A 110,305-nucleotide genomic window follows, 5' to 3' on the forward strand; every position below is an offset into this window, starting at 1 on the left:
GCTTCTCTTTATTTCGCTCGACCCATGCTCGAAGCTCATCTTGCCTCATCCACTCGTCATTAGTCTCGCTCGAATAGACAAAATCGGCGTCCACCTTCCGCCCATCTTTGATCCGTTCCTGAGAAGTCGCCCAATCGTTGATTGACGGAAGGATCTTAAAATGCTCGTCGTACTCGAAGGTAAAAGGCGCATCTTCGATACCAATCATCTGCTCGTGCAACTTCTCACCAGGCCTCACCCCAATTATTTCTTGACGAGCACTGGGCGCCACTACCTGAGCAACATCAGTTACTTTCATCGAGGGTATCTTTTTCACATATATTTCGCCTCCGATCATGTCTTCGAAGGCATGCCAGACCAGTTCGACGCCCTGCTCCAGAGAAATCATAAACCTAGTCATCCGCGCATCGGTGATTGGCAAAACGCCAGTATCTCGGATCGACATAAAGAAGGGAATGACGGACCCACGCGAACCCATAACATTGCCATAGCGAACGACACTGAAAGCCGTGTCATGCCCCCCCGAATACGCATTACCTGCCACAAACAATTTGTCGGATGCGAGCTTGGATGCCCCATAGAGATTAATAGGCGACGAGGCCTTGTCCGTGGATAGGGCCACAACTTTCTTGATTCGCTTGTCGATACACGCATCGATCAAATTCATCGCGCCGATGACGTTGGTCTTGATGCACTCAAACGGGTTATACTCAGCTGTTGGAACAATCTTGGTCGCAGCCGCATGAACTACATAATCGACCCCATCTAATGCACGATAGAGTCGCTCTCGATCACGAATATCACCAAGGAAAAAACGAATTCGAGGATCGTCCTTGAAAAGTTTCGCCATCTCCCACTGCTTCATCTCGTCTCGCGAAAGGATAATGATCTTTTTGGGATTATGACGCGCTAAAGTCATTGGCACGAATGCGTGCCCGAAAGACCCCGTGCCACCTGTTACAAGTATCGTCGAATCCGACAGCATTTCTTGTCCTTTGCCGAAAGTGCAACTTACGTCCTCGACGACCTGGCCGAGAACCGAGAATCCAGTCCTCGAAGCCCTTAAAGCGCGCCTCATAAGAAGGCAAACCTGAACCCATCCGGAGCTCGGTGGGCTACCTCAATGATGACTGGCCGCCCGGCAACCCGCTAGCTGATGAGGCGGAGATGCGCTTACCAAGGGACGGCCATACCTTAAGCCCCCCATCCTCAAGCGCTCCTGCTCGTCAGGATAAGCAATTCATGAGATGTGGCGCTCCGGCTGCTCCAGTCGTGACCTCTTCAACAAAAGGCACTGTGGCGCAATAGCATCGAAGGAGCAGCATTCACTCATCTGAGTAGCAACCAGCCTAAAAGGGGGTTGCGGCCAGCAATCTCATCATTTAGGTGGGGGAACGAATACGGGCGCGGCCGGCGCGTCAAATGTGCGTGTCGGTTAAGAAACTGAATTCACAATGGAGAACAAGATGATTGCGAAGAAGATTCTCATTTCGGCTTCGGCCGCTGCTATGGCGTTCGCGCCGGTTGCTGCTTCGGCTGCTCCGGTTGCCGTCGAGCGTTCGTCGGCTTCGGCTAAGGACACCTCGGAACTGGGCGGCGCTGGCCTGATCATCGCCATTCTGGCGGGCATCGCTGTGGTTGCCGGCGTCATCATCGCTGCCGATGACGACGACGACACCCCCGTAAGCGTCTAAGTTAGTCTTAGAACTTAAAGAGCCGGTCGCGGAGGTTTGCTTCGCGGCCGGTTTTTTCGTGCGCGCTCCGAAAGCGTTTCTCGAGTCGCACGCTTCGGGATGGCCGCTAGAGTAGAATGAGCGGCCACGAACCGCCAACGCGATTCGCCGGCAATCCTATTCACGCAGCCACTGCGGTCGAAGCCGGCCCGGGTCCCTTGCCCTCGGCCATCGCTCTGCTATGGCGCGCGCAACACTTTATCGAACGAACAGGATACCCATGGCGAAGATCAAGGTTGCGAACCCGATCGTCGAACTCGACGGCGACGAAATGACGAAAATCATCTGGCAGTGGATTCGCGAGCGGCTGATCCTGCCTTATCTCGACGTCGACCTTAAGTATTACGACCTTTCGATCGAGAAGCGCGACGAAACCGATGACCAGATCACGATCGACGCGGCCAATGCGATCAAGCAATATGGCGTGGGCGTAAAATGCGCCACGATTACCCCCGACGAAGCCCGCGTCGAGGAATTCGACCTCAAGAAAATGTGGGTCAGCCCCAACGGCACGATTCGCAACATCCTCGGCGGCGTGGTCTTCCGAGAGCCGATCGTGATCGACAACGTTCCGCGCCTCGTCCCCGGCTGGACCGATCCCATCGTCGTCGGCCGTCACGCTTTCGGTGACCAGTACCGCGCGAAGGACACGCTAATCCCCGGCCCCGGCAAGCTGCGCCTTGTCTTCGAAGGCGAGAATGGCGAGAACATCGATCTCGACGTTTACGAGTTCCAGAGCTCGGGCGTCGCCATGGCGATGTACAATCTCGACGACAGCATCCGCGACTTCGCGCGTGCCTGCATGAACTACGGCCTCGACCGCGGCTGGCCGGTGTATCTGTCGACCAAGAACACCATTCTCAAGAAGTACGATGGCCGCTTCAAGGATCTGTTCGAGGAAGTGTTCGAAAGCGAATTCAAGGACAAGTTCGCCGAAGCGAACATCACCTACGAACACCGCCTGATCGACGACATGGTCGCCGCCGCGCTCAAGTGGAGCGGCAAGTTCGTGTGGGCCTGCAAGAACTACGACGGCAACGTCCAGTCTGACGTGGTGGCGCAGGGCTTCGGCTCGCTTGGCCTGATGACCAGCGTGCTGATGACGCCCGATGGCAAGACCGTGGAAGCCGAAGCCGCGCACGGCACGGTTACCCGCCACTATCGCCAGCACCAGGAAGGCAAGGCAACCAGCACCAACCCGATCGCCAGCATCTTCGCCTGGACTCGGGGCCTGATCTATCGTGGGCGCTTCGATAACACGCCTGAAGTCGTGAAGTTCGGCGAGACGCTGGAAAAGGTCTGCATCAAGACCGTCGAGAGCGGCAAGATGACCAAGGATCTCGCGCTGCTGATCGGTCCGGACCAGAGCTGGATGACCACCGAGCAGTTCTTCGAAGCGATCGTCGAGAACCTCGAGAAGGAAATGGCCAAGCAGGCCTGAAGCCTTCGACCCATTTCGTCATTGCCCAGCGATTGACGTAAGAGACCGGGATCGGCGTGACGCCGGCCCCGGTCTTGTCGTATGGGCCGCTCAAACAGACAGGAATCACCATGGCCAGACCGCCACAGAAAAAGCGCATCTCGCGGCGCAAGGGCACCGAGAAGTTCGGCCAGCGCCGGCTCGAAGTGCGCAATGCGATGATCAAGGACATTCCCGGCATCGCGCATCTCGTGCGCCGGGTGTACGAGGACATGCCTGCCTATACGCACGGCGAGATCCGCGGCCAGATCAACAATTTCCGCGAAGGCTGCTTCGTCGCGCTGCTCGACGACGAGATCGTTGGCTATTGCGCGACCATGCAGCTGGCCGAAGCGCTCGCCTTCCAGCCGCACGACTGGGACGAGATCACCGGCAATGGTTACGGCAGCCGCCACGATCCGACCGGCGACTGGCTTTACGGCTACGAAATGTGCGTCGATCCCAAGGTGCGCGGCGTGCGCATCGGGCGCCGGCTTTACGAAGAACGGCGTGCGCTGGCGGAAGAAAAGGACCTGACCGGGATCGTATTTGCCGGCCGTATGCCCAATTACCGCCGGTTCCGCCGACGGGTCGAGGGCCCGCAGGAGTACCTCGACAAGATCGTCGAGGGCAAGCTGCACGACCCCGTGCTGCGCTTCCAGCTGGCTAACGGGTTCGAACCCGAGCGGATCATGCAAGGCTACCTGCCCGAGGATAAGGCCTCGATGGCGAATGCGGTGCTGATGGTCTGGCGCAACCCCTATGTCGAGCGCGACCAACCGGTGAAGCAGCGGCTGCCCCGCGGGGTCGAAGCGGTGCGTGTCGCGACCTGCCAGCTGCAGGCGCGCCAGGTGGCCGACTACGACGAGTTCATGCGTGCAGTGCAATATTTCGTCGATGTCGCAAGCGATTACGAGGCGGACTTCATCGTCTTTCCCGAGCTCTTCACGCTTATGCTGTTGAGCTTCGAGGAGAAGGAACTCTCGCCCGTCGAGGCAATCGAGCGCTTGTCCGAGTATACCCCGCGGCTGCGTAACGACATCTCCGAGATGGCGATGCGGTTCAACATCAACATCATTGCCGGTTCGCATCCGACGCGGATGGAGGATGGCGACATCCACAATGTCGCTTACGTCTGCCTGCGCGATGGTGCGGTGCATGCGCAGGAGAAGATCCACCCCACCCCCAACGAGCGCTATTGGTGGAACATCAAGGGCGGCGACAAGGTCGAAGTGATCCAGACCGACTGCGGCCCGATCGGGGTGCAGATCTGCTACGACAGCGAGTTCCCCGAGCTGTCGCGGCGCCTGGCGGACGAAGGCGCGCGAATCATCTTCGTGCCCTTCTGCACCGACAGCCGCCAGGGCTACCTGCGCGTGCGCTATTGCGGACAGGCCCGCGCGATCGAGAACCAGTGCTTCGTCGTGCTCAGCGGCAATGTCGGTAACCTGCCCAATGTCGCGAACATGGATATCCAATATGCGCAGAGCTGTATCCTGACGCCCTGCGATTTCCCCTTCGCCCGCGACGGAATCGCCGCCGAGGCGAGCGAGAATGTCGAGACGCTGACGATCAGCGACATCAATCTCGCCGATCTCAGCTGGGCGCGCGCCGAAGGGACGGTGCGCAATCTCGCCGATCGTCGTTTCGACCTCTACCGGATTGAATGGGACGAGGACGGCAAGCACCCGGGCAAGCCCCGCCCGCGCCGTGAACCGCTCGGCCCCGCTCATCCGGGTGGGGGTTAGCGCGGATCGCTTCGTGACAGCCTGACACGGCGCGGTTACGGAAGGTCCCATGGCATCGGCTGAATTCGCAAGTCCGGCAGTATCCGACGCGCTGGTCATCCTCGGCGCGGCCGGCCTGGTGATCCCGGTGTTCACGCGCTTCCGCGTGACGCCGATCATCGGTTTCATCCTGATCGGCATCCTCGTGGGGCCCTATGGCCTCGGGCGGCTGGTGTTCGAGCACCCCTGGCTCAATCACATAACGATATCCGATCCGGAGGCGCTGGAACCCTTTGCCGAATTCGGCATCATCCTGCTGCTGTTCACGATCGGGCTCGAGCTGAGTTTCAACCGGCTGTGGCAGATGCGCAAGCTGGTCTTCGGACTCGGCGCGATGGAGCTGCTGGTGATCGGCAGCTCGCTGGCGATCGCCCTGTCGATGATGGGGCAGTTCTGGACCGGTGCGCTGGCGCTGGGCTTCGCGCTGGCGTTCTCGTCCACCGCCATCGTGCTGCCGATTGCCGGCACGCATTCACCGGTCGGCCGGGCAGCGCTGTCGATGCTGCTGTTCGAGGACATCATGATCGTGCCGATCATCTTCCTCCTCGGCGCCATGGCCCCCAATGCCGCGGGCGAAGGCTGGGAAGGCATGCTCACCACGCTGTGGCAGGGCGGGCTGGTCATCGCCGCGATGATGATCCTCGGCCGCTTCGCCCTGCCCCGGCTGTTCGGGCAGGCTGCGCGCACCAAGAGCCCCGAACTGTTCCTTGCCGCGTCGCTGCTGGTGGTGATCGGCGCGAGCCTGGCCACCGCGGCGGTCGGACTGTCGCCGATCGTCGGCGCGTTGATCGCGGGCCTGCTGATTGCCGAGACCGAATACCACGCCGAAGTCGAAACGATCATGGAGCCGTTCAAGGGCCTCGCGCTCGGAATCTTTCTGATCACCGTGGGCATGAGCATCGACCTCCAGACGATCTGGGAGAATTTTGGCCTGATCGCGACCGCGGTGCTGCTGATCCTGCCTTTCAAGGCTCTGGTGACCGGCATGTTGCTGCGCATGATGGGTGCGCGGCGCAGCACGGCGGCGGAAACCGGCATTCTCATGGCCAGCCCGTCCGAAACGACGCTGATCATTCTGGCAGCGGCCAGCTCGGCGTTGCTGATCCAGCCCGGTACCGCGCAGTTCTGGCAGATCGTCACCGCGATCGGCCTGACCGTCACCCCGCTGCTTGCGCGTCTCGGCCGGGTCATCGCCCGACGGGTCGAACCCGTCCCCGAACTGCCCGAGGATACGGCCGACGAACCCCGCGTGATCATCGTCGGCGCGGGCCGTGTCGGCCTGCTCGTCGCGCAGATGCTCACCGCGCATGACAAGCCCTATATCGCGCTCGATGCCGACCCGGACCTGATCGAAAGCGCCAAGCGCGGCGGTTTCCGTGCGACTTTCGGCGATGCCGCGCGCGGCGATTCGATGGACCGGCTGGGTATCGAGAACGCGCTGGCGGTGGTGCTGACGATGGACGAACCCGTTCTCGTGCAGCGCCTTGTCGCCAAGCTGCGCCGCGAACATCCCGACCTGCTGATCGTGTGCCGTGCGCGCGACGTCCAGCATGCGGCCCAGCTCTACCGCGCAGGCGCGAGCCACGCGGTACCCGAAACGCTCGAAAGCTCGCTGCAGCTGTCCGAGGCCGTGCTGGTCGATATCGGCGTCGCAATGGGCCCGGTGATCGCCTCGATCCACGAGAAGCGCGACGAGTTCCGCGGACAGATCGAGCAGGAAGGCGCGCTGGCCTACAAGCCAAAGCTGCGGACCAGTACGACCGAGGCTTAGCCGATGGCCACAAGGCTGGAATCCAGTTCGGATTGCACACGCTGCGCAGCGCTGTGCTGTATCGCCTACCCTTCCGAGAACATGCCGGGTTTTGCCGCCGCCAAGGAAGCGGGCCAGCCCTGCCCCAAGCTTGGTCATGACGGTCTCTGTACGATCTATGCGGACCGCGCGGAACAGGGCTTTGCCGGCTGCCTCCGTTTCGAATGCTTCGGCGCGGGGCAGCATGTCGTCCAGACCCTGTTCGAAGGGCGCGACTGGCGCGACGACCGGGAATTGCTGGGGCCGATGATCGAGACATTCCTCGCCATGCGCCCGGTGAGCGATCTGGCCTTCCTGGTAAGTCGCGCGCTCGCCAGCGGGCCCGACCCGGACACGACCGTCCGGCTCGAAGCGCTCCAGGCTGAACTGGCGGAAATAGCCGCGTCGCGCGAGACGCTGCGCAAATCGGCCCGCATTGCGAAGGCCCAATCCGACGTCAGGCAGGTATTTGCCGCGCTCGATCCGGACGCCTTGCGGAATTCATGAACTTCCGGCTGGCCCATGCGTTGGTGGGGCAAAGGAGAAAGACATGAGCAACCCCGACCCCACCAAGCCGACGCCGAACAGCGAGAAGTTCAAACCGCAGAACGTGCAGGATCCGGTAAGCACGGTCGAACCGCCGACTGCCAATGCCGACAAGCCCGCCGACACGGGCGGTCAGGACCTCCCGCGCGGCAGCCAGTCCGAAGTCGGCCGCAAATCGCGCAACCGTAGCTAAGCAACCTATCCGGCGGAGAGTTTGCCGCGCACCGCGGCGATAGCTTCGTCGGCCTTGGCACCGTCCGGACCGCCCCCCTGGGCCATGTCCGGGCGGCCGCCGCCACCCTTCCCGCCCAGCGCCTCGACTCCGGCACGCACCAGATCGACCGCGCTGAAGCGTTCGGTCAGATCGTCGGTAACGGCCACCGCAAAGGCGCCCTTGCCATCATTGACCGCACAGATAGCGGCGATGCCCGAGCCGATCCGGCCCTTGGCCTCATCGAGCAGCGGGCGCAGGTCCTTGGGATTAAGCCCTTCAACCACCTGACCTGAGAATGTGACGCCCCCGACTTCTTCGTCGGCGGGGCCGGATTCGCTCGCGCCGCCGCCACCGAGCGCAAGCGCGCGCTTGGCTTCGGCAAGTTCCTTCTCGAGCCGTTTGCGTTCCTCGACCAGTGCGGTGACGCGCGCCGGCGCCTCGTCGGGCGAAGTCTTGAGCGCGCCCGCGATGACCCGCACCGCTTCGTCGCGCGCGACAAGCCATTTGCGCGCTGCTTCGCCGGTCAGCGCCTCGATCCGCCGGACACCCGAACTGACCGCGCTTTCGGAAACGATCTTGAACAGGCCGATATCGCCGGTCGCCTTCACATGCGTACCGCCGCATAGCTCGACCGAATAATTGCGCCCTTCGCCGACCGTGCGGCCCATCGAGAGGACACGCACTTCGTCGCCATACTTCTCGCCGAACAGCGCCAGCGCGCCCGCAGCCACCGCATCGTCGGGTGTCATAAGCCGTGTGCCAACCTGTTCGTTGGCACGGATTTCCTCGTTCACCTCGACCTCGATCGCCGCGATATCGTCATCGCCGAGCGGCTTGGGATGCGAGAAGTCGAAGCGGAAGCGGTCTTCGGAAACCAGCGAACCCTTCTGCGTGACATGATCGCCGAGGCGATTGCGCAGCGCTGCATGGACAAGGTGCGTCGCGGAATGGTTCGCCCGGATCCGGTCGCGCCGTTCGGCATCGACTTCCAGGTGGACCGCGTCGCCGACCTTGACGGAACCGCCGGCAATCCTGCCGACATGCGTGTGCAGCCGGCCCAGCGGCTTGTTGGTGGTCTCGACTGCGAATTCGAAGCCTTCGGGCGTCCATATCCGCCCGGCATCCCCGGTCTGGCCGCCGCTTTCGCCATAGAACGGCGTCTGGTTGGTCAGAACGACCACCTCGTCACCGGTCCCGGCCGAATCGACCTGCGCGCCGTCCTTGACGATCGCAACGACCTCGGCTTCGCCGGTGGTCGAATTGTAGCCCGTGAACTCGGTCGATCCCTGCGCATCGGCGATATCGAACCAGACCTCTTCGCTGGCCGACTGGCCCGAACCCTTCCACGCCGCCCGGGCAGCCGCCTTCTGCTGCTCCATCGCCGCATCGAAGCCGTCCTTGTCGACGGTGATGCCGCGGCTGCGCAGCGCATCTTCCGTCAGATCATAGGGGAAGCCATAGGTGTCGTAGAGCTTGAACGCGGTCTGCCCGTCCAGCGTCCCGCCCTCGCCCATCGTGCCGGTCGCCTCGTCGAGCAGCTTGAGGCCCTTGTCGAGCGTGCGGCGGAACTGCGTTTCCTCGCGTTCGAGCACCTCTTCGATCAGCGCCTGCCCGCGTTGCAGTTCGGGATAGGCCTGGCCCATCTCGGTGACGAGAGCGGGCACGAGACGGTGCATCAGCGGTTCGCTCGCGCCGAGCAGGTGTGCATGGCGCATGGCACGGCGCATGATCCGCCGCAGGACATAGCCGCGGCCTTCGTTCGAAGGCAGGACGCCATCGGCCATCAGGAAGCTGGTCGAGCGCAAGTGATCGGCGATGACCCTGTGGCTGGCGGTGCTCTCGCCTTCGGCCTTCACTCCGGTCAGCCCCTCGCTCGCCGCGATCAGGTTCCTGAAGGTGTCGGTGTCGTAATTGTCGTGCACCCCCTGCATCACTGCGGCGATGCGTTCGATCCCCATGCCCGTGTCGATGCTCGGCTTGGGCAGGTCGCCGACGATCTGGTCGTTTTCCTGCGTGAACTGCATGAACACGAGATTCCAGATCTCGACAAAGCGGTCGCCGTCCTCCTCGGGTGATCCCGGAGGGCCGCCCCAGATATGGTCGCCGTGATCGTAGAAGATCTCCGAACACGGCCCGCAGGGGCCGTCCGAGCCCATCGCCCAGAAATTGTCCTTCGTCGGGATGCGGATGATGCGATCGTCGGCGAAGCCGGTCAGCTTCTTCCACAGGTCGAAGGCCTCGTCATCGGTATGGTAGACGGTGACCAGCAGCCGGTCCTTGTCGAGGCCCCATTCCTCGGTCAGCAGCGTCCAGGCATGCAGGATCGCCTGCTCCTTGAAATAGTCGCCGAAGCTGAAATTGCCGAGCATCTCGAAGAAAGTGTGGTGCCGCGCGGTGTAGCCGACATTGTCGAGATCGTTATGCTTGCCCCCGGCGCGGACGCATTTCTGCGCGCTGGTGGCGCGCGGCGCGGGCGGGGTTTCGAGCCCGGTGAACGAGTTCTTGAACGGCACCATGCCGGCGTTGACGAACATCAGCGTGGGATCGCTGAAGGGGACGAGCGGCGCACTGGCGACTTCGGCATGCTCGTGGCGTGCGAAATAGTCGAGGAAACTGCGGCGGATGTCGTTGGTCGAAGTCATGACCGGGCAGTTAGGCAATCGGCGCGCGGGCGACAAGCGCGAATGCCCGGCCAGACTGTGCATGAGAGACGATCAACCGGGTGCGCGGGCAGTCACGATCCAGCAGGCCGCGGGCAAGGACACCTGTTCATCGCGGTGATGGGCTTCGAGCAGTGCTTCCAGCTTCGCCAGCATTGTCGCGCGCGGAGCAGCCTCCAGCGTCGCTGCCGCGCGGGCGACCGGCCCGATGCGCTGGAAATAGGACAGCGCATCGGCGACCGCCTCTGCGCCCTCGCCGGCGACCATGCCGTAATCCACCGCTTCGAACGCGATATCGGTCCACCCGGCCTGCGCGAGCAGGGTCTCGGTCCGTTCACGCCGCCCGAATGCGAACGGCCCGGGGGCTTCGGGGTCGGGCGCCGGTTCTTCGCCCGACGGCGCGATCGATGCCAGTTCGCGCGCCCAGATATTGTCGGCGCGTTCGCGGAAGCAGGAAAAGGCGAGCCGCGCCCCGGGGGCCGCCTGGCCGGCAATGTGCGTGAAGGCCGCGGTGGGATCGGCAAAGAACATCACCCCGTGGCGCGAGACGACCAGGTCAGGCCTTTCCGCCGCGCCCGCATGCCAGTTTGCGGCATTGGCCAATTCGAAGCGAAGATTGGGCCGATCCTGGCCCCGCACCCGTGCGACCTGCAGCAGATCGTCGCTGATATCGACGCCGAGTACATGCGAGGATGGCGCGCCAGCAGCGAGTGTCAGGCTGATCTCGCCTGCGCCGCAGCCGATATCGAGTGCCTGTGCGAAAGGTCCGCTGCGCGCGGCCGCGAGCAGCTTTTGGGTCAGCGGTCCGAAACTGCGATCGGTGCGCTGCCATTCCTCGGCCCAGACATTGCCGACCTTGCCGGTCCATTCGGATTGATCGGTCATTGCATCTCAGATCTGGTAGTAATCGCGATACCACGCGACGAAGCGCCTCACGCCCTCGCGGATATCGGTGCCGGGAACGTAGCCGGTGAGCGATCGCAGCAGCTCGGCATCGGCCCAGGTCGCGGGGACGTCGCCCGGTTGCATGGGCATGAAGTTGCGCTTGGCCTTGATACCCAGCGCGTCTTCTATCGCGGCGATCATGTCGACGAGCTGGACCGGCTGCGAATTGCCGATGTTGACCACCCGCCACGGCGCGACCGGCGACAGGCTGTCGCCTTCGGCGATGTCCTCGGCCGCAGTGGGCCGTACGGGCGGAGTGTCGATCAGCCGCCGGACCGCTTCGACGAGATCCTCCACATAGGTGAAGTCGCGCATCATTTCGCCGTGGTTGTACACGTCGATCTTCTCGCCCGCGAGCATCGCGCGGGTGAACTTGAACAGCGCCATGTCGGGCCGGCCCCACGGCCCGTAGACAGTGAAAAAGCGGAACATGGTCACCGGCAGGCCGAAGAGATGCGCGTAGGAATGCGCCATGGCCTCACTCGCCTTCTTTGTCGCGGCATAGAAGGACATCTGGTGATCGGCCTTCATCGTCTCGCGATAGGGCATCTCGGTATTGGCGCCATAGGCCGATGAGGTCGAGGCGAGCAGCATGTGCTGCGGCGGATGCGCGCGGGCCGCCTCGAGCAGTTCGAAGGTACCGACCAGATTGCTTTCGAGATAGCTGCGCGGATTGTCGATCGAATAGCGCACCCCGGCCTGCGCTGCGAGATGGACGACCACGTCGGGCCGATGTTCGGCAAAGAGATCGGCCAGGAGGCCTGGCGTTTCGATCGGCTCGTTCGTCGCAGAAAAGCCGGCGTTCTGAAGCAGTTCCGCCTGGCGTCGCCGTTTCAGGTTCGGATCGTAGTAGTCGGACAGTGAGTCGATGCCGACAACGCGGAAACCGTCGGCGAGCAGTCGCTTGCCGATGAAATAACCGATGAAACCCGCCGAGCCGCTAATCAGAGCTGTACGTTGTTCGGCCATCAGTCGGCACCAAACAGGTCGCGCGTGAAAACCTTGTCGCGGACATCTTCGAGCGCATCATCGATCCGGTTGGCTACGATCACATCCGCCTCTGCCTTGAAAGTGCCAAGATCGCGCTCGACGCGGCTGCCGAAGAAGCTGTCCTCGTCCATCACCGGTTCGTAGACGATCACCTCGATACCCTTGGCTTTAACTCGTTTCATGATGCCTTGGATCGAGGATTGACGGAAATTATCTGACCCGGCTTTCATGACGAGACGGTAGATGCCGACCGTCTTGGGTTTCTCGGCTACAATGCGATCGGCGAGGAAATCCTTGCGGGTACGGTTGGCATCGACGATCGCGCGGATCAGGTTCTGCGGGACTTCCGAATAATTTGCCAGCAGCTGCTTGGTATCCTTGGGCAGACAATAGCCGCCATAGCCGAAGGACGGGTTGTTGTAGTGTCCGCCAATGCGCGGATCGAGACCGACGCCCTCGATGATTTGCCGGGTATCGAGCCCGCGCGACAGCGCATAGCTGTCGAGTTCGTTGAAGAAGGCGACGCGCATGGCGAGATAGGTGTTGGCGAACAGCTTGATCGCCTCGGCTTCCTCGGCATTGGTGAGCAGAACCGGAACATCATCTTCCAGCGCGGGCTGCAGCAGCAGATCGGCGAACTGCTGCGCGCGTTCGGATCGTTCGCCGACGATAATCCGCGAAGGATGGAGATTGTCGTACAGCGCCTTGCCTTCACGCAGGAACTCGGGACTGAAGACGATCCGGTCGCTGGCGAAGCGCGCTCGTGCCTCGGTGACATAACCCACCGGAACGGTCGACTTGATGACGATCACTGTCCGCTCAGTGGCGGCAAGCACTTGCTCAATCACCGCATCGACCGCTGACGTATCGAAAAAGTTGGTCTCGACATCGTAATTGGTCGGCACTGCAGCAATCGCAAAGTCCGCTCCAGCGATAGCCTTCTCGAAGTTGGTGGTGAAGGAAAGATCGAGATCATCGTGCAGCAGATACTGCTCGACCAGTGCATCTTCGATGGGCGATCGCCTTTGTGAAAGCATGGCAACGCGATCGGCCGAAATATCGCAGCCGACTACCGTGTTGTGCTGCGCGAGCATGATCGCATTGGAGAGGCCCACATAGCCAAGCCCAAAAACGGCAATTCTCATAGACTGTCCCGTCACGAAATTTCCATAGCACTGACCAGCAGCGCGCCGCCTTCTGTGGTGATGCCCACGCGATTGCAACCCTTGGTGGATTGGCGCGTCACCAGATGAAATAGGGCCCGCCGCGTTCGCGCGCGCGTTGCCATGCGGGCCGCGCATGAACCGCCTCGACGAAGCGTGCCAGCTTGGGCGCCTTCTCCGCATAGCCCTGCATCACCGCTATTTCTGCAGGAAAGCTCATCATCACATCCGATGCCGACCAGCCCTCGCCGCAGAAATGCAGATCATCCGAAATGTGCTCTTCGACATAAGCGACATGCGCGGCGAGTTGTTCTTCCACGCGCGGCATCAGCGGGGCAGCGGCATCACCGAGGCGTCCCGCGTAGATCTTCAGCATCACGGGCACGAAGAAACTGCTTTCGCCGAACTGCATCCATTCGAGATGCCGGACGTGCGCCTCGCTATCATGTGCGGGAAGCCAGTCCGCGCCGCCATGGCGTTCGCACAGATACTGGATGATCGCGCCGCTTTCGGCGACGCAGGTGTCGCCATCCTCGATGAGCGGCGATTTGCCGAGCGGATGCGCCTGCTTGAGTTCGGGGGGCGCGAGATTGGTTTCGGAATCGCGCTGGTAGGACACGATGTCGTAATCCGCGCCCAGCTCTTCCAGCAGCCAGAGTATCCGCTGCGAGCGGCTGTTGTTGAGGTGATGGACGGTAATCGACATGGCAGCTCCCCTATTCGGCGATTCGCGCGCACCCTAGGGCGCTGCCGCGCACCTGTCGCCAGCCGAAAAGCGGAAAAGCCGGTGCGGCCATCGAGCGGCGCGCACCGGCTTTCCGTTCTGTCGGGAGCGCCGGGGGACAGTCCGGCTGGGACGCCGGCCAGGGGATGAAGGCCGACGCGCTCCCGCTTGAAGAGACTTCAGTCCTCGTCCGCGTCCGGACCGGTCATCATCTCTTCGGCGACCTCGTCGGTGCGGCCGCGAATTGCGGCTTCCAACTTGGCACACATTTCGGTGTTTTCGGTAAGGAACTTCTTGGCGTTCTCGCGCCCCTGGCCGATGCGGACGCTGTCGTAGCTGAACCAGCTGCCCGATTTCTCGACCACGCCCGCCTTGACGCCGAGGTCGAGAATCTCACCGATCTTCGAGATCCCCTCGCCATACATGATGTCGAATTCGACCTGCTTGAACGGCGGAGCGACCTTGTTCTTGACCACTTTCACACGAGTGGCGTTGCCGATCACTTCGTCGCGGTCCTTGATCTGGCCGGTGCGCCGGATGTCGAGGCGGACCGAGGCGTAGAACTTGAGCGCGTTGCCGCCGGTGGTGGTTTCGGGGTTACCGTACATCACGCCGATCTTCATGCGCAGCTGGTTGATAAAGATCACCATGCATTTGGAGCGGTTGATCGAACCGGTCAGCTTGCGCAGCGACTGGCTCATCAGGCGGGCCTGCAGCCCCACATGGCTGTCACCCATCTCGCCTTCGATCTCGGCGCGGGGGACCAGCGCAGCGACCGAGTCCACCACCAGCACGTCGATCGCGTTGGAGCGGACCAGCGTATCGGTAATCTCGAGCGCCTGTTCGCCCGTGTCGGGCTGCGAAACGATCAGCTCTTCGATGTCGACGCCCAGCTTCTTGGCATAGACCGGGTCGAGCGCGTGTTCGGCGTCGACGAAAGCGGCCGTGCCGCCCGCCTTCTGGGCTTCGGCGATGACATGCAGCGCCAGCGTGGTCTTGCCCGAGCTTTCCGGACCATAGACCTCGACTACCCGGCCCTTGGGCAGACCGCCCACGCCCAGCGCGATATCGAGCCCGAGCGAGCCGGTGGAAATCGATTCCACCTGCATGGCTTCCTTCTGGCCCAGCTTCATCGCCGAACCCTTGCCGAATGCGCGGTCGATCTGTGCGAGCGCGGCGTCCAATGCCTTCTGGCGGTCTGCGTTCACTTTCTTGTCCTCTACGAGCTTCAGACTTGCCGCCATGACACTACCTCCTGCACTTGGCCAGAGCCGGCTACCGACTCTTCAACTGGCGCAGTATGTATCGGCTTTGTTCTCAAAGAACAAGTAGGGAACGAAATTAATTCCGGGGATTATCCCTTTCCGACAAGTATCACTCAACTCGTCGGGGGTGCGTGATATGAGGTGCGGATGGGGAGATTTCGACAATCAGCAAGTTTCGCATGGTCGAAGGCCATGACGGACACTTTCGGCACTTGGACAAACCGTATAATCACCCTTGCCGCTGCGGGAATAGTAGCGGTTTTATCCTATTACAGGCTTACGCTTGATCCCGAAGCAACACCGAACGAGGTCCTTTGGGCCTTGCTCATTGGGGTGGTGTCTTGGGGGACCATCGCCATTGTCGGCTTTCTTGTTAACTGGATTTGGCGTGTCCCATACGAGCAATGGTCCGAGACTGAGGTCAGTCTCGCCGATGCCCGTCAAAAAATTGCAGATTTGACGCGTCCGCCGCCTGCTCCACCTCCCGAGCCCGCTGATATAATCAGCGCAAAGCAGGCGCTTGCCAATTTCGTCGCCACGCCTTTGGCGCAAGCTGACAATGCTGTGCGAGAAGCGGTGCGGCTATCAGCCTACAACTTTAAAGCCGCATGGAGCGATCACCCCGCGGGCAAATTGGGCTGGGCCGGAATTCTTAACTCTCACCGCCCCCCGGAGTTAATTCCGATGTTGTCCGACCCCTCTAGATTGAGAGGGGTGCCGCTGGACACAGCGCAAGAAGCCCTGCTGAAAGCGCTGGTGGAATATCGCGTGCGGGTGCACAAGCTCCATGAGGTGGTGAGCGGCTTGATAGAGCACGACCGGTTGCGGGACAGTTCCGGCTTCTTCAAAGCTGTCCAGGCTTGGAGACCACTTCACGACACCGTGATTTCAAAATTTAAAGAGCTAAGGCAAGCCGCACAGTTCAACAGACTTAGGGAAGCTAAGATTGAAACCTATCTCGCAGACCCCAAGTTTGACGTAGCGGTGTTTGACCCAATTATGAGTGGATAGGCCAATGGAGAACGAACAGGCTCGCTTCGATCGCCTCCTAGAGGCGATGACCGGCCCTAACGCTGAAAAGCCGTCATCAACTCCGAAAGCATCATCTCCGGACGGTTCCGGCGATTGTGACGAAACTCGAACTCACCAAGATACTTCGGAAGATGCTTCTGACTGACGTGAATATGCGTCCCGTTGATCGAGCGCTTTAGCTGCGCCCAGAATCCCTCGATACCGTTCACCGTCGCACCGCTGTTACGGCAGACATACTCGCCTTTCGAATGGTTCACCGTCTTGTGCCAGTAGCCGTTGAGGGCGCGCAGACCGCCGTAAGCGATTAGTTCGTCCGTATACACTTCGCTGTGCGGCTTCACGAAGGCGTGAATATGAGGGAGCAGTGTTCCGCTGCGGCGGTTGGCCACAACGCGCGTTACAATGTCACCGTCTCGCTGGCGCATCCCCAACACTACCGACTTGCCTTTGCCGCCTTGCCCACCGCGCTTGAAGCCGCCGATAAACGTCTCGTCGATCTCCACGGTCTTGAACGGGCCGCCAAGCGGTTCGTCACCGTCCACGATAGCCATATACTTCCGAACTTCATGGCACATGCGCCACGCGGTCTTGTAGGTGACGCCGATCTGGCGCTCGACTTCCTTGGCAGCGACACCGTTCCGCGTCGTGCAGAACAAAAACATTACATAGAACCAATCGCGCAGGCTCGTGCGGGTGCGATGGAAAGGTGTTCCAGCGGTTGGATAGATCTGGTGGCCACAGTGCTCGCAAGCATAGCTGCGGCGCTTTTGGACGCGGTAGAACTGCGCATCTTTGTCGCACTTCTCACACTCGTGGCGCTCACCGAAGCGAGTCAGCTTGAGGTGCTCTAGGCAGCTTTCCTCGGTGGGGAAGCGGTCCTGAAATTTGCGGAGCGTGAGAGTGTTTTTGGCCATGCCATTATGTAGCACGAAACCCTACTTGTCGCAAGGGGATAATCGCCTTAATTCCGCCAGCTCTATCCGCGCTGTTCGCTGAGCACTTCGGAAACCTTCGCATTGATCTGCTGCACGCTGAACGGCTTCGGGATGAAATGCATGTTCGCGATATCGATGTCATTGCGCAGCTGTTCTTCGGCATAGCCCGACATGAACAGGATCGGGATGTCGGGCTTAACCTTGCGGATTGCGCGCGCCATGGCCGGCCCGTCCATCGTCGGCATCACCACGTCGGACACGATCATATCGAACTCGGTATCGCCATTGGCCACCGCCGCCAGCCCCTCCTCGCCGTCGGCCGCGGTCGTCACGGTATAGCCCGCGCGCACCAGCGCGCGTTCGGCCACCGCGCGGACCATGTCCTCGTCCTCGACCAGCAGCAGCTTGCCCCCGGCGGACCATTCGGTCGCCTTGGGTTCCTCGATTTCCTCGCTGCGCATGTTCGCGGGCAGCTCGCCCTTGTGCACCGGGAGGTACATGGTGAAACGCGCGCCGATCGGGGTGCCGTCGGGACCCTGTACATTGTCGGCGAAGATGAACCCGTTCGACTGCTTGACGATCCCGTAGACCGTCGAGAGGCCCAGCCCGGTGCCCTTGCCCTGCTCCTTGGTGGTGAAGAAGGGTTCGAAGATCTTGTTGAGATGGCTTTCGGGTATGCCGCCGCCGGTATCCTGGACGATCAGCACGGTGTAATCGTCGGCGGGCATGATATCGATGCCCATCTTGCGCACGTCGCGCGCGGACACGCGCCGCGTTGCGAGAGTGAGCCGCCCCTTCCAGTCCTGCTTGCCCCGCTTGAGCGCATTGGCCTGCATCGCATCGCGCGCGTTCACCGCCAGGTTGATGATGACCTGTTCGAGCTGCTGCGGGTCGGCCCGGACCGAACCCAGTTCGCGGTCGTGGCGGACCGAGAACTCGATCTTCTCGCCCATCAGCCGCTTGAGCAGCTGGCTGACCTCGCTCACCACGTCGGGCAGCTGCAACACCACCGGGCGCAGGGTCTGCTGGCGGCTGAAGGCGAGCAATTGCCGCGTCAGGCTGGCGGCGCGGTTTGAATTGGCCTTGATCTGCTGGATGTCGTCGTAATCGCTGTCGCCCGGCGTATGGCGCAGCAGCATCAGGTCGCAATAGCCGATGATCGCGGTCAGCACATTGTTGAAATCGTGCGCGACCCCGCCGGCCAGCTGGCCCACCGCCTGCATCTTGGTGGCCTGAGCCACCTGCCGGCGCAGGCGCTTTTCCTCCGAGGAATTGGAGATCGACAGCAGCACTGCCGCATCGCCGAGACCGCGCACCCCGGCGAGGCCCATCGACACCGGTTCTTCCTTGTCGTTGGCCAGCCGCACCGCCATGTCGCCACTGGCGGTCGCGCCCTTGGCGAAGCGGCGCACCGTATCGGCCATCGCCGCCTTGTCCTCGCCCACCACGAGATCGGAGGGGAATTGCGGCAGCCCCCGATCGACGCGTTCGACCGCACGCAGGAAGGCCTTGTTGGCGAACAGGAACCGCCCGTCGCGATCGGTCAGCGCGAGACCCAGCGACAGCGCCGAAAGCAGGGCTTCGAGCTGCGGGATCGCGGCCTTGCCATTGCTGTCCGTTCCCCCGCCGATACCCACCGAACTGTCGATCAGGAGCATCAACGAGGGCGCTTCGTCGGCATCGCTCAATCGCGGACTGGTAGGCGTATCGAGCGGGATATGGATCAGCGTCTGCGGCGAGCCCTGCTGTCCTTCGCGCGCGAAGAAGATGCGGTCGCGATCGTCCGAGCGCAGCAATTGCACGAATTCGAGCCCCGCGAGCGAATTGTCGCGGCTGCCGGTCGCGCGTTCGGCCAGTCCGGGGGTCGTTGTCAGGACGATACCATTCGGCGCGACCAGCGCGGATTCGATCCCCGCACGCGACATCAATTCACCGAACGCACCCGACAATTGTTCGGAAAGGCCATCGTAAGTGCGTTCCTGGTGCATTTCGGAGAAACGCCACAGCAGATAGGCCTCGCCGCGGCCGATGCGCTCGAGCTGGAGCTCGTAGCTGGCGTCCGACCCAGTCAGGCGAATATCCTCGACCCGGGCCGATCCGTCGCGCCAGGCATTGCGCGTTCCCGCGATTACTGCCTCCTGCGTGTCCGGTTCGAACGCCAGATCGTATGGCGCCGCGGTGCTCTCGAACCACGCCTCATATGACGAATTGGCGCAGACCAACCGGTTGGCGCGGTCGATGATTGCAATGGCGCGGCGGCGGTTTTCCATTGCCGCGCTGGTGATCGACCAATCGGTCTGCGCAATCTGCGCTTCGGCCGGCGGGCTCTTGAGCCGGGCGATGACCAGCAGCATCAGCAGCACCGTGACCAGCGCCCCGCCATAGGCGAGCGCGACGGCCGATTCCGGCGTGCTCAGCCACACCAGGGCCACCGATACGGCCGCGGCCGCCACCACGCCGAGCATGAGCGGCACGGGCGGCAGGGTCGATACCGGATGCTCGTCCTTGGCGATCATTCGCGCAGCTTCCCCGCCGTGGACCGTGCCGCCGGCCGCGCCATCGCGCGCAGCTTGCGCTTGCGCCGGTGCGCGACGACGAAGCGCCATACCACGCTGCTGACCAGGTAGCCGAGCGCCGCCCCGACCAGTGCCAGGACGATGAAGCCGAAGATCGTCACGAGCACGGTAACCCCGACATCGGCGAACAGTTCGATGAACCAGGCCCAGCGCCCGCTGGTGATTTCTTCCTGCGCCGCGCCGCCGGTGGCTGCCAGATCGACCTTGAGCAGGAACGCGCCCAGCTTGTTTGCAACCACTGCCCAGAACGGGAAGGTGAAGGGATTGGTGATGAAGGTCACCAGCGTGGACAGCGGTACGTTGGCACGCGCAGGCAGCGCCATGAACGCGGCCAGGAAGATCTGTCCGACCGGAATGATGAAACTGGCGAACACGCCCAGCGCAACGCCGCGCGGCACGCTGCGGCGGGTAAAGCGCCACAGTTCGGGCGTCAGGAACCGGTGCGCGATCGGCTGGAGGTACTTGTTGCGCGCCATTTGCTCGCGCGTCGGCATGCGCAGGCGGAGCCAGTCCGCGAGTGCCGTTTTCGATCTACGCTTGCTCATTGCCACGCCCTTGCCATGCGCCGCCTCATTGGCGGTTGCAAGGGCGCGGCGGAAGGGGCTTGCGACGAATGCGGCATCACTGTCGATGTGGTTAACGCAAGTGCGCAATAAAAGGGCCCGCCGGCCCGCTCATCCACGATCGCGCATCAACCGTGCCTTGTCGCGCTTCCAGTCGCGATCCTTTATCGTCTGGCGCTTGTCGTGCGCCTGCTTGCCCTTGGCCAGGGCCAGTTCGACCTTGGCCCGGCCCGTCGAGTTGAAATAGACCGACAGCGGGACCAGCGTCATGCCCTTGCGCTCGACCGCGCCGAACAGCTTCTCGATCTCGCGCGCATTGAGCAGCAGCTTGCGCGGCCGGCGCGGTTCGTGGTTCAGTCGGTTGCCGTGCGAATATTCGGGGATATTGGCATTCACCAGCCACACCTGCCCGTCGCGGACCTCGGCGTAGCTTTCCTTGATGCTCGCCTCGCCCGCCCGCAGCGCCTTGACCTCGGTCCCCTGCAGCGCGAGGCCGGCCTCGAAGGTTTCCTCGACGAAATAGTCGAACCGCACGCGCCGGTTGTCGGCGACGGTCTTCTGCTTGTCGAAAGTGGCGGGTTTGGGGCGTGCCATAGGGTGGGCGCATGTAGGTGCTGGCGGGAGAAACGCCAAGCCCTTGAAGGTTGCCCCTTGAAACGCGCTGAGCACTTCGGCAGGATTATCGAACGTTTTCAGGGGGTCGTATGAAAGTATTTCCGCATTTCGCGGCGGCATTCGCCGCGTTTTCTCTCGCATTTTCCGCACCGAGTGTAGCCGCGCAGGAACAGGTCCCGCTGGCGGCTTTCGGCGCGCTTCCGGACGTCGAAGATGCCTCGATCTCGCCCAGCGGAGCGAATATCGCAATTCTGCTGACGCATGAGGGAACCCGGCAACTGTTCTTCCTCGATTCGAACATGAAACTGATCAGCCGCCTCGCGGTCGGCGACGCCAAGGTGCGGTATTTCGATTGGGTCGGCGACGACCAGATCCTGCTCGTCACCGGCCAGACCGAAGATCTCCGGGGCTTCACTACCAACATGGCTGAATTCAACGTCGCCCGCCTGATCCCGGTGACATATAAGGGCGAGATCGAAACCGTCTTCGGCAGCTCGCGCGATTTGGTGGATGCGATTTGGGGTAGCTATGGCACACGCTTCATCGACAATCGGTGGATGGCCTATTTCGGCGCGATCGAGTTGGAGAAGGCAGGCGGTGTTGCCAGCACCAACATGATCTGGAAGCACGGCCGCCGTTACCTCTATGGCGTCGACACCAGGGAGAACCAACCCACACGCGTTGCCACTGCCGCGCGCGAGGGCATCTCGCGCGACTGGTTGCTGGACGCGCGCGGCGAAGTCGCTGCGATGATGGATGTCAGTGCCGATGACGGCGACTGGAGACTTGCTGGTCCGCAAGGTGATGCGATTGCCAGCGGCAATGAGCGAAATGGCCGCGTCGGCCTCGTCGGCCTCGGATATGACGGCACCACGGTCATCTATTCGGAGCGTGACGAAGACAACATCACCCAGTGGTACGAAGTCCCACTGGCAGGCGGTGTGGCCACGCCGTTCTTGCCGGATGAACACGTCGACCGCCTGTATTGGGACGAGCGCACGGGCAATCTGATCGGCTATCTCGACCAGAAGAAGGGGCCCGTCTTCCGCGATCCCGCATTCCAGTCTGCGGCGACTGGCATTCGCAGCGCCTTTGCCGATTTCGACATGCGGATGGTCGACTGGTCGCCGGACTTCAAGAAGGTCCTCGTCAGGACCAGTGGCAACAAGGACAGTGGCACCTGGTTCGTGGTGGACCTGACATCCGGCAAAGCCGACGCCATCGCCTACGAACGCAAGGAGCTCGGCCCCAATGAAGTCGGTGCGGTATCGACCGTCGAATATACGGCTTCGGACGGGCTTGAAATGGACGGTATCCTCACGCTCCCGCCGGGCCGTGAGGCAACGAACCTCCCGGTGGTAGTGCTCCCGCATGGTGGCCCGCATAGCTCCGATTCCGAAGCTTTCGATTGGTGGGCGCAGGCGTTTGCGTCGCGGGGTTACGCCGTGTTCCAACCCAACTTTCGCGGATCGACCAACCGCGACGACGCTTTCAAACTGGCCGGCTACGGCGAATGGGGCAGGAAAATGCAGACCGACATATCGGATGGCCTCGCCATGCTGGCGGACAAAGGCATTGTCGATCGTGATCGCGCTTGCATCGTCGGGGCAAGCTATGGCGGCTATGCCGCGCTTGCAGGTGTCACGCTTCAGCAGGGCCTGTATGAATGCGCTGTTGCCGTCGCCCCGGTCAGCGATATTGCCGCGATGTACAATGAAGACACGCGCACAGCACAGAACCGGATCACGAAGAAACGGCTGCTCGACCAGCTCGGCCCGCGCGATCGCTGGGACGAAGTATCCCCGCGCCGGTTTGCCGACCGTGCCGATGCTCCGATCATGCTGATCCACGGCGAAGACGATACGGTCGTACCCTTCAGCCACTCGGACAAAATGGCGGATGCGCTGAAGGACGCAGGCAAGTCTTACGAGCTCGTCCGGCTGGAAGGCGAAGATCACTGGCTGTCGCTGTCGAGCACCCGGCTGCAGATGCTCGAAGCGGCCGTGGGCTTCGTCGAACGGCACAACCCGGCCGACTGACGGGTCCAGCGCAGCTGGCAAAAGCAATATGCGTCGGCAGGCGGGGCGCCATCTCGCTCTGCCGACGCATTGCTCGCTGATCTCGGTACTTTCCGGCGCGATCTTTGCTTGCAACGGTGCCCAAATCCAAACCGCCGCACGCGGAATTCTCTTGCCTTGCGCCGGTTTTGCATGGCGGGGGGCGCGCATGAGCAGCGACGATACCGGCGAAGCCTTCCGCCTTCACGACCAGACGATCATGCCGGGCACCTGCGCGACGGTCGCCATTCCCGTAAGCCAGCAGGTCACCGGGCTGGATGCGGCGCTGGCGCTGCGCGTCATGCATGGTTCGCGGCCCGGCCCCTGCGTCTTCGTCAGCGGGGCGGTGCATGGCGACGAGATCGTCGGCACGGCGATCATCCAGCGCCTGCTTACGCGGCTTGCCCCCGACATGCTTGCGGGGACAATCATCTTCGCCCCTGCGGTCAATATCTACGGCTTCGTCGCGCACAGCCGGTACCTGCCCGATCGCCGCGATCTCAACCGCAGCTTCCCGGGGGCAGAGCGCGGTAGCCTCGCCTCGCAGCTGGCGCATAGCTTCCTTACCCATGTGATCGACCGCTGCGCGCTGGGGATCGATATCCATTCGGCTGCAGTCCACCGTTACAACCTGCCCCAGATCCGCATCGCATCGGGCAGCCCCTACCTGTCCGAGCTGGCGATGGCCTTCGGCGCGCCGATCATCATCGAGAGCCCGCTACGGCCCGGTTCGATGCGCGCGCTCGCTGGAGACCGCGAGGTGCCGATGCTGCTGCTCGAAGCGGGCGAGGCGCTGCGCTTCGACCGCTTCTCGATCGAGACCGGCGTCGCGGGCGTGGTGCGCGTATTGGCGCATATCGGGATGATCGATGCCGACGACGGGCTGGCCGAAGTGCACGTGCCCGTACGATCCAGCCGGTCGAGCTGGGTACGCGCGCCGCGCGGCGGGGTTTCGCACCGCGTCCGCAAATCGGGAGACATCGTCCGCACGGGCGACCTGCTGGCGCGCGTCGGCGGGCTGTTCGGCGAGGATCAGGAAGACCTCGTGAGCCCCAGCGACGGGGTCATCATCGGCCATGCGACGCTGCCGATCGTCAACCAGGGCGATGCGCTGTTTCACGTCGCCGCGGTCGACGCGCTCGACCATGCAGGCGACCATGCCGACAGCATCGTCGAGGCGCTCGCCGTCAGCGATCCGCCCTTCCCCGCCGCACCCATGCTCGACGAGGACGAAGTCTTCTAGACCAGCCCGGCGATTTCCAGCGCCTCGTCCACCGCCTTGCGGCTCGCCTCGCTCGCATTGCACAGCGGCAGGCGGACATCGGGCGAAAACCAGTCGTGCACGCGGCTGAGCGCATATTTGACCGGCGCCGGGCTGGCGTCGGAAAACATTGCGTAATGCAGCGGGAACAGGCGGTCGTTGAGCTCGCGCGCTCTCGCCAGTTCATTGGCGGCGATGGCCTCGTGAAACTCGGCGCACAGCGCGGGGGCGACATTCGCGGTCACCGAAATGCATCCCGCGCCGCCCGCGGCCGAATGCGGCAGCCACAGTTCGTCATTGCCCGACAATTGGCAGAACTCGCTGTCCAGCCCCATGCGGTGGTCGGCCACCCGCGAAAGGTTGCCGCTGGCGTCCTTGATCGCCACGATCCGGTCGGGGTGCATGCGGACGAGTTCGACCACGGTCTCATCCTCGATGTCGGTCACCGTGCGGCTGGGAACATTGTAGAGCACGATCGGCAGATCGCTGTTTTCCGCCAGATAGCTGAAATGGGCAATCAGGCCGGCCTGGCTGGGCCGGTTGTAATAGGGAGCTACGCACAGGCCCGCGGCAGCCCCGGCCTTCTTGGAAAACTGCATGTGCATCAACGCGTTGCGCGTGTCGTTCGATCCGCAACCGGCGATGACCGGCACGCGCCCGGCGGCCTGTTCGATGCATACTTCGACCACGCGGTGATGTTCCGCATTCGACAGCGTCGAGGTCTCGCCAGTGGTGCCGCAGGGAACCAGCGCCTTGCTGCCGTTGTCGATCTGCCAGTCGACCAGCTTGCGAAAAGCGGCTTCATCGAACGATCCGTCGCGAAAAGGAGTTGCCAGAGCCGGAATCGAGCCTGAGAACATTTACGGTGGTCCTGCGTTAGGGGTATGAAACAAGGCGATTTTCGGCGCATGTGCGCCACAATTCATTCAGCGCCTGATAAGGAGGGGCCGGGCACTATGTCCAGCATGGGACGAAAAACTATTTACTCGATCGCACTGATGGCCGGTACCGCACTGGCCTTCCCCGCCACCGCGCAGGCGCAGGAGGCCGGTCGCAGCAGCCTCGTGGCGCAGCAGCCGGGTCAGATGGACCAGGCGGTTGGCCAGTGGGAATATCTCACCGCGCGCGACGACCTGCCCTTTGCCTCCTATGCCGGGTTCATCACCTCCTACCCCGATTTCCCCAAGCAGGAACTGCTTCAGCGCCGCGCCGAGGCAGCACTCGACGAGGAAGCGCCCTCCCCGCAGGACCTCGTCGGTTTCTTCGACCGTCATTCGCCGCTTACCAACAGCGGCCGCGCGCGCTACGCGCTCGCGCTGGCCTCGCTCGATCGGCCCGAAGCGCTCGAAGTGGCACGCGAAGCCTGGCGCAGCGGCACCATGAGCGGCCCTGCGGAGCTTTACATGCAGGGCCTGTTCGGCAGCCGTTTCGCGCCGGAAGATCACGACGCCCGGATGGATGCGCTGCTGTGGCAGGGCAATTACGAGGCTGCCTCGCGCCATGTCATGCGGGTATCCCCCGCCTATCGTGACACGGCGCAGGCGCGGCTGGCGCTGCTGCAGGGCAGCACGCCGCAGCAGGCAGGTTTGCGCCTTCCCGCCGATGCGATGCGCGAGGCCGGCTATGTCTACAATCTGACGCGCTACTACCGCAATTCCGGCCAGCCCTATGAAGCGGTCAACCTGCTTGCCAGCCGCGCCGCCTTCACCACGCCCGCTTTCGACGGGACGCAGTTCATCAGCGAAGCGCTCGCGGTCGCCAAGAGCGCAGGTGCGACGCAGGCGGTCAGCATTGCATCGAAGGTCGACGATGTGTTTGCGCCGGGCACCGATATTTCGGACGGCTCCTTCACGCTGCGCGACAAATATACCGACCTGATGTGGCTGGGCGGCACCAAGGCGCTCTGGTCGCTGGGTGACGGCGCGCAGGCCGCGCCGCTGTTCTATCGCTATGGCACCGCCGCGAAGACTCCGCTGACCCGCTCGAAGGGTTTCTACTGGGCGGGCCGCGCCGCAGCGCGCGCGGGCGATACCGAAGGCGCGCAGCGATACTGGGCCATCGCTGCCGACTATCCCGATTGGTATTACGGCCAGCTGGCGCTGAGCGAGCTCGGGCAGCCCATGCCCGGCTTTGCTACGGTTCCGGCAGCCGACAGCGCCCAGCGCGCCGCTTTCGAAGCCGATCCGCTTACCGGTGCGCTACGGGCGATCGCGCGCAATCGCCGCGACTGGCGGACCGAACGTGCTTTCTTCGAGGCGATCGCGGACAAGGCCGACACGCCTGAGCAGATGGCGCTGGTCGGGCAACTCGCTCGCGATACCGGACTGAACGAAATGGCGGTCGTCGCGGGTCTGGTTGCCGGCGAACACGGTCTCGAAGGGTTCGAACGCATCGGTTATCCGACGGTCGAAACGCATGCAGGCGCCAATTGGACAATGGTCCACGCGATCGCGCGCCAGGAAAGCGAGTTCGACCGCAACCGCGTAAGCCATGCCGGTGCGCGCGGCATGATGCAGCTGATGCCCGGCACGGCCCGCGAAGAAGCCGGGAAAATCGGCGTGCGCTACATGTCGGCCAATCTGACCGAGAGCCCCAGCTACAATATCCGGCTGGGCGATGCCCATTTCGCCCGGTTGATGGACCGCTATGGCGGGGCCTATCCGCTGGCCATTGCCGCCTACAACGCCGGCCCCGGACGGGTGAACGAATGGCTTCGGCTCAACGGCGATCCGCGCACGGGCGCAGTCGACTGGGTGACCTGGATCGAACAGATCCCGTCCAATTTCGAAACGCGCTATTACGTCATGCGCGTGATCGGGAACGCAATCAGCTATGCTAATATGCATCCTGACAAGTCGGCGGGTTACGAACGTGATATTCGCAATTACCTGCCAGGCTGATTTGCGCTAGGGGCGCATGCTCCATGACGCCCAAATCCAATCCCGTCACGCCCGCCGGCTATGCCGCGATGAAGGCGCGCTACGACCATTTGCTTGGCACCGAGCGACCCGAAATCGTGGAGATCGTTAGCTGGGCGGCGGGCAATGGCGATCGCAGCGAAAACGGCGATTACCTTTATGGCCGCAAGCGCATGCGCGAAATCGATCGCGAACTGGCGCATCTCGCGCGGCGGCTCAAGGCCGCCCGCGTCATCGACCCCGCCGACCAGCCGGACACCTCGCGCGCCTTTTTCGGCGCTACAATTACGCTGGCCGACGAAGATGACGTGGAACGCGTCGTGACGCTGGTGGGCGACGACGAACAGGATGCCGGCGCGGGCCGGATCGGCTGGTCTTCCCCGCTCGCGCGCGCGCTCAAGGGTGCAGCGATCGGCGATCTGCGCAGTGTCCGGCTGCCCGGCGGGGTAAAGGAATGGGAGATCGTGGCGATTTCCTATCCGCTAGCCCGCGAACATGCCGGGGCCTAGCTTGATCACGCGCAGCGCCATAAGGCTGGCGCTGACCATGCGCCGAATGCTGTTCCAGACCCGCCCTTCTTCGAAGCCGTTGCGGCTTTGCGCCGTCCTGTTCGCCATGATCGCGGGGCTGGCGCTGACGACGCCCCTGTCCGCGAAGGACAGCCTGGGCGTATTTTCCGACTGGGGCGCGTTCCGCGATGCCGCCGTGCCGCGCTGCTATGCGATCGCCATGCCCGCGGCCAGCAGGCTGCAACGCGATTTCGAACCCTTCGCCACCATCGGCACCTGGCCGCGGCGCGGCCTTCGCGGGCAGGTCCATTTCCGGCTATCACGCAAACTGCGACGCGATTCCTCGATCACCGTGTCGATCGGCGACAAGCGTTTCGAACTGACCGGCGGCGGCGGCGATGCCTGGGCGAGGGACCGCACGATGGATGCGGCGATCGTCGCGGCCATGCGTTCGGCAGACCGGATGGTAATCCGCGCCACCGACACGCGCGGACGGCGATTCTCGAACACCTACTCGTTGGCCGGGGCGGCCACTGCGATGGATGCCGCCACGCTCGCCTGCGCGCGCCGCTGATACGGAAAGGCCGGGAAGCGCATGACGCGCTCCCCGGCCCTCGATCAGACTCGGTCGGGCGCGCTTAGAAGCGAACGCCGAGACCGGCCATGATCTGGTGACGGTCGAGATCGACGTCGAAACGGTCGCTGTCGGCCAGGTCGCCGTCAAAATCGACTTCGCCTTCGCTGTAGTTCGAATAGCGATATTCGACATTCATGAAGGTGCGCGGGTTGATCGCATATTCGAGCCCCGCACCGGCACGCCAGCCGTCGAGATCGAAGTCCTCGTTATATTCGGTCGTGCCGTCATTCGCGAGGATGTTGAGCTTGGCGTTGGTGTAACCGCCCTTGGCGTAGAGCAGCAGGTCCGGTCCGACCTTTGCACCGGCGCGCGCGCCGAGGAACAGGTCACGGCCCGCTTCGACCTGGCCGAAGCCGAAGCCTTCGAAATCGCCGTTCACGAATTCGGTCTTGGCGGTGGAATCGGTCAGTTCGGCCTCGAGGCCGATGACCGCATTGCCGAGATCGTAATCGTAACCGACCTGGACGCCGTATACGAGGCCGTCGATCGACTGATCGTTGTCCGCATTGGCGTCGTCATCGACGCTGCTGCCTGCCTTCAGTGCGTCATAACCGGCGACGCCCTGGATACGGAAGCCATCGAAGCTGCCGGTGTCCTGAGCCATTGCAGGTGCCGAGAAGGCGACCAGCGAACCGGCAACGAGCAGAGTGGAAATCTTGTTCATGTGCGAACTCCGTTTGATTGACCCGCAGCTTTTGCGCTGCGTGGACCGGGAAAACGGTGCGGAACCCGAAAGAGTTTCATTAACCTCACACAACATGAAGTTGTGGCATTTTGAACACATGTTGCGCGATCAGTTGTGATTGATGCGCGATGAACGGAATGAGCCGCTCGCTGCGCGCGCTCTCCCCTCGCATAGGTGATCGCCGTTAGCGAAAGCGCAGTGTATCGCGCCGTGCTTTGCTTTCGCGCCGATTGCCCCTATATGCGCCGCTCCCATGGCCGATACGACACTCATGAGCATCCCCGGGCAGGTTGACCCGGTTCCCGTGGCGCGTGAAATCACGCCCCGCCCCGACGGCCGCGTCGATCTGATCGGCTTGCCGAAGGACCAGATCACCGCACTGTTTGCCGAGGCCGGGCTCGATGCCAAGCAGGCCAAGCTGCGCGCCAAGCAGGTGTTCCACTGGCTCTATCATCGCGGCGTGACCGACTTCGAGGCGATGACCGATATCGCCAAGACGATGCGCCCGTGGCTTGCCGAGCGCTTCTACATCGGCCGCCCCGAGGTGGTCGAAGCGCAGCATTCGTCCGACGGCACACGCAAATGGCTGCTCAAGACCCCCGATGGTCATGAATTCGAGATGGTCTTCATTCCCGATGCGGACCGCGGTACGCTGTGCGTGTCCAGCCAGGTGGGCTGCACGCTCAACTGCACCTTCTGCCATACCGGTACGATGAAGCTGGTGCGCAACCTGACGCCGGGCGAAATCGTCGGTCAGGTGCTGCTTGCCCGCGACGCTCTGGGCGAATGGCCCAAGGGGTCGATGGCGGGTCTCGATACCGAGGAGGACAGCAGCGAATACCGGTCGGATGGCCGCCTGCTGACCAACATCGTGATGATGGGAATGGGCGAGCCCCTCTACAATTTCGACAATGTGAAAGGCGCGCTCAAGCTGGTGATGGACGGCGCCGGGCTGGCGCTGTCGAAGCGCCGGATCACGCTGTCGACCAGCGGGGTCGTCCCCGCAATGCAGCGCTGCGGCGAAGAGATCGGCGTGAACCTCGCGGTCTCGCTCCATGCGGTGACCAAGGAAGTGCGCGACGAGATCGTGCCGATCAACCGCAAATACGGTATCGAGGAACTGCTCGAGGCCTGCGCCGCCTATCCCGGCGCAAGCAACGCCCGGCGGATCACCTTCGAATACGTCATGCTGCGCGACAAGAACGATTCCGACGAGGATGCGCATGAGCTTGTCCGGCTGATCAAGCATTACAAGCTGCCCGCGAAGGTCAATCTGATCCCGTTCAATCCGTGGCCCGGCGCGCCCTATGAATGCTCGACGCCCGAGCGGGTGAAGCGCTTCTCCGAAATCGTCTTCGACCACGGCATCAGCGCACCGGTGCGAACCCCGCGCGGGCGCGACATCGATGCCGCCTGCGGCCAGCTCAAGACCGCGGCGGAAAAGAAAAGCCGCGCCCAGCGCGATCGCGAAGCCGCTGCGGCAGAGGTCGCCGCGGGATGAGCGCCGACGCCGCGACGATCGCCTATTACCAGGCGAACGCGGCGTATTACACTTTCAGCTTCGGCCAGGCGCCCAGCCGCCATCTTGATTGCTTTCTCGACCGGCTCGAACCCGGAGCGCGCGTGCTCGAACTGGGTTGTGGCGCAGGACGGGATTCCGCCCGGATCGCCGAGCGCGGCTTCGATCTCGATGCGACCGATGGCACGCCCGCAATGGTGCGCAAGGCCAATGAACGCTTCGCCGTGGGTGCGCGGGTGATGCGCTTCGACGAGCTCGATGCGGTGGATGCCTATGACGCGGTCTGGGCGCATGCCTGCCTGTTGCATGTCGCGCGCACGGACCTGCCCGCGGTGCTGGCCGCCATCCATGATGCGCTTCGTCCCGGTGGCTGGCATTTTGCCAATTACAAGCTCGGAACGGGCGAAGACCGCGATCCGCTGGGGCGGCTGACCAATTTGCCCGGCGAGCCATGGCTCGAGAGCGCCTATCGCATGGCGGGGTTCGCGATCGTCGACACGGTTTGCTATCGCGGCAAGGGTGCCGACGGCGTCCAGCGCGACTGGGCGGCCTTCACCCTGCGCAAGGAGCCTGCATGAAAATCGATGTCACCGCGCTGTGTGCTGGACAGCCCCAGCCCTTCAACGGCGCCGAGATGAGCGCGATCGACAAGCGTCCACTGGCAGGAACCGTCGCGATCCGCAGTTTCGGCCTCGCAGGCGACATGGTGGCCGATACCGAACATCATGGCGGGCCGGACATGGCGGTGCACCATTACCCGCGCGATCACTATGCCGAATGGGATGCGTGGCTGGGCGGGCACGACCTGCTTTCGCGCCCCGCGGCATTTGGCGAGAACATCGTTGCGGAGGGTCTGACCGAGGACGCGGTCCATATCGGCGACCGTTTCCGGCTGGGCAGCGCACTGCTGGAAGTGAGCCAGCCGCGCAAACCGTGCTGGAAAATCGAACATCATTTCGGCCGCAAGGGCATGGTCGCGCGCATCGTCAAGCAGCACAATTGCGGCTGGTATTACCGGGTGATCGAAGAAGGCACGGCGCAGGCCGGCGATACGCTCGAACGCGTCGAAATCGGACATGCGGTGTGGAGCGTCGCGCATGTGTTCGCCAAGTTCTACGATCCGGCGCACAAGCCCACGCGCGAGGAATGCGAACAGCTGGCTGCGCTCCCCCGGTTGAGCGATGAGCTGCGCGGCGAGGCGCGCGCACGGCTCCAGGCCTAACGCTTTATCGCGAGATATTGCACGGTCTGTCGCGTTATTCCCAGTTCGGCGTTCCGTTCATCACAGGTTGTGGACCCGGCGCCATGTCTCGCCGTTCCCGAACCGACACAATCGCCGAACGGATACGACAATGAAGAAACTCACCCTCACTCTCGCCGCCGGAGCGCTTGCCTTTACGGGTGCCGGCCTTTCCGCCCCGGCCGCTGCGGACCCGCCCTCCTGGGCCCCCGCCCACGGCAAGCGCGCCAAGGACCGCGTCTACGACGACCGCGGACGCTATTACGAACCGCGCCGGATCAGCCGCAGCGACCGCATGTGGCGCGGCGGTGACGGCCGGTATTATTGCAAGCGCGACAACGGCACGACCGGGCTGGTGATCGGCGCCGGGGTCGGCGCGCTCGCCGGACACGAGCTTGCCGGCAACGGCGATCGCACGCTCGGCGCAATACTCGGCGGCGCGGTCGGCGGGCTCGTCGGTCGCGAGATCGACCGCGGCAGCCTGCAGTGCCGGTAACCGCCTGATCCACCCCTGACCCAGCCCCCTTCCGATCCCTCGGGGGCTGTGCACGAGGCGCGTCGTCACCCTCCCCTCAGGTGGCGGCGCGCCTTTTCTTTGGTGCGCGCGGCGCTATGGTCGTAGGCGATGACTGATCCCAGGCCAGCAGTGCTCGTAACCGGTGGAGCAAGACGGATCGGTGCCGCCATCGCGCGCCGCTTTGGTGCGGCGGGCTGGCATGTCGTGATCCAGTACGGCTCCTCGCGCAGCGAAGCCGAACGCCTTGCCGAAACGTTGCCATCCGCGGAATGCCTCCAGTGCGACCTTGCCGATGGTGATGCGGCGGTGGCGATGGTCGAAACGCTGGCGCAGCGGCTGGGTGACTGGCGCGCACTGGTCAATTGCGCGGCGATATTCGACCCGGACCGGGTGACTGCGCTCGATCCGGAAACCAATGCGCGCACGATGCAGATCAACGCGCGCACCCCGACACGCATGGCTCAGGCCTATCTTGCCGGGGCGCAGGCCCCGGGCGGGCGGCGGGTGATCCAACTGACCGACCAGAAGCTGGCCAATCCCAATCCCGACTTCTTCAGCTACACCATGAGCAAACATGCGGTCGCAGCGACCGTGCCGATGCTCGCGATGGGTGCGGCGGGCGCGCGCGACCGGGTCTATGCATTGGCGCCAGGCGCCATCCTTGCCAGCCACGACCAGAGCGAGGAGGAAACCGAGATTTCGCACCGGATGAACCTGCTGGGCCGCAAGACCGGCGCCGACGAAGTGGCCGATGCCGCGCTGTTCCTTGCCGCTGGCCACCTCGCCAGCGGGCAGACGCTGTATATCGACAGCGGCCAGCACCTGCTGTCGCAGCCGCGCGACGTGATCTACCTCGCGCGCGCGGGGCAGGCAGCGTGAAGCGCCACGCGCTCAGCACTCGCCTGTGGCACTGGCTCAACCTGCTGTGTGTGGTCGTGCTGTTCATGTCCGGGCTGACGATCTCCAATGCGCATCGCCGGCTGTACTGGGGCGACTGGGGCTTTGCTCCCGAACAGGCGTGGCTGGCAGTGCCGCGCTTTCCCGACTGGATGACCATTCCGGGCTATTACAGCCTCGCAGTCGCGCGCGACTGGCACATATTGATGGCGTGGCCCTATGCGCTGGGCTTGTTGTTCATGTGGGTCGCCATGCTTGCCAATCGGCACTTCGTTCGCGACATCGCCACTCGCCGCAGCGAATGGCGTCCCGCTGCGATATGGCGCGATGTCCGCGCGCACCTGCGGCTCGAGTTCGATCACGGCGCGGGAAAATACAATTTCCTCCAGAAGCTCGCTTACGGCCTTGTACTGGGGGTGTTCCTGCCGATGATGGTCCTGACCGGCATCGCGATCAGCCCGGGGATGGAACCCACCTTCGGCTGGCTGGTCGAAGCGATGGGCGGCCGGCAATCCGCGCGTTCGCTGCACTTTATCTTCGCTTTCGCACTGGCGGGATTTTTCGTCGTCCATGTCCTGCTGGTCCTGCTGTCCGGCCCCATCGGACAGATGCGCGCGATGATCTCCGGGGGCAGCCAGGCATGAAGCGGCGCAATTTCCTCGTCACCCTGGGTGCGGCTTTCGTCGCCGGATGCAACCGGGTGGCCGATAGCCAGCCGGGCCAGGCGTTGCTGGGCGCAGCGGAGAAATGGCACGAGAGCGCCCATCGGCTGCTGACCGACCGCACCGCCCTGGCGCCCGAATACCCGCGCAGCGCCATTTCGCCCTATTTCCGCGGCAATGGATCGACCGATCCGCAAACGGGCGGCTATCCGGCGCATGCGGAGGAAGGCTTTGCCAATTGGCGACTGACCGTCGGCGGGCTGGTCGAAACACCGCTCAGCCTAAGCATGGAGAATATCCGGCGGCTGCCGCAGCGCACGCAGATCACGCGGCACGACTGTGTCGAGGGGTGGAGCGCGATCGGCGAATGGACCGGACCGCAATTGTCGCTGCTGCTCGACGCTGCCGGTCTGCGCGAGGAAGCACGCTTCATCGTCTTCCGCTGCGCCGACAATCTCAACGGCCAGGACTATTACGAAAGCGTCGACCTGATCGATGCCTACCACCCGCAAACCATCGTGGCGCACCGGCTAAACGGGGAACCGCTTCCCATCCGCAATGGGGCGCCGCTGCGCATGCGGATCGAGCGCCAACTGGGTTACAAACACGCCAAGTATCTGACCGGGATCGAAGCCGTCGCCAGCCTCGACGATATCGGGCTCGGCAAGGGCGGCTACTGGGAAGATCGCGCCGGCTACCAGTGGTATGCGGGGATCTGATCAATCGGGATAGCGGCGCTTCATCGCTTCCCAATCCGTCCGGATCATCTCTTCGAGCACTGCGAGGTCGATATCGGCCAGCTTGTTCACATAGAGGCAGCTCTTGCCGCGCGCATGCTTGCCCAGTCGCTCGAGCGAAGCGGCGTGGCGACCGCCCGTTTCCTCGTCGCAATAGCCGCCCATCAGATACAGCGAGTGCCGTGCCTTGCGCGGGCTGAAACCGGTCCGCATCCAGTGCACTGCGCGCCCGCTCGCGTAGGTCGTGCGATAGGCGCCATATCCGATGATGCTCGGTCCCCACATGCACGGCTCTTCCCCGGTGACGCGGCGAAACAGCTCGTCGAGCTGGCGCGCTTCCTCTCGCTTGCGCGCGGGTTCGACCGTGGCGAGAAAATCGGCCGGGTCCGTTTCGCGGGGCTGCGTCTTTGGCTCGGCCATCCAAGTTCTCCCTGTCTGCCTGCAGGCGTAGTCTGGCACTTTGGCGGCATGCTGGAAAGCCGCTGACGCTACGCATCCGGTTGATTCCAGCTGGTTGGACACCCACATTCGCCCGGAAAGGAAAAAGTCATGGCAGGTGGTTGGGCGCGCGACGGCGCGGTACAGGACCAGATCGACGACACTATTTCCGACGCGGTCAGCGCCGCACGGTCGCGCATGCCCGTGGGCGAAAGCGAACAGTGGTGCATCGAATGCGGCGAGGAAATCCCCGAGCGGCGGCGTCAGGCGCTGCCGGGCGTGAAGCGCTGCGTCGAATGCCAGTCGGGTCTCGATGCCAGCGCGCGCAGCACGGGGATCAACCGCCGCGGCAGCAAGGACAGCCAGCTTCGCTGAACGCTTTTCCACGTGATACTCGGTGTGGCCCCGCGCTCGCTGCCGGGTCAGGCGCCCCCTATCCGCCCTCCTCGGCCTCAGGACGCGGCCAAGACATCGGCGCATGTCCGCTTGTTGCCGCCAAAGCGTGAATTGATTGCCTAGAGCCCCCTCGCCCTGCTAGCGGCGCGCCTCGAACAATGAAGGTGCCCCAATGTCCGATATCAAACGCGTCGTCCTCGCCTATTCCGGTGGTCTCGATACCTCGGTCATCGCCAAGTGGCTCGAGGTCGAGCGCGGGCTCGAAGTGGTGACCTTCACCGCCGATCTGGGACAGGGCGAGGAAATCGAACCCGCGCGCGAGAAAGCCCGTGCAATGGGCATTCCCGACAAGCACATCTACATCGAGGACCTGCGCGAGGAGTTCGTGCGCGACTTCGTCTTCCCGATGATGCGTGCCAATGCTCGGTATGAAGGCGACTACCTGCTCGGCACCAGCATCGCGCGGCCGCTGATTTCCAAACGCCTGGTCGAAATCGCGCGGGAAACCGATGCCGATGCGATCGCGCATGGTGCCACGGGCAAGGGCAATGACCAGGTCCGCTTCGAACTCTCGGCCTATGCACTCGACCCGGACATCACGGTCATTGCCCCGTGGCGCGAATGGGACCTGACCAGCCGCACCGCGCTGATCGCATGGGCGGAAAAGCACCAGATCGCTGTGCCCAAGGACAAGCGCGGCGAAAGCCCGTTCTCGACCGATGCGAACCTGCTGCACACCTCGTCCGAAGGCAAGGTACTCGAGGATCCGTGGGAAGAGACCCCAGATTACGTCTATTCGCGCACCGACCATCCGGAAAACGCGCCCGACACCCCCGAATATATCGAGATCGGTTTCGAGAAGGGCGACGGCGTCTCGCTCGACGGCAAGACCATGAGCCCCGCCACGCTGCTCGCCGCGCTCAACGACCTTGGCCGCAAGCATGGCATCGGCCGGCTAGATCTTGTCGAAAACCGCTTCGTCGGGATGAAAAGCCGCGGCATGTACGAGACGCCGGGCGGCGAGATCTACGCCCGCGCACATCGCGGGATCGAACAGATCACGCTCGACCGCGGCGCCGCGCACCTCAAGGACGAACTGATGCCGCGCTATGCCGAGCTGGTCTACAATGGCCTGTGGTTCAGCCCCGAGCGCGAAATGCTGCAGGCGGCGATCGACCTCAGCCAGGAGAAGGTTTCGGGCACCGTGCGGCTCAAGCTGTACAAGGGCAATGCCATGGTGGTCGGCCGCAAGTCGGACGACACGCTCTATTCCGAAGCGCATGTGACGTTCGAGGACGATGCCGGCGCCTACGACCAGCAAGATGCGGAAGGCTTCATCAAGCTCAACGCGCTGCGCCTCAGGCTGCTTGCCAAGCGCGATCGCTGACTGCGGACCTGCCTCGGAGCAGGTTTGCGGCAGCCGGTTGAGTTGTCCACTCTCCTCCACAGCGAAAAGCTGGAAAAGTGGAAAACTTGCCCGTCCGGCGCTGGACGAATCGTTCGACCGGGCGCAGCTTTCATCTATCGGAACGGCTTGGAAAGCCAACGCGATCGGGGCTTAACGGCTTGAAATCGCTTTGGAATTCCACACCGGAAAGACATGGGGAATGCTGTCCATGTGTTTCCAGAGGCCGTATTGCGGATGGTGCAAGCCCGAAGCAAGACGGTCGATGACGGAAGCGCAAAGTTCATTGTCCATGGATCGGGCTGACCCGGTCGAATGCCGAGGAGGCGGCGCAGCTGACGGTTTCATACCCGATCCGCGCCCCTCTGCTCGAGGCTTCGGCCAGTAACGGAAAGCCGGATCGCGGCACCGCCCGGCGAAGGCCGGCTCGGCAAGGGAAGCGAGGGCTTCGGCCTGACGCACCCCGATGGGCCTGCTGGAGGGCGAGGTCGGATGCCGGTGCGAGCGCCGGTGACGGATCCTTCCGCCCCTGTCTCAGGACAGGATGGAAGGACAGGCACTGGATGCCAAGTGCTTGTCGCAAGGCAAGTCCACGCATCGGTGAGAGTGGGGTCGGCAGCGATGCCGGCCCCATTTGCATTTGCGGGGCACCGCCGATGGGCGAACCCCGAAGTTTCCGCCCGGCATCGCGAGACACGACGAACTGTGGCGCCAATGGGGCAACCGGCCCCCGCCGGTGGGACTCGCCCGTTTCTATCGCCTATATCCCCGTGAACCGAACGGGAGGTCCGATCATGGTCAATCGCGCGCTACGCAGCATGGTGATACTTGCCGCACTTGCCATGCCGGCCACTGCCGCGCAGCCGCAGGAACGCACACATGCGGCTGGCGGGCAGCCGGCCTTCGAGACCAGCTTTGCACGTTTCGAGGCGCTACCGCCCCCGCCCGAACCGGCAGGCCGGGTCGTCGATCTTTCGACGATCGAACCACCGGTCGAGGTCGCGCCCGCTGCGCGCCCGCTGGGTGTGGGTGTGGCATCCTACTACGGCCGCCGTTTCCATGGCCGCCGCACGGCCAGCGGCGAGCGCTTCGACATGCATGCGCTGACCGCGGCGCATCGCACGCTGCCATTCGGCACGCTGGTCGAGGTGACCAATCCCAGCAGCGGGAAAAGCGTTACGGTGCGGATCAACGACCGCGGGCCGTTTCATGGCAACCGCGTGATCGACGTCAGCCGGGCCGCGGCATCGCAGCTGGGCCTGATCCGCCGCGGGCATGGCACCGTCCACCTCGCCATACTCGAACCATAGGACGGCCCGCGGGCCGCAGGTGCCCCGTCGTCAGGCAGCCATCTCGGATGGCTCGGACTGTGCCATCTCGGCGGCGGCGCTCTCGAACCGCGCCTCGACCGACAGCTTCACCGCAGCCGCGACATTGCGCACGCCCAGCTTGGTCAGCACATTCGCGCGGTGCAGCTCCACCGTGCGCGGGCTGATCCCGAGCGTCCGCGCGACTTCCTTGCTCGAATAGCCTTCGCACACGCTGGTCAGCACTTCCTTCTCGCGCGGCGAAAGCAGGTCGATGCGCTGCTTGGCGCGGGCCTGTGCCAGCGATGTCGCCGAGCCCTGCCACTTGCGCGCTATGATTGTTTCCAGGCTGCGCTGCAGCGCGTCATGCGCCAAGGGCCATTCGAGATAGCCTGCCGCACCGGCGGAGAGCGCGTCCATCACATGCGCGATGCTGGCGCCTTGCGAATAGGGAACCACCGGCAGGTACTGCCCCGCCTCGCGCAGCGCGCGCTGGGTGTCGGCCACCTGCGTGCCGGTGTCGTGGACGAGCAGCCAGCCCTGTTCGGGCCAGCGCCCGCCGAGTTCCTCGAGCGAATCCGCAGGCACCACATAGGCCATCGTGCCGAGTGCCCGCACCAGCTCGTGACGTGTCCGATAGTTGCTGTCGATGACAACAAAGGTAGAGTTTTGCATCGCGTGACGATCCCATTCCGTCAATTCCCCCCGGGTCGGTCAAGCGATGGTCCCCCCGGCCCTGCCCTTTGACTATGATTAACGCGGTATTTTCCCTAGTCGTCTGAATGCATGTCACCCATGTGCACTACATCCATAAACACTACGTATAGATACGTGCTTCGCAGCGCCAACGGGCCCGATGCGGTATTCATGTACGGCCCTTTGCCCGCCAACATGCCGACACGCTTGCATGTCATGCGAGTGGATGACATCCAGTGAAGGCATGCCGCAGCCCGCATGCCTTCGGGGGAGGTTCGACGCACGCCATGGACGACAGCCAGGCCATCCGCCAGATCGCCGCGGCCGAGGACGAGGGCGCGGTCTTCGCGGTCGCGCGCGCCTTCTTCCGCACGCAGGGCTTCGCCGCGCTGAGCTACGCGCGCCCCTCGCGCACCGATCCCGGGCGCAGCGAGGTGACCTCCTTCGGCTTCCCCGAGGGCTTCGTCGCCAGCTACCGCGAGCGCCTCGCCGAATACGACCCGCTGCCCGGCCTTGCCGCGCGCGCGGGCCGGCCGCTGCGGCTGGTCGACGTCGCCGAAGGCCGACTGACCGGCAACCAGCAGCTGTTCATCGACGCGGCGCGCGAGCACGGGCTGACCGACGGCTTCCTGCTGCCGACCTTCGGCCCGCGCCAGCACATCGCGGTGTTCTCCATCACCATGATCGACCACGAGGACCGCATCGCGCATGCCGATGTGCCGATCCTCCACAGCGTCGCGCAGGCGACCCATTTGCGGATCGACCAGCTGGCGTCCGAAGAGGTCGAGCGCCCGCACCTCGCCCCGCGCGAGATCACCATCCTGCACTGGATCGCGCGCGGCAAGAGCAATGAGGAGATCGCGATGATCCTCGGCAACAAGCGCCCCACCATCGCCACGCACATCAAGCGCATCTTCGCCAAGCTCGACGTGACCGACCGCGCCTCGGCCGCGGTCAAGGGGCTCAAGTTCGGGCTGATCAACGTGTAGGGTTGCGGACCGACGTCTGCGGGATTGAGGGGAGTCTTTGTGTTTCGAAGCCGCATCCGCGGCTTCGTCCTCGGGGCTGTTCCTTCGTCGCTGCGCTCCTTCGGGCCCCTGCGGGCGCGCGGTCGCGCTTGCCGGGCCTCCGCCGGCCCGGATCCGGCGCAACTCGGCGAGGGTGCGCTGGTCCCGAGCCGCAGGCGAGGCAAGGCCGACCGGCCGCCCGCAGCGGGCGCAGCTTGCTGCACGTCTAGCGAGGACGAACCGACGGATGTCGGTTCGAAACACAAAGACTCCCTCTCACCCATCTCTCACCCTCTCTCCCCACACTCACCCCCTACCCCTCACCCCTCCCCCATCCCCTCAGCCAGCGCGCGCTCCAGTTCTTCCTCACTGGTCAGCAGCCACCACTGTGCGAGCCCCGCGCAGAAGGCCTCGATCTGCACGCCCTCGACCGCGGCGCCGTTGCCCTGTTCGTGCGGAGCGGGGGCGCCGGCGGGGCGGTCTTCCTCCATTTCGCGCAGGATCCGGCCGACCGGGGGATAGTGCGGGCAGTCGCGGCACTGCGGCCAGTCGGGCGCGTCGCAGCACGGCCCCTCGCCCGCGACGTTGATCACCGGTTCGGGCCCCTGCGCCCCGCGCCGGTAATGCTGCTGCCCGCGATCGGTCCCGTGGCGCGCGCCGACGCAGTCGCAAGGCGGCTCGCCCGGGTCGGAGGCTGCCCCCGCCCCCTCATCGTCCTGCGGGTAGGCCGGAGAATTTACCCGAGACTTGGACCGCCTGTTACACGGTCCAGGCGAAGAAGTGCCGCGCCCCTCCTGCGCAGGTTCGGCGGGGCCGGGATCGGCCACTTCGGGCTCGATCGGCTCACCGCGGCGCAGCCGCAGGATCATGCCGTCGAAATCCTCCGCAAGTGCCTCGATCCGTTCATCGCCGCGCATCCGGTCGAGCCGCCCGAGATGCGCGAGCAGCAGCCGGTCGGAGACGCGCTTGCGCGAACCGACGAGGTCGCCGTGATACCACACCTCCTCCTCGATCCCGTTCATGGCGTAGTCCGCGAGCTTCGCCTCGGCCGCGCCGCGCGCGACCACCAGCGCCGCATCCCAGGCGCGCCCGAAGCCCGCGCTGGCGCGGCGCGCGCGGTAGCAGGTCTGGTGCGACACCCGCGCCCGCCGCGCCGCCGCGCGCACGCTGCCGGTGGTCGCCAGCGCCTCGAGAAACGCCACCTGCCGCTCGACCACGAACTGCGTCTGCGGCGCGCGCGTGTCGTCGGTGTCGAGGTCGGGGTGAAGGATGATGGGGTGCGAAGACATATCGCTCATGCCGCGCCTCCGAACTGTAAGGCTGGCACAACCATCCAAGGCGCAGCCGAGGCAAGGCCGGAAGCATAGCCGAAGGCGCAGCTGGCCGATGGCCACCTGCACGGCCGCCCGAGCTTATGCGAGGACGCCAAGCGAGCCGGATGGCTCGGGCCCGGCGTTTGAGGGTCGAGACAAGAAATGTGCATTGGTTCGCCTTGCTTGGGGGGGAAGGGAACCGGGTTAGTAATACACCGGGCGCGGTGTAGGACAGTGTAGCCAGAAAGTTACGGTCAATTCAGCCATCTCCATCGAATGGGAGCATAGGAATCTTTAGGTCCGGATAATGCAAGTTAGCATCTGGAGATATGTCATGATTTGAAAAACCTATCTCGCGGTAAAATTGCAGAAACGGCAGTAGATTTTTTGGCTTTATAGACCAATTGAAGTATCCGCTTTTGTCTCTGTAACGCGTCCTAACGACCTCATTAATTTTATCGACGATCTCAAAGCTGCTCAAAATATCCGATCGATTGATAGGCATAAATCTTTCAGACAGATATTGACCGAAAGAAATAGAGGGTTGAAGTAGTCGCTCAAATACCTCCCTTTGATCACTCGACCCTAGTGAAGAAGAAAGAAAATCATCAAGACTATCTTTAACAATTTCGAGTGTTTCGGTAGATACTGGCTCCCCAAGCCGCATACGCCGTAGCGTCGAAGTGCCAACTCCTAATACTTTCGATGTTTCCTTGTAGGTCGAACCAATAGCCTTCGATAAATCTTCAAAAAGTCCCGGTCGAAACCGGCCAAAAACAGCCAGTTTATGCAACTGCGGGAAATCTATATCGGAGAGATAACTATCGAACTCGTCTTGGAAAAAATCAAATTCTTGATCGACGATCGCATTGTTGAGTGCGCCCTCACTTATCTCGCTCTCTCGGAGCGAAGTCCCTCGTAAATCAGCCCAATCGAAATTTAATCCCACCAACGACTGACCACTTAGATCGCAGCCTCTCAGATCAGCCGAGTTGAAAAACGAACGAATTTCACGTCCAGATAGGCGTGCCAGCTCTACAAGGTCATGCGTATCCGACTTTGCAATCTCCAAGACTTTATCAAATTCGTCTGCCATTAGTCTTCGATCGCCGTTACGCTAGCAATGACCACTTCTCGAAACCGATTATCCAATCGACTAGGCATAAGATGAGCTTCGATCAGAAGCATCTTCAAAAAGTGTTCGGCAGCTTTTTTATTGACTTCATGTAGGACTAAATTCTCTCGTTCATCTTCCGAAAGACCGTCTTTCTCAACGATATCGCTGATATGAATATCTTCGAATGCGCACTTTAGCTCGACTAATATGTGCGGGTCAGCAAGCTGGTCGGCAAGAGATTCCACAAAGAGCCTCGGATCAGCGATCGGATCCCATGGTTGACCGCGAAGATGCTCACGAAATGTCGGTTCCAATATCCATGAATATCCGGAAGCCCCTTCGCTGCGAGGGGTGACAAGGGTTTCTGGAAGACTTTGCACCAGCTTCAACTCGTCCTCACGACTAATCTCACTCCGTTTCCGGAATTTCCCCGAAATAGCGGAGGCCAGCGAAGCCAGATCGACCCGCCCTTCTGCAGCAATCTCTCGCTCCGCGACGTCGCGTGCACCGCGAAGTCTCGTATGCTCTACCGAACTGTTAGGAATGGTGCGTGCTACATGGCGTCGATCATATTTCAGGTCTCTGCCGACGGAAACGGTCAAAAGGGCCCGCTTCAAATTCAACTTAAATGTAAAGGGTATCTCGGGGCGATCACCTCCGACGCGCCCTTCCTGAAACGTTAAGTCGACGTATACCCCTGCCGACTTATCATCAAATTTTATCGGGTCATGGTGAGCGTCGATAGACACGACTTCAGAGAGAAATAGCTGACAATTCGAGCTCAAAAGTTTTCTCCGGTTATACAGTCGCGAATATCGAACACTCAAATTTCTACCATATGTTGAAGAGAATACGAGCGCGAAAGACTGGATAATTTGCCGTCCCATGGCTCGCGCAAAATTTCAGATCTCATGAGATGGTCACGACCACAAATTGGCTATGATCCAAAATCAATCTGCAACAACCATTTCAGTCCAGTAGTGCGAAAAGCACCGCTACTCCGCCGCCCCGGCTGCGTCCCAGCATCGCCTTAAGTTATTGCCCGTATAGCTCTCCGAGTTTTGGTGGTCCGCAGCACATTCGTGCTGCGAAATCCTCGCTCGTGCGAACTGAAGGTCGCGTCGCCGCTGGCGGCCGGTCGGCCTTGCCCGCTCTCCCCCTCGGACCTCGCCTTAATCTGCTGCCTCCTCTTGTCGCTCGAGTTTAGGCGTGAGCTATTGCCCAGTAACCGAACGCGATTCAGCAGCAACCTCCTCCGGCGCCCCCTGCGCCACAACCCTCCCGACCATGCACACCGCCGCCGGGGCCAAGGTCGAGGACGTGGTCGGCGGATCCTTCGACAAGCTTAGGACAGGCTTGACGAAGGACGATAACACTCACTCGGCTGCTTCCACGCGGCGGTTCAGGAGCGGCGCAAGGTACTGGCCGGTGAAGCTCTCCGGCACCTTGATCACCTGTTCGGGCGTCCCGCTCGCGACGATTTCGCCGCCCCTGACCCCGCCTCCTGGGCCAAGGTCCAGCACATGGTCCGCCGTCTTGATCACATCGAGATTGTGCTCAATCACCACCACCGAGTTCCCCTGCTCGACCAGCCGGTGGAGCACTTCGAGCAGCTTGCGCACGTCCTCGAAATGCAGGCCCGTGGTGGGCTCGTCGAGGATGTAGAGCGTCTGCCCGGTGCTGCGCTTGGCGAGTTCCTTGGCGAGCTTGACGCGCTGCGCCTCGCCGCCCGACAGCGTGGTCGCCTGCTGGCCGACCTTGACATAGCCTAGGCCGACCTCGTTGAGCATGTGCATCTTGTCGCGGATCGGCGGGACCGCCTTGAAGAATTCCTCCGCATCTTCGATCGTCATGTCGAGCACGTCGGCGATCGAGTGGCCCTTGAACTTCACCTCGAGCGTTTCGCGGTTGTAGCGCTTGCCGCCGCATTGTTCGCAGGTGACGTAGACGTCGGGCAGGAAGTGCATCTCGATCTTGATGAGGCCGTCGCCCTGGCACGCCTCGCAGCGGCCGCCCTTGACGTTGAAGCTGAAGCGCCCGGGCTTGTAGCCGCGCGCCTGGCTTTCGGGGAGGCCCGCGAACCAATCGCGGATCTGGGTGAATGCGCCGGTGTAGGTGGCGGGGTTGGAGCGCGGGGTGCGGCCGATGGGCGACTGGTCGATCTCGATCACCTTGTCGCAATATTCGAGCCCGGTGACCTTGTCGTGCGCGCCCGCGACGATGCGCGCGCCGTTGAGTTCGCGCGCGGCGGAGGCGTAGAGCGTGTCGATGGTGAAGCTGGACTTGCCCGAGCCCGAGACGCCGGTGACGCAGGTGAAGGTGCCCAGCGGCAGGCTGGCGGTGACGTTGGCGAGGTTGTTCGCGCGCGCGCCGTGGACGGTGAGCTTGTGCCCGTTGCCCTTGCGCCGCTTGGGCGGAACCGCGATTTCGCGGCGCCCGGTGAGATAGGCGGCGGTGAGCGATTTCTTGTTCCTGAGCACCTGCTTGAGCGTGCCTTCGGCGACCACCTCGCCGCCGTGGACGCCCGCGCCGGGGCCGAGATCGACCACGTAATCGGCGGCGCGGATCGCGTCCTCGTCATGCTCGACCACGATCACCGTATTGCCGAGGTCGCGCAGGCGCTTGAGCGTTTCGAGCAGCCGGTCATTGTCGCGCTGGTGGAGGCCGATGCTGGGTTCGTCGAGAACGTAGAGCACGCCCGACAGCCCGCTGCCGATCTGGCTGGCGAGGCGGATGCGCTGGCTCTCGCCGCCGCTCAGCGTACCTGAAGTACGGTCGAGGTTGAGATAGTCGAGCCCGACATTGTCGAGGAAGCCCAGCCGCTCGTTGATTTCCTTGAGGATGGCCTTGGCGATCTGCGCCTGCTGGTCGGTCAGATGTCCGTCGAGCCCGAGGAACCACGCCTTGGCATCCGCGACGCTCATCTGCGTGGGGGTGGCGATGTCGGTCGGGCCCGCGGGGCCGGGGATCTTGACGCTGAGCGCCTTGGGATTGAGCCGCTTGCCATTGCAGGTCTCGCAAGGCTGCGCGGTCTGGAACTTGGCCAGCTCCTCGCGCATCCACGCGCTCTCGGTCTGGAGCATGCGGCGGTTGAGATTGCCGATCACGCCCTCGAACGGCTTCTTGACGGTGTAGCTCTTGCGCCCGTCCTTGAAGGTAAGCGGGATCGCGCGGCCCTTGGTGCCGTGGAGGATGATGTCGCGGATTTCCTTGTCGAACTCCTGCCACGGGGTGGTCAGGTCGAACTCGTATTCCTTCGCGAGGGAGGCGAGCACCTGCATGTAATAGGGCGACGGCGGGTTGCTCTTCGCCCAGGGCACCACCGCGCCCTTCTTGAGGCTGAGCGCCTCGTTGGGGACGACCAGCTGCGGGTCGAACAGCTGCTTCTCGCCGATGCCGTCGCAGGTCGGGCAGGCGCCCTGCGGCGCGTTGAAGGAAAACAGGCGCGGTTCGACTTCCTCGATCGTGAAGCCGCTGACCGGGCAGGAGAATTTCTCGGAGAAGACGATGCGGTTGGCGGGCAGTCCCGCGCCCTTCATCGCGCCGCCGGCCGCGGCTTCCTCGTCCTCGCGCCCCGGCACTGCGCCATCGGCGAGATCGACATAGGCGAGCCCCTCGGCCAGCTTGAGCGCGGTTTCGAAACTGTCGGCGAGACGGGTCTCGATGCCCTCCTTCACCGCGAGCCGGTCGACCACCACCTCGATGTCGTGCTTGAACTTCTTGTCGAGCGCGGGCGCGTCCTCGATCGCATGAAGCTCGCCGTCGATGCGGACGCGGGTGAAGCCCGCCTTCTGCCATTCGGCCAGTTCCTTGCGGTATTCGCCCTTGCGCCCGCGCACCACGGGGGCGAGCAGGTAGATGCGCGTGCCCTCGGGCAGTTCCATTACCCGGTCGACCATGTTGGAGACGGTCTGCGCCTCGATCGGCAGTCCCGTGGCGGGCGAATAGGGTACGCCCACGCGCGCCCACAGCAGGCGCATGTAGTCGTAGATCTCGGTCACTGTCGCGACGGTCGAGCGCGGGTTGCGGCTGGTGGTCTTCTGCTCGATCGAGATCGCGGGTGAGAGGCCGTCGATATGCTCGACATCGGGCTTCTGCATCATCTCGAGGAACTGGCGCGCATAGGCGGAGAGGCTCTCGACATAGCGCCGCTGCCCTTCGGCATAGATCGTGTCGAAGGCGAGGCTCGACTTGCCCGAACCGCTGAGGCCGGTGATCACGATCAGGCTGTCGCGCGGCAGGTCGATGTCGACGCCCTTGAGATTGTGTTCACGCGCGCCGCGGACGGAAATTTTGGTGAGTGCCATGAAGGAAACGTGTTCCCGAATTGTTCGCTAGGGTCAAGGGCGGGTACGGGCCGAACGCAAGGGCGGCCGCAGTGGTGCCGCGAATGTGGGTTCGCCGGCGCGATTTACAACGCTGCCGATCAATTGCAGCGGGCAGCGGGCACCGATCGATTGTCAAACCATTGTCACAATCGAGCTACCGGTAGGGGCACGGTCGTGGCAGGCTACTACATGGTGATTTTCGCGTTGGAGTTCGTTAACCAATTGGCGCTATGCCGCAGCGCCCGCGATGCGCGGGACACGAAGGGTCGCACCATTGTTCACCGATAGCCGTTTTGACGACACTGCGAGCCAGGGGCTCACGCGGCTGGCGGTCGATCCTTTCGAGATCGAGCGCGAGGCGGTCATTGCCATGCTCGAGCGCGAACGTCGCTCAGTTCTGGCGAGCATGATCGGGCTGGCCATGCTCGCCGCCGGTGTCGCCATGCTGCCCAACGCGGCTGCCATGACGGTCCTCCTGCTGCTGCGCGCGGCGTCCTTCGTCTATACGCACAAGGCTGTCGGCGAGCTCGAACGCGTGATGCGAGCACGCAAGCCTGCGCAATCGGCCAGACGGGTCGTCCTGTTCGCCATGTGCCTGACCGGCATCACGCTGGCGCTGATGCTGTGGCCGCCGCCGCCCGACAGTTCGGTCGTGGCCGTCAATCTGGTTCGCGGCGTAGTGGTAATCGTTGTGACGCTCATCGCCGTCACCCTTGCCGCCCTGCCAGTGGCACGCGACGCCATGTTGGCGAGCTTCTGGCTCACCGTGCTGGGGATGATTGTCCTGCATCCCGGGGTGCAGCATCCTGCGCTGGTGGTCATGCTTGCGCTGATCGTCATCGGGATACGCATCTACAGCGCTTCCACCGGCGAGCACATCCAGAGCGCGGCGAAAGTGCTGGTCGAGAACCGCCAGTTGTCGGAAGACTTGGCCGATGCGCTGGCGCATGCGGAATTCCTCAGCTGGCGCGATCCGCTTACGGGTCTGTTCAACCGCCGCAAGCTGTTCGAGGAAACGCGGATCGAACGCAGCACCCAGCCGCGCCACCTGATGACCATCGATCTCGACCGGTTCAAGGCGATCAACGACACTTACGGTCACGGCGTTGGCGACCACGTGCTGATCGCGACGGCCGATGCCATTCGCGAATGGGGCGGCACCCTGCCCGCAGCCGCCGGGCACCAGGCGTTCCGGCTGGGCGGCGAGGAATTCCTCGTGATCACGCGCGGGCTGGACGATGGCGCGGCGGCCGACGCTGCCGAACGCCTCCGCAGCGCGATCGCGCAGATCGCCCGCGGGTTCACCGAGCACCCCGATATCCGTATTTCGGCCTCGATCGGCCTGACCGGCTGGCGCTTCGGCGAGGGCCTGGACGATGCGCTGCTGCGCGCCGATGCAGCGTGCTACGAAGCGAAGAACACCGGCCGCAACCGCGTGCGCCGCGCCGCCTGACGGGCACCCGCCACCGACCGGGCGTTGCCCCGCCGGGACGAGCCGAGGACCATCGAGCCGCCCCACCCGTTGATTGGGAAAGACCGACACCGCGCCGGGTTCACGAAATCGCGTACCCCGGACCAGACTTGCAGGTGTCTTCATTCGAATATCAACGAAAGGTGCCCTGCCAATGGAAATGGACACCGCGCACAGGAAGCAATCATCAGGCCCCACCGGGCAGAACACAGCGCGAAACAACCGGAACGCCGATGCACTGCAGGCGATTCTCGACGAACTGGACAGGCCGCTCGACGCGGTCGACTGGTCGCATACGACATTGCGCGGCAGCCGCGGCGAAGGCCCGCGAAGCCTGCTCAAGCGGTTGCGCCGCGAACGCCAGCACCGCCGTGAATTGCGCCGTGCGCGCCGGGCCGCCGCACAGGCCTTCGATGTCAGGCCGCATCTATCGACCCGCAAGCGGGCAACACTGATGCTGGGTGCGGGGGCGCTCGGCCTTGCAGCCTTTACCGGCCCGCCCCGCCCTGCGCCCGTCGCCCCGTCCAATACGGCGGACATGACCGCGCAATATGCCGAAGGCGTGCGCAAGCCGGCACCGCTGCTGACGGCGAGCGACACGTTCAAGCAGGCGCTGATCGAAGAGGAAGGCGTGCGCTACACCGTTTACCGCGATGTCGCGGGCTACCCTACGGTGGGCGTCGGCCATCTGGTCGAACCGGAAGACAGGCTGCGCGTCGGTGACCGGGTCAGCGAGGAACGGGTGCTGGCGTTTCTCGATGCCGATCTCGCCGAAGCCGAGGAAGGCGTGCGCCAGCTGGTCGGCGACCTGCCGTTGCACCAGCACGAATTCGATGCGCTTCTCGACCTGGTTTACAATGTCGGTATCGGCAATGTGTCGCCGAGCGAGAGCCCGCGGCTGAACGCCGCGATCGATGCCGGCGATTACGACGCGATCGCGGCCGAGCTGGACTATACGCATGCCGGCGGCCAATTCGCCAAAGGCTTGCAATATCGCAGCGAACGTCGCGCGAAAATCTTCATGGAAGCGGCCTATGAAGACCCGCGCGAGATGCCCGGGCTCGCCTCCACCTGATCGCTTTCAGCTCATCCTTCACGGGATTTTCCGCCAAAGGCGGCGGACTGTCCCCTACCGTCCTGTAGACCCGAACCATGTACCACCGCCTTTTCGTCGGCATCCGCCCTCCCGCAGCGATCCGCGACGCGCTGATCGACCTGATGGAGGGCGTCGATGCGGTGCGGTGGCAGGATGACGACCAACTGCATGTTACGCTGCGTTACATCGGTGAGGTCGACGCCCATCTGGCGGACGAGCTGGCCGAGCGCCTGCGCGCTGCCGCCCTCCCCCGCTTCCGGATGGCGCTTTCGGGCACTGGTATCTTCGCCCGCAGTGGCCGCACGCATACGCTGTGGGCGGGCGTGGAACCCAACGTCGCCTTGCAGCGCCTGCGGCGCCGGATCGAACATATCTGCGTTGCCGCCGGCGTCGAACCCGATCACCGCAAGTACCATCCGCACGTCACGCTGGCGCGCACCAACCGAGCCAGCGGCTCGCTCGAGCCATTCCTGGCCCGGACCGCGGGCTTGCGTCTTGGCCCGTGGGAGGTCGATGCCTATCTGTTGTACGAAAGCTTCCTGCGTCCCGAAGGCTCTGTCTACGAGCCGGTAATGCGATATGCGCTGGAACCGGAATGAAACCGACAACCGCCTTTCCCCTGTCGCTAGCCCTTGGCTGCGCGCTCGCCGGGTGCATGCCCGAGGACGAGCGCGAGAGCGAAGTGCGCGCCCACCTGCTTGCCGAAGGCAGCGCACAGCCCGACGATTGCCTGCTGCTGGTGTGGTCCACGCAGGAGGAACGCCGCACCGAATTCGACCGCGCGCACGATATCGTCGACGGCGGCGCGATTTCCTGCGCAACCGGCACCAGCGCGAGCCAGTTCGAGGCCGCGATCGCTGCATTGCGCGCCGCAGCGCGCAGCGGCGACAAGGCAAAGCTGCTGCGCGAGGTCGGCCTGCCGCTGCTGTATATCGACGGCGATGGGGACCGCCGCGAGATCGCCGATCGCGCCGGGATCGAAGCCGTGTTCGACGAAATTTTCGATGCCGACATGCTTGCGCTGCTGGAACGGCTGGACCTGTCGCAAATGAGCGTGGCGAAAGACCAGGGCGGGTTTTTCGAACTGGGTGCAGTATGGCTGGTGGTCGACCGCGAAGGCGGCCGTCCGCGGTTGATGACCGTCAATCGCCGCGCGCTGGGCGAGGCGCGTGACGCAGCGGCTGCGCCAGCCGGTCGGAACCAGCGTTAGCGCGTGCCGTTCGACCAATGTAGGAAACGCGCCGACCGGTGACGTGTCCGCGCTTGCGCGCGCGTGCCGGGGCGTCCATCCGCGCAAGTCATCTTCGTATTCCAGCGCCAGGCTTACCCGCCGGCGCGCCAATCCTGAGGGGAACACTATGAAGGCCCAGATACTGGCCACCGTCGCATCCGCCGCACTGCTGGCAGGGTGCTCCGCCGCTTACGGCGAAGACCTCGATACCATCGGCCAGCCGGACATGGCGGCCGCCGACCTGCCCGAGGCAACCGGCTATTTTGCCGCGGACAGCACGCTTCCCTTCCAGACGCCCGATTTCTCGAAGATCTCGGAAGACGATTACCTGCCCGCTTTCGAACAGGGCATGGCGATCCAGAAGGCCGAGATCCAGGCGATCATCGACAATCCCGCACCGCCGACGATGAGCAACACCATCGTCGCGCTGGAAAAGTCGGGCCGCATGCTCGGCCGGGTGGCGCGCGTGTTCTTTGCCGTGACGGGGTCGAACACCACCGACCGGCTCGATGAGATCAACACCGAAATCAGTCCCAAGCTGACCGCGCATGGCGATTCCATCACGCTCAACCCCGAACTTTTCGCGCGGGTGAAGGCGGTGTACGACAACCGCGCCGCCATGGCGATGACGCGCGAAGACGCCAGGCTGCTCGAAGAGACCTACCAGGGCATGGTCCACGCCGGCGCGCTGCTGACCGAAGCCGAGCGCGAGCGGGTCAAGCAGATCAATTCCGAACTGTCCGAGATCACGACCGAATTCGGCCAGCAGGCACGTGCTGCAATGGCCGACCAGCCGGTCATCTTCGACACCCGCGCCGAACTCGCCGGGCTGACCAATTCGGACATCAAGGCGGCTGCCGACCTTGCTGCCGAAAAGGGCTATGCGGGCAAATATGCGATCGCGCTGCAGAACACGACGCAGCAGCCGCTGCTGCCCACGATGACGAATCGCGCTGCGCGCGAGAAGCTCTTCAAGGCAAGCTACAACCGCGCCAATGGCACGACCGCGATCGATACCCGCCCGCTGGTCGCCAGGATCGCCGAATTGCGCGCCGAGAAAGCCGCGCTGTTCGGTGAAGCGGACTGGGCCAGCTACGCGATGTGGGATCGCATGGCCGAAAAACCCGCCACCGCGCTCGGCTTCATGGAACGCATGGTCCCCGCGCTCGCCAATACGCAGCGCCGCGAAGCAGCCATGCTCAACGAAGCGATCGCTGCCGAAGGGGGCGATTTCGAAGTCCAGCCGTGGGACTGGTACCGCTATGCCAACAAGGTCAAGGCGGAGCGCTACGACCTCGACGAAGATGCGATGGCGGAATATTTCCAGCTCGATACCGTGCTTGAAGACGGCGTGTTCTATGCCGCCGAAAAGCTCTACGGCCTGACCTTCCAGAAGCGCAGCGACCTGCCCGTCTATCACCCCGATGTGACGACCTACACGGTGTTCGACCGTGACGGCAGCGAGCTGGGGCTGTTCTACTTCGACCCGTTCCAGCGCGAGTCCAAGCGCGGCGGGGCGTGGATGAGCAACTTCGTCGACCAGAGCGATCTGTGGGGCACCAAGCCGGTGATCTACAATGTGCTCAACATCCCCAAGGCACCCGAAGGCGAAGTGCAACTGGTCAGCTTCGACAACGTCAACACGCTGTTCCACGAATTCGGCCACGCGCTGCACGGCTTCTTCGCTGACCAGCGCTACGAAAGCCTGTCGGGCACCGCGGTCGCGCGCGACTTCGTGGAGTATCCGAGCCAGGTCAACGAGATGTGGGCGACCTATCCCGAAGTGCTGTCGAACTACGCCAAGCATTACCGGACGGGGGAAACCATCCCAGCTGAAATGATCGAGAAGCTCGAGGCGGCCTCGAAGTTCAACCAGGGCTATGATTTCGGCGAAGTCGTCGAAGCCGCCCTGCTCGACATGAAGTGGGCCGCGCTGTCGCAGGCGGAAGCCGCCGCGATCGACACGCCCGAGAAGGTCACCGCCTTCGAACGCAAGTCGCTCGAGGAACTGGGGCTGGAAATCGACCTGGTGCCGCCGCGTTACCGGACGACCTATTTCAACCACATCTTCAGCTCGCCCAGCGGCTATAGCGCGGGCTATTACAGCTATCTGTGGACCGAGATGCTCGACCGCGACAGCCGCAAGTGGTTCATGGACAATGGCGGGCTCACGCGCGCCAATGGCGACCATTATCGCAAGACCGTGCTGAGCACGGGCGGGACGATGGACTATTTCGAAATGTTCCGGAACTTCGCCGGACGCGAGCCCGACGTGACCCCGATGCTCGAAGCGCGCGGCCTGATCGCGGGCGACGAAGCGGCGGACAGCGAGGCTTCCGACGGCAAGCTGCCGCCGCGCACGGTCAACTGATCACCGGCTGACCAAGGCCCGGTGGCGCGGTTCGCCGATCCACCGGACCGGGACTTTCCAGACGCGCTCGATCACCTGCTGGTCGAGCGCGTCTTCGCATGCGCCGTCGGCGGCCACCACGCCGCGGTTGAGCACCACCACGCGGTCGGCATGGTTCATCGCATGCGCGAGATCGTGCAGCACGAGCACCACGCCCGCCCCGTCCTGCGCCGCCCGCCGCAAATGGCTCAGCAGCGCGAGCTGGTGCGCGATATCGAGCGCGGCGAGCGGTTCGTCGGCGAGGATCCACTGCGGTTCGCCCGCCAATACGCGCGCGAGGAGGACGCGCGCGGTCTCGCCGCCCGACAGCGACTGCGCGCGGCGGTTTTCGAGCTCGCGGATGTCGAGCGCGTCGAGCGCGGCATCGACCGGTGCCGCCAGCCGGTCGCCATGCGGCAGCCGGCCGAGTTCGACCAGGCTGCGCACGGGCACATCCCATGCGATTTCATGCGCTTGCGGCAGATAGCCGATACGCCGTGCCCGCTCGCGCAGGGGCAGCGCGGCGATCTGCTGCCGGTCGAGAAACACCGCCCCGTCGCCGGCTGGAAGCAGCCCGGCAAGCGCTTCGAGCAGGCTCGACTTGCCCGCGCCATTGGGCCCGCAGATCGCGGTGATCGTGCCGGGTTCGAGGATCAGCGAGACCCGGTCCAACCGCTCGGCGATCGACAGCTGTGCCGCCGCCAGCCTCATGCCAGCCCCCGACGCATGCGCAGCAGCAGCCACAGGAAGAACGGCGCGCCAAGCAGGCTGAGCGCGATGCCCAGTCGCAATTCGGTAACCAGCGGCAGAACGCGCACCGCGCTGTCAGCCACCAGCACCAGCAGCGCCCCCGCAAGAGCGCTGGGCAGGATCAGCTGCGAGGGCCGCCGATCGGTCAGCGGGCGGACGAGATGCGGCACGATCAGCCCGACGAAGCCGATGATGCCCGCCACCGCGACGCTGGCGCCCACGGTCAATCCGACCCCCGCAATCAGCAGCCACAGCAGGCGGTTGGTATCGACCCCCAGCGACCGGGCGACCGGTTCGCCCAGCGTCAGCGCATCGAGCGAGCGGCCGCTGCGCCACAGCACCGCCACCCCCAGCGCTACCAGCGGCGCGGCCACCCAGACATCGCGCCAGCTGCGATCGGTCAGCGCGCCGTTGAGCCACATGACGATCTCGCTCATTGCAAAGGCATTGGGCGCCATGCTGATTGCCAGTGCGGTCAGCGCCCCGGCAAGGCTGGCGACCATTAGCCCGGCCAGCGTAAACAGCGCGATCCCGCCAGTCCGGCCGGCAATCGCGGCCAGCAGCGCCATGGCGCCGCCCGCGCCGACCAGCGCGAAGGCGGGGAGCAGATAGGGCGCAGCGGCATAGCCGAACCACAGCGCGGCGACCGCGCCCAGTGCCGCGCCCGGCGCGATACCGAACAGGCCCGGATCGGCTAGCGGATTGCGCAGATAGCCCTGCATTGCCGCGCCGCTCGCGCCCAGCCCGGCGCCCACGACGATCGCCAGCACCGCGCGCGGCAGGCGCAATTCGGCGAGGATCAGCGCGGCATTGGGCGTGCTTGCGGGGTCGAGCCACACCCGCCCCGCCAGCAGCGACAGCGGCAATGCGATGGCCAACAGTCCGGCGAAGATCGGAATCGCGCGGTTCACGATGCGGCCGCCCTGATCGCGGCCAACCGCTCGGCCGCCCGGATGATCGTGGGGCCGCCGCAATAGAGCAGGCTGGTATCGAACCGCGCCCGGTGCATATCGCCCAGGCGGCCGAGAACCGGGTGCGACTGCCCCAGTTCGCCGCCCGCGATCAACAGGACCTCGGGCGGTACGGCGACGACGTCCTCGAGCGCGACAAAATCCGCCTGCGACAGCCCGCGCGCAGGGGCGGCATTGGCGAAGCCGGTGCGGACCAGCAGGTCGCTGACCAGTGTCTGCTCTCCCGCGACGATCCCACCCGGCTGCCACAGCAGCGTGGCGACGCTCTCGCCCTCCGCGGGCGCGGCGGCAGCAAGTGCAGCGTCGATGCGGGCGATCAGGCGCGCGCCCGCGGACGCATCGCCCGCCAGCGCGGCGAGATCGCGGATCTGCTGTTTGCTGGCAGCGACGTCGGTAGCGATATCGAAGGTGACGACCTCCATCCCCAGTTCGGCCAGCGCCGCACGGGTCGGCGGCGCGAGGAAACTGCCCGCGACCACCACGTCGGGATCGAGCGCGAGCACTTCCTCGACCGTCCCGCCGGTGGCCGCGAACCGCGCCGCGACTGCCGCTTCCATCGAGCTGGCGCGCGGGTCCTTGCTGTAGTGCGAAATCGCCAGCAACTGCCCGGGAGCCGCAAGCTCGGCAAGGATGGCGTCGGTGCAGGGATTGAGGCTGACAATCGTCGGCCCGCGTTCGGGAGGCGGCGCACCGGCCCCGCCCCCCGCGCAAGCGGCGAGCAGCAGGACCGATGCGACGATCAGCGGTTTCACATCTTCGCCCTGATCCCGCCGAACACGCTGCGTCCGGCAGTGCCGTAACCGGCCACGGTCTGGTAATCGGTATCGAAGACGTTCTCTACCCGGCCGAACAGTTCGAGATTGTCGCCGATCCCGAAGGAAGCGCGCAGGTCGAGCAGTTCGTAACCGTCGAGCCGGTTGGTGTTGGCGCCATTGTCCCAGCTGGGACCGACGATCCGCAGGTCCGCGCCCAGCTCGAGGCCGAAAGCGCTGGCCCAGTCGGCGTAGATCGTCCCGAAATGGTTGGGCCTGCGCGCAAGGTCGAGCCCGGTGGTGCGGTCCTCGGCATCGACATAAGAATAGATCCCCGCCAGCCGCAGCCCGCGCAGCAGGTCGATGCCGGCTTCTGCCTCGACACCCTGCGCCCGCGCGCGCGCCGTGTTGAGATAGACCCCCGACGGGCGCTCGGCAGTGAAGCCGAAACCGATCAGATTGTCGCTGTCGCGGCGGAACCCGGTGAGCGCCAGATGCAGGCCCGAACCGCGCTGGCCCTTCTCGATCCCGAGATCGTAGCTGGTGCTTTCCTCGGGTTCGAGCTCGGTGTTCCCGTAGAAGGACAGCAGCTGGTACAGCGTCGGCGCCTTGAAGCCTTCGCCCACGCTGGCGCGCAGCCGCCATTCGCTGCCGAAGCCGTAGCTGACATCGCCGCCGAAACTGACATGTGTGCCGAACTGTTCGTGGTCGTCCACGCGCGCGCCGGCATGCGCGGCCAGCCGCCCCATCACCCAGCCAAGCTGCGCATAGGCGCCGCTGATCTCGGTTTCGGCGGCGGCATCGAAGCTGGTTTCGAACGCCGTCCATTCGTGATCGCCGCCGAAGGCCAGCGCCAGTCCGCCCAGCAGGCGGTATTCGCCGCGCAGCGACACGCGTTCGGAGCTGCCGTCGCTGGCGAAGGTTTCGGTGCCTGCGCCATTGCGATTGGCGCGTTCGGTGTCCGAACGGCTGTAGGCGGCGCGCAGCGTGAGGTCGTTGCCGTAATAGGCCAGCCCGACATCGCCCCAGTAGCGGGTGGTCTTCTGCGTATCCTCGGTATCCGCAAGCACGAAAGCGGGTGCAGGGAAGCCGTCGATATCGACCTCGCCCTCGGCGAAATTGCCATGCGCGAACAGCTCGAGGCTTGGCGTCAGATTGACGAAGGCGGTCGTGCCCAGCGCGAATTGCTGCGAACCGTCGGCCTCGGTGCCAGAGGCCGCTGCCGAAAAGCCGTCGGTTTCGTACCATGAACCGGTCAGGCCGAAGAACACGCGATCATTGCCCGCGCCTGCCGCCGCACTGGCGAACACCGTATCGCGCGCGCCGTATTCGATGCTGCCGCTGAGCCCGCGATCGGTCCGCGTGGAAATGTCAATGACGCCGCCGACCGCTTCGGAACCCCAGATCGTGCTGTTCGAACCGCGCAGCACATCGATCTTGCCCGCAGTGCCGAGCAGCAGATTGCCGAAATCGAACCCGCCCGAGGGGCTGGCCTGGTCGGCCACGCGCACGCCGTCGATCAGGACCAGTACCTGGTCCGAACTGGCCCCGCGCAGATTGACGCTGGTCACCCGGCCGATCCCGCCGCTGCGCGATAGCGACAGGCCCGGGACACGGTTCAATGCCCGCGCCGGGTCGGCCCCCTGCAGCTGCTCGATCTCGTCGCGTTCGATGACGGTGACCGACTGGCCGGTGTTGCGCAGATCGGTGCCGAGCCCGTTGGCGGTAACCGTGATCACCGCCGCATCGCGCGGCGCCGCTGCCGGAGCATAGACTGCGGCCGGCGTGGCCCCTTCCGCATCCTGCCGGTCGATGATTTCAGCGAGCGCCTGGTCGCTCGGGCTTTGCGCCAATGCAGCAGCGGGCACGGCCGAAGCCGTCAGGAAAAACAGGTATTTGTACACGTAACCTCCTATCACAGACGAAATGCCGTCCATGACGGGAGGGAGCAGTATTGCTCCTTCCACGTTTGCCTACGATACACCCCGCCCGCGGCCGAACGACAGTCATGGGCAGGTCTCCTGGCTCCCGGATCGACGCTTTCCCGCCGCCTTCCCGGACGCAAGGCCCAGTGGCATATGGCGGGATCGCTCCCCGGTCACAGTTGCGGGGGCAGCGGAGGGTTTGCACCTCCTTCCCTCTTCGGGCCTGCGCGAACAGGCCAACCCGTGACTCGCCGAGGCGCTTAACGCGGGTTTTTGCAATGCACAAGAGACGCTCTTCGTTAAGCAAATATCTGTTAAGCATGGCGCGAGACCGGCGTCCCGCCGCGGGATGCCCCGCCCGTGCACCTGTAAGAATGGCGCGGGCACGCTATATTGCTGCGGCGCAGAACAGGACCGAACGTGAGCCAGAGGACACCAGCAGCGAGGGATCAGCGGCGCGCCCGGCGCGCGCCCTCGCAGCGTGCGCTGCGCCACGAGGCGCGCCTGCGCCAGCGCCGCAAGATCGCGGCCCGCGGCGGGTTGCTGGCAGCCGCGATCGCCCTGCCGACCTTTGCAGCGCAGGGCGAATGGTGGGATTTCGCCGGCGCCATGGGGAAGGTGGACGAACAGGCTGGCCTCACCGCCATGCCGTTCGAGACGCCGGGGGAAAGCTTTCCCGGTTCCGCCTTCTACTATCTCGAGGACGCACCGCGCCTGGCGATGGACTATGCGGAGCTGCGCGGGGACGAAGGCGCGCTGGAAACGGTCGAGTTTGCCGAAAGCCACGGCGCGGGCGCCGCAGCCGAGGCCTTCCGCCAGGCGGGCAGCGGGGTCGACAAGGCGCGCGCGCTGCAATGCCTGTCGATGGCGGTCTATTACGAGGCGGCGAGCGAGAGCTACGGCGGGCAGCAGGCGGTGGCGCAGGTGGTGCTCAACCGGGTGGCGCATCCGGCCTATCCGGCAAGCGTCTGCGGTGTCGTGTTCCAGGGGTCCGAACGCACGACCGGGTGCCAGTTCAGCTTCACCTGCGACGGATCGCTCAGGCGCACGCCGGCGCGGCGCGGCTGGGCGGTTGCGCAGTCGGTCGCACTGGCTGCACTGGCGGGCGAGGTCTACCGGCCGATCGGGCTGGCGACGCATTACCACACCAATTACGTGAACCCCTATTGGGCGGCGAGCCTCGACTATATCCGCACGATCGGGGCGCATCGCTTCTACCGCTGGAAGGGCGGCGCCGGGACCGCAGGCGCCTTCACCGACGCCTATGCGGGCAGCGAACCGCTGGCAGCACCCACCGTCCGCCGCGCCGATGTTCGCGAACTGGACAGCGGCCCCGTCTCGAGTGCTGCCACGGCCCGTACCGGCTTCGAGGCCGCCGCCCCGGCAGCCAGCGCAACCGCGGCCGCCGATACGCCGCGGGACGCGGGCAAGCTGCCGCAATCGGGCACCGTGCGCGAGGAATACGCCAATTCGGGACGCTGGATTTCGCAGCCCGGGCAGCAACCCTAAGGGATTGGCACAGGGGGGCCTTTACATCTCCCCAACCATGTCACGGAACCGAAGTTTAGCGCGCGCTGCGCTAGGGAGAACGTCCCCCAGTCGCTACACGAGGTTCCAGGCATGCCCCTCCATTTCGCTGCCGCCCGCTCCACCGCCCATTCGCCGATCGCGCGCGCATTGGCGAGGAAGGCCCATGGCAGGGCAGCGAACGACAATGGCGGGGCCGCGGGATCGTCGTCGCAGCCACCGGTAGCCGGGCTCGACCGCGCAATGCGCGCGGCGCTGCGCCATTTCGGCGCGCATGGCCTCAAGGCGGCGGAAACCGCGCGCGACATGGCCGAAGAGGCTTTCCGTGCCGGTGACGAGGACAGCTATCGCTGGTGGCTCGGCATCTGCCGCACGCTCGACGCGCGCCTCGCGCGGCAACTCGAAAGCCGGGTGATGCCGGAAACCGCGCTGATCGGCTGACTTCGCGCGCTCGCTGAACGCGATCATGCATCGGCTTGCCGCGTGCTTCGCGGGGCACCAGGACCACCGGCAAACCACCCCGCGCCCGGCCATGGTATCACGACGCGCACGCGCGCCGTATCACGACGCGCACGCGCGCTTATTGCAATTGATAACTATTTGCAAACATAGTTTTGCGCCGCTTGGGATTGGCGGTTGCAATCGCTCGGGCACGGGCCTAGGGCGCATTCGCAATCGACCGGGTGCTGTGCCTCCTTTGCGGGACACGTGAAGCACGGCCCGCTCATCGGTCCGGGTATCATTACTGTCCCGCACGGCAGGAACAAGGACCCTCATTTCCATGGCACGCAAGAAGATCGCCCTCATCGGCGCCGGCATGATCGGCGGAACGCTCGCCCACCTCGCGGCGAAGAAGGAAATGGGCGACATCGTCCTGTTCGACATCGCCGAAGGCATGCCGCAGGGCAAGGCGCTCGACCTCAGCCAGTGCGGCCCGGTCGAAGGGTTTGATGCCAAGATCACCGGCACCAACGACTATGCCGACATCGCCGGTGCCGACGTGGTAATCGTCACCGCCGGCGTGCCGCGCAAGCCCGGCATGAGCCGCGACGATCTGCTCGGCATCAACCTCAAGGTGATGAAGGCGGTCGGCGAAGGCATCAAGAACAACTGCCCCGACGCATTCGTGATCTGCATCACCAACCCGCTCGACGCGATGGTCTGGGCGCTGCGCGAATTCAGCGGCCTGCCGCACAACAAGGTCGTCGGCATGGCCGGCGTGCTCGACAGCGCGCGCTTCGCCACCTTCCTCGCGTGGGAATTCGACGTCTCGGTCAAGGACGTCAACGCCTTCGTCCTCGGCGGCCACGGCGACACCATGGTCCCGGTCACCAGCTACACCACGATCAACGGCATCCCGGTCAACGACTTCGCCAAGATCAAGGGCGTATCGGCAAGCCGCATCGACGAAATCGTCGACCGCACCCGCAAGGGCGGCGGCGAGATCGTCGGCCTGCTCGGCAACGGCTCGGCCTATTACGCCCCCGCCACCAGCGCGATCGCGATGGCCGAAGCCTATCTCGGCGACACCAAGCGCATCCTGCCCTGCGCCAGCTATGTCGAAGGCAAGTACGGCCTCGACGGGCTGTATGTCGGCGTACCGACGATGATCGGCGCGGGCGGCACCGAAGAGGTGATCGAAATCGAACTCAGCGACGAGGAAAAGGCCAACCTCAAGGTCTCGACCGACGCGGTCGAGGAACTGCTCGAAGCCTGCAAGGGCCTCGACAGCTCGCTGGCCTGATCCACCCATGCGCAAGCTGACCCTGCTGCCCCTTATCGCATGCTGCGCCCCGCTGGCGGCGCAGGATGCGGCCACCGAGGCGGCGCATGCAGCAGAAGCAATTGCGGCCTGCCAGGCTGTCGTCACGCAAGATCGCGTCGACCCCGAGCGCCTGCCGGCCTCGGGTTGGGACGAGGCCAAGCGTCGCGGCAGCCGGTCGGAGCTCGTGGTTCGCGGTGTCTACGAAAAGGAAGGCAACAGCGCCTTCATCGTGATCGGCAAGCAGCAGGAGCGTGAGCGCAGCTGCGTCGTTCAGGCATTCCTGGCCGACACCGCCTCCTACAGCACCCTCCTCCAGGAGGTCTCGCAGGAAATCGGCATGCCCCAGCGGCAGGATGGTTTCAGCTATTACTGGGTCGATGCGGACAAGTCCGTGCGTGTCGATCCCGCGGGCGACGCGAAGCGCCCGTTCGCCCGTTTCGAAGTTACCGCAATTCCTCAGGAGAGCGCCGAATGAGCATCCTCGTAAACAAAGACACCAAGGTCATCACGCAGGGCATGACCGGTGATACCGGCACGTTCCACACCGAGCAGGCGCTCGCCTATGGCACGCAGATGGTCGCGGGCGTGACCCCCGGCAAGGGCGGCAGCGAGCATATCGGCCTGCCCGTTTACAACACCGTGTCCGAAGCCAAGGCCGAAACCGGTGCGACCGCTTCGTGCATCTACGTCCCGCCGCCGTTCGCCGCGGATTCGATCCTCGAGGCGATCGACGCCGAGATCGAGCTGATCATCGCGATCACCGAAGGCATTCCCGTACTCGACATGGTTCGCGTCAAGCGCGCACTGCAGGGCTCGAAGTCGCGCCTCATCGGGCCGAACTGCCCCGGCGTCCTGACCCCGGGCGAATGCAAGATCGGCATCATGCCTGGCAGCATCTTCAAGAAGGGCAGCGTCGGCGTGGTGTCGCGCTCGGGCACGCTGACCTATGAAGCCGTCCACCAGACGACGCAGGTCGGCCTCGGCCAGACCACCGCAGTCGGCATCGGCGGCGATCCGGTCAATGGCACCAATTTCATCGACGTGCTCGATCTCTTCCTCGACGACGAGGAAACCGAATTGATCATCATGATCGGCGAAATCGGCGGCAGCGCCGAGGAAGAAGCCGCCGAATTCATCAAGCAGGAAGCCGCTAAGGGCCGCAAGAAGCCGATGGTCGGTTTCATCGCTGGCCGCACGGCGCCTCCGGGCCGCCGCATGGGTCACGCGGGCGCCATCGTCTCGGGCGGCCAGGGCGGCGCCGACGACAAGATCGCGGCCATGGAAGATGCGGGCATCCGCGTCTCGCCGAGCCCGAGCGAACTCGGCACCACGCTCGACGCACTGTTGAAGGAACACGCCTGACATTCGGCGCGGACCCCCTCCTCCCCGGGACCGTCCGCGCCGCTGAGGCATTGCCATAGAGAGCCGACAGCAGGTCGGCGCGCGAAAGGTGACCCGGATGGGTAACGAAAGCCACGATTTCCTTCCCGAAATGGGTGACCAGGAAGGCCCGCAGCCGGGCCCGAGCTGGGGCAACCCCAAATGGCTCGCCGAAGTGGTCGACAGCGGGGCGGATCTGACCGCCGCGCTCGACCCCACGCAGATGCGTGCGGCGGTTGCGCAGGCGGCTCAGAAGGCGGGCAAGACGCTCGACCCCAAGGCGATCGAGCAGGCGGCGGACGATTCGATCCGCGCCATGCTGCTCATCCGGCTCTATCGCGTGCGCGGCCATCTGGCCGCCAATCTCGATCCGCTGGGCCTGTCGCATCGCGAGGTGCCCGAGGACCTGACGCTCGAATGGCACGGTTTCGACGGACAGGAAGGCCGCGAGGTCTATGTCGGCGGCGTGTTCGGCTTCGAATGGGTCAAGGTCAGCGAGCTTTATGACGCGCTGCGCGCGACCTATTGCGGCAATGTCGGCCTCGAATACATGCATATCACGGATACGGAAGAACGCCGTTTCCTGCAGGACAAGTTCGAGACCCCCGAAGACACGATCCAGTTCACCCCCGAAGGCAAGAAGGCGATCCTCGCCGCAGTGATCCGCGGCGAACAGTACGAAGCCTTCCTCGGCAAGAAATACGTCGGCACCAAGCGCTTCGGCCTCGATGGCGGCGAGTCGATGATTCCCGCGCTCGAAGCGGTCATCAAGTATGGCGGCCAGCTGGGCGTGCGCGAGATCATCTACGGCATGGCCCACCGCGGCCGACTGAACGTGCTCGCCAACGTCATGGGCAAGCCGTATAAGGTGATCTTCCACGAATTCTCGGGCGGCAGCGCCAATCCCGACGACGTCGGTGGTTCGGGCGATGTGAAATACCACCTCGGCACCAGCACCGACCGCGAATTCGACGGTATCAACGTGCACATGTCGCTGGTTCCCAACCCCAGCCACCTCGAGGCGGTCAACCCGGTGGTGCTCGGCAAGAGCCGTGCGCAGCAGGCGATCCGCGACGATCTCAAGCAGCACGAACAGGTCCTGCCGGTGCTGCTGCACGGCGATGCGGCATTCGCCGGCCAGGGCATCGTGTGGGAATGCCTCGGCTTCTCGGGCGTGCGCGGCTACAACACCGGCGGCTGCCTGCACTTCGTCATCAACAACCAGATCGGCTTCACCACCAGCCCGCAGTTCGCGCGCTCCTCGCCCTATCCCAGCGACGTGGCGAAGGGCGTCCAGGCGCCGATCCTGCACGTCAATGGCGATGATCCCGAAGCGGTCACCTTCGCGTGCAAGCTGGCCGTCGAATACCGCCAGACCTTCGGCCGCGACATCGTGATCGACATGTGGTGCTATCGCCGCTTCGGCCACAACGAGGGCGATGAGCCCAAGTTCACCCAGCCGCTGATGTATGACGAGATCCGCCAGCACCCGAAGGTCAGCGCGATCTATTCTGCGCGGCTCGAGGAAGAAGGCGTGATCGAAAAGGGCTTCGCCGACGGGCTGATCGCCGAATTCACCGATCACCTCGAAAAGGAATTCAAGGAAGCCAAGGATTACAAGCCGGACCAGGCCGACTGGTTCGGTGGCCGGTGGTCTGGCATGAACAAGCCCGCCGATCCGGAAACCGCCCGCCGGAACGTCGAAACCGCGATCGAGAAGAAGCTGTTCGACAGCCTCGGCCGGACACTGACCACGACCCCCGACGACCTGACGATCCACAAGACCCTGGGCCGCGTGCTCAAGGCCAAGGAAGACATGTTCTCCAGCGGCGAAGGGTTCGACTGGGCCACCGCCGAAGCGCTTGCCTTCGGCAGCCTCGTCACCGAAGGCTTCGGCGTGCGCCTGTCGGGCCAGGATTCGGGGCGCGGGACGTTCAGCCAGCGTCACGCCGTCTGGGTCGACCAGAAGGACGAGCACAAGTACATCCCGCTGACCACGCTGCCGCACGGCAAGTTCGAGGTTTATGACAGCCCGCTGTCCGAATACGGCGTGCTTGGCTTCGAATACGGGTTTGCGATGGCGGATCCGAAGAGCCTGGTGATGTGGGAAGCGCAGTTCGGCGATTTCGCCAATGGCGCGCAGATCATGATCGACCAGTTCATCGCCGCCGGCGAAGCCAAGTGGCTCCGCGCAAACGGGCTCGTCCTGCTGCTGCCGCATGGCTACGAGGGCCAGGGCCCGGAACACAGTTCGGCGCGCCTCGAGCGCTTCCTGCAGCTGTGCGCGAACGACAACATCCAGGTCTGCAACATCACCACGCCCGCCAATTATTTCCATGTGCTGCGCCGTCAGATGCTGCGCAGCTTCCGCAAGCCGCTGGTAATCATGACGCCGAAGAGCCTGCTGCGCCATCCGATGGCCAAGTCGGACGCGGCGGAGTTCATGGGCGATCACCACTTCATGCGGATCAAGTCCGACACGAAGACCATTCCCGACGAGAAGGTGAAGCGCCTCGTCCTGTGCAGCGGCAAGGTCGCCTATGACCTGCTGCAGCGCCGCGACGAGACCGAGCTCGAAGACGTCTCGATCGTGCGGATCGAGCAGCTTTACCCCTTCCCGGGCGAACCGCTGGCAAAGCGTCTGAGCCGGATGACCAATCTGGAACAGATCGTCTGGTGCCAGGAAGAACCGAAGAACAACGGTGCATGGTTCTTCGTCGATCGCCTGATCGAGGAAGCGGCCGAAGCCGCCGGCAAGTCGGGCATGCGCCCGTGCTATGCGGGACGCGAAGTCGCTGCCTCGCCCGCCACGGGTTACGCCAGCCGCCACCAGGTGCAGCAGGAAGCCCTCGTCAACATTGCACTCGGACTGAACGGCACCGCGCCCAACGTCCGCAGTGACTGCAAGTAACTCGGGAAAGCGAGATTATGGCCACCGAAGTCAAAGTTCCCACGCTGGGTGAATCGGTCACCGAAGCGACCGTCGGCGAATTGCTCAAGAACGTCGGCGATGCCGTTGCCGTCGACGAGCCGATCGTCAGTCTCGAAACCGACAAGGTCGCGGTCGAGGCCCCCTCGCCCGTCGCCGGGGTGATCAAGGAATTTAAGGTCGCGGTCGGTGACACGGTCGAGATCGACGCCATCATCGCGGTGATCGAGGAAGGCGCGGCGCCCGCCGCCAAGGGCGCCGAGGCCGGCCGTGCGCAGGAAGAGCGCGAAGAAGGCAAGCAGGAACGCGGCGATACGCCTGCACCCGCACCCGCCGCTTCGTCGGACGCCGCGCAGACGCTTTCGCCGGCCGTGCGCCGCGCAGTACTCGAACACGGGGTCGACCCGTCGACGATCAAGGGCACCGGCCGCGATGGCCGCCTGACCAAGGAAGACGTCATCGCCGCCGCCAACGCCAAGCGCGCCGGTGGCAGCACGCCGGCATCCTCCGCCCCGGCACCCGCGTCCACGGGCGGCGAACGCCGCGAGGAACGCGTCAAGATGACGCGCATGCGCCAGACCATCGCCAAGCGGCTGAAGGGAGCGCAGGAAAACGCCGCGCTGCTGACCACCTTCAACGACGTCGACATGTCGGCGGTGATGGAGGCGCGCGGCAAGTACAAGGACATGTTCGCCAAGAAGCACGACATCCGGCTCGGCTTCATGGGCTTCTTCGCCAAGGCCGCCTGCCTGGCGCTGAAGGACGTCCCCTCGGTCAACGCCTATATCGAGGGCGACGAGATCGTCTATCACGACTATGTCGACATCTCGGTCGCCGTGTCGGCACCCAACGGCCTCGTCGTTCCGGTCATCCGTGACGCGCAGGACAAGGGTTTCGCGCGGATCGAGAAGGACATCGCCGATTTCGGCAAGCGCGCCAAGGAAGGCACGCTGACGATGGACGACATGAAGGGCGGCACCTTCACCATCTCCAATGGCGGCGTGTTCGGATCGCTGATGTCGACGCCGATCATCAACCCGCCGCAGAGTGCCGTCCTCGGCCTGCACCGCATCGAGGACCGCCCGGTCGTGGTCGATGGTGAGATCGTCATCCGCCCGATGATGTATATCGCGCTGTCCTACGACCACCGCCTGATCGACGGCCGCGAGGCTGTCACCGCACTCAAGATCATCAAGGAAGCGATCGAAGATCCGACCCGGATGCTGATCGACCTTTGAGGAAAGAATAATGGCTGAATACGACTACGACGTCCTTGTCATCGGCGCTGGCCCGGGGGGCTATGTCGCTGCGATCCGCGCGGCCCAGCTCGGCCTGAAGACCGCCTGCGCCGAAAGCCGCGACACGCTGGGCGGGACCTGCCTCAACGTCGGCTGCATCCCGTCGAAGGCGATGCTGCACGCGTCGGAATACTTCAACGCCGCCAGCAACGGCACGATGGCGGAGATGGGCATCGAGGTCACGCCCAAGCTCGATCTCGACAAGATGCATGCGCAGCGCCGCGATGCGGTCGAGGGGCTGACCAAGGGCGTCGCTTTCCTGTTCAAGAAGAACAAGGTCGACTGGAAGAACGGCCACGCCACCTTCCAGGACGCGCATACGGTCAAGGTCGGTGACGAAACGGTCACCGCGAAGAACATCATCATCGCAACCGGCTCCTCGGTGACCCCGCTGCCCGGTGTCGAGGTCGATAACGACAAGCAGGTGGTGGTCGATTCCACCGGCGCGCTCGAACTCAACGCAGTGCCGAAAAAGATGGTCGTCATCGGCGGCGGCGTGATCGGGCTCGAACTCGGTTCGGTCTGGTGCCGGCTCGGCGCGCAGGTGACCGTGGTCGAATATCTCGACAAGCTGCTGCCCGGCATGGACGACGATGTTCGCAAGGAAGCAGCCAAGATCTTCAAGAAGCAGGGCATGGAACTGCGCCTGTCGACCAAGGTCACCGGCTGCACGGTCAAGGGCAAGAAAGCCACGCTCACGCTCGAACCCGCCGCTGGCGGGGACGAGGAAACGCTCGAGGCGGATTGCGTGCTGGTATCGATCGGCCGCCGCCCGAACACCGATGGGCTGGGGCTGGAAAACATCAGCCTGGAAACCAACCAGCGCGGCCAGATCGAGATCGATCACGATTTCCGCACCAAGGTCGACGGCGTTTGGGCGATCGGTGATGTGGTGCCGGGTCCGATGCTGGCGCACAAGGCCGAGGATGAAGGCATTGCCTGCGCCGAGAATGTCGCCGGGCAGACGGGCATCGTGAACCACGATCTCATCCCCGGCGTGGTTTACACCTGGCCCGAGTTTGCCGGTGTCGGCCTGACGCAGGAAGAAGCCATCGAAAAGATGGGCGGCGACAAGTCCAAGGTCAAAGTCGGCAAGTTCCCGATGATGGCCAACAGCCGCGCCAAGACCAATCACGAACCCGACGGCTTCGTGAAGATCATCGCCGAAGCCGAAAGCGACCGCGTGCTCGGCGTCTGGGCGATTGCCAGCGTTGCCGGGACGATGATCGCGCAGGCGACCCAGGCGATGGAATTCGGCGCTACGTCCGAAGATATCGCCTATACCTGCCATGCCCACCCGACGCATTCCGAAGCGATCAAGGAAGCGGCGATGGCGGTCCAGGGCAAGCCCATCCACGTCTGATCGGGTGGCTGACGGCGCGGCCCTTCCTGCGACGAGCAAGGACCGCTGAATGGCCGGGCGCGCGGCGATCATGCTCGCGCTCGGCATTCCCGTAGCTGCGGGACTGCTCTACCTCGTGCTGGGCAGCGCACCGCTCGCCTATCCCTTAGCCAACGCACTGGCCCTGCTCATAGCTGTGCCGATCGCGGCGTTTGCGCCGCTGCGGCTTGCCGAGCGCGAGCAGCGCGTCCTTACGCTGGTCCTGCTCGCCCTGTTATTCGTCCCGCTAGTCAGCGGGCCCCATCTCGGCACAGTGGCGCGATGGCTGCCTCTGGGACCAGTCAATTTGCATACCGGGGCGCTTGCGCTGCCCGCGTTGGTCGTACTGGCAGCGCGAGACGAGGATTACGCACCACCGATCCTGCTGGCCGCGCTGCTCGCCGCCAGCCTCCAACCCGATGCCGCGACCGCGCTTGCCGTGATGATGGCCGCCGTGGGGCTTTACAATGCCGGCCAGGATTGGCGCATGGTGCCCGTCGCGGGAATAGCCTTTCTTACCAGCATCGGCGCGGTGCTGCGCGGCGAACTGCCCGCACAGCCCTTCGTCGAGCGCGTGCTGGTCGATCTGGCGCTGCGCGAGCCGCTGGCTGCACTCGGTCTCGGCATGGCACTGCTTGCCGGTTTCCTGATGATTGCGCATGCCCTGCCCGCGGCAAAATCCACGCGCCATGCGCTGGCGGGATCGCTGTTCGGCTTTTCGCTCGCGGCGTTCGTGTCGAATTATCCCAGCGTGCTGATCGGCTACGGCGCCGCGCCGATCCTTGGATATGGGCTCGCGCTGGCGCTCGCGCGGCATACGCGCCGGGATTAGAACAGCGCGATTGACCATGCTGGCCGCTTGTCCGACATTGGGGGCAAGAGGAGACAGCATGGGTTACCCCGCACTTACCGACAAGCCCGGCGCGATCGCCACGGCAACCGCCATTCGCAATGGCGAGATGTCCCCATACGAGGCCGTGGAAGCGGCCATCGCGCGGATCGAACGGCTCGATGCGCACATCAACGCGGTGGTGGTCACCGACTTCGACCGCGCACTCGAACGCGCGCGCACGCTGACCGATACGGGGTTTGCGGCCGACCAGCCCCTGTTCGGTGTGCCCATGACGATCAAGGAAAGCTTCGATGTCGAAGGCCTTCCCACCTGCTGGGGGCACCAGGCCTATGCCGACAATATCGCGAAAGCCGACGCCCGCGTCGTCAGCCTGCTAAAGGGCGCGGGCGCGGTTATCCTCGGCAAGACCAATGTCCCGCCCGACCTGGCCGACTGGCAATCGCGCAATCCGGTCTATGGCCGGACCAACAACCCGCATGATGCAGGCCGTTCTCCGGGCGGATCGTCGGGCGGCGCGGCAGCGGCAGTGGCCAGCGGCATGGTCGCGTGCGACTTCGGCACCGACATCGGGGGGTCGGTCCGCGTGCCCGCGCATTTCTGCGGCATCTGGGGGCACAAGAGCAGCTGGGGCCTCGTCCCCTTGCAGGGCCATGTGCACCCGCAACTTGCCGGCAGGGATGCGCATGATGGCGCGCTGGGCATTGCCGGCCCGCTGGCCCGCAATGCGGCCGATCTGCGATTGCTGGTCGAACTGACCCGCTCGGTCCCGCTTCAGGTAAGCGGCAAGCCGCTGAAAGACTGCCGGGCGCTGCTGCTGCTCGACCACCCATCCTGCCCGACCGATGCAGCGGTGCGCGCACCCATCGAAGCGGCCGCGGCAGAGCTCGAGCGCGCGGGCATGGCCATCGACCGCGCAAGCGAGCTCGTCCCCGATCTGGCAACCGAGCATGCAGAATATATGCGGATGCTCAATGTCGCGATGGCGCGCGGCATGCCCGGGCCCGGCGGCAAGCGGGCCAGCGCCAGCGACTGGTTCGACATGCTCGACCTGCAGGCGCGCACCGAGAATGCCTGGGCCCGCCTGTTCGCAGTTTACGACTTCGTGCTAGCGCCCCCCGCCCCCGTCCTCGCGGTCGAACACAGCGAAGGGCGCGTGTTCGATGGCTCGGTGATGATAAACGGGACGCAGCAGCCAGGTGGCAGCACGCTGTGCTGGGCGGGGCTCGCGACCTATCCCAACCTGCCTTCTACCGTCCTGCCTGTGGGCGAAACCGGCGGGCTGCCTTGCGGAATGCAGGTGATCTCGCGCAGGTGGGCCGATCTCGACTGCATCGCCGCGGCGGAGTCGATCGGCACGATACTCCACGGCTAGGGAGCCTCGACGACATGGAATACCAGCGCGGCCTTCAGCGCCCTGCCCGCAAGCGGAAACAGCAGCCGGGCCGGATGGCCGGCGAGGACGCGATCGTGCCAGGGCACGGCGCGCACGCGGCTATCGCATGAATCCCGAGGTCCTGACCCCCCTGCTAGACTGGCTCGATCTTGCCGGCGTCGCCATCTTCGCGCTGACCGGTGCGCTGGTGGCGGCGAAGGAGCGACAGACCTTCGTCACGCTGGCATTTTTCGCGCTGGTCACGGGGGTTGGCGGCGGCACCGTGCGCGACCTGCTGATCGGTGCCCCGGTGTTCTGGATTCACGATGGCGGGGTGGCCGTGGTCTGCCTCGCGGTCTCGCTGTTCGCGTGGTTCATCCCGACGAGATGGTGGGCCGGCCGGTTCCTCTCGATTGCCGACGGCCTCGGGCTGGCGGCCTACGCCGTGCTTGGCGCGGCCAAGGCGCTCGAATATGGGATACCGCCCGTAACCGCCGCGCTGATGGGCGTGATCACCGGCTGCGTCGGCGGGATCATCCGCGATGTGGTGGCAGGGCGTCCATCGATCCTGATGCGCCCCGAACTCTATGTCACCGCCGCCGCGCTTTCCGCCAGCGTTACCGTGCTGGGCGATCTGGCAGGCATCCGCCGGGAATGGGTGTGGGTGGCTGCAACCGCCGCGGGATATGGCCTGCGGCTTGCGGCGATCCGCTGGAACCTCGCGCTGCCGGCCTACGGCCGCGACTAGCCGCCGGTGCCGCGATAGGCGGTCCCGTATTCGAGATCGCCGTCGATCACGTCGTCGCCCGGCAGGGGGCCGCCCGGATAGGCAGGCTGCGCGCCATCGGCCCGCGCGCGTGCCGCTGCGTAGACGTCGGCGCCGTATTGCCGGTCGGTCGCCGGCTGATAGCCGTAGCTGCCTGCCCCGCCCGCGTCGGAACTGGCCATGCCACTGCCGTAATCGATACCATCGATCCGCCCGTCCGGTCCGATCCGGCAAGTGAAGGCCTGGCCATCATACATGCGGCCATCGACCCTCCAGCCACTCGCATCGCGGTTGACCGCATCGACCGTGTCCACCCGGGCATCGCGTTCGATGGCTTCGACACACATCGCGGCGGCGCGGTCGAGCCCCCGTACATCGTCGGCGCGATCGGTGTCGCGGCGGGGATCGGGATAACGCGCATCGCGCGGGTATTCGCGCTCGTCCGACTTGTCGACCGCGCTGGCGACCGCAGCGATGCCGCCGATGATCAGCAGTCCGGTGAGGATGTCGCCGACATCGGTCCCGCGGTCGCGGTAACGGCGATCGCGGTAGCGGCGATGCTTCGCGGCATCGTCGTCGCCCGGTGCCCAGGCCGGAGCCGCGGCAACCGTTTGTGCTATCGCGGGCGCGGCCTGGACCGGCAGTTCGGCCGCCTGCGCGGGCATGGCCACCAGCGAGGTGGCTGCCAGCAGCGCCGGCAGCGCGGCAATGGATGGTCTGGTCGGCATATGGATCCCCTGTGGTCGCGCGCTCACCCCGGCACGCGTATGGCAATACGGCAGGAATGGGCGGCCCGGGCTAAACGAGGCCTGAACCGCCCGTGGTGGTGCGTGAAACGCGATCAGCGCAGTCCGCGAATACCGCTGTAGTCGACATCGGCAACGCGGCCGCGTTCGATGTAGCAGGTGAACTTGCCGCTATCGCGGGCGCTGTACCGGTCGCGGCGGCGATCGTAGCGCGCATCGCGGTAACCGCGCTGGCCATCGACAACCATCGTGCCCCTGACCTTCCAGCCATAGCGCGTGTCCTTCACGCTACGGATATCGGTGACCGACGCGTGACGATAGCCGGAGCGGCGCGCATCGACCTGTGCGGCGCTGACGCAGCGCTGCACTGCGGCGCGCGGGTTGCCGCGCCTGGCGTAGGCATCGCGGCGGTAGTCATTGTCATAGCGGTAGGCGCCGCCATTATAGCCGTAGCGGTCGCGGTTGCGGTCCTTGCTGGCAGCACCGGCGATGGCAGCGATACCCCCGATGATCACTGCGCCGGCGATTACCTCGCCGACCGAAATCCCGTCGTCGTCGCCGCGTGCCTGTGCCGGTGTGGCACCCGCCAGGGCCATTGCCCCGACCGTTGCCGCTGCGATCCCACCCTTCGCGAACGTTTTCCTGAACTGTTTCATCTCGAGGGTCTCCTCATCAGGGCCGCGGCGGGAATGCCCCGGCTGTGAGAATCGATCTAGATGAACGGGCGTGAGACGAGGCTGAACCTGGACGACAGCCCTTGTTCAGTTTATGCGCCGTTTTTATGAATGGCTCATTCCAGCGAAGCCAGCACGTCGCGTGTGAAAGCGGCGATATCGAACCGGTGCCCGGCGAGGTCCTCGCCCCGCCGGACGATGACCGTGTCACGGCTCGGCACGATCACGATGAACTGCCCACGGTTCCCCATCGCGGCGAAGGTATCGGCGGGGACGCCGTTCACCGCGTCAAGCAGCCAGAACCCGCCACCGTAGCCGAAGGGGCCATCGGGCTGCGGGCCATCGGGGGCGGAGACGTAGTCCGCCCAATCTTCCGGCAGCACCCGCGTGCCATCCGCCAGAACGCCGTCATCCAGATAGAGCTGTCCGAGCCGCGCGAGATCGCGCGCGGTGGACCATACCTGGCTCGACAGGATGTAATCGCCGCGCCAGTCGGTTTCCGCGACCGTATCGAACATGCCGAGCTGCGCGAAAACCTGCGCGGGCGGCTGCTTCGCCAGCGACGCTTCGATCGCCTTGACTGCAGCCAGCGTATCGTTGTTGGCATAGCGAAAGATGCTGCCCGGTTCATGCACCAACGGCCAGTGAAGAGCGGTTTCGGCCACGGTCGATCCGCCATAATACAGTGGATCGGTGCGGTTGCCCGCGGTGTCCGAATAGCGTCCCGACGCCATGCGCAGCAGGTGATCGAGCGTTATCTGCGAGCGCGCGTCATTGATGTCGATCCCCAGCCCGGCGGACTGGTCCACTGCCGCCTCGCCGCGGTGCACTGCCATGCCGACCAGCGTCGCGGCGATGCTTTTCGCGACCGACCACGTGCGCTGCGGCACGGCGGGCCCGAACCCTGGTGCATAACGTTCGCCCAGTACCTCGCCATCGCGCATGGCGAGCACTGCCGTCGTGCGCGTTCCCTCGCCATAGGTATCGCCGAACCCATGCGCGAACGTGCCAGACAATGCGCCCGTGGCAACGATCGGCGCACTGCGTTCGATCGTGCTGGCGGGCCGCTTGGTGACGACCGGATCGGGGCGCCCCCCGATCGGAAGCTGCGCGCAGCCCATTCGCGAAACATGCACGGCAATCCGCGGCGGCGCGTCATCAGCCCATTCGACCGAGACCGTTTCGATGGTCCCGTCTGCGCCGCGCGCGATCCGGTAGGGCATCGTATCGGCCAGCGGCCCCAGGGGTGCCTGAATGCCCGACAGTTCCCATTCGAAGACGCTTTCGGCAGTCCGCAAGGCACCGTTGCGCTCAGCATTCGCGATTGCGCTGCACAGGAACAGCGCCTTGTACCCTGCAGCGAGGGAGCGGTCGTAGCGCGTCACGATCTGCTCCTGCGTGACGGACTGGGCGGCAAGCGGAGCAGCGGCGAGCAGCGCTGCGGCGGTGATGGCATGTCTGATCATGCGCGCCTTGTGCCATGCCGCCGCAGCCATGCAAAACAAAAGGGCCGGACAGTTTCCCGCCCGGCCCCGCATGTCTTCATTCGAGAGCGCCTCAGGCGTCTTCGAACTCGCTGTCTTCGTTCATCACCGGGCCCGAATCCTGGCCCTTGGCGTCTTCGTCGCGGTCGACCAGCTCGATGATTGCCATCTGCGCGGCGTCGCTGGCGCGGTAGCCAGCCTTGATGACGCGGCTGTAGCCGCCTTCACGGTCCGAATAACGTTCGGCAAGGATGTCGAACAGCTTCTTGAGCTGCGTTTCGTCCTGCAGGCGGCTCATTGCCAGACGACGGTTCGACAGGCCGCCACGCTTCGCCAGCGTGATCAGCTTTTCGATGTAGGGCCGCATTTCCTTGGCCTTGGGCAGCGTGGTCATGATCTGCTCGTGCTTGATCAGCGCGGCAGCCATGTTGCGCAGCATGGCATGACGGTGACCGGTCTTGCGCTGCAGCTTGCGGCCGGAAATCTTGTGACGCATCGTATCTCTTCCTTTGTTCGATAAGGGCCCGTTCTAGGTAGCCCGAAGCCGGTGACCGTTGCGGGCCGTCACCTACGCCCATTCGTATTTCCACCGGCGCTGGGCCGATGGGAGCCCCGACCTGCGCCGGGGCACCCTGATTGCGTTAGCCCAAGAGTTCCTGTTCGAGCTTCTTGGCCATTTCCTCGATGTTCTCCGGCGGCCATCCGGGGATGTCCATGCCGAGGCGCAGACCCATCGACGAGAGCACTTCCTTGATTTCGTTCAAGGACTTGCGGCCGAAGTTCGGCGTACGGAGCATCTCGGCTTCGGTCTTCTGGACCAGGTCGCCGATATAGATGATGTTGTCGTTCTTGAGGCAGTTGGCCGAACGGACCGACAGTTCCAGCTCGTCGACCTTCTTGAGCAGGTAACGGTTGAGCTGGTTGGTGTCGCTTTCCTGCGGCTCGGCGGCCTGGCCGATCATGGCCGAGGTCGGCTGCGGGATGCCGTCTTCGAAGTGGACGTAGAGCGTCAGCTGGTCCTGGAGGATGCGCGCGGCATAGGCCACGGCATCTTCGGGCGAGACGGTGCCGTCGGTTTCGATGGTGATCGACAGCTTGTCGTAGTCGAGTTCCTGGCCAACACGGGCGTTCTCGACCTTGTAGCTGACCTGGCGAACCGGCGAATACAGGCTGTCGACCGGGATCAGGCCGATCGGCGCGTCGGCCGGACGGTTCATCACGGCGGGGCTGTAGCCCTTGCCGGTGTCCGCGGTCAGTTCCATGTTGAGCGTCGCGCCTTCATCGAGATGACAGATCACGAGATCCTTGTTCATCACTTCGATGTCGCCCGAAACGGCGATATCGCCCGCGGTCACTTCACCCGGGCCGGTTGCGGAAAGCTGCAGGCGCTTCATGCCTTCGCCTTCCATCTTCAGCGCGATCTGCTTCACGTTGAGGACGATGTCGGTCACGTCTTCGCGCACGCCGGCGAGCGAGCTGAATTCGTGGAGTACGTTTTCGATCTTGATCGAAGTGATCGCAGCGCCCTGCAGCGAGCTCAGGAGCACGCGCCGCAGCGCATTGCCGAGCGTCAGGCCGAAGCCCCGCTCGAGCGGTTCGGCGACGAAGGTGACCTTGTGAGGCTTGTCGCTAGCTGCCTTGATATCAAGGACGCTGGGTTTCTTGAGTTCCTGCCAGTTCTTAATGTTGACGGACATGAAAATCCCCTGGTTCGGATGCGGGCAGGACCGGCGCTCTTCGGTAAGAGCGTCCGGTCCGTGAGAGGGTGTCGGCGGCCCGCGTCAGCGAGCCGCCAGGCAGGTACGGATCAGACGCGACGACGCTTGGAAGGACGGACCCCGTTGTGCGGGATCGGCGTCACGTCGCGGATCGAAGTGATGGTGAAGCCCACTGCCGCGAGACCGCGCAGCGCGCTTTCGCGGCCCGAGCCCGGGCCCTTCACTTCGACTTCGAGGGTGCGCACGCCATGCTCGGCGGCCTTGCGGCCCGCGTCGTCGGCGGCGACCTGCGCAGCATAGGGAGTTGACTTGCGGCTGCCCTTGAAGCCCATCATGCCGGCGCTGGACCAGCTGATCGCATTGCCCTGTGCGTCGGTGATGGTGATCATCGTGTTGTTGAAGCTGGCGTTGATATGCGCAACGCCGCTGGAAATGTTCTTTTTGTCGCGGCGCCTAACGCGGCCGGGTTCGCGTGCCATGGTCTGTATTCCTCTAATCTATCAAGAAGGCAAAAGCGCGGGGAATGCCCCTGCGCTTACTTCTTCTTGCCAGCGATCGGCTTGGCCTTGCCCTTGCGGGTGCGGGCGTTGGTGTGAGTGCGCTGGCCGCGAACGGGCAGACCGGCACGGTGACGCAGACCGCGGTAGGACCGCAGGTCCATGAGCCGCTTGATGTTCATCGCGGTTTCGCGGCGAAGGTCGCCTTCCACGGTGTAATCCGCATCGATCGTCTCGCGGATGCGCAGGACTTCCTCGTCGGACAGGTCCTGCACGCGGCGGGTGTGATCGATACCGAGCTTATCGGCGATCTCGACGGCGTTGTTACGGCCGATACCGTGAATATAGGTGAGCGCGATGATCACGCGCTTGTTGGTGGGGATGTTTACCCCGGCAATACGAGCCACTTACTTCTCCATGCTCCACAGGCGCCGGTGAGGCCGGCGGTCCTATCTCATCGCTCAATCCGACGCTTGCGGCCCCTGCCTAACGCAAAATCCGGCTTGACGCAGATATCACTGCCACCCGCCGGAATCGCCACAATGTCGAATGAACCGCGCGCTTAGGGGGATTCGACGCCAAGGTCAACTGCCCAGCACGCAGCGAGATCCACAGCGACCCATGCGGCCGCTGTCGTCCGAGAAGATCACGGCCTAGCCCATTCGCCGCCATACGTCAAAACCCTTAGGCAAGCATGATCGGCGCCCGGCCGTGGTGTCCCCGACCTGGCTCTTGGCCTACCCCGCCCCGTCCAACGCGTCGATCTGGTCTTCGAGGCTTGCCTCCTCAGCAGCCGCAGGATCGCTGTCTCGTGGCACGGTCGCCGCGGCTCCGCCGAGCGCGCCCAGATGATCGCGCAGCCCGTGCAATTGCTGGCTCATCACCTGATCGACCGCGGCGGCGATAGTCGGCACTTCGTAACGCATGTAGCCGCCGACAACATATTCCCAGCGAATCCGTGTCCCGCCGTCGATCTCTTCCAGAGTAATCGTCAGTACACCGGTGGCGGGTTCGCCCTGCAATGGACCCAGTCCCCCGCGCATGCGCAGGTTCTTCAACGGGTAAGCCTGGACCACGACCATGTGCTGCACACTGCCATCGAGCGAAAAGCCGTCGGCGCGGTCCTCGCCCGGCACGCGTTCACACAGGCAGCCGCCCGCCTGCGGGGTCAGCATCATGTTGGCCGCATCTGCCGACCATGTATGCGCATCGTTCCACCACGTGCCCGGACGGATCAATGCCAGCCAGGTCTGCATCGGGGTAGCTGCAACCTCGGCCATGTCACGCGTGACGAAGCCGCTGGCGGTGGTTTCCGCAACCTCGGCGGACAATGGCGCCGCACAGCCAAGCGCAGCAGCGGCAAACAGGGTTCCGGCAAGGCGCATAAGACCAATCTCCCTCTGTCGAGAGGTCGGCCTTAGGCCATGTGCCGGGTCATGGAAACCCGAGTGGGATCAGCGGGTGAGGATAGCGTCGATCACGTGCGTAACGTCTTCGATCGAGGCCATGCCATCGACCCGGCTGACGATGCCGCGCTGTTCGTAGCCGGGCAGGATCGGCGCGGTCTTGCCGCGATATTCCTGCATCCGCTTGCGCACCGTCTCCTCATTGTCGTCGGGACGGCGCTTGAACTCGGTCGATCCGCACTTGTCGCATACGCCGGGTGTTGCCGGCTGCTTGAACACGTCGTGATAGCCGGCGCCGCAATTAGCGCAGGTGAAGCGGCCCGTGATCCGTTCCACCAGAGCTTCCTCGTTCACTTCGAGCTCGATCACATGGTCGAGCTTGCGGCCGTGCCGGGCAAGGATATCGTCGAGCTGGTCGGCCTGGGCCGCAGTGCGGGGATAGCCGTCGAAGATCGCACCCGTTTCCGGACCCATATCGGCCAGCTTGGCATCGATCATCGCCGACACGATCTCGTCCGATACGAGCCCGCCCGAATCCATGATGTCAGCGACCTTGTGGCCCAGCTCGGTATCGGCCTTGCGTGTTTCGCGCAGCATGTCGCCGGTCGAAAGCTGCAGCATTCCGTGGTGTTCGACCAGGCGCTGGGCCTGCGTCCCCTTGCCGGCGCCCGGAGGGCCCAGGAGGATGATATCCATTGCGTAAAGTCCCCTTCGCCCGTGCTGTGCCTTAACGCAGGCGTCCCTTCAACTTCGCTTTTTTGATGAGGTCACCATATTGGTGCGCCAGCAGGTGCGACTGGATCTGGCTGATCGTGTCGACCGTGACATTGACCACGATGAGCAGGCTGGTGCCGCCGAGGAACAGAGGCACGCCGGTCTGGGCGATCATGTATTCCGGCAGCACGCAGACCAGCGTCAGGTAGATTGCGCCGATCACGGTAATGCGCGTCAGCACGTAATCGAGATATTCCTCGGTCCGCTTGCCCGGACGGATGCCCGGAATGAACCCGCCGTTCTTCTTCAGATTGTCCGCGGTTTCCTCGGGATTGAAGACGATCGCGGTGTAGAAGAAGCAGAAGAAGATGATGCCGAGGCCATAGAGCGTCATGTAGAGCGGCTGACCGTGCTGCAGATATTGCAGCGTCGACTGGAGCACCCCGCCCGCGGCGCTGTCGGTATCGACCGAATTGCCCGCGAACTGGGTGATTGTCAGCGGAAGCAGCAGCAGCGAACTGGCAAAGATCGGCGGGATCACACCTGCGGTGTTGAGCTTGAGCGGCAGGTGCGAACGATCGGCCTGCATCACGCCGCGCTGCGTCGCACGCTTGGGATACTGGATCAGCAGGCGGCGCTGGGCGCGCTCCATGAAGCAAATGACCAGGATCAGCACGACGACCATGGCGATCAGGCCGACGATGATGCCGGTCGGGATCGAGCCTTCCGAATACCCCTGCCCAAGATTCGAGACGAAGGTCGGGAACTGGGCGACGATGCCTGCCATGATGATCAGCGACACGCCGTTGCCGATGCCGCGACTGGTGATCTGCTCGCCCAGCCACAGCAGGAACATGGTCCCGCCCACCAGGCTGATGACAGCGCCGACACGGAACATGATGCCCGGGTCGACCACCGCTTGCAGCCCGCTCTGCGCGCCGAAGCTTTCAAGACCCGAGGCGAGGAACCAGCCCTGGATCGCGCACAAAAACACGGTGCCGTAGCGGGTGTACTGGTTAAGCTTCTGCCGCCCAACCGTGCCTTCCTTCTTGAGCGCGGCGAGGCTGGGATGCAGCGCGGCTGCCAGCTGCACGACGATCGAGGCGGTGATGTAGGGCATGACGCCGAGCGCGATGAGGCTCATCCGCTCAAGGCTGCCGCCCGAAAAGGTGTTGAACAGGTCGAGGATCCCGCCCCGCGTCTGATCGTAGAGATCGCTCAGGATCAGCGGGTTCACGCCCGGAAGCGGAACGAAGCTGAGGAAACGGAAGACGATCAGGGCCCCGATGGTGAACCAGATACGGTTCTTCAGCTCGGTGGCCTTGGTGAAGTTTGCGAGGCTCATGTTGCTCGCGATATTGTCGGCGCGTGATGCCATGGGAATCTGTTCAATCCTGAATTGGCGCCGGCCCCTCCCGGCACAGGAAGGCTAGATAGGGACAGGGGGACGGATTGTCGAACCCGCCCCCCGAATTATCCCGCTTACTTCGCCTTCTTAGCCTTGTTGGCTTCGGCGCGAGCAGCCTTTTTCTCGTGCTCGGGCTTGTCGGCGGCGATCACTTCGACCTTGCCGCCAGCCTTTTCGACCGCTTCGATGGCGCCCTTCGAGGCACCGGCGACCTTGAAGGTGACCTTGGCCTTGAGCTCGCCCTTGCCCAGCAGACGGACACCGTCCTTGCCACCCCGCGCGAGGCCGGCGGCCCGCAGCGTTTCGTGGTCGAGGACCTTCGAACCGTCGAGCTTTTCGGCGTCGATGAACTTCTGGACCATGCCGATGTTCACTTCGGCGAAGTCCTTGCCGAACGGATTGTTGAAGCCGCGCTTCGGCAGGCGCATGTGCAGCGGCATCTGGCCGCCTTCGAAGCCCTTGATGGCGACGCCCGAACGGCTCTTCTGGCCCTTCTGGCCGCGGCCGCCGGTCTTGCCCTTGCCCGAGCCGATGCCGCGTCCGATACGGATGCGGGTCTTGCGTGCGCCGGGATTGTCGCGGATATCATTCAGTTTCATAGTGCACTCGCTTTCGCTTTCTAACGCCCCGTGACGGGGTTCGCGCTGTTGGGAAGTGCGCGCCGATAGTCTGTTTGGCCGATCATGTCGACTCTCAATTGGACGGCGCGCACGCGGTAAACGAAATTGTCGTCCAAACGAAAAGACCGGGCAGCGATCAAACGCGGCCCGGCCCTTTTGTTCGGCAGACAGGCTGCCTGATCAGTCGACCACGGTCACCAGATGCGGGATCTTGGCGATTGCGCCGCGCACCTCGGGGGTGTCCTGGCGCTCGACGATCTTGTGCATCTTGTTGAGGCCCAGGCCGATCAGAATTTTCTTCTGGATTTCCGGGCGCCGGATCGGCGAACCGATCTGCTTGATCTTGACGGTTTTCGCTTTGGCCATCGATCTTACTCCGCAATAGCGGCGGCGTCGGCTTCAGCCTCTGCTACCGAAGCGCCACCACGGCCAAGCAGGTCAGCGACCTTCTTGCCGCGACGCTGAGCCACCGACTTCGGCGAAGTCTGGTTGGTCAGCGCGTCGAACGTGGCGCGGATCATGTTGTAGGGGTTCGACGTACCGACCGACTTGGTCACCACGTCGGCAACGCCGAGGCTTTCGAACACGGCACGCATCGGACCGCCGGCGATGATGCCGGTACCCGGAGGCGCGGTACGAACGGTAACCTTGCCCGCGCCGAAACGACCCTTGCCGTCGTGATGGAGGGTACGGCCCTCCTTCAGCGGGACGCGGACCATCATTTTGCGTGCAGCGGCAGTCGCCTTGCTGATCGCCTCGGGGACTTCGCGGGCCTTGCCCTTGCCGAACCCGACGCGGCCCTGGCCGTCACCCACCACGACCAGCGCAGCAAACCCGAAGCGCTTACCGCCCTTCACCGTCTTGCTGACGCGGTTGATGTGGACGAGCTTCTCGATGATGCCGTCGTCTTCTTCCTCGCGGCGTCCGCCACGACGGTTGTTGTCGCGGCCACCGCGGCCACGGCCACCGCCGCCACGGTTGTCACGACCGCCACGGCCACGACCTTCGCGCTGCTGCGGCTGCCCTTCGGCACCCTGTGCAGGGCTCTGGTTCGCTGCAGCTTCCGAAGGCGTGTCGGCGACAGCCGGCTCTTCCTTCGTGACCGCAGGCGTGGTCTCGGCCTTGGCCTCAGTCGTTTCGACCTTGGTTTCGGCTTCGGTGTTTTCGGTTTTGTTTTCGTCAGCCATCATCAGAACTCCAGCCCGCCTTCACGAGCGGCGTCGGCCAGCGCCTTGACGCGGCCATGGAACAGGAAACCACCGCGATCGAACACGACGGAGGTTACGCCGGCTTTCTGGGCAGCAGCGGCGATATCGCTGCCAACCTTCTTGGCGGCTTCGATATTGGCACCCGTACCGTCCGCGCCAAGCGTCGATGCTGCGGCGAGCGTCTTGCCGGCCGAATTGTCGATGATCTGCGCATAGATATGCTGGCCGGTGCGGTGCACCGACAGGCGGGGCCTACCACCCGACACGTTGCGGAGCGCGGTGCGGACGCGGCGACGGCGACGTTCAAAGAGAGAGAGCTTTGCCATCTTACTTCTTCTTCCCTTCCTTGCGGAAGATATACTCGCCGCGGTACTTGATACCCTTGCCCTTGTAGGGCTCGGGCTTGCGCCACTTGCGGACGTTCGCCGCAAACTGGCCCACGGCCTGCTTGTCGATACCGCTGATTTCGACGGTAGTCTGGTCGGGCGTCTTGACCTCGATGCCCTCGGGCACGTCGAGATCGACGTCGTGCGAATAGCCGAGCTGAAGCTTGAGCTTCTTGCCCTGCGCCTGCGCACGGTAACCGACACCGTTGATCTCGAGGACCTTGGTGAAGCCTTCGGTCACGCCTTCGACCAGGTTCGAAACCATCGTGCGCTGCATGCCCCAGTGGTTGCGCGCCTGACGGGTCTCGTTGGCCGGCTTGACCGAGATCTCGCCGTCTTCCAGCTTGTATTCGATCAGGTCGGAAAGACCCATTTCGAGCGAGCCCTTGGGACCCTTCACGCTGAGCGTGTTGCCATTGATGTTGGCAGTGACCCCGCTGGGGATCGCCACCGAACGTTTGCCGATGCGGCTCATCAGAACACCTCCGCCAGCACTTCGCCGCCGACGTTTTCGGTGCGCGCTTCGGCGTCCGAAAGCACACCCTTGGGCGTCGAGACGATGGTGATGCCAAGGCCGTTGCGCACGATCGGAAGTTCCTTCGAACCCGAATAGACGCGGCGGCCTGGCTTGGAGACGCGGGCAACGTGCTTGATAGCAGGTTCGCCCTCGAAATATTTCAGTTCGATCCGCAGCTGTGCATGCTTGGCCGAAGCGTCATCGCTGTAGCCACGGATGTAGCCTTCGCGCTGGAGCACTTCGAGGACGTTCGCACGCAGCTTGCTGGCGGGCGAGAGGACACTGTCCTTCTTCGCGCGCTGGCCGTTGCGGATACGGGTGAGCATATCACCCAGGGGATCGGTCATAGCCATTTGTCTTTACCTCACCAGCTCGACTTGGTCAGGCCCGGAATCAGGCCCTTGTTGCCGAGGTCGCGCAGTTCGATGCGGTTGAGCCCGAACTTGCGGTAGTAGCCGCGCGGGCGGCCGGTGGTGGAGCAGCGGTTGCGCACCCGGGTCGGGTTCGCATTGCGCGGCAGTTCCGCCATCTTGAGACGCGCCATCAGGCGTTCGGTCTCGTCGAGCGATTCATCGTCAGCGATAGCCTTAAGCTTCGCGAACTTTTCCGCATACTGCTTGACGAGCTTCTTACGACGCTCGTTCTTGTTGATCGAACTCAGTTTCGCCATTGGACTTAAGTTCCTCTATTAGCGGCTCACGCCGCCTCCTTCTCTGCCAACTCTTCAGCCGGGAACGGGAAACCGAACAGGCGGAGCAGTTCGCGCGCCTCGTCGTCGGTCTTCGCCGTCGTGGTTACGATGATGTCCATCCCCCGGACCTTGTCGATCTGGTCGTAGCTGATCTCGGGAAAGATGATCTGTTCCTTCAGGCCCATGGCATAGTTGCCGTGGCCGTCGAACGACTTCGGATTGAGCCCGCGAAAGTCACGGATGCGCGGCATGGCCACGGTCACCAGACGATCGAGAAACTCGTACATGCGTTCGCGGCGCAGGGTGACCTTGCAACCGATCGGCATGCCTTCACGCAGCTTGAACTGCGCGATCGACTTCTTGGCCTTGGTGATAACCGGCTTCTGACCGGCGATCAGGGCCATTTCCTCGGCCGCAGTCTGGACCTTCTTCTTGTCCTGGCTGGCTTCGCCGACGCCCATGTTGAGCGTGATCTTTTCCAGCCTGGGGACTTCGAGAGCGTTCTTGTAGCCGAACTTCTCGGTCATCGCCTTGACGACCTGGTCGTCATAGCGCTGCTTCATGCGGGGCGTATAATCAGCCATCGATAGTCTCCCCGGACTTTACGGCGACACGAACCTTCTTGCCGTCCTTTTCTTCGAAACGGACGCGAGTGGGCTTGCCATCCTTAGGGTCTGCCAGCGCAACCTTGCTCAGGTGCATCGGCGCTTCGAAGCGGTCGATGCCACCCTGCGGGTTCTGCTGGGTCGGCTTGCGGTGACGCGCGGCGATGTTGACGCGTTCGACGACGATCTTGCCATCCTTCGGCATGACCTTCGCGACGGTGCCGGTCTTGCCCTTGTCCTTGCCGGACAGGACGACGACGCTGTCACCTTTCTTGATCTTTGCGGCAGCCATTACAGCACCTCCGGAGCAAGCGAGATGATCTTCATGAAGCCGCGGCCGCGCAGTTCGCGGACCACCGGGCCGAAGATACGGGTACCGATCGGTTCTTCGCTCTTGTTCACGAGCACCGCGGCATTGCTGTCGAAGCGGATCACGCTGCCATCGGGGCGGCGTACGTCCTTCCTCGTGCGCACGATGACGGCGCGATGGACATCGCCCTTCTTCACCTTCGTGCGCGGCTGGGCTTCCTTGACGGAAACCACGATCACGTCGCCTACGGAAGCAGTCCGGCGCTTCGAGCCGCCCAGCACCTTGATGCACTGGACGCGCTTTGCGCCGCTGTTGTCCGCGACGTCGAGATTGGATTGCATCTGGATCATCGATCCGTTTCCTTCTCAATGGCTTGCCGGGACGATTGCCCGGCAGTTCCTACGTCAATAAAGCTCAGTTACCGGCGGCTTCGACAGCGAGGTCAGCCTCGACAGCCTGCGTGCCACCTGCGGTAACGCGGTCGATCACCTGCCAGGTCTTGGTCTTGGAGATCGGCTTGGTTTCTTCGATGCGCACGACGTCGCCGAGCGTGAACTCGTTCTTCTCATCATGGGCATGGTACTTCTTCGAGCGGCGAATGATCTTCCCGTAGAGGGGATGCTTCACCTTGCGCTCGACGAGCACGGTAACGGTCTTGTCGGTCTTGTCGGAGGTGACGGTCCCGATCAGGATACGCTTGGGCATGGTCTACTCCTTAAGCCTTCGCTTCAGCCGAGCGCGAACGCTCGCTCTGCAGCGTCTTGATCTTGGCGATCGTCCGGCGAACTTCGCGGATGCGGGCCGGAGCTTCGAGCTGGTTCGTCGCCGCTTGGAAACGGAGGTTGAACTGCTCGCGCTTGAGCGCCGTCAGCTCTTCGGACAGCTGGTCGTCCGACTTCTGGCGCAGGTCTTCGGTCTTGGCCATCATTCGCCTCCCAGGTGGGCGGTGTCGCCCAGACGGGCAACGACCTTGGTCTTGATCGGCAGCTTCATTGCTGCACGTTCGAATGCTTCGGCGGCCAGCGGGCCGGCAACGCCATCGAGTTCGAACAGGATGCGGCCCGGCTTGACGCGAGCGGCCCAGTATTCGACCGAACCCTTGCCCTTACCCTGACGGACTTCGGCAGGCTTCTTCGACACGGGCACATCGGGGAAGACGCGGATCCAGAGACGGCCCTGACGCTTGATGTGGCGCGTGATCGCGCGGCGAGCCGCTTCGATCTGGCGTGCAGTGATCCGCTCGGGCTCGAGCGCTTTCAGGCCGTACGACCCGAAGTTCAGCGTGGTGCCACCCTTGGCCTGGCCATGGATCTTACCCTTGAACGCCTTGCGGTACTTGGTTTTCTTCGGTTGCAGCATGGTTCTTTCCTAATCCTGCAATCAGCGCGCCGGACGGACGCCCGAGGTCTGGGCTTCCATCATCAAGCGGTCATGGGCAGTCGGGTCATGCGCCAGGATTTCGCCCTTGAAGATCCAGCACTTGATGCCGATGATCCCGTAGGCGGTCAGCGCTTCGGCTTCCGCATAATCGACGTTTGCACGCAGCGTGTGGAGCGGAACGCGGCCTTCGCGATACCATTCCACGCGGGCGATTTCGGCACCGCCGAGACGGCCACCGCAAACGATCTTGATGCCTTCGGCGCCAAGCCGCAGGGCCGACTGCACCGCACGCTTCATGGCGCGGCGGAAGGCGACACGGCGGATCAGCTGATCGGCAATGCCCTGGGCGACGAGCTTGGCATCGATTTCCGGCTTGCGGATTTCAACGATGTTCAGCTTCACTTCGCTTGCGGTCATCTTGGCCAGCTTGGTGCGCAGCTTTTCGATGTCCGCGCCCTTCTTGCCGATGATGACACCGGGACGGGCTGCATAGATCGAGATGCGGCACAGTTTGGCCGGACGTTCGATCACGACCTTCGAGATCGCCGCCTGCGGCAGACTGTTCACGATGTGCTTGCGGATTTCGATGTCTTCGCTGAGCAGCTTGGCATAGTCGCGCCCTTCGGCGTACCAGCGGCTGTCCCAGGTGCGGTTGATCTGCAGACGCAGACCGATCGGATTGCTCTTCTGACCCATCTTACGCCTCTTCCTGCTCGCGGACGACGATGCGCAGGCGGCTGAACGGCTTCAGGATGCGCGTCGACTTGCCGCGGCCACGCGTGTGGAACCGCTTCATGGTGATCGACTTGCCCACCGAAGCCTCGGCAACGACCAGCGCGTCAACATCGAGGTTGTGGTTGTTTTCCGCATTGGCGATCGCCGATGCGAGGACCTTGGTGGCGTCCCTAGCCATCGCCTTCTTGGAGAAAGCGAGGATATTGAGCGCCTCTTCGGCCTTCTTGCCGCGGATCAGACCGGCAACGAGATTGAGCTTCTGCGCCGAACCACGGATCGTGGTACCAACGGCCAGAGCCTCGTTATCCGCAACGCGGCGGGGTGCTTTCTGCTTGCTCATCAGCGCTTACCCTTCTTGTCGGCAGCATGACCCGGGAAGGTGCGCGTGGGCGCGAACTCGCCGAGCTTGTGGCCGACCATCTCTTCCGAGACGGAGACCGGGATGAACTTGTGTCCGTTGTAGACGTTGAACGTCAGACCAACGAACTGCGGCAGGATGGTGGAACGGCGCGACCAAGTCTTGATCGGCTTGGAGCCACCGGCGTCCTGGGCGGTCTCTGCCTTCTTCAGAAGGCTGAGCTCGACGAACGGACCTTTCCAGACGGAACGAGCCATGTCGGATTACCTCTTTTTCTTCGCGTGGCGCGAACGGATGATCATCTTGTCCGTCTGCTTGTTCTTGCGGGTACGGGCGCCCTTGGTCGGCTTGCCCCACGGAGTGACCGGATGACGGCCACCGCTGGTGCGGCCTTCACCGCCGCCGTGCGGGTGGTCGACCGGGTTCTTGGCGACACCGCGGGTCAGCGGCTTGATGCCCATCCAGCGACGACGACCGGCCTTGCCCAGGTTCTGGTTCTGGTTGTCCGGGTTCGACACGGCACCGACCGTTCCCATGCAGTCGGCGCGCAGGTAACGCTGCTCGCCGCTGTTGAGACGCACGATGACCATGCCGCGGTCACGACCGACCAGCTGGACGTAGGAACCGGCTGCGCGGGCGATCTGGCCGCCCTTGCCCGGCTTCATTTCCACGTTGTGGCAGATCGTACCGACCGGCATCTGGCCGAGCAACATGGCGTTGCCGGGCTTGGTGTCGGCCTTCTCGGCAGCGATGACCTTGTCGCCGACAGCGAGACGCTGCGGAGCGAGGATGTAGGCCAGTTCGCCATCGGTGTACTTGACCAGGGCGATGAACGCGGTCCGGTTGGGATCGTATTCAAGCCGTTCGACGGTGCCTTCGACGTCCCACTTGCGACGCTTGAAGTCGACGTAGCGGTACTTCTGCTTGTGGCCGCCGGCCATGCCGCGCGAAGTGACGTGACCCTTGTTGTTGCGGCCACCGGTCTTGCGCTTGCCTTCGACGAGCGACTTGACCGGCTTGCCCTTGTAGAGGCCCGACTTGTCGACGAGGATCAGGCCGCGACGGCCCGGGCTCGTTGGTTTGTAGTTCTTGAGTGCCATTTCTCTCTAGCCCCTCAGATACCGCTGGTGACGTCGATGGAATTGCCGTCTTTCAGAGTGACGATGGCTTTCTTCATGTCCGTGCGCTTGTAGGGCTTGCCCTTCCAGCGCTTGGTCTTGCCCTTCGTCACGATGGTGTTCACGCCCATGACCTTGACGTCGAAGATAGCCTCGATCGCTTCCTTGATCTGCGGCTTGCTCGCATCGTTGGCGACCTTGAAGACGACGGCGTTGTTTTCCGACGCCAGCGTGGCCTTCTCGGTGATGTGCGGTGCGAGCACGACGTCGTAGTGACGCGCTTCCACTTCCTGCTTCTTAGCCATTGAACCGGGCCTCCAGCTTTTCGACCGCGTCCTTGGTGAGGACCAGCGTGTCGTGCTTCAGGATGTCGTAGACGTTCGCGCCCATGGCCGGCAGTACGTTGACGCCGGGCAGGTTGCGGGCCGCCTTGCTGAAGCCATCGTCGACGCTTGCGCCGTCGATGACCAGAACCTTGCCGTTCCAGCCAGCCTTGTCGAACAGGCCCTTGAGCGCCTTGGTCTTGGCGTCCTTGAGCTCGAGGCTGTCGACGACGACGAGGCCGTCCTTCGCCTTGCTCGACAGAGCCATCTTGAGGCCGAGTGCGCGGACCTTCTTGTTCAGCGACTGCTCGAAGTCACGCTTGCGCGCGCCATGAGCCTTACCGCCGCCAATGAAGATCGGAGCGCCGCGGTTGCCGTGACGAGCGCCGCCCGAACCCTTCTGCGGGCCGAACTTCTTGCCGGTGCGCGCGACATCCGAACGCTCACGCGTCGGACGGGCGGTGCCGCGGCGGTTTTCGAGCTGCCAGGTGACAACGCGATGCAGGATATCGGCACGCGGCTCGACACCGAAGACGTCATCGTTCAGTTCGATGTCGCCCGACGCCTTGCCGTCGATTTTCTGGACCTTCACCTTCACGGATCAGCCCTCCTTGTTTTCGTCCGAGCCGGTGTCGGCTGCGGGCGTATCGGTGGTGTTTTCGGTTTCGGCACCAGCTTCCTGTTCCTTCAGCAGCGCTTCCTGCTGCTCGGGGGAAACTTCCGTACCGGGCTCGTGCTCGGCAGCGCTCTCGACCAGGCCGGCATCAGCTTCCTGATGCTCGAACTCGTCGCGGTTGCGATACATCACGCCGGGGAACGGGAGTTCGCCGTGCGCGATCTTGACCGCATCCTTGACCAGCAGCCAACCGTTCTTCGCACCCGGGACCGAACCCTTGACGAAGAGCAGGCCGCGATCGGCGTCGGTGCGAACGATCTCGAGGTTCTGCTGGGTGCGCTGACGGTCGCCCATGTGGCCGGCCATCTTCTTGCCCTTGAACACGCGACCCGGATCCTGACGGTTACCCGTCGAACCGTGCGAACGGTGCGAGAGCGAAACGCCGTGCGTTGCACGCAGACCACCGAAGCCCCAGCGCTTCATCGCGCCGGCGAAACCCTTACCCTGGGTGTGACCGGTGATGTCGACCTTCTGGCCGGCGATGAAGTGTTCGGCCGAAATGCGGGCACCGACCGGAAGCAGGGCTTCTTCGGTGTCGACGCGGAATTCGGCGACCTTCATCTTGAGCGGAACTTCAGCCTTGGCGAAAGCTTCGCGCTGCGGCTTGTTGACGTTCTTCTGCTTGGCTTCGCCCGAGCCGACCTGAACCGCGAAATAACCATCGCGATCTTCGGTGCGGTGAGCAGTAACCTGGCAATTTTCCAGAGCGAGAACGGTAACCGGCACATGCCGGCCGTCCTCCTGGAAGAGGCGGGTCATCCCGACTTTCTTTGCGATAACGCCTGTGCGCATCGTAAAACTCCTAACACAGAGGCACCCCGGCCCATCCGAGGTGCTTGCCAGCCCGTTTTAAGATGCGTCGCCCCGTCCGGGCTGAGTGCCACCTCGGCAAATTGCCTTGGCAGCGAGACGGGGGACGCAGACCCGGATCAATCCGGCGGTATCCCGATGTCTTGCCGAACCTCGCGGTCCAGCGGGGCTATCGAGTGCCCCGAAACTTTGCGGCCAGTTAGCGTCTGGCCAGCTCGACGGCAAATCCCGCCATGCGGGACTTGCGGCAAACTCTTAAGCGAGCTTGATTTCGACGTTCACGCCCGCAGCAAGGTCGAGCTTCATCAGCGCGTCGACCGTCTGGGCGTTCGGCTGCACGATGTCGAGCAGCCGCTTGTAGGTACGCACCTCGAACTGCTCGCGCGACTTCTTGTCGATGTGCGGGCCGCGGTTCACGGTGAACTTCTCGATGCGCGTCGGCATTGGAATGGGGCCGCGAATAAGTGCACCCGTACGACGCGCGGTGTCTGCAATTTCGCCAGTTGCCTGGTCGAGAACGCGATGGTCGAACGCCTTGAGGCGAATGCGGATATTCTGAGCTTCCATTACCTACACCGATGCGAAAGAGCCAATGGACCAACAAAGGTCCACAAAAAAGAAAGGCCCGCCCTGTCAGCGCCCGGTTTCCCGGAACGGGCGACCTTTCATGAATTCGTTGTCGAGGCCGCCAATGGCGGTGATTCCTCATCCTGTGAGCGCGCCTATACGGGTGAGTCACCGGTCTGGCAACCCCTCAATCCCGCCGATCTGAAGATGACGGAATATGACACGGCAACCCGTGCCCGAAGAACGGTTAGCACGCTCTCATAAAACGAAGGCCCGCCCCTCGTGACGAGGAGCGGGCCCGCGATTTGACTGTGATCGACGAAGCTTACTTCGTGATGTTGGCCACGACGCCCGAGCCGACGGTGCGACCGCCTTCGCGGATTGCGAAGCGCAGGCCTTCGTCCATGGCGATCGGAGCGATCAGCTTGACGTTGATCGTCACGTTGTCGCCCGGCATCACCATTTCGGTGCCTTCGGGAAGGATCACTTCGCCGGTGACGTCGGTGGTGCGGAAGTAGAACTGCGGACGGTAGTTCGCGAAGAACGGCGTGTGACGGCCACCTTCGTCCTTCGACAGGACGTAGACTTCTGCGCTGAACTCGGTGTGCGGCGTAACCGAACCGGGCTTGGCCAGAACCTGGCCGCGCTCGACGTCGTCACGTGCAACACCGCGGATGAGCGCACCGATGTTGTCGCCGGCTTCGCCGCGATCGAGCAGCTTGCGGAACATTTCAACGCCGGTGACGGTCGTCTTGGTGGTGTCCTTGATGCCGACGATTTCGCATTCGTCGCCAACGTTCACAACGCCGGTTTCGACACGGCCGGTGACAACCGTACCACGACCCGAGATCGAGAACACGTCTTCGATCGGCATCAGGAAGGCCTGGTCGACCGGACGTTCCGGCTGCGGGATGTGCTCGTCGACGGCCTTCATCAGCTCGATGATCGATTCCTTGCCGATGTTGTCGTCACGGCCCTCAAGAGCGGCCAGAGCCGAACCCTTGATGATCGGAATGTTGTCACCATCGAAATCGTAGGCGGTGAGCAGTTCGCGAACTTCGAGTTCGACGAGCTCGAGGATTTCCTCGTCGTCGACCTGGTCCACCTTGTTGAGGTAAACGACCAGCGCAGGAACGCCGACCTGACGCGAAAGCAGGATGTGCTCGCGGGTCTGGGGCATGGGGCCGTCGGCTGCGTTCACGACCAGGATCGCGCCGTCCATCTGGGCGGCACCGGTGATCATGTTCTTCACGTAGTCGGCGTGACCCGGGCAGTCGACGTGCGCGTAGTGACGTCCGTCCGTTTCGTATTCGACGTGCGCGGTCGAGATGGTGATGCCACGCTCGCGCTCTTCGGGCGCCTTGTCGATGTTTGCGAAATCAACAGCCGCACCACCATAGGTTTCGGCCATCACCTTCGTGATCGCCGCGGTCAGCGTGGTCTTGCCATGGTCGACGTGACCGATGGTGCCCACGTTGACGTGCGGCTTGTTACGCTCGAACTTTTCCTTCGCCATTTTCCAATAACCTCTGTCTTAAAATTTGGGATTTCTGCGGGGAGGAAACGGCGCCCGCTGAATCAGGCGCCGCCCCTAGACCTCAAAGCTGGCTTACGCAAGCTTCTCCTTGACTTCCTGCGCGACACTCGCCGGCACTTCGTCGTAGTGGCTGAACTGCATCGAGTACTGCGCACGGCCCTGAGTGAACGAACGCAGCTCGTTCACGTAGCCGAACATGTTGGCCAGCGGGACGAAAGCATCGACCGCCTGGGCATTGCCGCGGCTGTCGGTGCCCTGGATCTGGCCACGACGCGAGTTGATATCGCCGATGACGTTGCCGAGGTAGTCCTCGGGAGTCACGACTTCGACCTTCATCACCGGCTCGAGCAGCTTGATACCGGCACGCTCGGCCACTTCGCGCATCGCACCGCGACCGGCGATTTCGAACGCGATCGCCGACGAGTCGACATCGTGATACGCACCGTCGTATAGCGTGACGCTGAAGTCGATGATCGGGAAGCCGACGAGATGGCCGCTTTCGGCCTGCTCGCGGAAGCCCTTCTCGATCGCGGGGATGTATTCCTTCGGAATGTTACCGCCCTTGATCTCGTCTTCGAAGACGAAGCCCTGGCCGCGCTCACCCGGGGTGACCTTGACCTTGACGCGGCCGAACTGGCCCGAGCCACCCGACTGCTTCTTGTGGGTGTAGTCGACGTCGACCGGCTTGCCGAGATATTCGCGGTAAGCCACCTGCGGCGCACCGACATTGGCCTCGACCTTGAACTCGCGCTTCATGCGATCGACGAGGATGTCGAGGTGAAGCTCGCCCATGCCCTTGATGATCGTCTGACCGCTTTCGTGGTCGGTCGACACGCGGAAGCTGGGATCCTCGGCAGCCAGGCGGTTGAGCGCGACGCCCATCTTTTCCTGGTCGGCCTTGGTCTTGGGTTCGACCGACAGTTCGATGACCGGTTCGGGGAACTCCATCCGTTCGAGAATGATCGGATTGGCCGGATCGCACAGCGTGTTGCCGGTGGTGGTTTCCTTCAGGCCGGCAATCGCCACGATGTCGCCCGCGAAGGCTTCATCGATGTCTTCGCGATTGTTCGAGTGCATCAGCAACATGCGGCCGATCTTTTCCTTCTTCTCCTTGACCGAGTTCAGGACCGAACCCTTGGTCAGGTGACCCGAATAGACACGGGTGAAGGTGAGCGAGCCGACGAACGGGTCGTTCATGATCTTGAAGGCCAGGGCCGAGAACGGCGCTTCGTCCGACGACGGGCGCGTCTGCTCTTCGTCGCTGTCGGGCAGCACGCCCTTGATGGCCGGCACGTCGAGTGGGCTCGGCATGTAGTCGACCACCGCGTCGAGCAGGGGCTGGACGCCCTTGTTCTTGAACGCCGAGCCACAGATCACGGGCACGAAGTCGCGCGCCATGGTGCCCTTGCGGATCAGCTTCTTGAGCGTCGCTGCGTCGGGCTCTTCGCCTTCGAGATAGGCTTCCATGACATCGTCGTCCTGTTCGACGGCGGTCTCGATCAGCTTTTCGCGATATTCGGCGGCCTTGTCAGCGAGGTCGGCGGGGATGTCGACATACTTGAAGTCAGCACCAAGCCCGTCGTTTTCCCAGACGATACCGCGGTTATTCACGAGGTCGACCACGCCCGACAGATCGCTTTCCGCGCCGATCGGGAGGTAGAGCACCAGCGGGGTGGCGCCAAGACGGTCGATGATCGACTGCACGCAATAGTAAAAATCGGCGCCGGTGCGGTCGAGTTTGTTGATGAAGCACATGCGCGGGACGCCGTACTTGTCGGCCTGGCGCCAGACGGTTTCGGACTGGGGTTCGACCCCGGCCACGCCGTCGAACACGGCAACCGCACCGTCGAGCACGCGCAGGCTGCGTTCGACTTCGATGGTGAAGTCGACGTGCCCGGGGGTGTCGATGATGTTGATGCGGTGCTTCTCGCCCTTGCCGTCCTCGTTCTGCCAGAACGTGGTCGTCGCGGCCGAGGTGATGGTGATGCCGCGTTCCTGCTCCTGCTCCATCCAGTCCATCGTCGCGGCGCCGTCATGGACTTCGCCGATCTTGTAGGACTTGCCGGTGTAGTAGAGGATACGCTCGGTCGTGGTGGTCTTGCCGGCATCGATGTGGGCCATGATGCCGATGTTGCGGTACCGCTCCAGCGGATATTCGCGAGCCATGTGGATTTCCTCGATTTCGGGGTTAGCGCAGCTGCACGCCCCATATGGGTATCAGTATGACCGCTTGAAGACCGCGGGGAAGGAAACCCCCTCCCCCGGCCTTACAAGCAGGGCGCCCTACCAGCGATAATGCGAGAAGGCGCGGTTGGCGTCCGCCATGCGGTGCGTGTCTTCGCGCTTCTTGACCGCATTGCCGCGGTTGTTGGCGGCATCCATGAGCTCGCCCGAGAGACGTGCCGACATGGTGGTTTCCGGACGGCTGCGTGCCGCCGAGATCAGCCAGCGGATGGCCAGCGCCTGGGCGCGTTCGGGACGCACTTCGACGGGGACCTGGTAGGTCGCACCGCCGACGCGGCGGCTGCGCACTTCGACCTGCGGCTTGATGTTTTCCAGCGCGGTGTGGAACATTTCCACCGGGTTCGCCTTGGCCTTGGCCTCGACCACGTCGAGCGCGGTGTAGACGATGCCTTCGGCAACCGCCTTGCGGCCGTCATACATCAGGTTGTTCATGAACTTCGACAGCACCTGATCACCAAACTTGGGATCGGGCAGGATTTCCCGCTTCTCGGGACGACGACGACGTGACATGTCACGAATTCCTTCTTTTGAAGCCCCGCTCCCCTGCCCGTCACCCTGAACTCGCTTCAGGGTCCATTGGGCGGCATGGGCGGCGCTAGAACTTGCGAAACCTTCGCTTGCGGCACCATGGATCCTGAAACGAGTTCAGGATGACCTGACGCCGCAGGCCGTCAGGTCACTTCGGACGCTTGGCGCCGTACTTCGAACGGCTCTGCTTGCGGTCCTTGACACCCTGCGTGTCGAGCACGCCGCGCAGGACGTGGTAGCGCACGCCAGGAAGGTCGCGCACACGGCCGCCGCGGATCAGCACGACGCTGTGTTCCTGCAGGTTGTGGCCTTCGCCGGGGATGTAGGAGATGACTTCGCGCTGGTTGGTCAGGCGGACCTTGGCCACTTTACGCAGAGCCGAGTTCGGCTTCTTCGGGGTCGTCGTATAGACGCGGGTGCAGACACCGCGCTTCTGCGGGTTCTGTTCCATCGCAGGGACCTTGCTCTTGGCCTTCTGCGGAACGCGGCCCTTGCGGACCAGCTGGTTGATCGTCGGCATGAGTTCTCTCTTCACCGTGTGCCCGGCCCGGATGGGCCAAAGCGTTGAAGGTGGCGACTAGCGGGCTATCGGCGGTGTGATTTGGTCCAGCGTCACCCCAGCGCAGGCTGGGGTCTGTTTCCGCAAGCGCGAAGCAAGCGGCACGAGATTCCAGCGTTCGCTGGAATGACGACTGAACTGAATCACTCCACCCACGGCCCACATGGCCACCGGGTTACTTTGACGGCTGCCCCGAGCGTCCCCATGAGGATCGCTGCAATAGAAAAAGCCCGGGCGCATGACGCACCAGGCTCCGGGACATGACCGGCAATGTTCAGCTCTATCTGCCCTGTGAGGGAATCACGCGAGGCGGTTCCTGCACCGGATGGGGGCGCACATAGTTGGATGGGGGTGCGCGGTCAAGCCGTCCGGCATTCGTCCGCTGCACCCGTGTGCGAAAGCTGCCGCATGTGTTCGGCCACCGCAAGATCGAGATCCTGATACACATAGCCGCCGACATGGTACTGGCGCACCAGCGTGGTCCGCACCGCGGCGGGCGCGATCACCTCGGGCGGGTCGAGCGCACCGCCCTCCCCTTCCCATGAATTGACCGCCGCCGCTGCGCCCGGCTGCCCGGCCGCCCCGGCATAGGTGCCGTAGATGATCGTGTCGGGCTCGGCCAGCCGCATGGGTGCCTCGTGATCCTGCCGCAGTGCGCGCAGCTGGCGGATCCGTTCGGCATATTCCGCCACTTTGGTAAAATGGTCGTCGCGGCCCCGGTCGTTGCCGGCGGCGCTGGCTTGCATCACCGAGACCTGGTGGGCGTGGAGCAGTTCGTTGAGATCCATGGCACAGTCCCTTTCGGCGAATTGCCCCTGTCGGCGGAGCGCGGCGGGCGCGGTGGGAAAAGCCCGGGCGCACCTTGCGATGCGCCCGGGTCCCCGACCCGATCAGTTGGTCTGCGCGGCAGCCTGCTTGGGCTTGTCGCCGACTGCCTGCGTTTCGCGGCGCAGGTTCATGGCTTCGGGCTTCTTGCCGTCGACCTGGCGGGTTTCATAGCCGAAGCGCTGGCCCTGTTCGGGGGCGGCAGCGTCCTTGTGCAGGTCGGCCTTGACGAAGGCGAGCGGTTCGCCGCCCTTTTCGGGCGAGATGGTGCCGCTGCCCTTGCCGGTGTCATAGGTCTTGATGTTGCCAAAATGGGACATGGGTTCATTCCTTCAATTGCGCGCAGGCGTTCATCAGCGACCGCTTGTGCGCGGGCTAAGAGGCGGAATGGAAAGAAGGGAAGGCAACTGGCCCTCGGGACCGTCGATCACGACTGGTAGCTAAGTGTTATATGGGGGTAGCACGGTGGATTGCAAGGGGGGGGGCGGGGGTGCGGGGTCAAGGCTCAGTTGCCGGCGGAACATCAGCTTTGCGCCCCGATATCGGTCATTCGGGCTGTCGCTACGCGATCCTAAAAGCAGCCATTCGTTATCTACCTCGGCCAACTCCGGCCGAGGAGAAAGACAATGGGATATTCTAACTATGATAGCGCGGGACTAGGACGAGCAGCATGGAATGCTGGAAAGACTGTCGGGACAAAGCGACCGCTCACCCAGAAGCAGATTTGGGCGATCCGGTTCTTTTTGGATCGAGAGGGGCGGTTGCGGGATCGAACGCTGTTTGACTTGGCAATCGATAGCAAACTGCGAGGCTGCGATCTGGTCAAAATCAAGATCGGCGATGTGGTCGCAGGTGCCGACATCAGGAACCGAGCCACCGTAGTTCAGCAGAAGACCAATCGGCCGGTTCAATTCGAACTTACCAGCGATGTAAGAGCAACACTAATTTCTTGGCTGGAGAGGCGAGGAGGTAGCCATGCCGACTTCCTGTTTCCCAGCCGCATCGACCGCAATCACCACATGAGCACGCGGCAATACGCTCGGCTCGTTGATGAATGGGTGACAGCGATTGGCTTACGCAAAGCCGAATATGGAACGCATTCTCTACGACGGACCAAGGCCGCGATGATTTACCGGGCAACCGGAAACATTCGCGCGATCCAAATCCTCCTCGGCCATACGAAGATCGAGAACACGGTTCGTTATCTCGGAGTAGACGTTGAGGACGCTTTGCTCCTGGCCGAGCGAACAGAAATCTAACGCGAGAGCGGTCAATCAACACTTCCGGATGGCCGCTCTTTGGAAGCTCGGCTGCGACGCCAGACGTCCGCAATTGGGTGGTTAGCGGTCCTTGACTATGCCCCCACAGCTGTAGAAACGTCTGTGCAGATGAAGCGCGTTCACCCCTTACTTCTCGTCGTCGTCTTCGCGGCGTTGATCATTGTTGGCGTGGTATGGAAACTTTTTAGTGTTGACGAGTGCATGGACCGAGGCGGGACGGTGGTTGTGCCCATGAAGCGGTTTCAGCACTGCGCTGACTGAGTTGCCCCTGTCCGCTATCGGGTCGGCAGCAGAAAGGCGGGTTTCGGTAGGGCCAAGCCGAAGCTGTCCGGCCGTTCTAGAAGTCGACCGGCGGCAATGTGACCGGCGAGATTTGGGGTGGAATGCGGTCAGGCCGCTTCCACACTCTGTTCGTCGCTCCTGAACTCGCTATCACGCGCATTCAGCCACAACGCGCCAATTTTCAAATCGAGTTCCGGAGGGTCGAAGCGATCTAGTCCCGAACCCGGATAAAAGGTTACCTCACCAAATTTAGGCGTTCCATCGATCTCATAAAAATCCACCCGAGCGAAATCAAAGGCGCTCGCCATTCGTTCTGCAGCAGAAAGCATTCTCGCTAGGTTCGTCGGCGGTGGCGTTACAATCTCGCCGAACTGTGAGAGCTGCTGCCATTGCCGGTTATAAAGAATCCAGCGATGCCTTTGGCCTCGATCAATGTGGACTTGGACAAAGGTTGCCGTGCCAGCAAATACGTAGATCTTGTAGTCAACCGGCAGAGTTGTTTCGTCGCCCAAATAAGGTTCGACGAGATATCCTCTAGGAATTTGCCGGTATGCCCACTCGTCGAGCCACAGCCCGTAAGCTTTCGATGTCCATGTGCATGCTCGCTTTCGGGCCCGATGGTAGTCCGACTTATTGTGGCAAACGATATTCTGGTTGCAACCGTGACTGGCTTTCAGGATGATAGGAAACTCCCAATCAGGATCGCTAGGCAGTGAACTGCCAGTCCATATTGTCGGAATTATCCACTCATCGCCCAGCAAACGCGACGCATAAGTTTTCGCGGTAACCTTACTGATAAGGGGAGCCATTTGCGGATTTCGATCTGCAAGTTTCCGCCATTGCACCAATTCGGTAAATTTCTTCGGATTGCGAAGGTTGGGCAATCGTCCATGCCGCCAGAGATACGTTAGGCAAATACGAAGTTTTGATGATGGAATGAGCCAATGCGGCAACGAGGGTAGGTTTCGTAAATCCATCTGAAGCGAAGACGTGTATCCACGCTGCGGGTTCCAATCCACGCCGACAATCCTCTACAATGTCGGCTTTCGGGTCGTCTGCGGAAAGACCGTTTAGCGCATCCGCGAACCCTGAAGCAGACGGACCGCTATCGGCCCAGTTTGAGACAAACCATTTTCCTACTCGCCGAAAATATGCATTCTGCGCTCGGTCATGCCCTCCGACCGCCCCACCCTCACCCGCAAGATCGCGCGCCAAGCCACCTCCGCCGTCGCGCATATAGCGCCCGAGCCCGAGGACGACGATCCGCTCCTCGCCTTCGCACCCTTCCTCCACACCGCCCCGCGCCGGAATTCGATCACGCCCGAGCTCCAGCGCCGCTTCGTCGCCACGCTCGCCGCCACCGGCATCGTCAAGGTGGCCGCCAAGCGGATCGGGAAGAGCCTCGAGGCGCTGTACAAGCTGCGCGCGCGTCCCGGCGCGGAGGGGTTTGCCGGGGCCTGGGACGCGGCGCTCGAGCGCGGGGCGGCGCGGCTCGAGGACATGGCGATGGAGCGCGCCATGCTGGGCACGCGCACGCCGATCGTTTCGGGCGGCGAAATCCTCGGCCATTGGGACAAGCCCGACAATGCGCTGCTGCGCTTCCTCCTCGCGCACCGCCTGCCCGCGCGCTACGGCGCGCAGGCGCGCGCAATCGGCCCCGGCCACCCGGTGTGGGAGGAACTGGCCGCGCAGGCGCGCGCCGAAGTGGCCGAGATCAAGCGGACCATGCAGGACGAGGTCGCCGCGCGCGCGATCGCGCTGCAGACCTTCCGCCGGCGGCGGCTGTGGCGCCAGCGGCAGGCGGCGGGCGCCAGGGCGGGCGACATCACCGATGCGTGGGAGGCCGAGGACGCCGAGGGCAAGCCGCAGCTGCCCGCGTGGGACGATGCCGCAGTGCGCCGCGCGCGGACGATCCTGGCTGAGATGGAGGCGGACCCGCCGTTCTGACCGCTATGCGCAAGGCGCCGGGGATATGGCGGAACGGTTCAGCGCTGCAGCGCGCGGCCGCCGGTCATCGGATCGACCAGATGCGTGATGTCGCGCGGGGTGTGCGCGGGCGCGCGGCGTTCCAGCCGCAGCACGCCCGTGGGCGGATCGCCGGCCAGCGCGGCAGCGGCGCGCACCTCGGCAGCGGCGAGGATCTCGCGCTGGCGCGCCTCGCTCGCCACGGTCCATTCGCCGATCTCGCCCCAGCTGCGGCCGCAGCCGGTGCAATAGGTCTGGGCCGGATCGAGGCGGCAAACGCCGATACAGGGAGAGGCCAAGGTCATGCCTACGGGGTAAAATGGCACCGCGAGTTGGTCAAGCAGGTGGAACCACGAAGCGGCCTTTACCTTTGAGTTACAAAGGAGATCGACGATGCCGCCAACCGCAAGCGATTCGCCCGCCGCAGCCACCGATACCGCCGGGGACGCGGCGGCGCTGTACCTCGTGTGGCACGACCCCGAGGCCGCGCCCGCGGGGCCGCTCGACCTGCATGGCGACGGGCATCCGCTGGCCGACGGGCTGTGGCTGATCCGCTCGCCGCTGAGCCGCTCGAAGCTGTATCACCGGATCAAGTGGCAATTGCCCGGCGATGCCGCGCTCGCCTGCGCGCCGCTGGCGGACGATCCGGACGGCTGGCCCAAGTTCAAGGGCATGGCGGCGGGCGCGCTGGCGTGGCTGCGCGGGGGCTCGACCGGGTGAGCGATCTGTGGGCGACGGAGGTGCTGGCGCGGCGCGGCGAATGGCTTTAGGCTCGGCCGCGCGCGGCGAGTGCCGCACAGCGTGGAGAGGATCGATGGCCGACAGCGGCGACATACCTGCGGGACTGCGCGCGCCGGACGATTGCGGCGAGGCCTCGATCGTCACCCGGCTGGAAGACGGGCGCGCGATCTGCATCCGCACGGTGACCCCCGGCGACGAGGGACGCCTGCGCGCCGGCATCGCGGCGATGAGCCCGCGCTCGCGCTATTTGCGGTTCTTCTCCGGCGGGGCGAGCCCCCCGACTGGGTGATCGAACGATTGCTCGATGCCGATGGCGTGCTGCACCTCGCCTGGGGCGCGCTCGACCTGACCGATCCCGCGCAGCCGGCGATGGGCGTGGTCCACGCGATGCGCCCCGATGCGGGCGATGCGGTGGCGGAATTCTCGGTCGGGGTGGTCGATGCCTATCACGGGCTCGGCGTGGGCCGGCTGCTCACTGCGACGCTGCTGATCGACGCCGCGGCGGGCCGGATGGAAGCGCTGCGGGCGCATGTACTGTCGGAAAACGACGCCGCGCGCAGCTTCATCAAGCGGCTCGGCGGTGTGCATGTCGGGCAGGACGGACCGCAGGCCGTATACCGGCTCGAGGTCGCCCCCGCGCTCGACCGGCTGCGCGAGGAACGCCACCCGCCCGGGGTGAGCGACATCTTCGCGCATTTCGATGGCCCTGCAGGCTAGGAACGGCGGGAACCGCGCGGGCTGCGCTCAGCAGTCCATCTCGTCGAGGTTCTGCGTGTTGCTGATCTCGTTGTTCTGGCGCCCGCGCACGTTGAACGCGCTTTCGTAGCGGATCGTCGGCGGATCGAAGAAACCGGTGTCGACCAGCGGCTGATAGTCGTAGGTCGCCTCGACGAACATCACCGCGGTGCCTTCGAGCGCAGTGATCGTGTTGCTCCCATTGCCCATCCCGAACTCGAGGTCGTCGTTGTTCTTGCCGTCGCCTTCGACGCCATAGGACGACGAGACAGCCGTATCGTCGCCCCAGCAGCGTTGCCAGACGATGGTCTGCCCTTCCCTGCTGCCCGAGCGCCCGTTGTGCTCGAGGCTGGACAGCACGATACGGCCGTTTTCCTTGAACCCCAGCGCGCTGGAATTCGCTTCCGCCCCGCTGAACACTTCGTAGATATTGGCTTCGTCGATCCCCGAGGTCACGCGGCCCGCATTATCGGCCACGGTCATCGCCATCTGGCTGACCCGCAGGTGGGCCAGGGCGAGGTTCGTCAGCTCCAGACCGGCCAGCACCAGTGTGAGGAAGATCGGCGCCGCAAAGGCGAACTCGGTCAGGGCAAGGCCGCGGCTGTCGCGGCGCAGGGAGCGCAGCATCTCAAGCACAGATCACCGCCGCATTGGCCTGCTGCCCGAAGGGCTGGTTGCGCACTGCAGCCTGCAGTTCGAATTCGATGGTCGGGTTGATCGTGGGAATGAACGCGTGGAGCGGAAACAACCGCGGCGCGCTGACATCGGCGACATAGTGGACGACGTCCTCGGCCCCGCCCTGCCCGGTCTTGCCCGCATCGGTATCGAACTGGCCGTTGCCGTTCGCGTCTTCCCAGCAATCACCGTCGGCGGCATCGAACTGGCCGTTGCCGTTGTGATCGGTCATCAGCTTTTCCGGGTTCCCGATGTTCGAGAAATCGAAATAGCTTTGCTGGGTGACGTTTACCGTCGCATTCGGCGAGACCTTGCGTACCGTGCCGCGGATAAGGTTCTCGACCTTTTCCTCCACGGTCGATCCCGACGCGTTGATCGCAGGCGCTTCGACCGCGGCCCGGCGCGCCGCATCGTTGAGCGAGCCCTGCAGGACCGAGCGCACGTAGCTGTTGTACCCCAGTTCGATCCCGCCCATCAGCAGGATGACCATCGGAACGAGGATGATCGCGAACTCGACGATCGTCGCGCCGCTTTCGTCCCGGCGGATGCGGCGCAGCCTGGACATCGCCTGCCTCACCGCGTCAGCCTCAGATTGCCGATCCCGCGACCGATCCGTTCGAAGATGCTCTCGAGATCCGATCCGTCGGAAGTATAGAAATGGTCGGAGGTCGTTGCGCAGTCTTCGATATCGTCGGTATCGGTGACGTCGAGCGCAATCACCCAGATGGTCGTGCCGGTCGACTTCACGCGGTCGCATATCGAATCGAAGCGGTTGATGTGCTTGGTCGTCTGCGACTGCGACCCCTGGATCCGGTTGTGATAGCGATCGACGCCAAAGGCCGAATACAGCGTATCGCCGGTATCGAGCTTCCCGTCGGTCATGAAGACGATATGGCGGTTGACGGGCACGATACCGTGCTGCGTCGGGTTTTCGGAGGCGAACATGCCCGTCGGCGACAGGAAGCGGGCCCCCCACAGCATGCCGATGTCGTGATAGGTACCGCCGGTGACGTTGGCGGTGGCGGCGTTCACGGCGTTCTGGAACGCGGTTTCGGACACGTAGGTTTTCAGTTTCTGCGATTGCGACGGGCACCCGTTCTGCGACTGGCCGTTCTGACTGTCCGGATCGTAGCGGCCCCATTGATAGGCGGCGCTGTTGCCGTTGTTCGAAGCGGTTTCGTCGATGTCAGCCTGGCTTACCGTCTGCAGGATGGTTACCGGGCTGCCCGGCTGACCGACACTCGAGCGTTCCTCGATGCAACCTTCGGTGCTTTCCCGGAAACCGCGCCGATTATCCCACTTGGTGTCCCCAATCTTGACGGTCACGTCGCCGGGATATTTGTACTGCGGATCGTAAGTATAGGTGCGCCGCGTACTGCTCTGGTTTCTGTAGCCGCGGCTCGGGGCATCGTCTTCGTCGTTGTAGGTGTTCGTCGTGCAATAATCGGTGCGCCACCGTCCGTAGGAATAGTACTGGTAGCAAACGGTCTGCTCCCATTGTTCGCCTGCGTAGAGCTGGTCCTTGAGGACATCGTGATTCCCTAGGCTGCTCGCGACGTTCACAGTGTGCGAATAGGACACGATGCCGAAGCGGGTGATCGAGCCGTTGCTGGTATCGTCCAGCGCGCGAAACAGCCCCGCGGTGCCCGTGCGCAGCAATTCGATCTTGTCCTTGCTCCCGCCGGTCGAGGGACGCTGGGCCATCGACCCCGTGGTGTCGAGCACCAGCATCACGTCGTTATGACCCAGGTCGCGCTTGGCGTTGCACTCGGCCTCGATCGGGATTGCGTCATAGCCGAAAATATACATCAGCATCGTTGGGATCGTGGCGCTTGCCTCGCCCAGGAGCTGCGTGTTGTCGAGGGGATCCTTGCCGATATCGAAGACCCGGTCTCGCGCGCCCAGCGTTCCTTCGGGGAAGTTGAAGTCGAAGAACTTATCGGCTTCCGCTTCGTTCGCGCTCGTCCATCTGGTGCCGTCCATTGACTGGCGACCCGCGAGCGCCGCGGCGTCACAGGCGTTTTGCAGCTTGGCTTTCGCCATGTAGGCGAAGCTCAGGTCGAGCCCGCTGCCGACCACAAGGACAAGCGGCACCAAGGCTGCGGCGAAGATCGCCAGCGCGTTGCCCTTGGTGTCGGTTCGAAGATTTTGCAGCATACGGTTCACAAAGCCAGCCCCCTGTGGCCCCGGACTAACCGCCCCACCGTTAAGATCACCTTACCTGCGCGGGTTAAGAACCGGTTGAAATCGGTTCACCATGCGCATGCGCCCGCGCCTGCCGCGGGGCGGGTGGAACGGGGGAAGTTGGACGCTAACGGCCCGCCGTCTTCGGCGGTGCCTGCGGTGACGGATCGGGGCGCGCCGCGCGCGGCCGGATTACAGTTCCGCGGACAGGAATTCGACCAGCGTGCGGACCTTCTTGGTCCGCCATTGCGGCGTCGGTGCCACCATCCAGTAGGCGCGCGTGCCGGTGTGCGGCCCGTCGAGTACTTCGAGCCGGCCCGCATCGATCGCATCCTTGACCAGCAGTTCGGGCAGGATCGCCTTGCCCAGCCCGGCCAGCGCAGAGGACAGCGCCTGGCCCGCGTTGGACACGCTGACATGCGCCGCAATCCCGTCCTGCAGCGGCAGGCCCCAATCGATCCACTGGTCGGGGGCGCCGCCGTGCTGCGCAGGCCGGGCCACCGTGACGCGGCGCGCCTCGTCGAGTTCGATGCCCTGCAGGTCGCCCGGCCCGTCGACGAGCCGGATCGCGCAATCGAGATTCGCCTCGGTGAAATCGGCGTTCTCGTCGGCAACGAAGGTGAAGCGGATATCGGGATTCGCCTCGCCGAAGGTTGCCAGCCGCGGAGCCAGCCATTGCGCGTAGAATTCGCGCGGACAGGCGATCGTATAGCTGTCGGAAGCCTGGCCCGCCTGCATGGCGGAGACGCTTTCCTCGAACTTGAGGAACCCTTCGCGCAGCGCGTCGAGGCCCGCGGCGCCTTCCTGCGTCAGCTCCAGCCCCTTGCTGGTGCGGCGGAACAGCACCGTGCCGAGGTGATCCTCGAGCGCGCGGATCTGTTGGCCAACGGCGGCGGGCGTCACTGCCAGCTCGTCCGCGGCGCGGGTGAAGGAGAGATGCCGCGCGGCGGCATCGTAAACGCGCAGGGCGTTGAGAGGCAGGTGTGTACGCTTCATTGCGCGTTGCGACATAAATGCGGCAGCCGCAGGAAACAAGATGCCACCGCCCGCCCTTTCCTTTAGCGCGCCGGTCGGTCACACTGTCGCGCAACCGTCATATGCGAGGACCATGTTCCACACCGCACCACCATGACTGCAGAAACCTCCCCCCAGGCGCCGGCCAATGATGCCGGATCGCAAGACGTCCCGGCCGCCGCGCAGGACCTTTACACCAACCGCGAGCTGAGCTGGCTGTCGTTCAACCGCCGCGTGCTCGCCGAAAGCGAGAACGAACGCTACCCGCTGCTCGAACGGCTGCGCTTCCTGTCGATTTCGGCGAGCAATCTCGACGAGTTCACCATGGTCCGCATCGCCGGGCTGGAAGGCCAGGTGAACCGCGGGATCGAAACGCAGGCGATCGACGGGGCCAGCCCGCGCCAGCAGTTGGCCGCGATCCGCGACGAGCTGCTGCGGCTGGAAGACCGCCAGCAGGACAGCCTCGACCGGCTGAGCGGGCTGCTGGCCGAAGAAGGCATCGTGCTGGCCCCGGCCAGCGCGCTGGCCGCCGAACAGCAGGACTGGCTGGCCGAATATTTCGAAAGCGACATCCTGCCGCTGATCACCCCGCAGGCGATCGACCCCAGCCACCCCTTCCCCTTCGTCGCCAACAAGGGGATCGGCGTGATCTTCCGGCTCAAGCGCGGCAAGCGCCAGGCCGACCTGATCGAGATGGTGCTGATCCCCAGCGGTGCACCGCGCTTCGTCCGCGTGCCGGGGGAAAAGGCGATCTATGTCGCGATCGAACAGCTGGTGACGCGCTTTGCCGACCAGCTGTTCCCCGGCTTCAAGGTGCTCGGCGACGGGGTGTTCCGCGTGCTGCGCGACAGCGATATCGAGGTCGAGGAGGAAGCCGAGGACCTCGTGCGCTACTTCCGCACGGCGATCCAGCGGCGCCGGCGCGGCCGTACCGTGCTGCTCGAACTCGACGACGAATGCGACGACATCGCCGAGACGATGCTGCGCGAAGAGCTCGAGGTGCAAGAGAACATGATCGTCAAGTCGGGCGGGATGCTCGGCCTCGCCGATCTCGCCACGATCTGCAACGAGCCGCGGCCCGATCTGAAATTCGAACCCTTCAGCCCGCGCTATCCCGAGCGGATCCTCGAACATGACGGCAACTGTTTTTCCGCCATTCGCGAGAAGGACCTCGTGATCCACCACCCGTTCGAGAGTTTCGACGTGGTGGTCGACTTCCTGCGGCAGGCCGCGCGCGACCCGGCGGTGATGTCGATCAAGCAGACGCTGTACCGTGCGGGCGACCAGTCGCCGGTGATCGCGGCGCTGATCGAGGCGGCGCAGAACGGCAAGGCAGTGACCGCGGTGGTCGAACTGAAGGCGCGTTTCGACGAGGAACGCAACATCCAGTGGGCCAGCGAGCTCGAACGCGTCGGCGTGCAGGTGATCTACGGCTTCACCGAATGGAAGACGCACGCCAAGGTCAGCCTGGTGGTGCGCCGCGAAGAGGACGGCTATCGCACCTACTGCCATTTCGGGACGGGCAATTACCACCCGATCAACGCCAAGATCTACACCGACCTCAGCTTCTTCACCGCCGATCCGGCGCTGGGGCGCGATGCGGCCAAGGTGTTCAATTTCATCACCGGCTATATCGAGCCCGACGATCTGGAAAAGCTGTCGCTGTCGCCGATCGACCTGCAGGCGCGGTTGTTCAGCCTGATCGACGCCGAGATCGCCAATGCGCGCGCGGGCAAGCCGGCGGGGATCTGGGCGAAGCTCAATTCGATCACCTACCGGCCGATGATCGACAAGCTCTACGAAGCCAGCCAGGCGGGGGTCGAGATCCACATGATGGTGCGCGGCATCTGCAGCCTGCGCGCGGGCCTGCCGGGCGTGTCGGAGAACATCCGCGTCAAGTCGATCATCGGGCGCTTTCTCGAACATTCGCGCGTCTGGGCCTTTGCCAATGGCAAGGCGCTGCCGAGCCGGCAGGCGAAGGTCTATCTGACCAGCGCCGACGCCATGAGCCGCAACCTGCTGCGGCGGGTCGAGGTGATGGTGCCGATCACCAACAAGACAGTGCACGATCAGGTGCTGGGACAGGTCATGCTCGCCAATATCCTCGATACCGAACAGAGCTGGCAGCTCGAACCCGATGGCCAGTACCACCGGCTGCGGCAAGGCGACGGCGGGTTCAACTGCCACCAGTATTTCATGGCCAATCCCTCGCTGTCGGGCCGCGGTGCGGCGCTGGCCGAGCACGAGGTCCCGCGCCTCACGCTGGGAGGAGCGAGCGAATGAACAAGTCGCGTTCGGCCAAGTGGCAGCGCCGCCTGATCCAGCCGCCGCGCGCGGTCATCGACATCGGTTCCAACACCGTGCGCATGGTGATCTACGAAGGCACTGCGCGCGCGCCTGAAGTGGTGTGGAACGAGAAGGTCTCCGCCCGGCTCGGCCGCGATCTGGCGGATAGCGGCGCGATCCCCGAGGAAGCCGCCGAGGAAGCGCTGGCCGCGCTGGCGCGCTATGCGCTGATCCTGCATGATCTGGGGGTGGAGGACGTCCAGACCGTCGCCACCGCCGCCGCGCGCGACGCGACCAATGGCAGCGAATTCCTGGCCAGGGTGGCCGCGCTCGGCCTGGAGCCGCGCCTGCTCTCGGGCGAGGAGGAAGCCACCGCCTCGGCGATGGGCGCGCTCGGCGCGTTCCCGGGCGCGCGCGGCGTGGTTGCCGACCTCGGCGGGGGCAGCCTCGAACTGGTCTCGGTGGCGGACAACAGCTGCCACGAGGCCGCCAGCCTGCAGCTCGGCACGCTGCGCCTGCCGGCCCTGCGCGCGCGCGGGTCCGAAGCGTTCGAACAGGCGGTGCGCAAGCAGCTCGGCTCGGCCGGCTGGGCCGCGGCGCACCCCGGGCCGATGTACATGATCGGCGGCACATGGCGCGCGCTGGCGGCCTATGCGATGCGCTATTTCGACTATCCGCTGACCGACCCGCACGGCTTTTCCCTCGCCCCCGAGGACGCGCACCGGCTGGCGCAGGAGCTGGTCGCCGCCGACCCCGAGCAGCTGATGGAAATCTCGGGCATCAGCGCGATGCGCGCGCATTACCTGCCCGACGCCGCCGCGCTGCTGCGCCCGCTGCTCGACACGATCGGTCCCGAGGAGCTGATATTCTCGTCCTGGGGCCTGCGCGAGGGGCTGCTCTACGCGCGGCTCGAACCGGCGCAGATGAAGGCCGACCCGCTGCTCGCGGGGGTTACCGCCTATGCCTCGCCGCGCGACGCCTCGATCACCGATGCGACGCTGTTGTCTGCCTGGACGGTCAGCCTCACCGATGGCGATGGCAGCGTCAACGAGCGGCTGCGGCTGGCCGCCGCGCAGCTGTCGGGCGCGTTGCAGCGGGTCGAACCCAACCTGCGCGTCAGCCATGCGATCGAATGGCCGCTGGGCAAGCGCTGGATCGACCTCGACGCGCGCGGCCGTGCGATGATTTGCGCCGCATTGTTCGGCAGCATGGGCCGCACCGACGTGCCCGAGAAGCTGAGCGAACTGGCAAGTGACGACGACCTGCGCGAAGGCATCACCTGGGGCCTGGGCTACCGCCTCGCCCGGCGGCTGGGCGGCGGCAGCCGCATGTCGCTCACCACCAGCGCGCTGAGGCGCAAGAAGAAGAGCCTCGTACTGCGGCTCGACGAAAGCCGCGCGGCGCTGGCCACCTATCCCGCCATGCGCGAGTTCGAGGCGCTGGCCGACTGGCTCGCCCTTAAACCGAAGGTCAAGGTCGGCAGCTTCAAGTTCGGCGGCGAGGAAGAGGAAGAAGAAGAGTAACCCCGCGCGGTCCGGAACAACGCGCGGCGCCCGCCCGTTGGCTTACCCCACAAGGGGAGAATCGATGACCGACGAACAGCGCAGTTCCGGCCACGGCATGTGGCCGACCTTCTTCGCCATGATCGCGACCTCCATCGTGACCATGTTCGTGCTGAAATATTCGGCGCTGTGGGAGCTTGACCACGCCTTCTTCAGCCAGACGCGCATGTGGATGGCGCTGATGATGGGCATGGCCATGATCGTGATCATGCTCGGCTTCATGTGGGGCATGTACCGCAGCCTCGCCACCAAGATCGCCGTGACGGCCCTGGCCTGCGTTGGGTTCGCGCTGTTCCTGTTCCTCGTGCGCAGCCAGCACACGGTCGAGGACGAGTTGTGGATGAAGGCCATGATCCCGCACCATTCGATCGCGATCCTCACCAGCGAGCGCGCCGCGATCAGCGATCCGCGCGTGCGCGAACTGGCCGATGCCATCATCGAGGCACAGGTAAGGGAAATCGCCGAAATGAAACTGCTGCTGGCGGATATCGAGGCCAATGGCGAACGCGGGGACGGCACGCCGCTGGAACCGCGTACCGCCAAATTGACGCCCCGGCTGGAAGCCGAGGCGAAAGCCGTGCTCGATCGCCCGGTATCGGGCCCCGTCGATGCCGAGGCGGGCCTGGCGCGCTAGCCAGCCCGCGCCGCTTGCGTGCCTGCGGCCGCGCGGCCTAGTTTGCCGTGGCGGGCGCGGCGAGCGGGAAGAAGGGAATGCGCACTTCGCGCGGCGAGCCATCTTCGGCCTTGAAGGTGTAGAACCCTTCCATCGAGCCATGCGGCGTGTCGAGCGGACAGCCCGAAACGTAATCGTGGCTCTGCCCGGGCTTCAGCACCGGCTGTTCGCCGACCACGCCTTCGCCATCGACATGGCTGACCAGCCCAGCCCCATCGGTGATGCGCCAGTGGCGCGTCATCAGCTGGACCTGTTCGTGCGAGCCGTTTTCGATGCGGATGTGATAGACCCAGAACCACTTGCCCGCGTCGGGCTGCGATTGTTCGGGCAGGAAGTTCACCGCGACCCGGACGGTAATCCCGTCGGTCATGGCGGCATGCTGGAAGAGCTCCTTGATCACCCCCCCAATCTAGCGCGCCAACCGTGTGGCGCAAGGAAACGGGCAAAATTTTCCTCCGCAATGCGGCAAGTTAACATCGGTTTACCGGGATCGTAGAGATATTCCCAAGCCCTCGGGTGCATTACGGATGGCAGGGTCGCACCTGATTATTGCCGGAGCCATTCGGGTCGCACGGCCGATTGGTTGGTCCGACAACCGGGGGGAGTCGGAATATGTTTTATGCATTGCTGAGGCGTCTTGTGCGCGACGAAGGCGGCGATCTGCTATCGGGTATGGCGCTGGCGCTGCCCTTGCTGATCATTGCGGTATTGCTCGGTTAAGGCTGTCCGCCGCCGAGGAAATCCTCGAGCTGGCCCAGGCGTTCCTTGCCGAACCACATCTCGCCATCGACGAAAAAGGTCGGGATGCCGAAGGCGCCGCGCTCGACCGCGCGTTCGGTGTTTTGGGCCAGCCGCGCCTTCACCGCCGGGTCCTGCGCCGCGGCCAGCAGCGCCGGTGCGTCGAAACCCGCCTGCGTCAATTCCGCACCCACCGCGTCGGCATCGCTGCAATCGATGTTGCGTTCCCACACTGCCGGCAGCAGCGCTTCGACGAGCGCCTGCCGCTGCGCTTCGTCAGCCGCCGCCGCCAGCACGCGCTGGAGCAGGATCGAATTGAACGGCAATGCCGGGTGCATCCTGAACCGGTGCATGCCGTGACGGTCGACGAAGCGCTGGAACTCGAGCGCCGCATAAGCGACCTTCCCCTTGACCCCGGCATCGCGGATCATCGGCGGGGCATTGCCGGTCAGCTTGTGCATCCCGCCGAGGAACACCGGCGTGACCTCCAGCCGCGCCCCGGTGCGCGCGGCGATGTCCTTGAGCGGATACCAGGCGAGATAGCCATTGGGCGCGGCGATATCGAAAATGAATTCGACGGTTGCAGTCATCGTGTTCCTCCCCTTTTCACTGCGATAACGCCTGCGTGCTAGGGAGGCGAGGATGAAACATCTTTCCCTGCTGCTGCCCTGTGCACTGCTGGCCCTGCCGTCACCGCCCGCACAGGCGCACCCGGGCGGACTGAACGCCGAGGGATGCCACAACAACCGGCAGAGCGGCGGCTATCACTGTCACCGCAACCGCCGATCCAGCCCGCAAGCCCCCACTGCGCAGCTGCGCGGGGGCGTCTATTTCGCCAATTGCGATGCGGCCCGCGCCGCACGCGCCGCGCCGATCCTGCGCGGACAGCCGGGCTATCGCCCCGCACTCGACCGCGACAATGACGGGGTCGCCTGCGAACCCTATGGCGGGCGATAGGGCGTGCCGCGGGGGAGATCGGGCGGTGGAAGACCCGCAGATAATACTTGCGAGTGATTTGCAATAGCATA

The 110,305-nt window shown here is 64.0% G+C and carries 116 protein-coding genes and 1 riboswitch (1 of these 117 only partly in view); of the genes, 48 read left to right on the forward strand and 68 right to left on the reverse strand.

Annotation, left to right across the window (positions count from 1 at the left end):
* Positions 1-985, reverse strand: partial view of a UDP-N-acetylglucosamine 4,6-dehydratase (inverting) gene (gene pseB / locus SJY12_RS04395; protein ID WP_397506119.1) — the 5' portion only. Its footprint begins 14 nt before the window's first position; the window shows 985 of its 999 coding nt (coding positions 1-985); it begins with the start codon at positions 983-985; its stop codon lies off the left edge, out of view.
* A 469-nt stretch (positions 986-1,454) separates the two neighbouring features.
* Here pseB and SJY12_RS04400 point away from each other — a divergent pair, with 469 nt between their 5' ends.
* From SJY12_RS04400 to SJY12_RS04425, 6 genes are all read left to right on the forward strand, one after another.
* Positions 1,455-1,694 carry a hypothetical protein gene (locus tag SJY12_RS04400; protein ID WP_263607112.1) on the forward strand — a complete coding sequence of 80 codons (240 nt, stop codon included), beginning with the start codon at positions 1,455-1,457 and terminating at the stop codon, positions 1,692-1,694.
* Positions 1,695-1,953: 259 nt separating this feature from the next.
* Positions 1,954-3,174, forward strand: a complete 1,221-nt coding sequence (locus tag SJY12_RS04405) for an NADP-dependent isocitrate dehydrogenase (RefSeq protein ID WP_397506120.1) — start codon at positions 1,954-1,956, stop codon at positions 3,172-3,174.
* Positions 3,175-3,284: 110 nt separating this feature from the next.
* A complete protein-coding gene (locus SJY12_RS04410; protein WP_063505293.1) occupies positions 3,285-4,940 on the forward strand; it encodes a bifunctional GNAT family N-acetyltransferase/carbon-nitrogen hydrolase family protein in 1,656 nt (551 codons plus the stop codon).
* Between the two features lie 49 nt (positions 4,941-4,989).
* Positions 4,990-6,750, forward strand: a complete 1,761-nt coding sequence (locus tag SJY12_RS04415) for a cation:proton antiporter (protein WP_397506121.1) — start codon at positions 4,990-4,992, stop codon at positions 6,748-6,750.
* 3 nt (positions 6,751-6,753) lie between these two features.
* The gene (locus SJY12_RS04420) at positions 6,754-7,275 is read left to right on the forward strand and encodes a hypothetical protein (protein WP_397506122.1); all 522 of its coding nucleotides are present in this window, start codon (positions 6,754-6,756) and stop codon (positions 7,273-7,275) included.
* Between the two features lie 43 nt (positions 7,276-7,318).
* On the forward strand, positions 7,319-7,507 hold the full coding sequence (locus tag SJY12_RS04425) for a hypothetical protein (RefSeq protein ID WP_050601058.1): 189 nt from the start codon (positions 7,319-7,321) through the stop codon (positions 7,505-7,507).
* A gap of 5 nt (positions 7,508-7,512) precedes the next feature.
* Here the strand turns inward: SJY12_RS04425 and alaS are convergent, their stop codons facing one another.
* The 6 genes from alaS to recA form a co-directional block, all read right to left on the reverse strand.
* Positions 7,513-10,170, reverse strand: a complete 2,658-nt coding sequence (gene alaS / locus SJY12_RS04430; RefSeq protein ID WP_397506123.1) for an alanine--tRNA ligase — start codon at positions 10,168-10,170, stop codon at positions 7,513-7,515.
* Between the two features lie 72 nt (positions 10,171-10,242).
* Positions 10,243-11,073 (reverse strand): class I SAM-dependent methyltransferase, encoded by an 831-nt coding sequence (locus tag SJY12_RS04435; protein WP_397506124.1) that lies wholly within the window; start codon positions 11,071-11,073, stop codon positions 10,243-10,245.
* Between the two features lie 6 nt (positions 11,074-11,079).
* Positions 11,080-12,102 (reverse strand): NAD-dependent epimerase/dehydratase family protein, encoded by a 1,023-nt coding sequence (locus tag SJY12_RS04440; RefSeq protein WP_397506125.1) that lies wholly within the window; start codon positions 12,100-12,102, stop codon positions 11,080-11,082.
* The gene (locus SJY12_RS04445) at positions 12,102-13,268 is read right to left on the reverse strand and encodes a nucleotide sugar dehydrogenase (RefSeq protein WP_397506126.1); all 1,167 of its coding nucleotides are present in this window, start codon (positions 13,266-13,268) and stop codon (positions 12,102-12,104) included. The genes SJY12_RS04440 and SJY12_RS04445 overlap by 1 nt, the downstream gene beginning before the upstream one ends.
* 97 nt (positions 13,269-13,365) lie before the next feature.
* Positions 13,366-13,992 (reverse strand): glutathione S-transferase family protein, encoded by a 627-nt coding sequence (locus SJY12_RS04450; protein WP_397506127.1) that lies wholly within the window; start codon positions 13,990-13,992, stop codon positions 13,366-13,368.
* A 197-nt stretch (positions 13,993-14,189) separates the two neighbouring features.
* A complete protein-coding gene (gene recA, locus SJY12_RS04455) occupies positions 14,190-15,254 on the reverse strand; it encodes a recombinase RecA (RefSeq protein ID WP_348031896.1) in 1,065 nt (354 codons plus the stop codon).
* Positions 15,255-15,467: 213 nt separating this feature from the next.
* On the opposite strand from recA, the gene SJY12_RS04460 reads away from it, so the two are divergent.
* Complete coding sequence (locus tag SJY12_RS04460; RefSeq protein WP_397506128.1) at positions 15,468-16,286, forward strand: hypothetical protein; 819 nt, start codon at positions 15,468-15,470, stop codon at positions 16,284-16,286.
* A 56-nt stretch (positions 16,287-16,342) separates the two neighbouring features.
* On the opposite strand, the gene SJY12_RS04465 is transcribed toward SJY12_RS04460, so the two are convergent.
* The 4 genes from SJY12_RS04465 to smpB form a co-directional block, all read right to left on the reverse strand.
* Positions 16,343-17,221: an IS1595 family transposase gene (locus SJY12_RS04465; protein WP_397506129.1), complete on the reverse strand. Its 879-nt coding sequence runs from the start codon at positions 17,219-17,221 to the stop codon at positions 16,343-16,345.
* Positions 17,222-17,283: 62 nt separating this feature from the next.
* The gene (locus tag SJY12_RS04470; protein WP_397506130.1) at positions 17,284-19,758 is read right to left on the reverse strand and encodes a response regulator; all 2,475 of its coding nucleotides are present in this window, start codon (positions 19,756-19,758) and stop codon (positions 17,284-17,286) included.
* On the reverse strand, positions 19,755-20,363 hold the full coding sequence (locus SJY12_RS04475; protein WP_050601323.1) for a DUF2062 domain-containing protein: 609 nt from the start codon (positions 20,361-20,363) through the stop codon (positions 19,755-19,757). The genes SJY12_RS04470 and SJY12_RS04475 overlap by 4 nt, the downstream gene beginning before the upstream one ends.
* Positions 20,364-20,492: 129 nt before the next feature.
* Entirely contained in the window at positions 20,493-20,975 is a 483-nt protein-coding gene (smpB, locus tag SJY12_RS04480) for an SsrA-binding protein SmpB (protein ID WP_050601050.1), read from the reverse strand.
* A 110-nt stretch (positions 20,976-21,085) separates the two neighbouring features.
* Here smpB and SJY12_RS04485 point away from each other — a divergent pair, with 110 nt between their 5' ends.
* Positions 21,086-23,035 carry an alpha/beta hydrolase family protein gene (locus SJY12_RS04485; protein WP_397506131.1) on the forward strand — a complete coding sequence of 650 codons (1,950 nt, stop codon included), beginning with the start codon at positions 21,086-21,088 and terminating at the stop codon, positions 23,033-23,035.
* A gap of 187 nt (positions 23,036-23,222) precedes the next feature.
* Positions 23,223-24,296: a succinylglutamate desuccinylase/aspartoacylase family protein gene (locus tag SJY12_RS04490; RefSeq protein WP_397506132.1), complete on the forward strand. Its 1,074-nt coding sequence runs from the start codon at positions 23,223-23,225 to the stop codon at positions 24,294-24,296.
* On the opposite strand, the gene dapA is transcribed toward SJY12_RS04490, so the two are convergent.
* The gene (gene dapA, locus SJY12_RS04495) at positions 24,293-25,174 is read right to left on the reverse strand and encodes a 4-hydroxy-tetrahydrodipicolinate synthase (RefSeq protein WP_397506133.1); all 882 of its coding nucleotides are present in this window, start codon (positions 25,172-25,174) and stop codon (positions 24,293-24,295) included. The genes SJY12_RS04490 and dapA overlap by 4 nt on opposite strands.
* Positions 25,175-25,312: 138 nt before the next feature.
* Here dapA and SJY12_RS04500 point away from each other — a divergent pair, with 138 nt between their 5' ends.
* The 3 genes from SJY12_RS04500 to SJY12_RS04510 all read left to right on the forward strand — a co-directional run bounded on the left by SJY12_RS04500 (position 25,313) and on the right by SJY12_RS04510 (position 28,315).
* Positions 25,313-27,214, forward strand: coding sequence for a lytic transglycosylase domain-containing protein (locus SJY12_RS04500; protein ID WP_397506134.1), 1,902 nt, complete (start codon positions 25,313-25,315; stop codon positions 27,212-27,214).
* 23 nt (positions 27,215-27,237) lie between these two features.
* On the forward strand, positions 27,238-27,741 hold the full coding sequence (locus tag SJY12_RS04505) for a GreA/GreB family elongation factor (protein WP_397506135.1): 504 nt from the start codon (positions 27,238-27,240) through the stop codon (positions 27,739-27,741).
* A 106-nt stretch (positions 27,742-27,847) separates the two neighbouring features.
* On the forward strand, positions 27,848-28,315 hold the full coding sequence (locus tag SJY12_RS04510; protein ID WP_397506647.1) for an invasion associated locus B family protein: 468 nt from the start codon (positions 27,848-27,850) through the stop codon (positions 28,313-28,315).
* Positions 28,316-28,379: 64 nt separating this feature from the next.
* Here SJY12_RS04510 and SJY12_RS04515 read toward each other — a convergent pair whose 3' ends face one another.
* Positions 28,380-29,042, reverse strand: a complete 663-nt coding sequence (locus tag SJY12_RS04515) for an outer membrane protein (protein WP_050601044.1) — start codon at positions 29,040-29,042, stop codon at positions 28,380-28,382.
* Positions 29,043-29,316: 274 nt separating this feature from the next.
* On the opposite strand from SJY12_RS04515, the gene rlmN reads away from it, so the two are divergent.
* From rlmN to SJY12_RS04550, 7 genes are all read left to right on the forward strand, one after another.
* Positions 29,317-30,564 (forward strand): 23S rRNA (adenine(2503)-C(2))-methyltransferase RlmN, encoded by a 1,248-nt coding sequence (rlmN, locus tag SJY12_RS04520; protein ID WP_063505772.1) that lies wholly within the window; start codon positions 29,317-29,319, stop codon positions 30,562-30,564.
* A complete protein-coding gene (locus SJY12_RS04525) occupies positions 30,561-31,160 on the forward strand; it encodes a class I SAM-dependent methyltransferase (protein WP_397506137.1) in 600 nt (199 codons plus the stop codon). Before rlmN ends, SJY12_RS04525 begins: the two co-directional genes overlap by 4 nt.
* Entirely contained in the window at positions 31,157-31,804 is a 648-nt protein-coding gene (locus SJY12_RS04530) for an MOSC domain-containing protein (protein ID WP_397506138.1), read from the forward strand. The genes SJY12_RS04525 and SJY12_RS04530 overlap by 4 nt, the downstream gene beginning before the upstream one ends.
* 130 nt (positions 31,805-31,934) lie before the next feature.
* Positions 31,935-32,318 (forward strand): glycine zipper 2TM domain-containing protein, encoded by a 384-nt coding sequence (locus tag SJY12_RS04535; protein WP_050601040.1) that lies wholly within the window; start codon positions 31,935-31,937, stop codon positions 32,316-32,318.
* A gap of 129 nt (positions 32,319-32,447) precedes the next feature.
* A complete protein-coding gene (locus SJY12_RS04540) occupies positions 32,448-33,218 on the forward strand; it encodes an SDR family oxidoreductase (protein ID WP_397506141.1) in 771 nt (256 codons plus the stop codon).
* Positions 33,215-33,880: a cytochrome b/b6 domain-containing protein gene (locus tag SJY12_RS04545; RefSeq protein WP_063510596.1), complete on the forward strand. Its 666-nt coding sequence runs from the start codon at positions 33,215-33,217 to the stop codon at positions 33,878-33,880. Before SJY12_RS04540 ends, SJY12_RS04545 begins: the two co-directional genes overlap by 4 nt.
* Complete coding sequence (locus tag SJY12_RS04550) at positions 33,877-34,617, forward strand: molybdopterin-dependent oxidoreductase (RefSeq protein WP_063505777.1); 741 nt, start codon at positions 33,877-33,879, stop codon at positions 34,615-34,617. Before SJY12_RS04545 ends, SJY12_RS04550 begins: the two co-directional genes overlap by 4 nt.
* Here the strand turns inward: SJY12_RS04550 and SJY12_RS04555 are convergent, their stop codons facing one another.
* Positions 34,618-35,055, reverse strand: a complete 438-nt coding sequence (locus tag SJY12_RS04555) for a DUF1801 domain-containing protein (protein WP_230833157.1) — start codon at positions 35,053-35,055, stop codon at positions 34,618-34,620.
* Positions 35,056-35,184: 129 nt separating this feature from the next.
* On the opposite strand from SJY12_RS04555, the gene SJY12_RS04560 reads away from it, so the two are divergent.
* The 3 genes from SJY12_RS04560 to SJY12_RS04570 all read left to right on the forward strand — a co-directional run bounded on the left by SJY12_RS04560 (position 35,185) and on the right by SJY12_RS04570 (position 38,184).
* Complete coding sequence (locus tag SJY12_RS04560) at positions 35,185-35,448, forward strand: DksA/TraR family C4-type zinc finger protein (RefSeq protein ID WP_050601035.1); 264 nt, start codon at positions 35,185-35,187, stop codon at positions 35,446-35,448.
* Positions 35,449-35,641: 193 nt separating this feature from the next.
* The gene (locus tag SJY12_RS04565) at positions 35,642-36,856 is read left to right on the forward strand and encodes an argininosuccinate synthase (RefSeq protein WP_160766637.1); all 1,215 of its coding nucleotides are present in this window, start codon (positions 35,642-35,644) and stop codon (positions 36,854-36,856) included.
* An 812-nt stretch (positions 36,857-37,668) separates the two neighbouring features.
* Positions 37,669-38,184, forward strand: coding sequence for a septal ring lytic transglycosylase RlpA family protein (locus SJY12_RS04570; protein WP_063513096.1), 516 nt, complete (start codon positions 37,669-37,671; stop codon positions 38,182-38,184).
* Positions 38,185-38,214: 30 nt separating this feature from the next.
* Here SJY12_RS04570 and SJY12_RS04575 read toward each other — a convergent pair whose 3' ends face one another.
* Positions 38,215-38,856 carry a response regulator transcription factor gene (locus tag SJY12_RS04575; protein WP_397506143.1) on the reverse strand — a complete coding sequence of 214 codons (642 nt, stop codon included), beginning with the start codon at positions 38,854-38,856 and terminating at the stop codon, positions 38,215-38,217.
* Between the two features lie 308 nt (positions 38,857-39,164).
* Here SJY12_RS04575 and SJY12_RS04580 point away from each other — a divergent pair, with 308 nt between their 5' ends.
* On the forward strand, positions 39,165-39,866 hold the full coding sequence (locus tag SJY12_RS04580; protein WP_063505782.1) for a LuxR family transcriptional regulator: 702 nt from the start codon (positions 39,165-39,167) through the stop codon (positions 39,864-39,866).
* A 338-nt stretch (positions 39,867-40,204) separates the two neighbouring features.
* Here the strand turns inward: SJY12_RS04580 and SJY12_RS04585 are convergent, their stop codons facing one another.
* From SJY12_RS04585 to uvrA, 4 genes are all read right to left on the reverse strand, one after another.
* A complete protein-coding gene (locus tag SJY12_RS04585) occupies positions 40,205-41,182 on the reverse strand; it encodes a hypothetical protein (RefSeq protein WP_397506145.1) in 978 nt (325 codons plus the stop codon).
* Positions 41,183-41,456: 274 nt separating this feature from the next.
* Positions 41,457-42,293, reverse strand: a complete 837-nt coding sequence (locus SJY12_RS04590) for a pentapeptide repeat-containing protein (protein WP_397506147.1) — start codon at positions 42,291-42,293, stop codon at positions 41,457-41,459.
* Positions 42,293-43,063 carry a hypothetical protein gene (locus SJY12_RS04595; protein WP_397506149.1) on the reverse strand — a complete coding sequence of 257 codons (771 nt, stop codon included), beginning with the start codon at positions 43,061-43,063 and terminating at the stop codon, positions 42,293-42,295. Before SJY12_RS04595 ends, SJY12_RS04590 begins: the two co-directional genes overlap by 1 nt.
* Positions 43,064-43,690: 627 nt before the next feature.
* Entirely contained in the window at positions 43,691-46,621 is a 2,931-nt protein-coding gene (gene uvrA / locus SJY12_RS04600) for an excinuclease ABC subunit UvrA (RefSeq protein ID WP_397506151.1), read from the reverse strand.
* Positions 46,622-46,916: 295 nt separating this feature from the next.
* Between uvrA and SJY12_RS04605 the strand changes: the two genes are divergently transcribed.
* The 5 genes from SJY12_RS04605 (at position 46,917) to SJY12_RS04625 (ending at position 52,811) form a co-directional block, all read left to right on the forward strand.
* The gene (locus tag SJY12_RS04605) at positions 46,917-48,095 is read left to right on the forward strand and encodes a diguanylate cyclase domain-containing protein (protein ID WP_397506153.1); all 1,179 of its coding nucleotides are present in this window, start codon (positions 46,917-46,919) and stop codon (positions 48,093-48,095) included.
* Between the two features lie 172 nt (positions 48,096-48,267).
* Positions 48,268-49,188 carry a lysozyme gene (locus SJY12_RS04610; protein WP_397506155.1) on the forward strand — a complete coding sequence of 307 codons (921 nt, stop codon included), beginning with the start codon at positions 48,268-48,270 and terminating at the stop codon, positions 49,186-49,188.
* Between the two features lie 77 nt (positions 49,189-49,265).
* Positions 49,266-49,808 carry an RNA 2',3'-cyclic phosphodiesterase gene (gene thpR / locus SJY12_RS04615; protein ID WP_397506157.1) on the forward strand — a complete coding sequence of 181 codons (543 nt, stop codon included), beginning with the start codon at positions 49,266-49,268 and terminating at the stop codon, positions 49,806-49,808.
* Complete coding sequence (locus SJY12_RS04620) at positions 49,805-50,419, forward strand: hypothetical protein (protein WP_397506159.1); 615 nt, start codon at positions 49,805-49,807, stop codon at positions 50,417-50,419. The genes thpR and SJY12_RS04620 overlap by 4 nt, the downstream gene beginning before the upstream one ends.
* 148 nt (positions 50,420-50,567) lie before the next feature.
* A complete protein-coding gene (locus SJY12_RS04625; RefSeq protein ID WP_397506161.1) occupies positions 50,568-52,811 on the forward strand; it encodes a M3 family metallopeptidase in 2,244 nt (747 codons plus the stop codon).
* Here the strand turns inward: SJY12_RS04625 and SJY12_RS04630 are convergent, their stop codons facing one another.
* From SJY12_RS04630 to SJY12_RS04645, 4 genes are read right to left on the reverse strand one after another with little or no spacing between them, the layout of a single operon-like run.
* On the reverse strand, positions 52,812-53,540 hold the full coding sequence (locus SJY12_RS04630) for an ABC transporter ATP-binding protein (RefSeq protein ID WP_397506163.1): 729 nt from the start codon (positions 53,538-53,540) through the stop codon (positions 52,812-52,814).
* Entirely contained in the window at positions 53,537-54,490 is a 954-nt protein-coding gene (locus tag SJY12_RS04635) for an iron ABC transporter permease (protein WP_230833668.1), read from the reverse strand. The genes SJY12_RS04630 and SJY12_RS04635 overlap by 4 nt, the downstream gene beginning before the upstream one ends.
* A complete protein-coding gene (locus tag SJY12_RS04640) occupies positions 54,487-55,302 on the reverse strand; it encodes an ABC transporter substrate-binding protein (protein ID WP_397506165.1) in 816 nt (271 codons plus the stop codon). Before SJY12_RS04640 ends, SJY12_RS04635 begins: the two co-directional genes overlap by 4 nt.
* Entirely contained in the window at positions 55,299-57,206 is a 1,908-nt protein-coding gene (locus SJY12_RS04645) for a TonB-dependent receptor plug domain-containing protein (RefSeq protein WP_397506167.1), read from the reverse strand. Before SJY12_RS04645 ends, SJY12_RS04640 begins: the two co-directional genes overlap by 4 nt.
* An 89-nt stretch (positions 57,207-57,295) precedes the next feature.
* Positions 57,296-57,487: riboswitch (cobalamin riboswitch) on the reverse strand.
* Between the two features lie 160 nt (positions 57,488-57,647).
* On the opposite strand from SJY12_RS04645, the gene SJY12_RS04650 reads away from it, so the two are divergent.
* The 11 genes from SJY12_RS04650 (at position 57,648) to SJY12_RS04700 (ending at position 70,480) form a co-directional block, all read left to right on the forward strand.
* Positions 57,648-58,736 (forward strand): cell wall hydrolase, encoded by a 1,089-nt coding sequence (locus SJY12_RS04650; RefSeq protein ID WP_397506169.1) that lies wholly within the window; start codon positions 57,648-57,650, stop codon positions 58,734-58,736.
* A gap of 111 nt (positions 58,737-58,847) precedes the next feature.
* Complete coding sequence (locus SJY12_RS04655) at positions 58,848-59,195, forward strand: hypothetical protein (protein WP_063505568.1); 348 nt, start codon at positions 58,848-58,850, stop codon at positions 59,193-59,195.
* A 340-nt stretch (positions 59,196-59,535) separates the two neighbouring features.
* Positions 59,536-60,498 carry a malate dehydrogenase gene (gene mdh / locus SJY12_RS04660; RefSeq protein WP_063512386.1) on the forward strand — a complete coding sequence of 321 codons (963 nt, stop codon included), beginning with the start codon at positions 59,536-59,538 and terminating at the stop codon, positions 60,496-60,498.
* 7 nt (positions 60,499-60,505) lie between these two features.
* Positions 60,506-60,994 carry a hypothetical protein gene (locus SJY12_RS04665; RefSeq protein ID WP_397506171.1) on the forward strand — a complete coding sequence of 163 codons (489 nt, stop codon included), beginning with the start codon at positions 60,506-60,508 and terminating at the stop codon, positions 60,992-60,994.
* Entirely contained in the window at positions 60,991-61,881 is an 891-nt protein-coding gene (sucD, locus tag SJY12_RS04670; protein ID WP_397506173.1) for a succinate--CoA ligase subunit alpha, read from the forward strand. The genes SJY12_RS04665 and sucD overlap by 4 nt, the downstream gene beginning before the upstream one ends.
* Positions 61,882-61,978: 97 nt before the next feature.
* Complete coding sequence (locus SJY12_RS04675; protein WP_160766623.1) at positions 61,979-64,810, forward strand: 2-oxoglutarate dehydrogenase E1 component; 2,832 nt, start codon at positions 61,979-61,981, stop codon at positions 64,808-64,810.
* 17 nt (positions 64,811-64,827) lie between these two features.
* A complete protein-coding gene (gene odhB / locus SJY12_RS04680; protein ID WP_050599027.1) occupies positions 64,828-66,066 on the forward strand; it encodes a 2-oxoglutarate dehydrogenase complex dihydrolipoyllysine-residue succinyltransferase in 1,239 nt (412 codons plus the stop codon).
* A 10-nt stretch (positions 66,067-66,076) separates the two neighbouring features.
* Positions 66,077-67,489 carry a dihydrolipoyl dehydrogenase gene (gene lpdA / locus SJY12_RS04685; protein ID WP_397506175.1) on the forward strand — a complete coding sequence of 471 codons (1,413 nt, stop codon included), beginning with the start codon at positions 66,077-66,079 and terminating at the stop codon, positions 67,487-67,489.
* Positions 67,490-67,538: 49 nt separating this feature from the next.
* Entirely contained in the window at positions 67,539-68,339 is an 801-nt protein-coding gene (locus tag SJY12_RS04690; RefSeq protein ID WP_397506177.1) for a hypothetical protein, read from the forward strand.
* Between the two features lie 58 nt (positions 68,340-68,397).
* Positions 68,398-69,732 carry an amidase family protein gene (locus SJY12_RS04695; RefSeq protein WP_397506178.1) on the forward strand — a complete coding sequence of 445 codons (1,335 nt, stop codon included), beginning with the start codon at positions 68,398-68,400 and terminating at the stop codon, positions 69,730-69,732.
* Positions 69,733-69,859: 127 nt separating this feature from the next.
* On the forward strand, positions 69,860-70,480 hold the full coding sequence (locus SJY12_RS04700; protein WP_050599031.1) for a trimeric intracellular cation channel family protein: 621 nt from the start codon (positions 69,860-69,862) through the stop codon (positions 70,478-70,480).
* Here SJY12_RS04700 and SJY12_RS04705 read toward each other — a convergent pair.
* The 37 genes from SJY12_RS04705 to SJY12_RS04885 form a co-directional block, all read right to left on the reverse strand.
* A complete protein-coding gene (locus tag SJY12_RS04705; RefSeq protein ID WP_397506180.1) occupies positions 70,477-71,226 on the reverse strand; it encodes a hypothetical protein in 750 nt (249 codons plus the stop codon). The genes SJY12_RS04700 and SJY12_RS04705 overlap by 4 nt on opposite strands.
* Positions 71,227-71,339: 113 nt before the next feature.
* On the reverse strand, positions 71,340-71,900 hold the full coding sequence (locus SJY12_RS04710) for a hypothetical protein (RefSeq protein WP_397506181.1): 561 nt from the start codon (positions 71,898-71,900) through the stop codon (positions 71,340-71,342).
* Between the two features lie 134 nt (positions 71,901-72,034).
* Positions 72,035-73,384, reverse strand: coding sequence for a serine hydrolase domain-containing protein (locus SJY12_RS04715; protein ID WP_397506183.1), 1,350 nt, complete (start codon positions 73,382-73,384; stop codon positions 72,035-72,037).
* A 91-nt stretch (positions 73,385-73,475) separates the two neighbouring features.
* Complete coding sequence (rplQ, locus tag SJY12_RS04720) at positions 73,476-73,898, reverse strand: 50S ribosomal protein L17 (protein WP_063512196.1); 423 nt, start codon at positions 73,896-73,898, stop codon at positions 73,476-73,478.
* A 145-nt stretch (positions 73,899-74,043) separates the two neighbouring features.
* Complete coding sequence (locus SJY12_RS04725) at positions 74,044-75,099, reverse strand: DNA-directed RNA polymerase subunit alpha (RefSeq protein ID WP_050599035.1); 1,056 nt, start codon at positions 75,097-75,099, stop codon at positions 74,044-74,046.
* Between the two features lie 110 nt (positions 75,100-75,209).
* Positions 75,210-75,599 (reverse strand): 30S ribosomal protein S11, encoded by a 390-nt coding sequence (gene rpsK / locus SJY12_RS04730; RefSeq protein WP_006831904.1) that lies wholly within the window; start codon positions 75,597-75,599, stop codon positions 75,210-75,212.
* 56 nt (positions 75,600-75,655) lie between these two features.
* Positions 75,656-76,024 (reverse strand): 30S ribosomal protein S13, encoded by a 369-nt coding sequence (rpsM, locus tag SJY12_RS04735; protein ID WP_050599036.1) that lies wholly within the window; start codon positions 76,022-76,024, stop codon positions 75,656-75,658.
* Between the two features lie 330 nt (positions 76,025-76,354).
* Positions 76,355-77,002 (reverse strand): SRPBCC family protein, encoded by a 648-nt coding sequence (locus SJY12_RS04740; RefSeq protein ID WP_397506185.1) that lies wholly within the window; start codon positions 77,000-77,002, stop codon positions 76,355-76,357.
* A 69-nt stretch (positions 77,003-77,071) separates the two neighbouring features.
* On the reverse strand, positions 77,072-77,719 hold the full coding sequence (locus SJY12_RS04745; RefSeq protein ID WP_397506187.1) for an adenylate kinase: 648 nt from the start codon (positions 77,717-77,719) through the stop codon (positions 77,072-77,074).
* Positions 77,720-77,750: 31 nt separating this feature from the next.
* Positions 77,751-79,115 carry a preprotein translocase subunit SecY gene (gene secY / locus SJY12_RS04750; RefSeq protein ID WP_050599038.1) on the reverse strand — a complete coding sequence of 455 codons (1,365 nt, stop codon included), beginning with the start codon at positions 79,113-79,115 and terminating at the stop codon, positions 77,751-77,753.
* 104 nt (positions 79,116-79,219) lie between these two features.
* A complete protein-coding gene (gene rplO / locus SJY12_RS04755; RefSeq protein WP_050599039.1) occupies positions 79,220-79,744 on the reverse strand; it encodes a 50S ribosomal protein L15 in 525 nt (174 codons plus the stop codon).
* A 201-nt stretch (positions 79,745-79,945) separates the two neighbouring features.
* Positions 79,946-80,131: a 50S ribosomal protein L30 gene (rpmD, locus tag SJY12_RS04760; RefSeq protein ID WP_397506189.1), complete on the reverse strand. Its 186-nt coding sequence runs from the start codon at positions 80,129-80,131 to the stop codon at positions 79,946-79,948.
* A 5-nt stretch (positions 80,132-80,136) separates the two neighbouring features.
* Positions 80,137-80,955: a 30S ribosomal protein S5 gene (gene rpsE / locus SJY12_RS04765; protein ID WP_063505561.1), complete on the reverse strand. Its 819-nt coding sequence runs from the start codon at positions 80,953-80,955 to the stop codon at positions 80,137-80,139.
* Positions 80,955-81,299, reverse strand: a complete 345-nt coding sequence (gene rplR, locus SJY12_RS04770; RefSeq protein WP_397506191.1) for a 50S ribosomal protein L18 — start codon at positions 81,297-81,299, stop codon at positions 80,955-80,957. Before rplR ends, rpsE begins: the two co-directional genes overlap by 1 nt.
* A 1-nt stretch (position 81,300) precedes the next feature.
* Positions 81,301-81,834 (reverse strand): 50S ribosomal protein L6, encoded by a 534-nt coding sequence (gene rplF, locus SJY12_RS04775; protein WP_050599043.1) that lies wholly within the window; start codon positions 81,832-81,834, stop codon positions 81,301-81,303.
* A complete protein-coding gene (gene rpsH / locus SJY12_RS04780; RefSeq protein WP_050599044.1) occupies positions 81,834-82,229 on the reverse strand; it encodes a 30S ribosomal protein S8 in 396 nt (131 codons plus the stop codon). Before rpsH ends, rplF begins: the two co-directional genes overlap by 1 nt.
* A gap of 11 nt (positions 82,230-82,240) precedes the next feature.
* Complete coding sequence (gene rpsN / locus SJY12_RS04785) at positions 82,241-82,546, reverse strand: 30S ribosomal protein S14 (protein WP_050599045.1); 306 nt, start codon at positions 82,544-82,546, stop codon at positions 82,241-82,243.
* Positions 82,547-82,572: 26 nt separating this feature from the next.
* Entirely contained in the window at positions 82,573-83,151 is a 579-nt protein-coding gene (gene rplE, locus SJY12_RS04790) for a 50S ribosomal protein L5 (RefSeq protein ID WP_397506194.1), read from the reverse strand.
* Entirely contained in the window at positions 83,144-83,464 is a 321-nt protein-coding gene (rplX, locus tag SJY12_RS04795) for a 50S ribosomal protein L24 (protein WP_397506196.1), read from the reverse strand. The genes rplE and rplX overlap by 8 nt, the downstream gene beginning before the upstream one ends.
* A complete protein-coding gene (gene rplN / locus SJY12_RS04800; protein WP_050599048.1) occupies positions 83,464-83,832 on the reverse strand; it encodes a 50S ribosomal protein L14 in 369 nt (122 codons plus the stop codon). Before rplN ends, rplX begins: the two co-directional genes overlap by 1 nt.
* 64 nt (positions 83,833-83,896) lie before the next feature.
* Positions 83,897-84,187, reverse strand: coding sequence for a 30S ribosomal protein S17 (gene rpsQ / locus SJY12_RS04805; RefSeq protein WP_050599049.1), 291 nt, complete (start codon positions 84,185-84,187; stop codon positions 83,897-83,899).
* Between the two features lie 10 nt (positions 84,188-84,197).
* Positions 84,198-84,407 (reverse strand): 50S ribosomal protein L29, encoded by a 210-nt coding sequence (gene rpmC / locus SJY12_RS04810; protein ID WP_063505569.1) that lies wholly within the window; start codon positions 84,405-84,407, stop codon positions 84,198-84,200.
* Entirely contained in the window at positions 84,407-84,841 is a 435-nt protein-coding gene (gene rplP, locus SJY12_RS04815) for a 50S ribosomal protein L16 (protein ID WP_050599050.1), read from the reverse strand. Before rplP ends, rpmC begins: the two co-directional genes overlap by 1 nt.
* A gap of 21 nt (positions 84,842-84,862) precedes the next feature.
* Positions 84,863-85,558 carry a 30S ribosomal protein S3 gene (rpsC, locus tag SJY12_RS04820; RefSeq protein WP_050599051.1) on the reverse strand — a complete coding sequence of 232 codons (696 nt, stop codon included), beginning with the start codon at positions 85,556-85,558 and terminating at the stop codon, positions 84,863-84,865.
* Between the two features lies 1 nt (position 85,559).
* On the reverse strand, positions 85,560-85,937 hold the full coding sequence (rplV, locus tag SJY12_RS04825; protein ID WP_050599052.1) for a 50S ribosomal protein L22: 378 nt from the start codon (positions 85,935-85,937) through the stop codon (positions 85,560-85,562).
* Positions 85,937-86,212 (reverse strand): 30S ribosomal protein S19, encoded by a 276-nt coding sequence (gene rpsS / locus SJY12_RS04830; protein ID WP_050599053.1) that lies wholly within the window; start codon positions 86,210-86,212, stop codon positions 85,937-85,939. The genes rplV and rpsS overlap by 1 nt, the downstream gene beginning before the upstream one ends.
* Before the next feature lie 6 nt (positions 86,213-86,218).
* Entirely contained in the window at positions 86,219-87,055 is an 837-nt protein-coding gene (rplB, locus tag SJY12_RS04835; protein ID WP_050599054.1) for a 50S ribosomal protein L2, read from the reverse strand.
* 14 nt (positions 87,056-87,069) lie between these two features.
* Positions 87,070-87,378 (reverse strand): 50S ribosomal protein L23, encoded by a 309-nt coding sequence (locus SJY12_RS04840; RefSeq protein ID WP_397506201.1) that lies wholly within the window; start codon positions 87,376-87,378, stop codon positions 87,070-87,072.
* Positions 87,371-87,994: a 50S ribosomal protein L4 gene (gene rplD / locus SJY12_RS04845; RefSeq protein ID WP_397506203.1), complete on the reverse strand. Its 624-nt coding sequence runs from the start codon at positions 87,992-87,994 to the stop codon at positions 87,371-87,373. Before rplD ends, SJY12_RS04840 begins: the two co-directional genes overlap by 8 nt.
* Positions 87,995-87,997: 3 nt before the next feature.
* Positions 87,998-88,864 (reverse strand): 50S ribosomal protein L3, encoded by an 867-nt coding sequence (gene rplC / locus SJY12_RS04850; protein WP_050599057.1) that lies wholly within the window; start codon positions 88,862-88,864, stop codon positions 87,998-88,000.
* A 273-nt stretch (positions 88,865-89,137) separates the two neighbouring features.
* Positions 89,138-89,449, reverse strand: coding sequence for a 30S ribosomal protein S10 (gene rpsJ / locus SJY12_RS04855; RefSeq protein WP_006831877.1), 312 nt, complete (start codon positions 89,447-89,449; stop codon positions 89,138-89,140).
* Positions 89,450-89,774: 325 nt separating this feature from the next.
* On the reverse strand, positions 89,775-90,965 hold the full coding sequence (gene tuf, locus SJY12_RS04860; protein WP_050599058.1) for an elongation factor Tu: 1,191 nt from the start codon (positions 90,963-90,965) through the stop codon (positions 89,775-89,777).
* 93 nt (positions 90,966-91,058) lie between these two features.
* A complete protein-coding gene (gene fusA / locus SJY12_RS04865) occupies positions 91,059-93,152 on the reverse strand; it encodes an elongation factor G (RefSeq protein ID WP_397506206.1) in 2,094 nt (697 codons plus the stop codon).
* Between the two features lie 117 nt (positions 93,153-93,269).
* Positions 93,270-93,740, reverse strand: coding sequence for a 30S ribosomal protein S7 (gene rpsG, locus SJY12_RS04870; RefSeq protein ID WP_050599060.1), 471 nt, complete (start codon positions 93,738-93,740; stop codon positions 93,270-93,272).
* Between the two features lie 166 nt (positions 93,741-93,906).
* Positions 93,907-94,278: a 30S ribosomal protein S12 gene (gene rpsL / locus SJY12_RS04875; protein ID WP_006831873.1), complete on the reverse strand. Its 372-nt coding sequence runs from the start codon at positions 94,276-94,278 to the stop codon at positions 93,907-93,909.
* Between the two features lie 398 nt (positions 94,279-94,676).
* Positions 94,677-95,105: a hypothetical protein gene (locus SJY12_RS04880; protein WP_397506208.1), complete on the reverse strand. Its 429-nt coding sequence runs from the start codon at positions 95,103-95,105 to the stop codon at positions 94,677-94,679.
* A 102-nt stretch (positions 95,106-95,207) separates the two neighbouring features.
* Positions 95,208-95,462, reverse strand: a complete 255-nt coding sequence (locus SJY12_RS04885) for a cold-shock protein (RefSeq protein WP_230833688.1) — start codon at positions 95,460-95,462, stop codon at positions 95,208-95,210.
* A gap of 306 nt (positions 95,463-95,768) precedes the next feature.
* Here SJY12_RS04885 and SJY12_RS04890 point away from each other — a divergent pair, with 306 nt between their 5' ends.
* Complete coding sequence (locus SJY12_RS04890) at positions 95,769-96,401, forward strand: tyrosine-type recombinase/integrase (protein ID WP_269420783.1); 633 nt, start codon at positions 95,769-95,771, stop codon at positions 96,399-96,401.
* A 410-nt stretch (positions 96,402-96,811) separates the two neighbouring features.
* Here the strand turns inward: SJY12_RS04890 and SJY12_RS04895 are convergent, their stop codons facing one another.
* The gene (locus SJY12_RS04895; RefSeq protein ID WP_397506648.1) at positions 96,812-97,681 is read right to left on the reverse strand and encodes an ATP-grasp fold amidoligase family protein; all 870 of its coding nucleotides are present in this window, start codon (positions 97,679-97,681) and stop codon (positions 96,812-96,814) included.
* Positions 97,682-97,874: 193 nt separating this feature from the next.
* Between SJY12_RS04895 and SJY12_RS04900 the strand changes: the two genes are divergently transcribed.
* Positions 97,875-98,651 (forward strand): hypothetical protein, encoded by a 777-nt coding sequence (locus tag SJY12_RS04900; RefSeq protein WP_397506211.1) that lies wholly within the window; start codon positions 97,875-97,877, stop codon positions 98,649-98,651.
* 38 nt (positions 98,652-98,689) lie between these two features.
* On the opposite strand, the gene SJY12_RS04905 is transcribed toward SJY12_RS04900, so the two are convergent.
* Complete coding sequence (locus SJY12_RS04905) at positions 98,690-98,974, reverse strand: DUF1289 domain-containing protein (protein WP_063505817.1); 285 nt, start codon at positions 98,972-98,974, stop codon at positions 98,690-98,692.
* An 88-nt stretch (positions 98,975-99,062) separates the two neighbouring features.
* Between SJY12_RS04905 and SJY12_RS04910 the strand changes: the two genes are divergently transcribed.
* The 3 genes from SJY12_RS04910 (at position 99,063) to SJY12_RS04920 (ending at position 100,127) form a co-directional block, all read left to right on the forward strand.
* Complete coding sequence (locus tag SJY12_RS04910; protein WP_397506213.1) at positions 99,063-99,389, forward strand: hypothetical protein; 327 nt, start codon at positions 99,063-99,065, stop codon at positions 99,387-99,389.
* 94 nt (positions 99,390-99,483) lie between these two features.
* The gene (locus SJY12_RS04915) at positions 99,484-99,699 is read left to right on the forward strand and encodes a hypothetical protein (RefSeq protein ID WP_397506215.1); all 216 of its coding nucleotides are present in this window, start codon (positions 99,484-99,486) and stop codon (positions 99,697-99,699) included.
* Positions 99,696-100,127, forward strand: coding sequence for a GNAT family N-acetyltransferase (locus SJY12_RS04920; protein WP_397506217.1), 432 nt, complete (start codon positions 99,696-99,698; stop codon positions 100,125-100,127). The genes SJY12_RS04915 and SJY12_RS04920 overlap by 4 nt, the downstream gene beginning before the upstream one ends.
* 27 nt (positions 100,128-100,154) lie before the next feature.
* On the opposite strand, the gene SJY12_RS04925 is transcribed toward SJY12_RS04920, so the two are convergent.
* The 4 genes from SJY12_RS04925 to SJY12_RS04940 form a co-directional block, all read right to left on the reverse strand.
* Complete coding sequence (locus SJY12_RS04925; RefSeq protein ID WP_050599232.1) at positions 100,155-100,772, reverse strand: TadE/TadG family type IV pilus assembly protein; 618 nt, start codon at positions 100,770-100,772, stop codon at positions 100,155-100,157.
* 1 nt (position 100,773) lies between these two features.
* The gene (locus SJY12_RS04930) at positions 100,774-101,385 is read right to left on the reverse strand and encodes a TadE/TadG family type IV pilus assembly protein (RefSeq protein WP_397506219.1); all 612 of its coding nucleotides are present in this window, start codon (positions 101,383-101,385) and stop codon (positions 100,774-100,776) included.
* 8 nt (positions 101,386-101,393) lie between these two features.
* Positions 101,394-102,977 (reverse strand): pilus assembly protein TadG-related protein, encoded by a 1,584-nt coding sequence (locus SJY12_RS04935; protein WP_397506221.1) that lies wholly within the window; start codon positions 102,975-102,977, stop codon positions 101,394-101,396.
* A 219-nt stretch (positions 102,978-103,196) separates the two neighbouring features.
* Positions 103,197-104,000 carry a LysR substrate-binding domain-containing protein gene (locus SJY12_RS04940; RefSeq protein WP_063511389.1) on the reverse strand — a complete coding sequence of 268 codons (804 nt, stop codon included), beginning with the start codon at positions 103,998-104,000 and terminating at the stop codon, positions 103,197-103,199.
* Positions 104,001-104,132: 132 nt separating this feature from the next.
* Here SJY12_RS04940 and SJY12_RS04945 point away from each other — a divergent pair, with 132 nt between their 5' ends.
* The 3 genes from SJY12_RS04945 (at position 104,133) to SJY12_RS04955 (ending at position 108,500) form a co-directional block, all read left to right on the forward strand.
* Complete coding sequence (locus tag SJY12_RS04945) at positions 104,133-106,301, forward strand: RNA degradosome polyphosphate kinase (protein WP_397506223.1); 2,169 nt, start codon at positions 104,133-104,135, stop codon at positions 106,299-106,301.
* Complete coding sequence (locus SJY12_RS04950) at positions 106,298-107,827, forward strand: Ppx/GppA family phosphatase (protein WP_397506225.1); 1,530 nt, start codon at positions 106,298-106,300, stop codon at positions 107,825-107,827. Before SJY12_RS04945 ends, SJY12_RS04950 begins: the two co-directional genes overlap by 4 nt.
* A gap of 64 nt (positions 107,828-107,891) precedes the next feature.
* Entirely contained in the window at positions 107,892-108,500 is a 609-nt protein-coding gene (locus SJY12_RS04955; RefSeq protein WP_397506227.1) for a DUF305 domain-containing protein, read from the forward strand.
* A 37-nt stretch (positions 108,501-108,537) separates the two neighbouring features.
* On the opposite strand, the gene apaG is transcribed toward SJY12_RS04955, so the two are convergent.
* Entirely contained in the window at positions 108,538-108,936 is a 399-nt protein-coding gene (gene apaG, locus SJY12_RS04960) for a Co2+/Mg2+ efflux protein ApaG (RefSeq protein WP_050599272.1), read from the reverse strand.
* 319 nt (positions 108,937-109,255) lie between these two features.
* Positions 109,256-109,867 (reverse strand): 2-hydroxychromene-2-carboxylate isomerase, encoded by a 612-nt coding sequence (locus SJY12_RS04965; RefSeq protein ID WP_397506229.1) that lies wholly within the window; start codon positions 109,865-109,867, stop codon positions 109,256-109,258.
* Positions 109,868-109,919: 52 nt separating this feature from the next.
* On the opposite strand from SJY12_RS04965, the gene SJY12_RS04970 reads away from it, so the two are divergent.
* Positions 109,920-110,234 (forward strand): excalibur calcium-binding domain-containing protein, encoded by a 315-nt coding sequence (locus tag SJY12_RS04970; RefSeq protein ID WP_397506231.1) that lies wholly within the window; start codon positions 109,920-109,922, stop codon positions 110,232-110,234.
* Positions 110,235-110,305: the final 71 nt, after the last annotated feature.

The sequence above is a fragment of the Qipengyuania sp. R86523 genome (genome assembly GCF_044596365.1).
Lineage (GTDB): Bacteria > Pseudomonadota > Alphaproteobacteria > Sphingomonadales > Sphingomonadaceae > Qipengyuania > Qipengyuania citrea.

Excerpts from the sequence above, each read along its gene's own strand:
- rplX (WP_397506196.1), bottom strand. The coding sequence starts at position 83,464 with ATGGCTGCCGCAAAGATCAAGAAAGGTGACAGCGTCGTCGTCCTGTCC.
- SJY12_RS04665 (WP_397506171.1), top strand. The coding sequence starts at position 60,506 with ATGCGCAAGCTGACCCTGCTGCCCCTTATCGCATGCTGCGCCCCGCTG.
- SJY12_RS04740 (WP_397506185.1), bottom strand. The coding sequence starts at position 77,002 with ATGCGCCTTGCCGGAACCCTGTTTGCCGCTGCTGCGCTTGGCTGTGCG.
- rpsS (WP_050599053.1), bottom strand. The coding sequence starts at position 86,212 with ATGGCTCGTTCCGTCTGGAAAGGTCCGTTCGTCGAGCTCAGCCTTCTG.
- SJY12_RS04880 (WP_397506208.1), bottom strand. The coding sequence starts at position 95,105 with ATGGATCTCAACGAACTGCTCCACGCCCACCAGGTCTCGGTGATGCAA.
- SJY12_RS04560 (WP_050601035.1), top strand. The coding sequence starts at position 35,185 with ATGGCAGGTGGTTGGGCGCGCGACGGCGCGGTACAGGACCAGATCGAC.
- SJY12_RS04675 (WP_160766623.1), top strand. The coding sequence starts at position 61,979 with ATGGGTAACGAAAGCCACGATTTCCTTCCCGAAATGGGTGACCAGGAA.
- SJY12_RS04405 (WP_397506120.1), top strand. The coding sequence starts at position 1,954 with ATGGCGAAGATCAAGGTTGCGAACCCGATCGTCGAACTCGACGGCGAC.
- rpsG (WP_050599060.1), bottom strand. The coding sequence starts at position 93,740 with ATGTCACGTCGTCGTCGTCCCGAGAAGCGGGAAATCCTGCCCGATCCC.
- SJY12_RS04500 (WP_397506134.1), top strand. The coding sequence starts at position 25,313 with ATGGCCGGTACCGCACTGGCCTTCCCCGCCACCGCGCAGGCGCAGGAG.
- SJY12_RS04535 (WP_050601040.1), top strand. The coding sequence starts at position 31,935 with ATGAAGAAACTCACCCTCACTCTCGCCGCCGGAGCGCTTGCCTTTACG.
- lpdA (WP_397506175.1), top strand. The coding sequence starts at position 66,077 with ATGGCTGAATACGACTACGACGTCCTTGTCATCGGCGCTGGCCCGGGG.
- rlmN (WP_063505772.1), top strand. The coding sequence starts at position 29,317 with ATGGCCGATACGACACTCATGAGCATCCCCGGGCAGGTTGACCCGGTT.
- uvrA (WP_397506151.1), bottom strand. The coding sequence starts at position 46,621 with ATGGCACTCACCAAAATTTCCGTCCGCGGCGCGCGTGAACACAATCTC.
- SJY12_RS04945 (WP_397506223.1), top strand. The coding sequence starts at position 104,133 with ATGACTGCAGAAACCTCCCCCCAGGCGCCGGCCAATGATGCCGGATCG.
- rplV (WP_050599052.1), bottom strand. The coding sequence starts at position 85,937 with ATGAGCAAGCAGAAAGCACCCCGCCGCGTTGCGGATAACGAGGCTCTG.
- SJY12_RS04485 (WP_397506131.1), top strand. The coding sequence starts at position 21,086 with ATGAAAGTATTTCCGCATTTCGCGGCGGCATTCGCCGCGTTTTCTCTC.
- SJY12_RS04925 (WP_050599232.1), bottom strand. The coding sequence starts at position 100,772 with ATGCTGCGCTCCCTGCGCCGCGACAGCCGCGGCCTTGCCCTGACCGAG.
- alaS (WP_397506123.1), bottom strand. The coding sequence starts at position 10,170 with ATGACTTCGACCAACGACATCCGCCGCAGTTTCCTCGACTATTTCGCA.
- SJY12_RS04530 (WP_397506138.1), top strand. The coding sequence starts at position 31,157 with ATGAAAATCGATGTCACCGCGCTGTGTGCTGGACAGCCCCAGCCCTTC.
- SJY12_RS04940 (WP_063511389.1), bottom strand. The coding sequence starts at position 104,000 with ATGAAGCGTACACACCTGCCTCTCAACGCCCTGCGCGTTTACGATGCC.
- SJY12_RS04700 (WP_050599031.1), top strand. The coding sequence starts at position 69,860 with ATGAATCCCGAGGTCCTGACCCCCCTGCTAGACTGGCTCGATCTTGCC.
- SJY12_RS04655 (WP_063505568.1), top strand. The coding sequence starts at position 58,848 with ATGCCCCTCCATTTCGCTGCCGCCCGCTCCACCGCCCATTCGCCGATC.
- SJY12_RS04610 (WP_397506155.1), top strand. The coding sequence starts at position 48,268 with ATGGAAATGGACACCGCGCACAGGAAGCAATCATCAGGCCCCACCGGG.
- SJY12_RS04570 (WP_063513096.1), top strand. The coding sequence starts at position 37,669 with ATGGTCAATCGCGCGCTACGCAGCATGGTGATACTTGCCGCACTTGCC.
- SJY12_RS04915 (WP_397506215.1), top strand. The coding sequence starts at position 99,484 with ATGGCCGACAGCGGCGACATACCTGCGGGACTGCGCGCGCCGGACGAT.
- SJY12_RS04710 (WP_397506181.1), bottom strand. The coding sequence starts at position 71,900 with ATGAAACAGTTCAGGAAAACGTTCGCGAAGGGTGGGATCGCAGCGGCA.
- SJY12_RS04840 (WP_397506201.1), bottom strand. The coding sequence starts at position 87,378 with ATGGCTAAGAAGCAGGAAGTGGAAGCGCGTCACTACGACGTCGTGCTC.
- rpsC (WP_050599051.1), bottom strand. The coding sequence starts at position 85,558 with ATGGGTCAGAAGAGCAATCCGATCGGTCTGCGTCTGCAGATCAACCGC.
- SJY12_RS04930 (WP_397506219.1), bottom strand. The coding sequence starts at position 101,385 with ATGTCCAGGCTGCGCCGCATCCGCCGGGACGAAAGCGGCGCGACGATC.
- SJY12_RS04510 (WP_397506647.1), top strand. The coding sequence starts at position 27,848 with ATGATCGCGGGGCTGGCGCTGACGACGCCCCTGTCCGCGAAGGACAGC.
- SJY12_RS04465 (WP_397506129.1), bottom strand. The coding sequence starts at position 17,221 with ATGGCCAAAAACACTCTCACGCTCCGCAAATTTCAGGACCGCTTCCCC.
- SJY12_RS04440 (WP_397506125.1), bottom strand. The coding sequence starts at position 12,102 with ATGGCCGAACAACGTACAGCTCTGATTAGCGGCTCGGCGGGTTTCATC.
- rpsN (WP_050599045.1), bottom strand. The coding sequence starts at position 82,546 with ATGGCGAAACTGAGTTCGATCAACAAGAACGAGCGTCGTAAGAAGCTC.
- thpR (WP_397506157.1), top strand. The coding sequence starts at position 49,266 with ATGTACCACCGCCTTTTCGTCGGCATCCGCCCTCCCGCAGCGATCCGC.
- dapA (WP_397506133.1), bottom strand. The coding sequence starts at position 25,174 with ATGTTCTCAGGCTCGATTCCGGCTCTGGCAACTCCTTTTCGCGACGGA.
- SJY12_RS04425 (WP_050601058.1), top strand. The coding sequence starts at position 7,319 with ATGAGCAACCCCGACCCCACCAAGCCGACGCCGAACAGCGAGAAGTTC.
- rpsK (WP_006831904.1), bottom strand. The coding sequence starts at position 75,599 with ATGGCACGCGAACCCGGCCGCGTTAGGCGCCGCGACAAAAAGAACATT.
- rpmC (WP_063505569.1), bottom strand. The coding sequence starts at position 84,407 with ATGGCCAAGACCGAAGACCTGCGCCAGAAGTCGGACGACCAGCTGTCC.
- rplB (WP_050599054.1), bottom strand. The coding sequence starts at position 87,055 with ATGGCACTCAAGAACTACAAACCAACGAGCCCGGGCCGTCGCGGCCTG.
- SJY12_RS04490 (WP_397506132.1), top strand. The coding sequence starts at position 23,223 with ATGAGCAGCGACGATACCGGCGAAGCCTTCCGCCTTCACGACCAGACG.
- SJY12_RS04565 (WP_160766637.1), top strand. The coding sequence starts at position 35,642 with ATGTCCGATATCAAACGCGTCGTCCTCGCCTATTCCGGTGGTCTCGAT.
- rplO (WP_050599039.1), bottom strand. The coding sequence starts at position 79,744 with ATGAAACTGAATGATATCCGCGACAATCCCGGCGCACGCAAGACCCGC.
- smpB (WP_050601050.1), bottom strand. The coding sequence starts at position 20,975 with ATGGCACGCCCCAAACCCGCCACTTTCGACAAGCAGAAGACCGTCGCC.
- SJY12_RS04575 (WP_397506143.1), bottom strand. The coding sequence starts at position 38,856 with ATGCAAAACTCTACCTTTGTTGTCATCGACAGCAACTATCGGACACGT.
- SJY12_RS04460 (WP_397506128.1), top strand. The coding sequence starts at position 15,468 with ATGACGGACACTTTCGGCACTTGGACAAACCGTATAATCACCCTTGCC.
- rpsL (WP_006831873.1), bottom strand. The coding sequence starts at position 94,278 with ATGCCGACGATCAACCAGCTGGTCCGCAAGGGCCGCGTTCCGCAGAAG.
- SJY12_RS04890 (WP_269420783.1), top strand. The coding sequence starts at position 95,769 with ATGGGATATTCTAACTATGATAGCGCGGGACTAGGACGAGCAGCATGG.
- recA (WP_348031896.1), bottom strand. The coding sequence starts at position 15,254 with ATGGCGGCAAGTCTGAAGCTCGTAGAGGACAAGAAAGTGAACGCAGAC.
- SJY12_RS04505 (WP_397506135.1), top strand. The coding sequence starts at position 27,238 with ATGACGCCCAAATCCAATCCCGTCACGCCCGCCGGCTATGCCGCGATG.
- SJY12_RS04470 (WP_397506130.1), bottom strand. The coding sequence starts at position 19,758 with ATGATCGCCAAGGACGAGCATCCGGTATCGACCCTGCCGCCCGTGCCG.
- rplE (WP_397506194.1), bottom strand. The coding sequence starts at position 83,151 with ATGGCTGATTATACGCCCCGCATGAAGCAGCGCTATGACGACCAGGTC.
- SJY12_RS04900 (WP_397506211.1), top strand. The coding sequence starts at position 97,875 with ATGCCCTCCGACCGCCCCACCCTCACCCGCAAGATCGCGCGCCAAGCC.
- SJY12_RS04690 (WP_397506177.1), top strand. The coding sequence starts at position 67,539 with ATGGCCGGGCGCGCGGCGATCATGCTCGCGCTCGGCATTCCCGTAGCT.
- secY (WP_050599038.1), bottom strand. The coding sequence starts at position 79,115 with ATGGCATCACGCGCCGACAATATCGCGAGCAACATGAGCCTCGCAAAC.
- SJY12_RS04555 (WP_230833157.1), bottom strand. The coding sequence starts at position 35,055 with ATGGCCGAGCCAAAGACGCAGCCCCGCGAAACGGACCCGGCCGATTTT.
- sucD (WP_397506173.1), top strand. The coding sequence starts at position 60,991 with ATGAGCATCCTCGTAAACAAAGACACCAAGGTCATCACGCAGGGCATG.
- SJY12_RS04450 (WP_397506127.1), bottom strand. The coding sequence starts at position 13,992 with ATGTCGATTACCGTCCATCACCTCAACAACAGCCGCTCGCAGCGGATA.
- rpsJ (WP_006831877.1), bottom strand. The coding sequence starts at position 89,449 with ATGGAAGCTCAGAATATCCGCATTCGCCTCAAGGCGTTCGACCATCGC.
- SJY12_RS04590 (WP_397506147.1), bottom strand. The coding sequence starts at position 42,293 with ATGGCAGACGAATTTGATAAAGTCTTGGAGATTGCAAAGTCGGATACG.
- SJY12_RS04420 (WP_397506122.1), top strand. The coding sequence starts at position 6,754 with ATGGCCACAAGGCTGGAATCCAGTTCGGATTGCACACGCTGCGCAGCG.
- SJY12_RS04580 (WP_063505782.1), top strand. The coding sequence starts at position 39,165 with ATGGACGACAGCCAGGCCATCCGCCAGATCGCCGCGGCCGAGGACGAG.
- rpsQ (WP_050599049.1), bottom strand. The coding sequence starts at position 84,187 with ATGCCCAAGCGTATCCTGATCGGGACCGTCACCTCCGACAAGACCGAC.
- rplQ (WP_063512196.1), bottom strand. The coding sequence starts at position 73,898 with ATGCGTCACAAGATTTCCGGCCGCAAGCTGCAGCGCAAGACCGGTCAC.
- fusA (WP_397506206.1), bottom strand. The coding sequence starts at position 93,152 with ATGGCTCGCGAATATCCGCTGGAGCGGTACCGCAACATCGGCATCATG.
- rpsE (WP_063505561.1), bottom strand. The coding sequence starts at position 80,955 with ATGATGGCTGACGAAAACAAAACCGAAAACACCGAAGCCGAAACCAAG.
- SJY12_RS04630 (WP_397506163.1), bottom strand. The coding sequence starts at position 53,540 with ATGAGGCTGGCGGCGGCACAGCTGTCGATCGCCGAGCGGTTGGACCGG.
- rplC (WP_050599057.1), bottom strand. The coding sequence starts at position 88,864 with ATGCGCACAGGCGTTATCGCAAAGAAAGTCGGGATGACCCGCCTCTTC.
- SJY12_RS04525 (WP_397506137.1), top strand. The coding sequence starts at position 30,561 with ATGAGCGCCGACGCCGCGACGATCGCCTATTACCAGGCGAACGCGGCG.
- SJY12_RS04955 (WP_397506227.1), top strand. The coding sequence starts at position 107,892 with ATGACCGACGAACAGCGCAGTTCCGGCCACGGCATGTGGCCGACCTTC.
- rplF (WP_050599043.1), bottom strand. The coding sequence starts at position 81,834 with ATGAGCCGCATCGGCAAACGTTCGGTGGCGATCCCCAGCGGGGTCACT.
- tuf (WP_050599058.1), bottom strand. The coding sequence starts at position 90,965 with ATGGCGAAGGAAAAGTTCGAGCGTAACAAGCCGCACGTCAACGTGGGC.
- rplR (WP_397506191.1), bottom strand. The coding sequence starts at position 81,299 with ATGGCAAAGCTCTCTCTCTTTGAACGTCGCCGTCGCCGCGTCCGCACC.
- SJY12_RS04725 (WP_050599035.1), bottom strand. The coding sequence starts at position 75,099 with ATGTCCGTCAACATTAAGAACTGGCAGGAACTCAAGAAACCCAGCGTC.
- SJY12_RS04905 (WP_063505817.1), bottom strand. The coding sequence starts at position 98,974 with ATGACCTTGGCCTCTCCCTGTATCGGCGTTTGCCGCCTCGATCCGGCC.
- rpmD (WP_397506189.1), bottom strand. The coding sequence starts at position 80,131 with ATGGCCAAAGCGAAAACCGTCAAGATCAAGCAGATCGGTTCGCCGATC.
- SJY12_RS04910 (WP_397506213.1), top strand. The coding sequence starts at position 99,063 with ATGCCGCCAACCGCAAGCGATTCGCCCGCCGCAGCCACCGATACCGCC.
- SJY12_RS04935 (WP_397506221.1), bottom strand. The coding sequence starts at position 102,977 with ATGCTGCAAAATCTTCGAACCGACACCAAGGGCAACGCGCTGGCGATC.
- SJY12_RS04550 (WP_063505777.1), top strand. The coding sequence starts at position 33,877 with ATGAAGCGGCGCAATTTCCTCGTCACCCTGGGTGCGGCTTTCGTCGCC.
- SJY12_RS04715 (WP_397506183.1), bottom strand. The coding sequence starts at position 73,384 with ATGATCAGACATGCCATCACCGCCGCAGCGCTGCTCGCCGCTGCTCCG.
- SJY12_RS04435 (WP_397506124.1), bottom strand. The coding sequence starts at position 11,073 with ATGACCGATCAATCCGAATGGACCGGCAAGGTCGGCAATGTCTGGGCC.
- SJY12_RS04415 (WP_397506121.1), top strand. The coding sequence starts at position 4,990 with ATGGCATCGGCTGAATTCGCAAGTCCGGCAGTATCCGACGCGCTGGTC.
- SJY12_RS04515 (WP_050601044.1), bottom strand. The coding sequence starts at position 29,042 with ATGAACAAGATTTCCACTCTGCTCGTTGCCGGTTCGCTGGTCGCCTTC.
- SJY12_RS04585 (WP_397506145.1), bottom strand. The coding sequence starts at position 41,182 with ATGAGCGATATGTCTTCGCACCCCATCATCCTTCACCCCGACCTCGAC.
- SJY12_RS04895 (WP_397506648.1), bottom strand. The coding sequence starts at position 97,681 with ATGGATTTACGAAACCTACCCTCGTTGCCGCATTGGCTCATTCCATCA.
- SJY12_RS04965 (WP_397506229.1), bottom strand. The coding sequence starts at position 109,867 with ATGACTGCAACCGTCGAATTCATTTTCGATATCGCCGCGCCCAATGGC.
- rplP (WP_050599050.1), bottom strand. The coding sequence starts at position 84,841 with ATGCTGCAACCGAAGAAAACCAAGTACCGCAAGGCGTTCAAGGGTAAG.
- mdh (WP_063512386.1), top strand. The coding sequence starts at position 59,536 with ATGGCACGCAAGAAGATCGCCCTCATCGGCGCCGGCATGATCGGCGGA.
- SJY12_RS04950 (WP_397506225.1), top strand. The coding sequence starts at position 106,298 with ATGAACAAGTCGCGTTCGGCCAAGTGGCAGCGCCGCCTGATCCAGCCG.
- rpsH (WP_050599044.1), bottom strand. The coding sequence starts at position 82,229 with ATGGCTATGACCGATCCCCTGGGTGATATGCTCACCCGTATCCGCAAC.
- SJY12_RS04620 (WP_397506159.1), top strand. The coding sequence starts at position 49,805 with ATGAAACCGACAACCGCCTTTCCCCTGTCGCTAGCCCTTGGCTGCGCG.
- rplN (WP_050599048.1), bottom strand. The coding sequence starts at position 83,832 with ATGATCCAGATGCAATCCAATCTCGACGTCGCGGACAACAGCGGCGCA.
- SJY12_RS04400 (WP_263607112.1), top strand. The coding sequence starts at position 1,455 with ATGGAGAACAAGATGATTGCGAAGAAGATTCTCATTTCGGCTTCGGCC.
- SJY12_RS04625 (WP_397506161.1), top strand. The coding sequence starts at position 50,568 with ATGAAGGCCCAGATACTGGCCACCGTCGCATCCGCCGCACTGCTGGCA.
- SJY12_RS04410 (WP_063505293.1), top strand. The coding sequence starts at position 3,285 with ATGGCCAGACCGCCACAGAAAAAGCGCATCTCGCGGCGCAAGGGCACC.
- SJY12_RS04445 (WP_397506126.1), bottom strand. The coding sequence starts at position 13,268 with ATGAGAATTGCCGTTTTTGGGCTTGGCTATGTGGGCCTCTCCAATGCG.
- SJY12_RS04705 (WP_397506180.1), bottom strand. The coding sequence starts at position 71,226 with ATGCCGACCAGACCATCCATTGCCGCGCTGCCGGCGCTGCTGGCAGCC.
- SJY12_RS04695 (WP_397506178.1), top strand. The coding sequence starts at position 68,398 with ATGGGTTACCCCGCACTTACCGACAAGCCCGGCGCGATCGCCACGGCA.
- SJY12_RS04540 (WP_397506141.1), top strand. The coding sequence starts at position 32,448 with ATGACTGATCCCAGGCCAGCAGTGCTCGTAACCGGTGGAGCAAGACGG.
- SJY12_RS04475 (WP_050601323.1), bottom strand. The coding sequence starts at position 20,363 with ATGAGCAAGCGTAGATCGAAAACGGCACTCGCGGACTGGCTCCGCCTG.
- SJY12_RS04970 (WP_397506231.1), top strand. The coding sequence starts at position 109,920 with ATGAAACATCTTTCCCTGCTGCTGCCCTGTGCACTGCTGGCCCTGCCG.
- SJY12_RS04885 (WP_230833688.1), bottom strand. The coding sequence starts at position 95,462 with ATGTCCCATTTTGGCAACATCAAGACCTATGACACCGGCAAGGGCAGC.
- SJY12_RS04745 (WP_397506187.1), bottom strand. The coding sequence starts at position 77,719 with ATGGATATCATCCTCCTGGGCCCTCCGGGCGCCGGCAAGGGGACGCAG.
- odhB (WP_050599027.1), top strand. The coding sequence starts at position 64,828 with ATGGCCACCGAAGTCAAAGTTCCCACGCTGGGTGAATCGGTCACCGAA.